The following is a 109194-nucleotide window of genomic DNA, read 5'->3' on the forward strand; positions in this document are numbered from 1 at the left end:
TGACCGGGAAGAACGCAAAGGCAAGGGCGCCTCGGACCACGCACCTGTGATCGTGGAGCTCGCGGACTAGGCACATTCACACCGACGAAAGGGGATGGCTGGACATGGCTGGAAACCTGTACCGGGGCCAGGCAGGGCTGCCCTTCTCGTCGTCGCTGCGCATTTACGAGCCACTCGAAGCGTTCCCGCCCGAGCAGCAGCAACAGCTTGCGGCGGCCGGCGGCAAGACAGGTTCCCGGGCCGCCGTCGAAAATGCGGAGCTCCAGGCCTCGCTGGGCCGCATCACGCGGCCCGGCGGGGATCCCTTCCCGACCGGTCGCACCGACCTCGTCCGGATGACCCGCGTGCCAGCGGGACGGCACGCCGCCCCTGATAAAGACGGGGTCGACGCCGGGCGGCTGCTTTACTGCCCCAGCCAACTGGTGATTCGGGCCGGTCTGGCGGCCAATGCCCTGATGGACGGCGTGCACAGTCCACTGGCCGATCTGCTCATCCCGGTATCGCAAAGGGACAAGCACCAGGTCAGGATCGACCGCCTCAACGCCGGTGAAGGCGCCAAGCGGGTGCACACCCGTGCGTCCACGTGGGGTATCCCGTTCAGTTGGTTCTCGCTTTTTGCCGAGTCGGACCGCAAGGATGTGGTGGAAGCCGACGGGCGTATCCTGACCGTCCGGGTGTGGACGCCCCTCACCGAAGCATTGGAAAGGGCGCGTTTTGCCGTGGCCCACCTGGCTTTGGCTGCTCCCGACCTGGACATGCTGGACGACCTCACGCAGCTCACAGAGTGGCTGGAGCTGTTCCATGCGCAGTCCATGGTGGAGCTCGATTACGGTGCGGTGGCTGACAAGGTCTATCCGGACGACTCGCCCATGGATGTCCGGCTGGGCATTGAATGCCTGGCCGAAGGCGACATGACGGGGGCTGCCGCCGCATACCGGCGCCTCGCATCACGGTGGATTCCCATCAGGCAGCTGGCACGCGCTTCCTAGCTTTGGCTTCCCCCGCTGGGTGGGGCAGTGGTCTCCCGGACGATCAACTCGTGCGGGGCAACCTGTGAATGAACGGCCCCGGGATTGCCATCGAGTTCGTCCAAAAGCATCTTGGTGGCAAGCTCGGCCTGGTCGTCAGGGCGTTGGCCCACAGTGGTCAGGCCAAGGGACGACGAGAAATCGTGGTCGTCGATGCCAATGACAGACAGGTCCTGGGGAACCCTGACACCGTGGCGGCCTGCTTCGAAGATCACGCCCATGGCCATCTCATCCGAGGAGCAGAAGATGGCTGTGGGTTTACGGCCGGGCTGGCTCCACAACCGGTTGAAGGCCTGCTGACCGCTGGCAACAGTGAAGTCCCCCCATTGGTCCCATTCCGGGCGGACTTCCAAGCCGGCGTCGGTCATGACCTCCTGGAAGGCGCGGATCCGCACCCGGGGGACGTCGAAGTTCAGGTCCGTTTCGTCGTCGCCGTGGAGCAGGGCAATATCCTTGTGCCCCAGGTCCAGCAGGTGTCGCACGGCGGTGGAAGCGGCGTCGTAATCGTTGATACCGATGTAGGCGCAATCCTCAACGTGGCCACCCACCACCACCAAGGGGATGTCGATCTTGTGGAGGTGTTCCAGTTCTTCCTCGGTCAAGGACATGCAGAGCACCAGGAGCGCATCGATTTGCTTGTAAACCATGGTGGAGCTGAAGAGCCGCTCACGGTTGCTCCCGTGGCCGCCAAGGTTGAACAGGGACAGGTTGTACTTGCGGGAATGCAATTCCCGGTCTGCGCCCTCGATGGCCTTGGAGAAGAACCAGCGGCTCACGAATGGAGCCAGGACGCCGATGGTCCGGGTGCGGCCCGTGGCCAGCCCCGAAGCGGACGACGACGCCACGTAGCCCAGCGAACTGGCCACCTCGAGAATCTTTTCGCGGGTAGCCGGGGACACCCGCGGCAAGCCCCTGACCGCCCGGGAAACAGTTGCTGTGGAGACACCCGCCGCCATGGCGACGTCTTCGATGCTGACGCCCGTATGGCCGCCGCGTTGGGATCTACCCGTTGTTCGTGACACAGGCTCCCCTCTCCGGCCGCCGTTGCTCCGCATTTACCTTATGTGGGACTTGCCGTCTGCAGCACCCGGTTACGCAACGGCGTAATGCGCTGCGTAACCGGGGCGGCAATGGTTATCCCTTGAGACCGCCGGACAGAAGGCCTCGCACGAAGTACCGCTGCAGGCCGAAGAACACCAGGAGCGGGATGATGATCGAGACGAATGCCGCTGCCGGGTTCAAGTAATCCCGGGCACCGCGGGTACCGGAAATTTCGGCCAGGCGCTGGGTAATGGGAGCCACGTCCGCAGTTCCACCCGAGAACACCAACGCCACCAGCAGGTCGTTCCAAACCCACAGGAACTGGAAGATCGCCAGCGATGCCAGTGCCGGCACGGACAGCGGCAGGATGATCCGCCAGAAGATGGTGCTGTGCCCGGCGCCGTCCACCCTTGCAGCCTCGATCACTTCACCGGGAATCTCAGAGATGAAGTTGTGGAGGAGGAAGATACCCAGCGGGAGCCCGAACATGGTGTGGGCGATCCACAGCTGTGCATACGAACCAGCAGGGAGGTGGAGCGTCTGCGTGAAGAACTGCAGCAGCGGGATCAGGGCCATCTGCAGCGGAATGATCTGCAGGGCGAAAACGAAGATGAAAAGAGCGTCGCGGCCCTTGAACTTGCCCCAGGCGAAAACGTAGGCGGCCATCGAAGCGAGCACCAGAACAAAGATGGTGACCGGGATGACGATCGCGACCGAGTTGACGAAGTACTGGGACAGGTTGGCCGACTGCGAGCCCGCGGGGGTCAGGACGTCAGCGTAGTTCTTGAAAGTGAAGTCCCAGTCAACGAAGGCATTCCACCAACCGTTGGAGCGGGGCCCAACCTGCTTCGCAGCAGGACGGAACGACGTAACGAACAGGCCGAACGTGGGTACGGACCATACGACGGCGATGATGATGGCTGCCGCTGTTGCCCACTTGGAGGTGAGCTTGGTCTTGACCCGCCGCATCATCGGCTGGGCGTCCTCCGTGGGATCGGATCCAGGACGCTGCCGGGTTGCGGCCTTCGAGGCCTCTTTCGGGGCTGGCGTGGCTGTCAATGGATCTCCCTTTGCTTGCGAAGGACTCGAGCGTTGTACACGACGATCGGCAGCACCATCAGGAACAGGATCAGGGCCAATGCCGCACCACGACCCGGTTCGCCGGCACGGAAGGCCTGCGTGTACATTTCGTTGGCCACAACCGAGGTGTCGTAGTTACCGGCCGTCATGGTCCGGACAATGTCGAACACCTTCAGGGTGGCGATCGTGATGGTGGTCAGGACCACCACAAGTGCTCCACGGATGCCGGGCACCGTTACATTGCGGAACTGCTGCCAGGCATTGGCGCCGTCAAGGCGGGCCGCCTCGATAAGTTCCACCGGAACACCCTTGATGGCAGCCGAGAGAATGACCATGGCGAAGCCGGTCTGGATCCAGACCATCACAACGATCAGGAAGATCGTGTTTTCCGGGGCATCCAAGAGGAACTGCTTCGGATCCAACCCCAGGGCGTTCCTGAGGAAGTTGATGACACCGGTCTGTTCGAGGCCAGGGCCGCGGTAGTCATAGACGAGCTTCCAAATGATGCCGGCGCCCACGAAGGAGATGGCCATCGGCATGAAGACCAAGGACTTAAGGACCTTCTCGCCGCGGGCCTTGTCGATGAAGACTGCGTAGGCCAGGCCGAAGCTCGTGGACAAAAGGGGGACCAGGACGGTCCAAATAACGGTGTTCCGCAGCGTGGTCAAAGCCTCAGGCTGCGTGAACATCCAGACAAAGTTGTCGAAACCATTTCCGTTGCCGCTGGCGTCCGTGAAGGCCAGCATTGACGTGCGAACCGCGGGGTACACGAGTCCCACGAGCATGAGAATACCTGCCGGGGCGAGGAAGCCGGCCACCGTGACCTTGTCCTTCACCGATTTCGGCGCCCTGTCCACCACCAACATGATGATGCCGATAATCGCCGCGAAGATCGCCAGCGCTATCACTACTTGAAGGAGTTTTCCTCCGATAAAATCCATACCCAACCTCCGGGGCGTGAGTGAATCACTGAGTTCCGGGAAAAGCGCTGCCTCCCCGACCAGGCGAAACCAGGCAGGGAGGCAGCGCTCTTGGAGTTAGCTCTTGGGCCAGCTGGCTTCGATGCTGTCCGTTACCTGCTGCGAAGAGCTGCCATTGATCCAGGCAACGATGCCCTTCCAGAAGGAGTTGGAACCCACTGCACTCGGCATCAGGTCAGAGCCGTCAAACCGGAAGACAGTCTTGGGATCCTGGAGGAGCTGGATGGACTGCTTGTCCAGGGCCGACTGGGCGTTGTTCGGATCGAGGCCCTTGTTGGCGCTGATGGCACCGCCGAGCTTCACGCGGTTGTTGGCGAAGTCCGCGCTTGCCATGAATGCCAGGTAAGCCTGGACCTCAGGGGTGTCCTTGTAAGCGCCAACGGTTTCACCGCCACCGGTGATGGCAGTGCCCTTGGACTCGTCGATGGGAGGAGTCATGAACGCCCAGACGTCACCGTCCTCGGCAACGTTGGTGCCTGCGGGCCAGTTGGATGCCTGGAACGACGCCTGGTGGTGCATGGCGCACTGGCCATCAAGTACTGGCTGGCCGGCCTGAGCGAATGCCGTGCTCAGGATCGAGCGGGGGTCACCGAAGCCACCGTTGACGTAGTTCGGGTTGAGGAGGATGTCGCCAACCTGGTCGAATGCCTTGACGATCTTGGGGTCGTTGAAAGGAATCGTGTGGTTGACCCACTGGTCGTATACCTCGGGGCCCTGGGCGCGCAGGACAACGTCCTCGATCCAGTCAGTACCCGGCCAGCCCGTTGCTTCACCGGATTCGAACCCGGCACACCACGGCTTCATGGTCTTGTCATCGGCGATCTTCTTGGTGAGGTCCATCATCTGTGCCCACGTCTTGGGAACTTCCCAGCCCTTGTCCTTGAAGGTCTTGGGTGAGTACCAGACGTAGCCCTTGACGTTCGCGAGCATCGGGGCGCCGTAGTAGGTGCCATCCACGGTGCCGTACTTCTTCCAGTCAGGGGACCAGTTCTTGTCCACCAGGTCGGAGACGGCCTTCGGAGCGGGCTTGAGGTAGCCGGCGCGGGCCTGGGTAGCGAGAAGGCCGGGCTGCGGGAAGATCGCTACGTCAGGGGCGGTTCCGGACTGGGCGCGGACGCCAATCTGGGTCTCGAATTCCTTGCTGCCTTCGTACTTGACGGTGATGCCCGTGCACTGCTCGAACTGCTTCCAGGATTCTTCGAGGTTAGTGGCTTCGGTGTCCACGATCGTGGAGTACACCGAAACGGTCTTGCCTTCGTGCTTGCCGTACGTGTCGTAGGCGGAACAGTCGCTGGATCCGGCAGTGGATCCGCCGCCTCCGCTGTTGCCGCTGCAGGCGGACATGGTAAGTGCCAGGACACCGGCGGCTGCGACCGGTAGCAGGTACTTGGTTTTCTTCATGCTAAAGACTCCTCGCTGAGTACAAGTGATTCGGCGGCGCAATTGATGTGGTGACGCTCACACTAGCGATGATTATCGCAAATATGCAAGCGCTTACACGCACCGTAACCACAACGATACAAAGCAGCCTGCCTAATTCATATCTACTCCAGTCCTGGCGCCACTGGCCCCGACATGGCGGGCGTGGAGCATGATTGCCCATTATCCGATTTGATTGCCCAATATTGCCTATGGAAAACTAAGAAGTGTGGATGAACTTGAAGCACTACAGACCATCGGCCGACTGATCAAGGAAGAACGCCTGGCGCAAGGGCTGAGCCAGGTGCAGTTGGCCAAGCAGGCTGGAACGGCCATCAAGACCGTCCGGACGCTGGAATCGGGAACCCGCCGCGCGCAGGAGATCAACCAACGCAAGCTTGAACATGCCCTGGGCTGGCGAGCCGGCTCGGTGTCCGAGGTCCTCAAAGGGAAGTCAACGTTCGCCCCGGACATGATCACCCCGGACGACATGCGCAATGCCGACGAAACCCGGCAGGGCCCACCCCGGGTCGCCGTTCCCGCTGCCCCCATCGCGCGGGCATCGCACCTTTCCGACGAGGAACTCCTCGCCGAGATCACCTACCGCATGATGCACCGCAACAGGGGCTAGCCTCCGCGGAGATCAGCCCTTGCGGCGAACCATTTCATTGATCCAGATGGGCGCGAACGGTGACGTGCAGTTGGGCGGGGTGGGATAGTCCTTGAGGACCTCCAAACGCTCGCCGATGCTGAGCGCCCGGGAGCGATGCCCAGGGTGCTCGATCCCGATCTGTGCCAGGCAGTTGTTCATGGCCCACTGAAGCCGTTCCGGGGCGTCCTTCATGTCGGCCTCGATCAGGTCCAGGAGCTGATCCAGGTCCAGGCCCTCGGGCTTCTTGACGATACGTTCGGAGGTCAGGGCCCAACCGGCCGCGGCCACCACGGGGTCCGCGTCGGAAAACCACTGGACCCGCAGTTCTTCGCAGTGGGGGCTCTTCTTGACCACATAGTTGACGAGCCAGTCGTTGACCTTCGGTGTCTTCGCTTGGCGCACCATGCTGTCCAGTTCGTCTTTGGCAAAGGCTTTCGGCCGGCAGATCAGCAAAGACAGGAGCCTGGCGGCAGTGTCTCCGGTGTTCCAAAGTTCCCGGGCCAGGTCCTGTTGCGTCTTCAGCCTCTTGGCCACAGCACGCAACTTGCTGAGATTTACTCCATGATCGTCGCCGTGTCTTTCGTTCACTTCGCGCGCACGGGGGTCCTCCAAGGCGGCCAGTTCGGCCATCACCTCAGCCAGTGACGCCTCAAGCGTCTGGGTTCCAGCCACCGCGGCCTCCCGCCCTGCGTGGAGCATTTCCTGCCATCAGCGAACCCGTTCAGCACGGGTGAACTTTGACCGGGCGCCTGAAACCATGTGGACCAGCACGGGAGTCTTCTGCCCAATCACCAGGTCCAGGGCTTCAACCAGTTGGGAAACCTCGGCAGCAAGGATGTGGGGGGCAACTCCTTGCCTGGGTTGGATGCGGATGCGCAGCCCCGGCTTTCCCTTCACCTCAAGGGTCGCAACAGACGCGCTGGCGAGGTCGGTCCTCTCGGAAAGTGCGGCACGCAGCGCCTGCTCGGCGACGCCCCCGCCAATCCGGACTTGGCCGTCGATGTCGCTGTCGTCATCGCTGGACACCAGGAAGTTGGCCCGGCCTTTGCCTTGCTGGGATAGCCAGGCAATCATCGCCACAATGATGGCCACAAGGACGAGGCCGGCCACGATCCACAGCCAGCTCTCCTCCCGCCCGGGAAAGCGGGTGTCCCTGAAGAGCTGTTCCGTCCGCGCCCACGCTCCGGCGGACCAGCCATGCCACCAGGTGGCAACGGCAGGAACCGTGGCCAACAGCAGGAGAAGAAGGCCAACGGCAAGGAGCTTCACTCCGATGATGAACAGCAGCACGCGGTTAAGGACCCGCGGTGTTCCATTCACGCCCCGATCACCCCCGACGACGCAAGATTGACCCGAACCGAAGGCATCGGCACCGGCGACATTTCTTCAAGCTCAGCCTGGACCGCGGACCGAACCGCTTCCTCGCTCACGCGGCTGCCGGAAGTGGGCCTTACATTGACCACCACCAGTTGCCGCGACACGACCACCATGACTTGTTCCTGCGTGACATTCGCAGCGGTGCGGGCCCTGCGGGCCAGCGCCGAAGCCAAGACCTCGTCATCGACGACGACGGCGGTGCGCGGGTCTCGAAGGAGATGGCGGGCGCGGCGGCCCGGCAGCACTGCGTGGAGGAGGAAAAACAGCCCGACCATGGCAATCACAGCACCACTGGCACCCAGCAGCAACGGCGAGATACCCTCCGGCAGGGCGATGGCGCGTTCAGCCGCAGTACTCGGATCGATCAACCACGGGGGCTGTCCAACGGCACGGACACCGGATTCGAGCAAAGCGTAGACGCAAAGGACAATGACCAGCACTGCCGCAATGGTGGCTGCTCCGGCACGGGACGAGTGCGTTTCACGGCGCAGGATGCGGGCCATCTCCGGGTCCTCCCCGGCAACCGGGCTGGCCCCGGAATCCACTGCATTCAAGGTTCGAGTTTCTTGATCCTGCGTCATTGAACGCGCCCACCCTCCGTGACTTGGGCTCCACTGATCCTGATGTCCACACGGCTTAGCTCGGAGCCGCTGAGCCGTGTGACGATCTCCAACACTGTGGCCTTGGCCGCCACGGACCGGTCCCAGATCGACCCTCCGAAGCCCTGGACCCGGTTAGGATCACGAACGACCTCGGTTAGGGCCGGAATACTGATAGGTGCCACGATCGACAAAGCCAGCAGGCCGTCGTCGTCCGCCCAATCGGCCCGGATGTCACTGGCCTCAACGCCGAGGGCCTCGGCGGCCGCGGCGCGGGCCAAGGATGTCAGAGCCTGGGTGCTGATCCGGTTGTGGCCGGCCAGGCTGGTGGTGGATTCCACAGCCTCAGCCACGCTCATGACGAAGAGCGCCGGCCCGTAATGGCGTCCAGCACGCTGCGCAAGTCCAGCTTGCCGTCAGCCGCGCGGCCCAGCAGCGCGCCGATGCCCATGAAAAGCAGCGATATGAGGAAGCCCCACAACCCGAACGACAGCGACATGAAAGCCACGAAGGCACCGATCGCGATTCCCACCACGGTCATACTCATTGGAGCGCATCCCTTTCCACTACGACGGTTTTGCCACCGGGGGACTTCACAGGCGGGGCGATATAGACGTCCGTGATTTCGACATTGACTTCGATAACCTGCAGTCCAACGAGTTCCTCGACAGCCCTGAAGACAGCCGACCGCACTTGGTTGGCGACGCCGTGAAGGGGATGGCCGTAGAGGGCAACAAGATTGATGTCCACGGCTACCTGGGTCTCGCCGACCTCGGCCCGGACACCTGCTGCGTGGTCTGAGCTGCCCACGGCGTCCCGGATAGCGCCCAGGGCACGCGAGGGGCCCGAACCCAGGGAGTAGACGCCAGGAACTGTCCGGGCAGCGATCCCGGCTACCTTGGCCACCGCAGCCTCGGAGATGATGGTGCGTCCGGTCCCGACGATCTCGCCACCAGGCACGGGCTCAAGCTGCACGTTCTGTTCTTCCATGGAGCACTCCCCTTCTCTTGACTACCACCCTAGCGTCTAGCCCCGACGCTTTGGCTACAAGGCCCGCGAGCCATTCGGTGGTCCGGATCGGGTTATCCACAACCACCAATATTTGACTGGGTAGCGCCCGATCGCTCCACCTAGACTGGCCGACACATCGCCACAACAGCTGCTGGGGAGCCTGTCATGCCATGCCGTCCGATTGCCGCAACTTCGTCTGTACGCGCCTCTGTTGGGGCAGTGGTTTTGTGTGTGGTGTGGCTTCTGACGGGCTGCACCACGCCGGGCAGCGCACCTTCCCCCACAAGCACGACGACGGCGACACCCGCCTCGAGCGCGCCGGTGGCTACCCCATCACCCAGTTCCTCAACTCCGGGCGCCTACAAGCCGGCCGACGCGAAGGGCAAAGCCCAAAACGTACCCGTCCCCGTGATGCCGGAGCTCGCGAAGGAGAACTCGAAGGCTGGGTTGGAGGCGTTTATTGGGTACTACTACGCGATCAAGAATTACGCCAACGAGACAGGTGACACGACTGTCCTGGCTACGCTGAACTCTTCAGATTGTGCGTCCTGCACCAAACTTCTAGACGCAACTTCAGATAGCTACATAGACGGGCGCTGGAGGGCTGGCGGAAATATTCGTATCCCTGTCGTAGAAATCGACTGGAAGGACACCGACTCGTCGCATCTGGCAAAGCTGCAGCTCATCCAAGACGCTATCGCCTACTACAACGCAGACGGGACCGAAGGAAGACCCGCCAATTCGGCGACTAACAGTGCTTTTGTCCTGATCGCCGCGTTCGAAGCTTCATGGAAGGTGGTGGAGATCGGTGTCCTCCGCTAGACGCTTCATCGCCGCCATCGCACTTGTTGGCCTATGTCTCCTCACACTTCCTGCTTCGATTTCCAACGCCTCTTCAGCCTGGGCTAGCGGGAACGAGGAAGAGGGAACCATCGATGCTGGAGTCATTTGGAAGTTCGACCCAGAAACAGGCAAGTCCGAACCTAAAGCCGGAGCTACGCCTACCTCCGAGGATCCGAACCAGTACATGGCCGACACTCACTGCCGCGCCGACGGACCTGACACGAAGGACCCGGGCTGCGACGCCCTGACCTGCCCACCCAAGACCCCCGGAGCCGAAGAAGGTACCCCGGTCATCTGGAAAGAGGCCCCTCAAGCCATCACCAACCCAGGATGGACCGACTGGCTCCCTGTCAGCGGACCCACCTGCCTCTACGACACCAAACCCGAAAACGTCCTGGCCAACATCGCAGCCCGGATCCTCAACGACTTCCGCCAACTACCCATCAACCCAGGAACCCTCCAAGCCCAACCCTCCCCCAACACCCTCAAAGGCGGACCCACCAACTTCTACACCACACCCAAACAACAATCCTTCGACCTCACCATCCTCGGCCAAAACGTCCACCTCACCGCAACACCAACCAACTACACCTACAACTACGGAGACGGCACCACCCTCGGACCCACACCAGCCGCCGGCTACCCCATCCCCCAAACCCAATGGCTCACCACCAACACCCGCAACAGCCACACCTACACCCAAACCGGGAACTACCCCACCACCCTCACCACCAGCTTCACTGGAACTTACTCCGTCAACAACGGCCCACCCCTACCCATCAACGGAACCCTCACCCTCACCACACCACCAACAACCATCCACGTCTGGAAAACAGAAAAAGCCCTCGTCGCCGACACCTGCGACCAAAACCCCACATCATGGGGCTGCCCACAAGCAAAGATCGGCTAGAAGGAAATCGTGGCCAGGCTGGCTCTGACGGCTTCCAAGCACCGGGCTACTGCAAGGCGGGGCTCCAAGGCGTAGGAGCCGTCGCCAAAGAGTTCAAAGGTCATTACTCCGCTGTAGTTCAGCCAGCTGAGGTCGCGCGGGATCTTATCGAGGTCCAGAAGTCCATCACCCCGAGCCAGGTGTCCAGTGGGGGCACCATCCACCAGATGAACGTGTCGGATGTCCTCTCAAGGGCATTCGCGTAGTCGCTGACGTCTTCTCCGGCCGCTGTCATGGCAACAGTGTCAATCACCGCCCCCAAAGTTGGGGACCCGCCGTCGTCGAGCATTGACCGGAGCGAGCTGACATAAATGGGTACGTTCGCAGCACGAGGACCGCCCTGATCAGGATGGCAGTTCGCGGTCCTTGCGGGAGGCCTTCGAGGGCGCACTCCGCGTGGGCGTTATCCGTGGATGGGTTTGACCAGGTTGAGGCTGATGGTCTGGCCTGGAGCTACCTCCCCGGAGGGCAGGTCTGAGAAGGCGTACCAGACACGGTCGGTGCCGGCGAGCGGGCGGTTCGCCGATGACAGATCCGCGATCTCCGGAATTCCGAAACGGAAAGCGATCTGCCGCTCGGTGTCCCCTGGGGCGGTGGTGTACGTGAGGGGGATCCCTTCGGCGTCTGTGGTGTACGTGCCTTGTGCGCCCTCAATGACGGTTTCGCCGGGCATGAGTCTGAGCTTGGTTCCCGCCGGGATGGTCCGGTCCGCTGTAAGGGACGTGTTCCACCGGAGCAACTGGTCGGTGGTGCACCGGAATTTGTAGCCCATGCTGTCGAGGGAGTCACCGTCGACGGTGGTGTAGAAAATGGCCTGGCCGAAGGAATTGTTGATGCTCGTTCCCTGTCCGGATCTGCTGTCCACCGGGTTTTTCTGCAGCTGGATGTGGTTCCCGGCCCGTACGAAGTAGACATTGCCCTTCTCGTACGTGAAAGCGACCTTGTTCGCTTCCGCCAGTTGTTCTTCGGTGATTCCAAACCGGTAAGTGATCCCGGCAAGGGTGTCACCGGGCTCGATCGTGTAGCTGGTGGGAATGCCGTTCGCGTCCACGGTGGCCGTCCCCGTTGCTCCGATGGTTGGACCCGGAGCGGGGAAGGATCGAAGCGTCGTGTTGGGTGCCAATTCGCTGCCGGCCTGAATCCCGTTGAATTCAGCGAGTTTCTTCTCGCTGATGCCCAGGTGTGCAGCTGCTGCCGTTATCGTGTCACCGGGGACTGTGGTGTAGTAGGCGACGTTGCCAAAGGAGTCGGTAACTGTGCTCCCTGCCAGGGAAGATTTTCCAGAACCGGTCGGTGTCCCAGCCGGGATGACTGCTTCTCCTGTGGGGAACGCAGCGGTGTTGTCCGGTTGCGACGCCAGGTTAGCGCCGACCAAAACGGTGGCGGCGACGGCCGCTGCGGCAAGCCCGGCGACGGCGAGACGCCCCCAGTGACGCTTGGCCGGTGCACGGTGGAAGTGGATGGATGCGCCATCCGCTAGGGAAATGAAATTGGGGTCATCGGAGTAGGCGTGGGACTGGCCCGGCAGGACGCCCGGAGTTGTTCGCGGGTCGGGGAGCTGAGGTTTGGCGTTTTTCATGAGTTGTTCGATGCGGTCCACGGCTAGACTTCCCGTTCTGTCATGAGGTGTTGTGGTGCGGCTTTCGCGAAAGCTTTGCGGGCCCTGTGGAGCCGGACGGCCGCTGCGGATGATGTACATCCGAGGCTTTCGGCCAATTCGGCAGTGGTGAGATCGTCCCAATAGGAGAGCATCAGAATTTCCCGGTCCCGGTCCTTGAGACGGGACAGGATCACGGCGACGCTTCCTCGCTGGCCATCATCGTGCGTAGTGGAGTCTTGGGTGCGGGCTTCTTCCGCGAGTCGTTCCATAAGTTGCTCGCGGCGGCGTCGGCCTTTGTACTCATTGCCCAGGACGTTCCTGGCTGTGGCGATCAGCCATCCGATTCCGGGGGGCTCGGTTGGTTGTTTCTCCCAGACAATCCGGAACACGTCGTTGGCGAGTTCCTCAGCCCGTTCACGGTCGTTGATCCGATACGCGATGTACTGGTAGATGCGGCTGAAGTGTTCAGCGTGAAGAGCGATTAGTTCCTGCTCTCTGGTAGCCAACATCTGGTTCCGTTCCCCCGGGCTCGTGCAATTTGATCAGACAACTCCTTAGTGTCTCGGGAACCGTCGTTTCTTACACAACCGGCGAAAAAATCTGGAAAGGGCCGATGTGGTCGGATCGCGCAATAGAGATTCTGGCAGGGCGATATCTATGAACCCTCGCAACACACGCTGCCGCGCCAAGAGGCAAGCGTGGCGCGGTCTTTTTCATTAAGCCCAGCGGCTTCAATAAAACCGTCCAAGTCGAGGCTAGTCAGGGCGGCTCGGAACGCTCCCTCCGTGGTCGTTCCGTGGCGCACGCAGAGTTCATTGAGCTGAGCTTCCGCACTGTTCCGGTTGGTGCTGGCGGCTCGAAGATCGCCGAGGCGGACTGTTTCCATATAGTCGTGGACGATGGCCTCCTGCTCGACACCTACCGCCGAGAGCAGGAGCATGGCAATGATCCCGGTTCTGTCCCTGCCACCCATGCAATGGAAGAGGACGCCGCCCGGCGCTGCGTTCAAGATCGCTGAAAGGGTCGAGCCTGCACGTTCTGGCATTGCAGTGAGGTGCGGCAGGAAATAGAGCGCAGTGCCTACCAAGCCGTTGTCCCAGAAGCCTCCCCAGAACCCGGTGTTCTCCAAGCCGTCAAGATCGACGTGGACGGTTGTTACCCACGGGGGACGCTCCTGGTTATCCATCTCCCGCTCCTGTCGTTGCCGGAGGTCAACGACTGTGCGGATCCCGGAGTCATAGAGGGCTTGCCATCCCGCCGCGGTCAGCAGGTCGACATTTTCGCTGCGAAAGAAGACCCCGCGTGGCGTGAAGGTCCCGTCGGACCGCTTGAGTCCTCCGAGGTCGCGGCCATTGAGCAGCCCGTCAGCACGCAGCGTGCGGTCGTCGCCATCGGATATTTCCATGCTCCCAGTAAAGCAAGCCCGGCACACCCGCCGGACAGAGGCACGAACCGTTTGCCCGTTATGCGGTAGCTGAACGGACACAACGATCGGTTGAGGATCCGTTACCGGGCACCCCATTCTTGGAGTCCGCGTGACGTCCCCGGCCAGAGTTTGGAGGTGCAGAGCATCGGTACCGGTAGAGTGCGCTTCATGACATTGGGGGATGGAAAAGCCACTCGCGCCCGCCGCCCGTGGACCTTCGCCGGGGTATGCATCATGGTTGTTTCGATGGCGCTGCTGCTGTTTGGCCTGACCCAAGTGCCCCCAATACAGCTGTTGCCCGGCTACGTAGTGGCCCACCTGCTGATTGGGGCTTGCATCTTTGGACCAATAGGAAAGATGTCGTCGCGGCAGGCAGCCGCGTTCCTGATTCCAGGCCTCCTGCTTGCTGTCCTGGCACTGCTGAACCTGGGGTTCTGGGCAGGCGGCTGGTTGATCGGGCTTCCCACCTGGGGCCTCCTGCTGAGTCAATGGACTCCGGAGAACCCGCTCAGCTTTGACCGGCTGCTGAAGTTCCTCGGTCTGCTTGTACTAGGCCTGGTGATCTTCACGTTCAATGCGATCTACCCGGTCCTCGGACTGGGACTTGTCCTGCTGCCGGTATTTCCCCTGGTCCGGTTGGCCTCCCCGAACTACCGGACCCGGGCCCTACAGACTGCCGTGGAACTTGTCCTGGGGGTAGTCGCGGTTGTATTGGCTCTTGCGATTCCCACACCGGAGGGATCATGGTCCTCCCCTTGGACCATAGTGGGCGGAGCAGCTACCGTCGGACTCGTGATGGCGTACTGGGCACGGCAAGTTCCCCAGCGGACGGGCCGGTTGCAGCCGCACTACTGAGCCAGTGTTCTGGCACGTAAGAGGTCCGGGTTCCGGTCATTTTCGCGAGCTGGTCGCCCAGGCCGGAAGGGTCGCGGTTCGTTAAAAGAAGAAAAGCACCAGTTCCGAAGAACTGATGCTTCCCAGTGGTGGCTCCGACCGGCGTCGATCCGGTGACCTTTCGATTTTCAGTCGAACGCTCTACCAACTGAGCTACAGAGCCTAGGTGACATGTCACCTTGAGAACCGAATTTCTTCGGCGCTCAGAGCGACCCTGACGGGACTTGAACCCGCGACCTCCGCCGTGACAGGGCGGCGCGCTAACCAACTGCGCTACAGGGCCTTGCGTTTGCAGTATCTCTACCGCGTTTTTTTCAAGGCTTCTAGCTTACCAGACTTTTTTCATCCGATTTACCACTTGCCTTGCGTACCCCCAACGGGATTCGAACCCGTGCCGCCGCCGTGAAAGGGCGGTGTCCTAGGCCGCTAGACGATGGGGGCCTGAACTCAATTCGGATTTTGCAAGGAAAAGCAACGCTTTACGCGTTCTTTCCGTGTCTCGCTCGTCCGAACTGGACTCTAAAACTTTAGAGCATAGATAGCGATATTCCCAAATCGAGCTCCGAGGGCCCCAAGGACCCTCGCCGGAAGGGCCCACAAAGATTGGCAGGATCTTGTCCTGACGCGTCCGAAAACCGCCAGCCACCCGCGGGCCAGCACGGCTACATTGGCTCTATGACAACCACCACCCCGGCCGAACCCGGCCAGCCTTCCCCGGACCTGCCCAAGCGCACCACCCCCGCGCCGGCTGCGGCCATCAGTAAACTCGGCATCGTCGCCGTCATTGTCACCGTGGTCCTTTGGGCTTCAGCTTTTGTTGGCATACGCGCCGTCGGCCCCAGCTTCTCCCCCGGTTCCTTGACGCTCGGACGTTTGGCGGTTGCCGCCGTCGTGCTTGGAATTGTGGTGCTGCCAACCCTGAAGGTCTGGCCGAGCGGACGCGAGTGGCTGCCGATCCTCGCATACGGGGTGATGTGGTTCGGAGGCTACAACGTGGCGCTGAACGCCGCGGAGCACATGCTCGACGCCGGAACCAGCGCCATGCTGATCAACGTTTCGCCCATCCTGATCGCTATCCTCGCAGGCATTTTCCTCAAAGAAGGCTTCCCGAGGTGGCTGCTGATCGGCAGCGGCGTGGCGTTCTGCGGGGTGGCGATGATCGCGTTGGGTTCCGGACAGCGTTCGACGGCGGACGTGGCCGGCGTGCTGTTGTGCTTGCTTGCCGCCGTGCTCGCCTCGGTAAGCGCGATCCTGCAGAAGCCGGTGCTACGGAAATTTTCGGCCGGCCAGGCGACGTGGTTTGGCATCATGGTGGGCGCTGTGTGCTGCCTGCCCTGGACCGGGCAACTGATCTCGGAGGTGCAGGCGGCACCGCTCCCCGCAACCTTGGGCCTCGTCTACCTGGGCATCTTCCCTACTGCCATCGCCTTCACCACGTGGGCGTACGCGCTATCCCTGATCTCGGCTGGAAAGCTCGCCGCCACAACGTACCTGGTCCCAGGTACCACCATCCTGATTTCGTGGGCCGTCCTCCAGGAAGTGCCCACGATCTGGGGACTCATTGGCGGCGTGGTGTGCTTGATCGGCGTCGGACTGACCCGGCGCAGAGGCCGCTAGCGGGCCATCCCGGCCAAAAGCTCACGGTGTGTTGGCGGATTGGCCCCCGGGCGGCCCACCGTGATGGACGCTGCCATCGACGCGATGCTGCCGATCCGTTCCAGCACCGTAGGTGCCATGCCGTCGCTCCCCCGCAGCAAAAGGCCCATGATCAGCGCCGACATGTAGGAATCTCCGGCCCCAATGGTGTCGGCCACGCTCGATGGAATCGCGGGAACACTGAGCTGTATGTGCCGGGTTGCCATCAACGAACCCTGCGCGCCCCGGGTGATGACTGCCAAGCCTGTGCCCAGCCCAAGAAGGTGACTCGCTGTTTCCTCCAGGGTTTTGTTGGGGTAGAGCCAGCGGGCGTCCGAGCCGCTCATCCGGACAACGCTGGTCAACGGCACGATCTCTTCGAACAGGGACAGAGCCTCCCGGTGGGTTCCCAGGAGATCGGGGCGGATGTTGGGATCGTACGTGACCATGCAGCCTCCGCGCGCCTGCTCCAACAAACTCCGGACAACTCCCGCACCCGGCTCCAGGAACGTGGCGATGGAACCGGTGTGCAGGATCCGCGGAGCATACGGGAGGGCGACGGGAGCCAGCGCCCAATCAATATCGAACGTGTATGTTGCCGAGCCGTCGGCAGCGATCCGCGCGGTCGCCGTCGCCGTCTCCTGCAGCGATTTGGACCCAGGCAACAGCACGACGCCGGCGCTCTGCAGGTGCGCTGCTATGGCGTCGCCCCGTTCGTCGCGGCCGATCGCGGTCAACAGGCCTGCTTTGACGTCCAGGCGGCCCAGGCCGTAGGCGACATTTGCCGGCGAGCCGCCGGGGTATTCGGCCACGCCGTCGGCGGACTGCACGATGTCGATCAATGCCTCACCCACCACGACGACGTCGAGTGGTTCGGGCGCGAGGGAAGAGGTGGCAGTCATGCGGTTCCTGAGTCTATGGAAGAAGGATTGAATTCAGTATCCCGCATGATGACCGGGCCCAATGCTGTCTCCGCGGACTAAAGTCGAACCATGCCCGCGAACCTTCCTCCTGGCCTGCCCATCGTTCCGGACGGCGACCTTCCTTCGTCCAAGCTGCCGGCGCGCAGTCCCGTGCGCAGCCCCGCTGAGGGCGGCACCGTGGACGCCATCCCCGCCGGCACCCCCTTCGAGATGTCGCCGGAGGACTTCGAAGAGGCCGTCAGCGACGCACTTCAACTCATCCCGCCCAAAGCCGCGAGCGCCATGGATAACGTGGCGATCTTTATCGAAGACGAATACACGCCCCAACCCGGCGAAGATCCGGAGACCGTGCTGCTGGGACTTTACGAGGGCGTCCCGCTGACAGAACGCGACTCCTGGTGGGAGGCAGGCTCCCTGCCGGATCGGATCACTATCTTCCGCCAGCCCATCCTGGACATCTGCACTACACGCGAGGAAGTAATCGACGAAGTGGCGATCACGGTAGTCCACGAGATCGCACATCACTTCGGAATAGATGACGACCGCCTTCATGAGCTCGGCTGGGGATAGCCTTGTAGGCATGGGGCACGACCACAACCACTCCCACGGAGTCACAGCAACCGGCAAGCATCGGAAACGGCTCATTGCCGTCCTGGCCATCACGCTCGGTGTGGTGGGCATCCAGGTGATCGGCGCCGTCGTCTCCGGCTCGCTGGCACTGCTGGCCGACGCCGGACACATGCTTTCCGACGCCGCAGGCGTCTTCATCGCACTTATGGCAGCGTGGATTGCCACCCGCCCGGCCAGCGACCAACGGACCTACGGGTACCAGCGTGCTGAAGTACTTGCCGCGCTGGCCAACGCCCTGATCCTCATTGTCATCGCCGTGGTGATCATGCTTGAGGCCATCCGGCGGTTCGGCGAAACCACCGAGATCCACACGGATGTCATGCTGTGGGCAGCCATTGTGGGTGCCGTTGCCAACCTTGTTTCGCTCCTCATCCTCCAAGGCGCCCAAAAGGAAAGCCTGAACGTCCGCGGGGCCTACCTTGAGGTCCTCGGCGACCTTCTCGGATCCATCGCCGTGATCGTCGCGGCCATCGTGATCATGACCACGGGGTTCGCGGCGGCGGACCCCATTGCCTCCATGCTGATCGCATTGATGATCATTCCGCGGGCATGGAACCTGCTCCGTGATGTGGTGGACGTGTTGCTGGAGGCAACTCCCAAGGGCGTGGATGTGAACATGATCCGTGAGCACATCATTTCTGTGGACGGCGTGGTGGAAGCCCACGATATCCACATCTGGACCATCACCTCCGGGGTCCCGGTGTTCTCAGCCCACGTGGTTGTGGAGGACGAGGTCCTCAACGCCAGGGGCGCGGACCTCATTCTGGATCAGTTGGGATCGTGCCTGGGCCGGCACTTCGATACCGAGCACTGCACGTTCCAGTTGGAGCCCGTGAGCCACTCAGAGCACGAGTCACACCAACACGCCTAAACCCCTCCGCCGGTGACGTCCTTCACGGTCACCGTCCCGGCAGCACCGTCGACCGTTAGCTGCTGGCCCGAGGCGATCCTGGCAGTGGCATCAGGAACACCCACAACTGCCGGGATGCCGTACTCGCGGGCTACCACTGCGCCATGGGAGTTTGGCCCGCCCATCTCCATGACGAGCCCTCCGGCAGTAAGGAACAGAGGAGTCCAGCCGGGGTCGGTGGAAGGGGCCACGAGGATTTCGCCGGGCTCGAGGTGTGCGCCTACGGGGTCCATGATGACCCTGGCCCGCGCCGTCACCAGGCCAGCCGACGCCGGGCTGCCGGACAGAGTGCCCGGCCCCGCCTGAAGCCCCCGTGGCGCGGTAGCTTCGGGCTCGGTACCGTCGGACAACAGCAGCCTGGGGATATGCCTCCGCCGCAACTCCAGCTCGTATGCCGCACGCCGCTCCGCCACAACCCCACGAAGGTCTCCCCCGGCAAGCGCAACCTCGGCGTCATCGAGGTCAAGGAAAAAGATGTCCTCAGCGTCTTCGATCCGTTGGGACGCCGCCAGGCCATTCCCGACCAGGAGCAACTGCTCCCGTGCCGCTGCCAGCCCCAGGACCAGGTTGTACTTGGGCAGCTCCCGAAGCCCCGCGAACCTCCTTGTCCGGTCCAGCGCGGTACGCACGACGGCTGCGTGCAGCGGGCTCTTTGCCCTGGCACGAGCCACCAGGCGCGCGACCTGGTCATCCGCCTCCCTGGCGGCTTTGTCGAACTGCTGGTCCGGAGTGTCCGCTCCGGGTTCAAGGCGCAGGTAATTGGCCACGACTCCAAGGACATGGGTTGGATCGTCCGCCCATCGCGGCATGCCGAGGTCGATTTCAGCCACTGCCCGGTGCCCGTATTCCAGAAGGAAGGCCTTCATCCCGGACTGGGCGACGGGCGGAAGTGTGGCGTCGCGGTAGTGGAGCGCCAACTCCCCTGCCGTGCGGCCCACCATGAAAGACGTGGCATCGGGGTCTTGCCGGATGTCCGAGGCAAGGTGCCATAGGGCCAGGTCCATCTGCGTGGTCACGTTGTCGGCGAGGCCGCGGATGACGGTTTGAAGTTCGCTGTACGGAGCTTGTGCCCCCAGGAGACGGCGCACCAGGGCGAGCATGGCGAAGCCGAGCACTGGAAGTGGCAACACGGTGGGCACCGTGGGAAATACCCGTTCGCCCAGGATTCTTTGGACATACGCAATCCGTTGATGGGGAGTGGCGTCCTCGGGGACGGAAAAGGAACGGCGGAGTTCCGCAGAGAACCGGTCCACACGTTTCATGGCCGAAGCAGGGGCGAACAACCCGCGGAGAAATGACTCCGGGACACGGTACTTGGCGGCCACTGGTCCTACGTGCCGGATCAGCTTCAGGGGTGTTTTGATGGTCACTGAGAATCGCGGGTCCTCGAAAAGCTCCCGCATCAGCATTGCGGAGCGGGCTTCCATGACATCGAACACCCGGGGAACAATGGAGCGGCCAATCCGGCTCCGCAGCACCGCCGTGAGATCGAAGAAGATGCGCTGCCCGGCTTCGTAATATGCCGGTGGGCCCGAGCGTGGATCCGGCACATCGAAGGACGCCGTTGTCGCGACGCAAGAGGCCACTAGGCGGATGCCCGCCAAGCCCATAGGCGTTATTGGCCGGGTAAGACCCTGGGCAAGGCTGAAATTCAAGAACGCGTGCTCTCCTGGGAGCGGAGGATTCCGGGTCATCTGCGGATACAGCGTGGTGATGGGCCGGGATTGGGTCAGCCAGAGCTTGCCCGCGCCGTCGATGGCCCATTCTGTGTCCTGGGGTGCCCCGTAGTGCTGCTCCACCAGGCGGGCCAACCCGGCGAGGTCCAGGATCTGCCGATCATCCAGGCAGGCTTTCAGTGCGGACCCACCGGACTGCTCCGACGCGGCCCGTTCTATCCGTTCCGTGCCACCACCGGGCAGCGGCCGGATCTCCACGAGCTTGTCACCCAGGCTTCGTCTTACGATGGTCCGGCTGTTGATGTCCACCACAAACTGGTCCGGGTTCACCGCCCCTGACACAACGGCCTCTCCCAAACCGGGGGACGCGTCTATCACAGCCTCGTGGCGCTTCCCGGTGACCGGATTGGCTGTAAACATGACACCTGCCGTAGCGGAAGCAACCATCTCCTGAATGACCACCGCGAGGGCCACAGATGAATGGTCAACCCCGTTGGTGGTCCGGTAGCTGACGGCGCGGTCTGTCCAGAGGGACGCCCAACAGCGGCCGACGGCATCCAGGACCGCCTCTGCACCCACGACGTTGAGGAAGGTGTCCTGCTGACCGGCAAAGCTGGCGCCGGGCAGGTCCTCCGCAGTTGCAGAGGACCTGACGGCCACGGGCACCTCCTCGCCGAGATCCCGGTATGCCGCGAGGACCGCCTCCGCGACTTCGCCTGGGATACCGGCGTCGAGCACCACTGACCGGGCGCGGGCAGCCAGGCTGTTCAACGTGCCAGTATCCGTGGACCCCGCCTCAGAGAGTTCGCGAAGGACTGTATCCAAGCCAGCAGCAGCGAGTGCCCGCCGGTACGCGTGGGTGGTGAGGCAAAACCCGGGCGGGACAGGCAGTCCCGCGCTAACCAGTTCACCGAGGTTGGCGGCCTTCCCGCCAACCTCTGAAAGCATGCTTCCCCGTATTGTGGCGATGTCCACGATGAAACCCTGGGCAGCCTTGCGAGGGCCAGCCGGGTGGCCCTCCGGCTGGTTCAGTGGCTGCTGGCTGTCCATCGCTGGGGACCCCTGCCGCTAAGCTGCGCCGAGCATTGGCCCGAAATTGGGCCGATCGGCAAGCCGCGGATCTTCCCGGTCCGGAACCACCAGCACCGGCCCCTTCGCGTGATGGAGGACTCCATCAGACGTGGACCCAAGGAGCATCCCGGCGAATCCGCCGCGGCCACGGGTGCCGAGGACCACGAGCTCAACGGCGCGGCTTGTTTCGACCAGGACATCCACCGGAGCGCCGTCCCGGAGCTCTGTCTCTATGGTCAGTCGCGGGAAATGGCTCTGAAGCCACGCCAAGCCGGCATCCAACTGCACTTTGATGTCGGCGAAGAGGGCATCGCGATCAAGTGGGGCCGGTACCCACGCGAGGGAACCACTGTATTGGGGAACAGCGCAGATCACACGGAGCTTGGCGCCCATGCGCTGTGCCTGCTCCGCAGCCTCGAGAACAGCTACGCGGGCCTGCTCGGAGCCGTCCACGCCTACTGCCACAACATTCTCGACGGTACGGGGGCCGGCCTTGGCGTGCTCGGCTTTGATGTGTTTGTCCTCGGTGCTCTCCCCAAGGCGGTCCGCGCAGTACAGCGGTACGGTCACCGTGGGGCACTTGGCATGGGCGGGCAAAGCACTGCTCACCGACCCCAGGAGGCGCCCAACGAATCCGCCGCGGCCCCGGCTCCCGAAGACCAGAAGCGCTGCTTCAGCCGAGAGGTCGAGGAGGACACCTGCGGCATCACCGTTTTCGACCGAAGCATCCACGTCGATCGAATAGGCAGAAACCTTGTCCATGGCTTGCTTGACGATTGCATCGGCGCCTTCGCGGATGACGGAGTCGTCCACGGTGGCGTAGCCTCCGTCCAGACCAGATGCGGCAAAAATGGGGACCGAGTAGGCCGTTACGATATGCAAGGGGAGCTGGCGACGCTCTGCTTCACGCGCTGCCCAGACCAAGGCGCACTGGCCGTGCTCGGATCCGTCCACTCCAACGACGATGCCGCCGGGGGCAACCGCCGATTCCTCGCCATCGCGTGGCACTTCATTGTGTCCTTCGTGCTGGTCCATGGGGCCCGCCTCTCCACCTACTGCTTGATGTTCCGGCTATTCTGCCAGAGGTTCTCCGCACTGGATTCCCTGACTCTTCAAATGTCAATGGCCGGGGTAGGAGAAACTTGGAATCTCTCCTTCCAATGCCCACTATTCTCGGTCGGAAGTGCCGAATCAAGGCGACTTCGGGCTATGTGCATAACGGTCCGGGCTCAGTTCAAACCACACGGGATCGGCCTGCTGGCGGACACGAAAAACACGACGCCGGGACGGCTACCCATGGCCGAAAAAGTTCGGTAGTGTTCGAGTCACCGAATAGCCGGGCAGCGTGTCTCATGACACACCCCGGCTGTTAATTTGCGGCCGCTTGGGGAACTCGGACGCGATCCCACGCGATGCCGCAGGGCACACACGTCAAGGAGGAACCAAGCAGTGTCACTCACGCCTGATTCCGGCACGGAACGAACCACCACAGTGGTCATCGGCGCCGGCCTCTCCGGTCTGGCTGTTGCCAGCGAGCTTAGCCGCTACGGGGTGGGCTCCATCGTCGTTGACGGGTTCGGGTCGCTGTCAGCCACCGGGCCTTCGACCCACACTGGAATGCTCCAGCGCTGCGACATCGCCGATCCCGCCATGCAGGAACGCAGCGAGATTCTCCGCCACCTGCGCAACTACGCCGCCAACCATCAATTGGACGTTCGCAGCACCACCCGTGCCGTTCGCCTGGATTTCCTGGGCTCCGACCCGTCGCAGCAGATAGGGCACGGCCCCACCGGAAGCACCGCATCGGCCACCCTCCGGGGCAGGATCGTTTTCGGCCCCCTCGAATCCACTCCCCGTCAGTGGGCGGTCCACACCGCCCAAGGTGTCCTGCTGGCCGACCACGTCGTGGTGACGCGCTGCGCCCAGAGCCAGCTGCGCCGGATGCTGGCAGAACTTGGAATTGCCGTCGGCCAGAATTTCGCCGCGGCAATGCGTGCCGTGGGGATGCACCTTGTAGGCGTCGGAGAACTCATTACCCCGACTCCCAAAGAAGTCCTTCGGCAGGCCAAAGCTGTGGGGCAGGCTATTTCCGCCAGGGTGGCCCTACCGGCAGGCAACGGCATGGCCGGCAGCGGCGTAGCCATCGCCTAGGACGGCCGCTTCACCGCCACTGGAACTTTTGCGCACATTTCTTAACGCCAAAGGCCGGCACCCTCGAAGAATGAATCTTCGAAGATGCCGGCCTTTGAACTGAAGCGTGAGGCTTATGCGCCTGCGCGTACGTACGTGATGGGACCAGTTGCGGTCAACCAGCTGATCGGGTGGATGCCCGTCTGGTTGCCGTTGATGCCACCGCTGATGGCCTGGCCGTTGCCGATGTAGATGGCAACGTGGCCGGACTGGACGATCATGTCGCCGGGCTGGGGGTCACTGACAACCTTGCCGTAGTTCAGGAACTGCATGGGAGCCAGGTCACCAACAGGGATGCCTGCGGAGCCGAGGGCCCGCTCCACCATTGCGGTGCAGTCCTGCATGATGCCGATCTGGGCGTAAGCCGAGGCGACCATGGCTGCGTTGACTCCACCGACGGCCGGTGCAGCGGCTGCGGGAGCAGCAGCAGCCGGAGCGGCTGCAACCGAAGCGGCAGCCTTTGCGACAGGAGCGGCCGCAGCGGTTGTTGCCACTGCTGCCTTCTTGGCTACAGGTGCCTCAACAACGGGAGCCGGCTTTTCGATGACCGGAGCTGCTACGGATGCAACAGCAGGGCGCTCGAAGTTGACGGTAGCCGTGGCGGCGGCGGTTACAACCTTGGTGGGGGCCTCGGAAACGGTCTCGGCGACCGTGGCGGGGCTGGAGTCGCGCTGAACCGGGGTTTCGGCTGCGTGTGCAGCGATGGAGCCGGTCAACACAAGGCCCGAGGCTGCTGCGATAACAGCTGCCTGGCGGCCAGCGCCGGAAGCGTTGCTGGCGACTGCCTTGGAGATGGAGATGAACGGATTAGGACGTACGCTGTCCGCCTTACGACGGCCGCGAAGAATGCTTGAAGACATGAAAAAGCCTCTCCCGATGCCTGCGAGGTTAGCTGTCGGATTCGGATGGGAGTCACCCGGCCACTATCCCCCGCTGTTCAGCGGAAGCATCGTGACTTCACCCCAAGGCACGCTCGAAAGCGACCTAAATTGGGTTCCCCGTCTCTGCCGTAAGGTTTGTCTGCGAACGGATTCCGGACTGCGGCAGAGCTAGGCAATCAGGCCGGAAGTGCCCGCTACGTGGAACAGGCACAGCTACTACGGTACGCGATGATCTCGCCGAAGTCACATTTAAGTAACGAGAACCGGGGTTTTGGCGTGTCGCAGTGACCAATCCGAGATATTCGCAGCTACGTAGAAAAGCCTGTTATTCCGCGGAATCTCCCGCATTTGAGTCGCTGGAGGCGGCGAGTTTCTTCCGGGCGGTAACGGCGAGATAGATCACAAGGCCCACAGCAACCACGGCCAGTCCCACGATGCTCCACGGGAAAGGTTGGGACGCGTCAGCGGCCGGGGTACTGGTGGCAGTGCCTGGCGCTGCAGTTCCTGCCGTCGGAACCGTATTTGAAGGTGCCGACGACGACGGCGAGGCACCCGCCGTGCCGCTCGTCGCCGTCGTGCTTCCAGCAGCGGCCTTGAACGTGAAGGTGCCCTCGATGGGGTGCGAGTCGGAGCTGACGACCCTCCAGACCACGGTGTATTCGCCGGCCGGCGCGCCTTCTCGGATCTTCTGGACCGCCTGGTTGTCGATGATTTCGACGGGCCCATCCGCCCAGTTTTCGCCACCCGCAGCGACCGTAACGCCCGATCCGATGGCCAGCGGCCGGTTGTTGAACGTGATGGAGACCGACGCCGGGACAGCTGCCACGCTGGAGCCGTTGCCCGGCGCTGTGGATTCGGCGACGTCGTGCGCGGAGGCCGGGCCCGCGGAAAACAGCAAAGCGGATGCGAAGGCCAGGGCGGCAACGACGGCGGCCAGAAGCGGGCGGATGGTGCGCATGGGGCGGTTTCTCCTAGTGTTGGCTTCCTTACAGACTAGGCGAATCGTCAGGGGGCCCATATCCGACGGCATAGGATTTGAGGGCACACTCCCCTCGATCCCCGGAGTCCTTCATGCTTAAACAAGGTTCTGCCATCGACCGCTACTTCAAAATTTCCGAGCGTGGCTCCACATACTCCCGGGAAATCCGAGGCGGCTTCGCAACCTTCTTCGCCATGAGCTACATCGTGGTCCTCAACCCCCTGATCCTTTCCGGGCAGGATTCCAGCGGAGCGTCGCTGGGATTCACCGCCGTCGCGGCCACCACGGCATTCGTCGCGGGCATCCTGACCATCCTCATGGGCGCCTGGGCCAAGCACCCGTTCGCCGTGGCCACGGGCCTGGGCGTTAACGCGTTCGTAGCGGTGACCGTCGCCTCGCACCCGGGCCTGACCTGGCCGGACATGATGGGCCTTGTGGTGCTCTCGGGCCTTACCATGCTGATCCTGGTGCTCACCGGTTTCCGTACCGCCGTGTTCAAAGCCGTACCGGAAGCGCTCAAGACAGCGATCGTGGTGGGCATCGGCCTCTTCATCGCACTGATCGGCCTGGTCAATGCAGGGTTTGTCCGCCGCATCCCTGACGCCGCCGGCACAACCGTTCCGCTGGGATTGGGCGTCGACGGGAAACTGCTCGGCTGGCCCACGTTGGTGTTTGCGTTCGGCCTGATCCTGACCATCGCACTGGTGGTCCGCAAGGTCCGTGGCGCCATCCTGATCGGCATCGTGGCATCGACGGCTTTGGCCGCCATCCTTGAGTTCACGCTCCACATCGGCCCGAGCAACGACGGCACCAACATCAACCCGCGCGGCTGGTCCCTTGTTGCCCCGACCCTGACCAAGTGGGGTGCACCGGACCTGTCCCTTATAGGGAAGGCCAACCCCTTCGGCGCGTTTGAACACCTCGGCTTTATTGCCGCAGCGCTCCTGGCATTCGTGATCCTTTTGAGCATCTTCTTCGACGCGATGGGCACCATGGTCGGCCTGGCCAACGAAGCAGGGACCGTTGACAAGGATGGCAACATCCCCAACGTTGACCGGGTCCTGCAGGTGGATGCCCTCGGCGCGATCGTCGGCGGCGGCGCATCTGTTTCCTCCAACCAGATCTTCGTTGAGTCCGGCGCAGGCATCGGCGAAGGCGCACGCACCGGTCTCGCCTCAATCGTTACCGGCGTGTTGTTCCTGGTGGCCATGTTCTTCACGCCGCTGATCAACCTCGTCCCCTTCGAAGCCGTGGCGCCCGCGCTGGTTGTTGTGGGCTTCATGATGGTTTCCCAGGTGGGCAAGATCGACTGGCAGGACTGGGGCGTGGGCATTCCCGCCTTCCTGACCATCGCCCTCATGCCGTTCACGTACTCCATCGCAAACGGCCTGGGTGCGGGGTTCATCTCCTTCGTCCTGATCCGCACGTTCCAGGGCCGCGCCCGCGAAGTACACCCGCTCATGTGGGCCGTCGCCGCCGCGTTCCTGCTGTTCTTCGGAATCGGAACAGTGGAGGAACTGCTGGGCGTCAAATAGCCCAGTCCGCAATCCCAGACACACCCCACCTCTTTTTGCTGGTTTCGGCATCGGAGGTGGGGTGTGCTTTAACCATGGAAACAAGCGTCCCCACAGTAGATGTCAGCCCCACCCCGTGGACCGGACGGTTCGACGGCGACGGCGCCGAGCATCGACGCTGGTGGCAGGCCGTTGCCCCGCACACGCCCGAAGCCTCCGCAGCAGCCGTGCGCCCCGCCGTCGTGCTTGGTTTTTGCAGCGACGCCGGGGTGCTTCGCAACAAGGGCCGCACAGGTGCGGCAGCGGCCCCTGCCGCGATCCGTTCGGCGCTTGGCCCCCTTGCCTTCCATCTGGGCCGGGACGTGTTCGACGCCGGTGACGTAGTTGTGGAGGACGACTCATTGGAAGCGGGCCAAAAGCGCGCCGGCCGCGCTATTTCGGTACTGCTCGACGCCGGGAACCTCACCGTGGTGCTGGGCGGCGGACATGAGACCGCGTTCGCCAGCTACCTGGGCGTTGCCGGTTCTGAGGTGCTCCAAGGCAAGCGGCTGGGCGTCCTGAACCTGGATGCCCACTTTGACCTGCGAGATGACCCCACGCCGAGCTCGGGCACCCCGTTCCTGCAGATGGCCCGCGCGGAAGCTGCCGTGGGACGCGAACTGCAGTACGCCGTCGTCGGAATTTCCGAACCAAACAACACGCGGACGCTCTTCGACACGGCGGACCGGCTCGGCGTGAAGTACCTTCTCGATGAACAATGCTCGGCGGAAGCCGCGGAGATCTTTGTTGCCGATTTCCTGGCCGCCGTGGACGCCCTCTACCTGACGATCGATCTTGACGTGATGCCTGCTTCAGTAGCCCCCGGGGTAAGCGCACCCGCCGCGTATGGGGTGCCCTTGCCGGTGATCAGTGCGATCTGTCGCCAGGTTGCGGCCAGCGGTAAGTTGCTCCATCTTGACGTCGCCGAGCTGAATCCGGAGTTCGACATCGATTCCCGGACTGCCAAAGTCGCAGCCCGGTTGGTGAACACCCTCCTCGCATAGGTTCGCGGGCCCTTTCCCGTTCGCACTCCGCCGTTTAGCCTGTGAGGAGGAAGGACGGCGATGAGCGCAATTCCTGTGCAGGACAAGTGGGCCTGGGTCTCCGGGCTACTCGCTGTTGGGTTGGGGCTGGCCGCCCACATGGCCGCTGGCGGAAGCGCCCCGGCCATCTCCGTCGTCTTGGGCTTCGCCGCGCTGTGTTGCCTGGCTGCGCAACTCCTGGCCCGCTGGGTCCATGGGCCTTTGCTGTTGCTGCTGGCATCCGGTGTGGCGCAGCAACTGTTGCACTTGGGGTTCGTCGCGTTCGGAGGCTACTTCCCCGCCACCGGGCTGGTGGAGCACCTTCATGGCACGGGCCAGGGGCTCGGCGATGTGCCCGCGGCGGGTGCCTCCGACGGCGGCTCGCCGCACATCATGCTCTACACCCATATGGCTGCCGCGATTCTTACCCTCGTAGTGACCGCCGGAGTAACCAGGCTTCTCAATCGCGCGTCACTGCGGGCAACCGAGGGCAACACCGCGTAGTCCCGCGACAGGCAGGGCAACGAACGTTGGAAACCGCGTATCCGGGCACCTAGTGTCGTTGGAGCGTGGTGTACCCAAGAGGCCAGGGAGCTGCCTGCAAAGCAGCGCACGCGGGTTCGAATCCCGCCACCACGTCCAATCGCCCTCCCGGATCATCCAGCGAGGGGGCACATAATGCGGGCGTTTCGTCCAAACATTGGCATAAGGTGCCACCTCGGCGCGCCTGAGACCCAGGTCACGGAAGTGGGAGTCATCTTACAGATATATGCCTTCCTCCGACTATGATTGATGGGTCGCCCTCGCATGCGGCAATTAATAGGAGGCCCCCAATGACCCCTGCAATGATTGCAGAACGCGAAATCCGCCTGTCCTTTTCCAAGGCAGACGAGATCCACGACGGACTCGACCGCGCCGTGGATGCACTGATCGAAAACGCAGCAGCAGACGCTAACTGCGGCATTCTGGTGACCCGGCACGAGCCAGGCACCTACACCGTGGCTCTGGACGAATCCGTTCCCTTCGGTCAGACCCGCGAAGTACTCGCTGCCTGATTGTCGTCCCTGACGGCACCCACGGCAGCGAACAAAAAACCGGGGCCCGTTGCCTCTCCGCATCTACTACCCGCGGAAAGGGAACGAGCCCCGGTTTTTGTTTAAGCTACGCCCGGCGGAGAGTCACGCCGTCGGACTTCATGAACAGTTCCTTGCCCTCTTCGGTGACACCAGGTCCCGAATGTTCAAGCCACACGACGTTCCCGCTGCTGGAAATCTCCTCGATCCGGCCGGTTGCGATGACGTGGGCGTACTTGACCACTTCCACCGACTCGCCGACTTTCAGCATCCTCCAGTCCGAAACCGTAGCCGAGTGGGTGCTTCGCCTGGACAGGACTGCTCCGCGTGCCTTCATTGAACTTCTACCCCTTTGTGGATGTTCTTTGTTGTGTATTGAGTTGTGAACGGTTGACCGTCAAGCCCACGGCAACGCTGGCGTGGACGTGACGTACACCATAAGTTCTACTACATTTGCCGCGCCCCGGTGGTTGCGTTGCGGACAAACACCGGGGCATGACAAATCTGCTCACGAAATGAGCGTTTTATTCGACGTCAGGCCAAAATCCCGACGGCGGATTCGGCGGCCGCACGAACGGCGCCGGAGCCAACCAAACGGTCAGCCGCCTCCAGTTCCGGTGACAGGAACCGGTCGGTTCCCGGCCCCTGGACCACTTCACGAAGCACCTCAAGCACGGCCGCGCCGGCCGGGCCAGGGGTGAGTTCGCCGTCGGACATTTGCGTCCGCATGTCGATGGCGCGGGCGCTGGTGACGAGCTCGACGGCGAGTACCCGACGCAGGTTCTCCACAGCCTTCCGCAGCTTCCGGGCAGCGTGCCAGCCCATGGACACGTGGTCTTCCTGCATGGCGGAGCTCGGGATGGAGTCCACCGACGCCGGAACGGCCAGCCGCTTGTTGTCCGAGACAAGCCCGGCCTGCGTGTACTGGGCGATCATCAGGCCGGAGTCAACGCCCGGGTCTCCGGCGAGGAAGGCCGGCAGTCCGTGGGAGCGGGCCGGATCCAGCATGCGGTCCGTGCGGCGCTCAGCGATGGAGCTGAGGTCGGCAATTGCGATGGCCAGGAAGTCCAGGACATACGCCACGGGGGCGCCGTGGAAGTTGCCGTTGGAGGTGACCCGGCCATCGGGAAGGACCACGGGGTTGTCGATGGCTGCGGCGAGTTCGCGGGAGGCGACCAGCGCGGCGTGGTCCACGGTGTCGCGGACTGCACCGGCAACCTGGGGTGCGCAACGCAGCGAGTAGGCGTCCTGCACCTTGGTGTCGTTGATCCGGTGGGATGCCACGATCGGCGAGTTGGACAGCACACGGAGCATGTTGTCCGCGCTGGCAGCCTGGCCGGGGTGCGGGCGCAGCGCTGCGTGAAGCTCGGGAAGGAACACCTGGTCGGTGCCGAGGAGGGCCTCGACGCTGAGCGCTGCGGTGACGTCCGCCGTCGCAAGCAACATGCGGATGTCGGCGATGGCCATCAGTAGCATCCCCAGCATGCCTTCGGTGCCGTTGACCAGCGCCAGGCCTTCCTTCTCGGCCAGCGTGACCGGCTCAATGCCGTGCTGCGCGAGCAGCTCAGCAACGGGCGCCTTGCCGGCGGTGCCGTACAGTTCGCCGTCGGGTCCGGTCGCTTCGCCTTCGCCCATGAGGACCAGTGCACAGTGCGACAACGGGGCGAGGTCGCCGGAGCAGCCCAGCGAACCGAATTCGCGGACCAGCGGGGTGATGCCCGCGTTGAGGACGTCCACCATGGTCTGCAGGACCACCGGACGGACACCCGTGCGGCCGGAGGCCAGGGTCTTGGCGCGGAGGAACATGATGCCGCGCACCACTTCGCGCTCCACAGCCGGGCCCATTCCTGCAGCGTGGCTGCGGATCAGCGACTTTTGCAGCTGCGTGCGGAGATCGTTGGGGATGTGGCGGTTGGCCAGCGCGCCGAAGCCCGTGGAAATGCCGTAGGCCGGGACGTCGCTCGTGGCGAGGCTGTCGATGTGCGCACGGACCTTGGCGACGTTGTCCACGGCTTCCTGGGAGATGGCCACCTTGGCGTCGTGGCGTGCGACGGCGACTACGTCTTCCGGGGTCACGCCGGAAGAGCCGAGTGTGACAGTGAGTTGTTCGTTGGAGGTTATGGTCATGTTCTTACTTCTCATTCATGGGGATACGGACGCCGCGTTCGGTGGCGACCTCGACGGCGCGGTCGTAGCCGGCGTCGACGTGGCGGATGACGCCCATGCCGGGGTCGTTGGTCAGGAGTCGTTCGAGCTTCTGCGCGGCGAGGTCCGTGCCGTCAGCGACCGAAACCTGCCCCGCGTGGAGTGACCGTCCGATGCCGACGCCGCCACCGTGGTGGATCGAGACCCATGTGGCACCGGAGGAGGTGTTGAGCATGGCGTTGAGCAGCGGCCAGTCAGCAATCGCGTCGGACCCGTCGGCCATGGATTCGGTCTCCCGGTACGGGGATGCGACCGAGCCGGAGTCCAGGTGGTCGCGGCCGATCACGATCGGGGCCTTGACCTTGCCTTCTTTCACGAGCTGGTTGAAGCGCAGGCCGGCCTTGGCGCGTTCGCCGTACCCGAGCCAGCAAATGCGGGCCGGCAACCCTTCGAATTCCACGCGGTCCGCGGCAGCGTCGAGCCACTTGTGCAGGTGCGTGTTCTCCGGGAAGAGCTCCTTGATGGCCTTGTCCGTGACGGCAATGTCCTCGGGGTCACCGGACAGGGCAACCCAACGGAACGGGCCCAGGCCCTCGCAGAACAATGGCCGGATATACGCCGGAACAAACCCGGGGAACTCGAACGCACGGTCGTAGCCGCCCTTGCGGGCCTCGTCACGGATGGAGTTGCCGTAGTCGAAGACCTCGGCACCGGCGTCCTGGAACTCCACCATCGCCTGGACGTGGCGGGCCATGGAGGCCTGTGCTTTCTTGGTGAATCCTTCCGGGTCGGATTCCGCTTCGGTGTGCCACTCATCGACGGTGATGCCCTCGGGAAGGTAGGACAACGGATCGTGCGCGGAGGTCTGGTCCGTGACCACGTCAATGGTCAGCTCTCCGGCTTTGTGGCGGCGAAGCAGTTCCGGGAACACCTCGGCGGCGTTGCCCACGTACCCCACGGACCAGCCACGACGCTCTTCCTTGGCCTTGTTGACCTTGGCAATCGCGGTGTCCAGGTCGGTTTCGACCTCGTCGAGGTAGCGTTTGCCGGCGCGGCGACGGAGGCGGGTCTCGTCGACGTCGACAATCAGGCAGGCGCCGTCGTTCAGGGTGACAGCCAGCGGCTGGGCGCCGCCCATGCCGCCACACCCACCGGTCAACGTCAGGGTGCCGGCCAGCGGACCTTCGGTGGAACCTTCCGCGGCGGGGGCCGGGTGACCGGCGGTGTTCTGCCTGGCGGCAACAAGCTTGTTCCCCACCGCCGCAAACGTCTCGTACGTGCCCTGCAGGATGCCCTGGGTACCGATGTAGATCCAGGAACCGGCCGTCATCTGGCCGTACATCATCAGGCCCTCGGCCTCGAGGCGGCGGAACTCGGGCCACGTTGCCCAGTCGCCCACCAGGTTGGAGTTGGCCAGAAGTACGCGCGGCGCCCACTCGTTGGTCCGGAACACACCTACCGGCTTGCCCGACTGCACCAAAAGCGTCTCGTCCTTTTCCATGGTTTCCAAGGTCCGGGTGATCGCATCAAACGCAGCCCACGAACGGACGGCGCGGCCCGTGCCGCCATAGACCACCAGGTCATCCGGACGCTCAGCGACCTCCGGATCCAGGTTGTTCATCAGCATGCGCAACGGCGCTTCGGTCTGCCACGACTTGGCAGTAAGTTCAGTACCTCGCGCGGCCTTGACCGGACGGGCACCAGTGGTGAAATCGGCGGGTGCCATGGTGACTCCTTCGTCTGTGGGGAAGTATGGGCTGGAAAGATCTTCTGCTTCTACTAAAGCCCCTCAACCGCGCCGCCGGAACGGCTTTGGGAAGGGTGCTGTCCGGTATTTCAGACATACTCCTTTGCTGCGCCGGTAATCCCCGGGGTGCTTGGAGGGGCGCCAAAAGTCCTCGTATTTACGCGGCAAGGAGAGCATGCTGGACCCATGGGAACCTTCCGCGTGTCCACCCTCGTCGCGGCATCACCAGAGCGAGTTTTCGCTACCTGGACGGATCTGCACCGCTTTCACGAGTGGATCGGCGGGGTCACCCGCGTGACCGATCTCGAAGGTTCGGTGGACGTGCCCGGCAGCCGCTACACGGTGTGGTTTGGACGGATGGCAAGCCCCACTGAAATCCTTGCGGTGGATCGGCCCCGGCACATCCGGACCCGTTTCGGCAACGCAATCCTGAAAGGCGAATCGGACGTCAGGTTCGTGCCGGAGGGCCAAGGCACCCGGATCAACCAGGAGTTTACGACCCAGGGGTTTATTGCGGGGGTCTTTGGGCGGCTTTTCGCCATGGGGTCGTATCGGGGCAGCTTCAAAGGCGAGCTGGAGGCCTTTCGCGAACTGGTAGAGCACGAGGCCCGGGACAACCCGTAAAGGGTTAGCCGGCGGGGCGGCCGTGGATCCGGACCGACAGTTCATCCGCCGCCTTCCGGATGCGCGCGGCCAGCACGGGCCACTGCTCAGCCGGCACTTTGTCCTCCAGGAACGTGACGGCGACTGCCGCCGTCGGCCATCCCACATGGTCGGTGACGGCGGCGGCGATTGAACCGAATCCGGGGGTGATTTCGCCGTTTTCCGTGGCGTAGCCGCGCTGCCGGACCTGGTCCAGATGCGATGACAGGGCCGAGTACTTCATGATGGGGAACTCGACTTCGTGACGGGAGGTAAAGGCCGCGGCGTTCGGGTAGAGGGCCCGCACCTGCGACTTGGGCAGGGCGGCGAGGATGGCGCGGCCGGAGGCCGTGAGGTGGCTGGGAAGGCGGACGCCGACGTCGGTTACCAGGCTCGGGCGGTTCTTGGCGCGTTCCTCAACGATGTAGAGGACATCGCGACCGTGGAGCACAGCGAGGTGCGCGCTCTCGCCGATGACGTCAACCAGTGATGCGAGCATGGGCCGGCCAAGCCGGGAAAGTGGTTCCTGGCGGGAGTATGCCGAACTGAGTTCGAAGGCGCTGATGCCCAGCCCGTAGCGCTGTTCCTCGTGCAGGTGAAGGACGAAGCCGTTGGCTTCCATGACGCCAAGCAGGTGGTACACGCTTGACCGGGGCAGGCCGAGCGCCGTCGCAATATTCGACGCCGCCATGGGACCACGGCGCGAGGCCAGCAGTTTCAGGATCCGCAGGGTGTTCTCGGCAGCCGGGACCTTGGACGTGGCCTTTCCTGGCGCTACTGGAGTGGTTGTCATGGTTCCTCGCTGCTCGGCTTATCCGGGAGCCCCGAACCGGAAGTGTCCGGTATCCCGTACTCAAGCGTGCACCCTTGGCGCCGCATCCTCCAACCAGCTGGCGGTGATGAGTGTCTGAAATGCCAGACCACGGATCCGGCTGTCTGCGATCAAAGACACCAAAGCCCCGTGAGTCCGATCACAAGGGCCCCAAAAGTGATCTGCTGGATAGCGATCCCCTCCCAAAGACGAGAAGGTTTTACTATGCAACAAACCAAGCTGGCTGCGGAGAGCTCTGTGCTCCAAGCCGCGGGTACAGCGCTCAGCCGAGGCCTCAACGTCCGCCACATCCGCTTCATGGCACTCGGATCCGCGATCGGCACGGGCCTTTTCTACGGCTCCGCCTCCGCCATCCAAAAGGCAGGCCCGGCGGTCCTGCTTGCCTACATCATCGGCGGCGCGGCCGTGTTCATGGTCATGCGTGCGCTCGGCGAGATGGCCGTTCGCCACCCCGTGTCCGGATCTTTCGGCCAGTACGCCAGCCGCTACCTCGGCCCGTTCGCAGGCTTCGTGACCGGTTGGACCTATGTATTTGAAATGGCGATCGTAGCAATCGCCGACGTTACGGCTTTCAGTATCTACATGGGCTTCTGGTTCCCGCAGGTGGACAGATGGATTTGGGTGCTTGCGATCATCTTGTTCCTGGGCGCCATGAACCTGCTCAGCGTGAAGGTGTTCGGCGAGCTTGAGTTTTGGTTCTCGCTGATCAAGGTGGTGGCGATTATCGCCATGATCATCGGCGGTGCGGCGATCGTCGTGTTCGGCTTCCAAACGGGCGACGGCGGTGGCGTGGCACCGGGGCTGGGGAACCTCGTGAACCACGGCGGTTTGTTCCCCAACGGATTCGAAGGGCTCTTGGCCGCGTTCGCCGTCGTGATGTTTGCGTTCGGTGGGATCGAAACCATCGGCATTACCGCAGGTGAAGCAGCGGACCCCAAGAAGGTCATTCCGCAGGCGGTTAACACGGTGCCCGTCCGCGTCCTGCTGTTCTACGTCCTGACGCTTGGTGTGCTGATGAGCATCTTCCCGTGGAACGAGATCGGCAGCAGCGGCAGCCCGTTCGTGCAGATTTTTGATGGCCTGGGCATCCCGGCTGCGCCGCACATCCTCAACGCAGTGGTCATCACTGCAGCCCTGTCGGCTATCAACAGCGATATCTTCGGAGCCGGCCGCATCCTCTTCGGACTGGCCCAGCAGGGGCACGCACCGAAGAGTTTCGGCAAGGTCTCCCGGCACGGGGTGCCGTGGATGACGGTGGTGATGATGGGTGGCATCCTGCTGGTCGGGGTGGTTTTGAACGCTGTCATCCCGGAGGACGTGTTTGTGCTCATCGCGTCCATCGCAACCTTCGCCACGGTGTGGGTGTGGGTGATGATCCTGGTTTCGCACGTCGCCATGAAGCGGGAGATCAAGCGCAAGGGGCTCCCGGCGTCGGAGTTCGGTTCGCCGCTGTGGCCCGCTGCTTCGATCCTGACCATGGCGTTCATGGCCATGGTGATCGTGATCCTGGGGGTCTTTGAAGACACACGCGTTGCCCTGTACGTGGGTGGAACCTGGTTGGTGCTGCTGTTCGTCGCTTACAAGCTGTGGGTGCGCGGCGGGGGCCTGCGCCGCGCTGAGCTGGTGGACGAGACCGCCTGATTCCCTGCGCCGAGAGTGCAGTTAATGCCAATGTTCACGCAGAAAATTGGCATTAACTGTCATCTCGCGGAGCTGTTTAGACGGAAGCAGCGGCGGAACGCACGGCCTCGGACAACGGAGTCGACGGGCGTCCGATCAGCTTGCTCAGGTCGCCTCCGGTCACCAGGAGATCTCCGCGGGCAATGCCCAGATCGGAGTCGGCCAGGATCTCCGCAAAGGCTTCCGGAACGCCAACGCTTGTCAGCAGCCCCGCGTACTCAGCCGCGGTCAGGTCGTTATAAGCGATGGTTTGACCGGAAGCTGCCGTGATTTCAGCAGCGAGTTCAGCCATGGTGAAAGCATCGTCCCCACCGAGCTCGTACACTTTTCCGGCCTGGTTGTCAGCGACCAGGACAGCCGCAGCCGCGTGAGCATAGTCGGCGCGCGTTGCACCACTGACCTTGCCATTTCCTGCGCTACCCGCAAGCGCTCCCTGGGCCAGCGTGCCCGGCAGTTGCTCGGTGTAGTTCTCCAAGTACCAGCCGTTCCGCAGGAGCACGAACGGGACGCCGGATTCCTTGAGGATGGCCTCGGTAGCCTGGTGCTCGGCCGCCAGTTTCATTCCGGTGGTTTCGGCGTTGGCGATGCTGGTGTAAGCGAGAAGCTCCACTCCTTCCGCCTTCGCTGCTTCAATCACCGTACGGTGCTGCTCCACGCGCTGGCCCACGGCACTGCCGGAGATCAGCAGGACTTTGCTGGCACCTTTCAGTGCTTCTGCAACTGAAGCGGCGTCCTCATAATCCATTGTCCTGACCTGAACGCCACGGTCCGCAAAATCGGCCAGCTTCTCGATCGAACGGCCTGCAGCAATGATGGTCTCTGCGGGGACGTTGCGCTCCAGGAGTGCCTCTACTACGTGACGGCCCAGCTGTCCGGTTGCTCCAGTGATAACGATGCTCATGGTGTTCCTCTCCAAGGTTTTTGCTCTGTCATGGTCGTCAACGAGCCAAGAATCCATAAACTTCCCAAAAGAGAGTACGCACTTTAAGGTAAGGTACTGACATGAAGGTAAGTGCCATACCCGCCCCGCTCCCGGACACCCTCGCCGACGGCGTGTTCCCGGCCGGCTGCCCCAGCCGGACGGTGCTGGACCACATCACGAGCAAGTGGGGCGTGCTCATTCTGCTGTCACTCTCCGAGGGTGAACAACGGTGGAGCGAACTTCGACGCCGGGCTGACGGCATCAGCGAAAAAATGCTGGCCCAAACCCTCAAAACACTCGAAAAGGACGGTCTGGTCCGCCGCGATGCGCAGCATGTCATCCCGCCCCGCGTGGACTACAGCCTGACCAAACGAGGCCGCGAACTTGCCGCCCTGCTCATCCCCTTGGTGACGTGGGCCTTCGACAATGCCGAGGCCATCATCGGCGGCGAAGGTTAGGCCGGCTCCGACCGCCGAAACTACAAGTAATGCCAATGTTCGCGTCGAACATTGGCATTACTTGGCATCTCACCGGGGCTGCTATCGGGCCGACCACCCACCGTCCATGGTGTAGCTCGCGCCGGTGACCATACCGGCGTCGTCGGAGGCCATCCAGATTGCCAGCGACGCAACTTCCTCCGGCTCCACCAACCGCTTCACTGCCGACTCCGTGAGCATCACCTTGGCCAGGACTTCGGCCTCGGGGATCCCATGGAGCCGGGCCTGGTCCGCGATCTGCTTCTCAACAAGGGGCGTGCGGACGTAGCCGGGGTTGATGCAGTTGGAGGTGACCCCGCGCTCGCCCCCTTCCAAGGCAGTGACCTTGCTGAGCCCCTCGAGGCCGTGCTTGGCGGACACGTAGGCGCTCTTGTAGGCCGAGGCCCGGAGTCCATGGACCGAGGAGATGTTGATGATCCGGCCGAACCCGTTGGCGTACATGTGCGGGAGCGCGGCCCTGATGAGGAGGAACGGCGCCTCCAGCATCAGGGCCAGGATCCGCCGGAACTCCGCGGGTTCGAACTCCTCAATCGGCGCAACTTTCTGGATGCCCGCGTTGTTGACCAGGATGTCGCAGTCCAGGCTCAGTGCCGCCAGGGCGTCGACGTCCAAGAGGTCCACCGTCCACGCCGTGCCGCCCAGCTCATCGGCGAGGGCCGCAGCTCCGGAGGCATCGACGTCGGCCACTACAACTTTCGCCCCACGGGCGGCCAGCGCCCGGGCACAGGCTGCACCGATTCCGCTCGCACCGCCGGTCACCAATGCTTTGCGTCCGTTCAAGGAGTTGTCCATCGAATCAGCCCTTCGAGGTGGTGGAGGCAGTCGTCAGTCCGTGACGTTCGGCATCGGCTTCGTCCACGGATTCGAGCGCGATGCCCTTGGTCTCCTTCAGGGAAACGACGGCGACGGCGGTAATCGCGCAGGCGACCACCAGGTAAATCGCAGTGGGGAGCCAGGAGCCGGTGTCCTTGAGCCACTGCGTTGCCAGCAGCGGCGCCAGTGAACCGGCGAAGATCGAGGTGACCTGCGAGCCGAGCGAGACACCTGAGTAGCGCATGCGGGTGGGGAAAAGTTCGGACATGATGGCCGGCTGACCTGCGTACATGAACGCATGCAGGCACAGGCCGATGGTCACGGCGAGCACGATGACCACGGCATTCTTGGTGTCGAACATGGGGAAGGCGAAGAACGGCCACGTCGCGCCGGTGATGGCACCAATCAGGTACACGGGCTTGCGTCCCCACGAGTCCACGAGGCGTCCAACCTGCGGGATGACCAGGAAGTGGATGAGGTGTGCGATCAGGAGAGCCAGCAGGAGCGAGGAAGTGTCGTACTTGTGGACGCTCTTGAGATAGACGATCGCGAAGCTCACCACGAGGTAGTACATGATGTTCTCCGCGAACCGGAGTCCCATGGCCTGCAGGATGCCCTTGGGGTACTTGCGGATGACCTCGCCCACGCCGTAGCTGATGGCCTTGGATTCCTCCACCTGCGCCTTGGCTTCAAGGAAGATCGGGGCTTCGGTGACATGGGTGCGGATGTAGTAGCCCACGAACACGATCACGGCGGAGAGCCAGAACGCTACGCGCCAACCCCAGCCGAGGAAGGCTTCACTGCTGAGCGTGGTGGACATGACGAACAGGACCAGCGTGGCCAACAGGTTTCCAACCGGCACGGCTGCCTGCGGCCAGGATGACCAGAAGCCACGGGATTTATTCGGGCTGTGTTCAGCCACCAGAAGCACCGCACCACCCCACTCGCCACCGAGCGCGAAGCCCTGGATGAAGCGGAGGGCCACCAGCAGGGCAGGCGCCCAGTAGCCGATGTCCACGAAGCCGGGGAGGCAGCCCATGAGGAACGTGGAGACGCCCACAATCACGATGGTCAACTGCAGCGTGGGCTTGCGGCCCAGTTTGTCGCCGATCTGGCCGAAGACGATTCCGCCCAGCGGACGGGCAACGAAGCCCACCGCGTAGGTGATGAACGCCTGGATGATGCCGTCCAGCTCGTTCCCGGTGCTCGGGAAGAAGTACTTCCCGAAGACCAGGGTTGCCGCAGTGGCGTAGAGGAAGAACTCGTACCACTCCACTACAGTGCCCACCATTGATGCTGCGACGATCTTCTTCAGGCCGGAGCCCTTGCCGGCATCTTTTCCGGCTCTTGATGCGGAGCGCTGCTCAACGCTCATATCCATCTCCTCAGTGTCCTCTTTGACCCTTTTGAACGTGATGTGATCCACAACACGGAATGCTCCACTGAGTATTGCCGCAGATTCGTTATGCCTCAATGACCAATAAGGCACCTTAGGTGTGCAGAATTGCAGATATGAATCCCAATCCAGACGACCTCCTCATCTTCCTCGCCGTTTCACGCTCAGGAAAATTCACGACGGCGGCCCAAGCCTTGGGGCTGAACCACACCACCGTCTCGCGCAGGATAGCGGCGCTGGAAAAGGCGCTGGGCGGCAGGGTCCTGGCGCGAGCCGCCGGGGGTTGGGAAGTGACCGAGCTGGGCGCCCAAGCCGTACTGGTCGCGGAACGGATCGAAGCTGCGGTGGGTGCGCTGGGACCCAGCGACCGCGCACCCGACCCCATCACCGGCGTCGTGCGCATGACCGCGACAGACGGTTTCAGCGCGTACATCGCGGCACCCGCTGTTGCCCGCCTGAGGCGGGACCACCCGGGACTGAGCGTGGAGATCGTCACTGTGACGCGTCGGGCACTGCAGCAGCGATCGGGCCTGGACATCGAGGTGGTGGTCGGCACGCCGCAGGTGCACCGGGCCGAAGCGATCAGGCTGGGCGAGTACCGGCTGGGGATGTACGCGTCCCGCGCCTACCTTTCGGATCACGGGACGCCCGGGAGCATCGAGGAACTCACGCGACACCAGCTGGTCTACTTTGTGGATTCAATGCTCCAGGTGGACGATTTGGATGCGCCCCGGAGGCTGGTTCCAACCATGCGCGACGGCCTAAGCTCCACTAACGTTTTCGTCCATGTCGAGGCGACCCGGGCCGGGGCAGGTATTGGGTTCCTTCCCTGCTTCATGGCCGACCGGCATGAGGACCTGGTCAGGCTCCTGCCCTCGGACTTCGCCGAACTCCTCCCCTACTGGATGGTCCTCCGCCCCGACTCCATGCGCCGCCCTGCGGTAGCCGCCGTCGTGCAGGCCTTGCGCGAGGAGACGGAGCAACGACGGGAGGAACTGCTGGGGGCCAACTAGCCGCCTATGCGGGGGCCGGCTCCGTTTCAGCTCGTCGGATCGTGGCGCACCGGAATCCCGGCAGCGAAGGCGCGCACTTGGGCGTCGTCCCAGATGTGGGCCGGGACGCCGCCACCTAGGAGCCGTCTGGCAAGGGTGGGGTCATCCCCGAACGGCACGTGGCTGCCGGCCATGATCATGTTGCCGTAGCGACGACCCTTGAGCATGGCGGGGTCGGCGATGATCATGGTGTGCTCAAAAGTGTCCGCGATCGTCGCGGCATCAGCACGGGCGTTCTTCAGGTCCGGGGCGTCGCCGGAGTTGACCACATACAGCCCATCGGCTGCGAGTACCGCGTCCGCATGGGCCGTGAATTCACGCGTCGTCAGGGCACGGGGCGTAAAGGCTCCGGCGAAGACGTCGCGGATGATGAGGTCACGGGTATCGGGAGTCAGCGACTCTGTCACCTGCCGCGCTTCGCCAACCCGGATCCGCAACAGGGGCGCCTTGGGCAATTCGAACCAACCACGGACATACTCCGCGAGCTTGCCATCGAGCTCCACCACAACCTGCCGCGCCTCGGGGTAGGCAGCGTGGAAGTAGCGGGCCATGGAACACGCTCCCCCGCCCAGATGGAGCGCGCGCAACTTGGGATTCTGTTCCCTGGGCCAGCGCGATTCCACCAAAGCCGCGATCCAGCGCATGTATTCGAAATCCAGGAACAGCGGATCGGCAAGGTCGATGTGCGAGCTCATCACGCCGTTGATTTTCAGCAACCAGCCGTTGGAGTTGTCCTGGTCCTGGATCAGCTCGCAATCGCCGGTATCGATGTAGTAGACGCCCTCTACCGGGCCGTCGAGACGGGTGCCGGAAGGCACGTCGACGACTCCCGCCGTCGACCTTTGTGACTTGCTCACCCTGCCGCGTTTTGCCACTACTTCCGCCCTACCTCAGTCATGGTTCCAGCCTAGTGGAGCCCTGCAGCCCAGTGAGTAGTAAGGATACTTACAATAATGGGCGGTTGGGCCATAAGATCAATCCATGAACCTTGGCGAGTGGGTATGGGCGGAACTGTTCACCGCCGCTGCGGCATGGCTGACCGTGGTCTTCCTGCTGCTGGCCCGCGTGCCCAAGCCGCCGAGCCTGCTGGATTCGTCCTTGGACGACGAAGAAGGGGCCAGCGGCGAGCTGGAATAGTGTCCGGTTTTAGCGGCGGTTAGCGGCCGACGGCGGTACGCACCATCCGATGCTCCGGCAGCGAGTACCAGGACGGGTCGCAGAGCTGCCTTTTGCCGTCGGGTACGAAGCCATTGCGCCGGTAGAAGGCCTGGGCCCGCGGATTGTCGTCCAGGACCCAGAGATACGCTGGACCGTCTCCAATCAAGGCATCCACCAACGCCTGGCCCACACCACGGCCATGGATACGCTCCAGTGTGTAGAGCATGAACAACTCCATGTCGCAGGGCTTGTCCTCGTCACTGCCCGAGCCTGCGGCCCCAATACCTACAAGGTCGCCGTCCGGCCCGTGGGCCAGCATCCGGGAGTGGCCGGCAGCAATGGACTCCCGATACCGGTTGATGCGGTCCGGTAAGGCGGCTTCCTGTTTGGCAAAGAACTCCGGCGGCAGCAACTGCCCGTAGCTCTCACGCCAGGACTGGAGGTGCATGATGGCCATCTCTTCGGCGTCATCCACCATTGCCGCGCGAATCGTGAAATCCACCGCCTACCTCACCCGTGCCAACGCGAAGCCGTCCCAGCCTTTGCTTCCAACCGTCTGGATGGCGGTGGCATCCAAGCGGCGGTCCTGTCCCATCATCTCCAGCATCTTCACGATGCCCGGCGCATTAACCTCATCCCGTTGCGGGTCCAGGATGGCACCGTCCCAGATGACGTTGTCCACCACGATCACCGTGCCCGGATGGCCGAGCCTGATGGCCCAGTCAAGGTACTTTGCGTCGTTTTCCTTATCGGCATCGATGAAAACGAAGTCGAACGGGTCCTGGCCCACAAGCGTGGGCAAGGTATCCAGGGCAGCACCTACACGGATGTCCACCTTGTGTCCTACGCCGGCAGCATCCAGGTTGGCTCGCGCGACGTCCGCATGTTTCCGGAGGAATTCGCACGTGACGATCCTGCCGTCGTCGGGCAGTCCCTGGGCCATCCACATACTGCTGAACCCGGCCAAGGTGCCGATCTCAAGCACGCGCCTGGCCCCGGACATCTGCACGAGCATGCGCAGCAGTTTGCCGGCATTGGGCGCCACTTCGATCGCAGGCATGCCTGCCTCCACGGCGGACGTCAAGGCAAGCTTGTGGGCAGGATCAGGACGCACGACGACGTCGGTCAGGTACCGCTCCACATCGACCCAACCAGGCTCGGTGACGTGTTCAATCATGCGCCCCAGTCTTGCACTCGCAGCAGGCTGGGGGAAGGAACTAGTCCGTGGCGGTGATGGCCTCTTCGAGGCGCTCCACTTTTCCGGTCAGTTCGCCGCTGTAACCCGGACGGATATCGGCCTTGATCACCAGCGAAACCCGGCTGCCATAACGGCCCACCGCCTCGGTGGCGCGCTTGACCACGTCAAAGACCTCGTCCCAATCGCCCTCGATGGTGGTGAACATGGAGTCCGTCTGGTTGGGAAGTCCGGACTCCCGGACGATTTTGACGGCGGCGGCTACGGCGTCGTGCACTGAGGCGTCGGGGGTGGGTCCACCGTTGGCAGCGGATGCGGGCTGGCCCGAAGGCGCGACTGAGAATGCAAGCAACATGGAATCCAGTGTTTCACGTACCGGTTTGTCATATAAGGGCCTACTCCCGCGTAACAACAGGCAGGGACCTGAGCGTTGCTACCCTGACAAGCATGGAACAGCCCTTGGAACGCAAGCCCCTCAGGGCAGACGCCGCACGCAATGTGGACAAGATCATTACCGCTGCAAGGCAGTGCTTCCGGGAGCATGGCCCCGAAGTGCCGTTGCAGACCATCGCCGCCACCGCTGGAGTTGGCCCGGCTACACTGTTCCGCAACTTTTCGGATAAGGAGCAGCTGGTGCTCGCTGCCCTGTCGCGCCAGCTCCGCCAGCACGTGGATCCCGTGGCTGCCGCAGCCCTTGACGGCATGGACGCCGCCGAGGGCCTCATCAACGTCATCGATGCCGTGATGCAGGTAGCCAGTGAAGACGCCAACCTCCTTGACGCCGTTGCCGGACGCCGCGGACTCCTCATGGGGATCACCGGTGGCCTCATCGGCTCCATGGCCACCTTGTTGGAGCGCGGCCAAGGCCAGGGTTCACTCCGCCGGGACATCACCATCGAGGACATGGTCCGGCTGGTTGCCATGCTGATAGGTGCTGTGGACACGATGGAACCGGGATCCGAAGCGTGGAAGCGGCCCGTCGCCCTGATCGAGGACGCCATCCGCACCGAGCGCCCTTCGCGGCCCCTTCCCGAACAATCGGGCATCCCGGGCGTGACCTTTACCGACGCTGTCTAGCCCCACCCCAGCAGCCTGAGCAGGGCGGCCGCGGCAGCGCCGGAAATCACCACCACCAGGAACGGTGCCCGGAGCCACAACGCCACCGCGGCCGCAGCCAACGCCCCGATGCGGGCATCCAGAACCAGGGCCTGCCCCGAAGCGACAGCATTGACCACCGTCAGTGAGGCCAGCAGGCCGATGGTCATGGTGCCGGCTACGTGCATGATCCGTGGGCTTTCCAACAGCTTGGCGGGCACAAAGTAGCCCAGCAGCTTAGTGAGGTAGGCCAGGCCGCACGCGATCAGGATCCAAAGCCACAGGTTCATGCGTTGCTCCTGGGTTCTTGTTGGCGCTTTTCCGCGTAGGGATCCACGTCCGGCTCAAGCCCTTCATCCATGCGCGCGTGGCTGAACCACCCGATGATTCCGGCCACGACGGCAGCAACCAAAATCGGAACACCTGACGGCACGAAGGGCACCGCCAAGACGGTGGCCAGTGCACAGGCTGCGGCGATGGCCCACGGTTCCCGGCCCTTCAGCCGGGGCCAGAGCAAGGCCAGGAACGCTGCTACGGCGGCACCATCGAGGCCCCACTGCTTGGGATCTCCCATGGCATCTCCTGCCAAGGCGCCAACGGCCGTAAAAATATTCCACAAGATGAATATTCCAATTCCGGCTGTCCAGAATCCGCGGCGCTGCTCATCCGGATCCGTCTGGCCGGACGCCGTCGCCGTCGACTCGTCAATGGTGACGTGCGCGGAAAGGTAGCGCTTCCAGCCGCCGGGCCGGAGCATCGCATTGATCTGCATGCCGTAGATGCCGTTGCGCAGACCCAGGAGTGCGCTGGCCGTCATCGCCGCCACCCCCGAGCCGCCGCCCGCCACGACACCGATGAACGCGAACTGGGATCCGCCGCTGAAGAGCAGGAGGCTCAGAACCATCGTCTGCCAGAAATCAAAGCCGGACGCGACAGACAAGGCACCAAACGAAACCCCGTAGAGTCCTGTCGCGATGCTCAAGGAGAGCGCGATCTTGAACGCCGGCGACTCCCTGAGTTTCAGGGGCGCGGAACCACAGGTCATTTCCGCAGGCTCCACGACCAGAGGATCAGCGGAATCTGCAGGGGCAGCCGCACGGTGTGGATACGCCTCTCGGCAGGAGTGCCTTTCGGTCCGTAAGCGCGCCTGAGGGCATCAATATGCCCCGCAAGGAATGCAGTGAACATCGCTGTGGTTGCGTCAGCCGCCACCTTGCGGGTGGCAGGTACCAGGAGACCGACGGCGGCAGCCACCTCGAGCAGGCCCGACGACGCGACCCATTCCTCCCGCGACATCACTGCCAACGGCCCATTGGGACGGCTCCCCGGCTCATCCCTGCGGCACAGGTAATCCGGCACCACGGGGTAATAGAAGGCGGGGGTCCGGAAATGCTTTCCGGCGCTGGCCAGGAGCAGGGCGCCCAAGCCTATTGCTGAGACGGTATGTGTTGCCTTGGGTGACCAGCGAAGTGACATGAGACCACTCAATCACAAGCGCGGTAAGCCCCAAAGTCAGCTGGAAACCATGAGCTGCGCCAGGACCTGCGCCGGTTTGTTAGTGGTGATCTCATGGATGCCGAGACCTTGGCAAAGCGCTACATCCTTCTGGGAATCAACAGTCCACACCCGGAATACGCGGCCAGCCTCCAACCACCGCTGCACGTTGCGTGCATGCTCACGCACATAGTCGATTCCCGGGCCCGCGATTCCCGCCTGTCCCTCGTCCAGCACGCGCTCCGCTTCCTCCTGCATCGCCTTCATGACGTTGGCTACCGCCCCGCCGGTGAGGAAGCCCAGGCCCAGTTCCTCCCGGATTTCCTGGACCGTGTAGTCATCCACCAGTTGGCAGACATGCTGCGGGGGAACAGTCTCCAGCAACCGCTGTACAGAGTCCGAATCGAAGCTCATGAAGGAGACCTGGATGTTCTCCAGCCTGGACTCATCCGGTGTCCAGCCTTCCTCGGCCAACAGGGCCAGTACCCGGTCCTCAAGCTTCAGCCCGTAAGGACTTGGGTGCTTGAGTTCGATGGCCAAGCCGATGTCGCGGCCGGCCCCGCGGAGGATGTCCAACAGCTCCGGCAGCGTCAGGAATTGGTCGGCCACTCCCCCATAGGCTTCAGGGATGCGCGCACCCTTCCATGACGAGAAGTCCAGCTCACGGAGCTCTTCCAGGGTTTGCTCGGCTACGGGTCCTGTCCCCGTGGAGGTCCGGTCCAGGTTGGAGTCGTGCAACAACACCACGTGCTGATCCCGGGTGAGGTGCACATCGCACTCGACTCCGTCCGCCCCGTCGTCGATGGCCCTCAAATAGGCGGCCCTGGTGTGTTCGGCAAAGGCGGCACTGGAGCCACGGTGGGCGTAGACCTTGGGCCTTGCGGTGGCGAAGTCGTCGCTTGTCATGGAGATACGGTAGCCCACGCGGTTGTACGCACGGGGGCTACGCTGGGCTAATGCAGGTGAACTCTGAACAAATCCCAACTGAAGACGTCACCAACCCCCGTCCGGCGTCAGGTCCCGTAGCCGCCCCGGCAGGTCCCGCCGTCGTCGATCTTTCGGCGGGAGACCTGGAAAAAGCAGCCGCGCTTCGCCGGATGAAGCGGCTGGCGTTGGCCCTGCTGATCGGGATGGCCGTGATCTTCACGGTGGCATTCGCCTTCCAGAAGCAGTACCCGTGGCTTGAGTACGTTCGCGCAGCGGCCGAGGGTGGCATGGTTGGCGCGCTGGCTGACTGGTTCGCCGTCACGGCCCTGTTCAAGTACCCCATGGGTCTTAGGATCCCGCACACCGCCATCATCCCGCGGCGCAAGGACCAGATCGGCGAATCGCTCAGCGAGTTCGTGGAAAGCAACTTCCTGTCGCAGGAGGTTGTGCAGGAGAAGTTGGCGAGCATCGACATTGCCCGCAAGGCGGGGGCCTGGTTGTCCGGTCCGGGTGGTGCCGAACGCGTCGCGAAGGAAGGCGGTGCTGCGATCCGCGGCGTGTTCACCGTCCTTAATGACGACGACGTCCAAGCGGTCATCGAAGGCATGGTCCGCAAACACCTGCTCACCCCGCCATGGGGGCCGCCGGTGGGCCGGATGGCGGAGCGGATCTTCGCGGACGGCCACCACCACAAGTTGGTGGACCTGCTGGTGGACCGCGCAGCCGACTGGGTAGACGACAACCATGCAACGGTGAACCGGCTCGTTTCGGACCGCTCGCCGCTCTGGGTGCCAACATTCGTGGACGGCCTGGTTGGCGACCGCGTGCACGTGGAACTGTCCAAGTTCATGCGCGCCGTCCAGTCCGACCAGAACCACCAGGTGCGCCAATCCATCGACGCCTACCTCACCGAGCTCGCCCAGGACCTGCAGCACGATCCGGCCATGATTGAGCGCGCCGAAACCATCAAGGCCCAGATACTCGGCGATCCCGAGGTCCGCGAACTCGCCTCACGCACCTGGGGAACGGTGAAGACCGCACTGCTCAACGCCGTCGATGACCCCGACAGCGAACTGAGCCTGCGATTCAAAGGTGCCGTCCGGGACTTCGGCACGCGCCTGGTCAAGGATGAGGAACTGGCCGGCAAGGTCAACGCCTGGATTGGCGACGCGGCCGGATACCTGGTGAACACCTACCGCTCGGACATCGCCGGCGTCATCTCGGACACGGTAGCCCGTTGGGACGCGGAAGAAACCTCCCAGAAAATCGAGCTCCAGGTGGGCAAGGACCTTCAGTACATCCGCATCAACGGAACCGTGGTTGGCGCGCTGGCGGGCCTGGCTATCTTCACGGTTGCGCACCTGCTGTTCGGATAGGACGAGGGGCATCACCCGTCCCCAATAAGTGCACCATCTGGCCCGGCCTTGCCTGGCCGAGCAGGTCCAGGTCCTCGTCCCGGACCAGCGCGATCACGGGCGACTTTGCCGTTGCCGGGTGGCCGGCCAGGGCGATCACGGGAAGGCCCGACGGCGGCAGCAGGACCGAGCCGGTCCGCAGCGGCTGAGGTTGGCGTGCTGGAGTTGGGGCCGCCTCGAGTGGTCGCCCCACCAGCCGCGCCCCGGCCCTGTCCGACTCCGGCGAGAGAATCCACGGTTCGGTGGTTAACCTCAGCCACGAATCAGCGCCGAAATCAGGGGCCTGCGGGCCGCGGAAAACCCTGGCGACCACCGGACGTTCGGGATCCAGCGCACGGCGCGGGGGTTGTTGCATGTCCGGATAGGCCTGGCTGTTCGGACGGCCAAAGGTCAGGGCACCGCCAGCGCTCAACGGCTCGGCCTGAGGCGGAATGCCGCCGGGTACTGCCACGTAATATCGGATTCCGAAGAGCGCGGGCCCTACCTCAAGGACCGATCCCGGAGCCACCCGCACCGCTTTGTTAAGTGGCAGCTCGGAGCCGTTGAGGGTGATGATGCCTTCGGCGCCCGTGACTGACACTGCGGAGGCCGTGACGAAGCGGAGCCGGAGGCCACCGAGCAGGACCTCCAGGCCCCCGGCGTCGGCGCAGTTGCCCAGGAGGGCATTGGCCAGATGCATCGATGCGCGGTCCAAGGCCTGCTCCGGCTCCAGGGCCGAGGTCAAGGTCCCAGGGTCAACTACTACCGCACCCATTAATGCACTCCCCTACAAAGAACCGCACCGCAGGATCAGGCGAACGCCTCGACCTGCACGCCGGCTTGCTCCAGTCCCTCTCGAACGGCAGCGGCCATGCTGACGGCCCCTGGCGTGTCTCCGTGGATACACAGCGAATCCGCCTGCACGGGAACGACGGAACCGTCGATGGCCAGTACTTCCTTGCGCGTCGCCAAGCGCACGGCCTGAGCCACCACTGTGGCGGGGTCGTGGAGGACGGCGCCCTCCTGGGTGCGCGGTACCAAGGTGCCGTCCGGCAGGTAGGCCCGGTCCACGAACGCTTCGCGGAAGACCGGGTGACCGGCCTCATCAGCCAGTTTCAACCATGCCGACCCCGGCAGTCCCAACACGGGAAGGCCGGGATCGTAGGCATGAACAGCAGCCACCACGGCCTCTGCCTGCTCGGGATCCTGAACAATCCTGTTGTAGAGGGCGCCGTGCGGTTTGACGTAGTCCACCGAAGCGCCCACGGCGTGGGCCATCCCGTCCAGGGCGCCGAGTTGGTAGAGGACGTCCCCGAAGAGCTCATCAAAGGTCATGTCCAAGGAACGGCGTCCGAACCCAGCCAGGTCCCGGTAACCCACATGCGCGCCTACACGAACGTCCAATTCAAATGCTGCGCGGCAGCTGTCCAGCATGGTGAGCGGATCCCCGGCGTGGAAGCCGCACGCCACGTTGGCGCTGCTCACGATACGGAACATCGAGGCGTCATCGCCCATGGTCCAGGAGCCAAAGGACTCTCCCAGGTCAGCGTTCAGATCCACTGTTACCGCCTTCCAGCGTCGGGTTTTCGGTTGCGTTTACAGTCACGTTTTTGGGTGCGTTGGGCAAAAGTTCACCCGGCACTGTATCGGGCATCGCTCCGAAGGCTTCCTTGGCACTGGAGACCACGGCACGGCCCATCATCAGGTTGCCGGCACCGCCAACCACGGCCCCGATACCGAAGGGCAGGGCGCGTCCAATGAAAGCGCCGCCTTGTTTCTTCAGGAGGTTCTTCAGGAAGGCGCGCTGAATGGTGTCACGGATGACTCCGAATCCGCTGCCCGGAATCTTCTTGGTCAGGGTCTTGCCCCAGGCATTAGTGACGCCTTTACCGCGGCCCAGCGACTGCCCGCTCAGTGCGCCCAGCAGGGACGTGCCTTCCTCACCCAGCATGATGGCCATGACCATGGTCCGGGAACGTTCCGGGTCGGTGAGCCTGATGCCGTGGAGTTCGGCCAGGGACGACGCGTACAGGGCCGTGGTCTCCAGGAACCCAACGGTTGCCAGCGCGGAAAGGCCCAGCGATGCCGCGGTACCAATACCCGGCACGACGGCGGTCGCACCTACGGCGGCACCCCCGCCTGAGATGACGAGCAGGTAATGGTGCTCCAGTTTTGCCGCAAGCTGCGCTGGAGAATCATGGGGGTGCCGGCGTTGCAAGCGTCGAAGGTTGGCCAGGACGAGTGGCCGCTGGACCTCTACGGCTTTAAGCAGGACATTGTGGACACCGGGCTTGGGTTTGCCTTGGGCGTCGAAAACGGCGTTGTGTGCTGTTTCCTGGGCGATCTTCACCGCCGGGTTGGGGCGCTTGGGCATCTTTACCTCTCCTTGGCAGTCTGTTGTTTCACGGGGAACTGCTGGGTTCAGCCTATGCCACACCTTTGGATCACAAGGTCCCTGATCAGTGCTATGTGGACAGGATTCCGCGTAGGGCGGACGCCGCAGCGGACCACACCCGGGCGTAGACTGGGGGCACTCACGGAAGCAGTCCCAGCCAAGGACAGGAAGTATCCGTCATGAAGCCATCAGATGAGACCGAACATGTCATCCGGCACCACACCGACGCTCCGGCAGAGGGCGAGACGGAAGGCTGGGTCCCGCATGACACCGGCCTCCACAGCCAGGAACCGGCGGAAGGTCCCGACTTCGAGGACGACGCCCCCGCGGAGGGTTCCCCGTAACTGAGGTTCCTTTGCGAACCGGGCATGCCGGGTGCTTTATGCCGCCCTGCGTAAGCTGACCACAACCGCAGAAAGGACCCCTGAATGGCCGCTGGAACCAAGGACGATCCGTGGCAGCTGACCACCCCCCCGGGCTCGTCCGACTACGTCATGTACAAGGATGAGTCCGCGGACCCCCCGGCAATCGTCTGCCAAGTGGGCTCTACCAAGTTGCTGTACCAGCTCCGCGCCATCGAGGACCTGCACGCGTGGCTCGTGGAACAGGGCGACTGGGTCCCGCTGGGCGCCGCCGACGAAGGCAAGGACGCCGCCGAGGGAACGGTAGAGGCGTGGGGCCGCAGCGAAAGCAACCCCGTGGGCGGCTGGTACGGTCTCCGGAAGGGGTACCGGGGCCGGTTCGGTATGTACATGCCACCCCTGCTGGAAGCGCTGGGATTAGCCGAGCTTACCCATGAAAAGCGGAACAACGCCATGCGGGCGATCTCCACGTAACCGGACTGCGGTCAGCCGGGCACCCTGCCCGTAGTCTCCCTCACCACAAGGTGCGGTGTCCGCACCAGGTGGGCTGCCGACGTCGTACCCTCCAAACGGTCCACCGCGCGGTCTACGGCTGCGCGGGCCAACAAAGGCGCGTCCTGGCTGATCGAGGACAACTGGACATAGCTGAGCCGGGCGAATTGGCTGTCGTCGTAGCCGAGGACGGAGACGTCGTCCGGCACCCGGAGGCCAGCGGCGCGGAAACTCTCCCAGACACCCAGCGCACACCGGTCATTGAAAGCAACGACGGCGGTGGGCAAGTCCTGCTGCAGCTCACGGCCGGCGCTCAAACCGTCTTCTTCGGTGGGTCCCCCGGCGACGACGCGCGCATCCAAGCCACGTGAAGTCATCTCTGCCTGGAATGCTGCCCGTCGTTGTGCGCTGGACACTGCCTGGCCGCCATCCACGTGTGCGATCCGCCGATGCCCCAGCGAAACCAGGTGCTCCACGGCCAGGTGGATCCCGGCATGGTCATCGCTGCTCACTGAGTCCAAGGAGTCGCCAACGTCGTCGCGGAGAAGGCTGATGACGGGCAAGCGGGCTGCGTATCCGGCCAGTTCCTCCGGCGGGAGGGACGGGGAAATCATGATCAGTGCCTCGCAGCCGAGGTCCAGCAGGGATTCCACTGCCCGCGCTTCCGGTCGGCCACTGGCCACCGCGCTGAGCGCGATGTCGTATCCGCGTGTCATCGCTCCGGCATAGGCGGCGTCCACGATCTCGGCATGGAAGGCCTGTGCGGTGGAAAAGCTGAGGCCAAGGAGCCTGGTGCGGCTGCTTCGGAGGAGTCGGGCGCGGCTGTCGGGCCGGTAGCCGAGTTCCCTTGCGGCCGCTTGGACTTTCAGCCGGGTCGCTTCAGAAGCACCCGGGGCGTCCCGCATGACGATGGAAACCAAGGCCCTGGATACACCTGCGGCTTCAGCCACGTCCATCAAAGTGGGACGTTTCCCGGTCATGGCTCTCCTCTGCTCGGAGCCAGTCTATAGAACGTTCTACAGGCGAATAGATGTGTGCGCTCACAAATCCGGTCGTGCGGCCGGCCGCGACTCAGACGACCGACCGCACTAGCCCGGTTTCATGCAGCGACGGCGCCCCGGGTGGGCCCCAGAACCCACCACACCCATCGCTGCCAACTCGTCAATGAACCGCGACGCGGCCGAAAAGGGCAACGGCGCAGTACACAGCTCAAAGACATGGGCACTGGATATGTGCCCTGACCTGCGGAAACGTGACGCGGGGTTGCCAAGAAGTTTTTTGAACGTCACTCAGGGCATGGCATTGCCCGGTCGCCGAGCCAAAGGCCCCCCGAAAAGGGCATCACTTTTCGGGTGGCCGGAGCACTCCTAAGTACCCGGATAATAAGCAACCACCGTGCAGGAGCAAGATGTGAAATCAACCAAAGGGCTGGCCGTACCATTCGTCCCCTCGTTCGCGGACGCGCCGGACATCCACCTGCTGTTCATGGCGGCACTGGTCCTGTTGGCCGGGCGGGCCGGAGGGTGCGCCGTGCTGCTGCTCCTGCTGATGGCACCCCTGGCGAAGCTGGCGCTGGACCACATCCGCCCATCGCGCCAGGTCGCCCCCGAGCCGAAGCTCTCGACGCCGGGACTCCAGGCTGGTGTCCCGCACAACCCGGCGCAGATTCCGCTGGACAGCCCAAGACCCTCGAACTAGAACGATCTAGACGAGCAGGCTGAAAGCGTGCCATCATGGGCGTACTAGAACGATCTAGACATCCATTCAAGGAGCCCCAATGACGTACCTTCAGCACCCGGTCGCCGATGACCGGCCCGTCCGCATCGCAGTCATCGGGGCGGGGTGGATCGGCAACTTCCACGCTGAATCCATTGCACTCCGCCTCCCCAACGCCCGGCTGGAAGCCATCGCCGATCCCGTACAGCCCGCCCTGGAGGCCCTCGCGAGCCGGCTGGGCGTGGCGAAAATCAGCACCGATGCATCTGATGTCCTGAACGACCCCGACGTGGACGCGGTCCTGATCGCTGCTCCCCTGCGCTTCCACTCGGAACTGATCACCGCAGCGGCCAAGGCAGGCAAGGATGTCTTCTGCGAGAAGCCGGGCGGCCGGACCGTTGAGGAACTCGACGCCGCCATCGCAGCAGCGGAAGAGGCCGGCGTCGTCCTCCGCTTTGGCTTCAACCGCCGCTACTCTGCCGACTTTGCGGCAGCGCGGAAGCTCATCGACCAGGGCATCGTCGGCGTGCCGCAGCTTCTCCGCTCCCTCACCCGCGACCCCGGGACCGAAGCCGGAATCGGCAACCCGGAGCGAATCGCGCCCGGCACCATCTTCCTTGAGACGCTGATCCACGACTTCGACACCCTGAACTGGCTGAACCCCGGCGCCGTTCCAGTCAAGGTCCACGCGGTCGCAGACGCCCTGGTAGCTCCCGAGGCCAAAGCCGGCGGCCTCCTGGATACCGCCGTAGTGACGGTGACTTACAGCAACGGTGCCATCGCGGTGGCCGAGGCCAACTTCAACGCGCTGTACGGCTATGACGTCCGCGGCGAAGTTTTCGGCTCGGCGGGCATGGTCACGGCAGGCAGCCCGCAGTCCACCAATGCCACGAGCTACACGGCGGCGGGCATCACCTCGGAAACCACCCGCTTGAACATCGACCTCTTCCATGACGCCTACACGGAGGAGCTGGCACACTTCGCGGACGACGTCGCCGCGCGTCGCGGTTCCACAGACAAACGTCCGACGGCGGCCCCGCCGCGTACCGCTGTTGCCGCGCCGGGTGGAGCAGACGCCCGGAACGCCCTGGCTGTGGCATTGGCCGCGTTCAGGTCCGCAGAGTCGGGGTTGCCGGTAGCGGTGGCAGACATCGCGGAGCTTCGCCCGGCCGAGGCGGAGCCCCGGGGTGCGGCCGTGGTGCAGGAGGTCGGAGCGTGACCTTCCGGCTGGCCGTCTGCGCAGAGATGGTCTACGGCGAACTGCCGTTGATCGAACGTGTTCGCCGCATCCACGATCAGGGCTTCGAGGTTGAGCTCTGGGACACCCGCGGCAGGGACATCGCGGCCCTCGCCGCCACCGGAGCAAGGTTCTCGTCCATGAGCGGCTATTTCGGCGGCAGCCTGACCGACTCCGCCACTGCACACGAGGTCCTTGCGTCGGCTGAGAAGCTGATCCCCACAGCCTTGGAACTTGGTGTTGAGCGGATGGTGGTCCATCCCGCGGAGCTTGGTGAGGGTGGTCGTGCGGTGAGGCCGACACATCGGGCTACGGGCGGGATGTGGTTGACCGGACTCCGCACCTTGGAACAGTTGGGGCATCTGGGTGCCCAGCATGGGGTCGTCTTCGCGCTGGAGAACCTGAACACCATCCTCGACCACCCGGGCATTCCCTTGGCCCGCGCGAAGGACACCCTGGCACTGGTCCAAGCCGTCGACCACCCCAACGTGAGGATGATGCTGGACCTCTACCACGCACAGATTGGCGAGGGTAACCTGATCGAGCTCGTCCGCGCGGCCCAGCCGTTCACGGGCGAAATCCAGGTGGCCGATGTACCCGGGCGCTTCGAACCGGGCACCGGCGAGATCAACTACTCCGCGGTTGCCAGGGCACTGGCGGACGTCGGATACAACGGGGTGATCGGGCTGGAAGCGGGTGCTGTTGGCGGTCAATCGATCGAAGCCGGGGATGCTGCACTGGCCGCCTTCCGCGCAGCATTCACTCCCAACTGAGCCTCAGTTCAGGTCGTTTTGAAATGCCTCAAAACGACCTGAACTGTTACTCGCCTTGGCGGGAACCACGACCGATAGGCGCGGTAATCAGCCGGCCTTCCCGGACAGCGCAACGAGCACACCGGCGGTGGCGAAGAATTTGTTGCTGCCAAAGTCACGAACAGTCTTGATTCCCAGCTGGGCGAGCAACTCGTCGTGTTTATCTGTAAGGCCGGCGAGTGCGGACGGCGGAGCGGCAAGGATTTCGTCCAGGGTGGAATTCTCGTAGGCCTTATCGAGTGCTTTGCCCAATTCAACAGAAACAGCCAACGTATTTCCTTTCATTGATACGGAAAATAACGCGAACGTGCCGTGCAGCCATGACACATAAATAAGCAACCTTTGATTACTGCCATCACAAAACAATTAGTCGGGTTACTCAAGATCAAGATAGCCCACAATGGCGACAATTGGGACACCCTTTCTGACGGCAAATCAGTAAGGATGCTTACTATAGGCTTCATGGGTGCATTCCGCCGGCTGGACGGGAAGGTAGTTGAGCCAGGCATGGGCTACAGGTTCGTCCCCTGAAACGTTCCCGCTAAACGAAAGCCGCCCGCCGTCGTTACGGCGCTTTAGAGGTTCTCGATCAGCGAGACGTCGCGGACGGCTCCCTTGTCTGCCGAAAGCGCCATGGCTGCGTAGGCCCGCAAGGCCGGCGAGACCTGGCGGTCCCTGTTCTTGGGCTTGAAGCCGCCGTTGACCAGGAGCTTTTCGCGGCGCTCGGCCAGGATCTCATCGGAGACCTTCAGCTGGAGGGAACGCTGCGTGATGTCGATGCTGATGATGTCGCCGTTTTCCACCAGCGCGATGTCGCCACCGGAGGCGGCCTCGGGGGAAATGTGCCCGATGGACAAACCGGAGGTTCCGCCGGAGAAGCGGCCGTCAGTGATGAGTGCGCACTTCTTGCCCAGGCCGCGGCCCTTGAGGAAGGAGGTCGGGTAGAGCATTTCCTGCATGCCCGGACCACCGCGGGGGCCTTCGTAGCGGATCACCACCACGTCGCCTTCCTTGACCGACTTGTTCAGGATCATTTCCACGGCTTCGTCCTGCGATTCGCAGACGATCGCGGGTCCCTCGAACTTCCAGATGGACTCGTCCACGCCTGCGGTCTTCACCACGGCACCGTCCACGGCAATGTTGCCGCGCAGCACTGCCAGGCCACCGTCCTTTGAGAAGGCGTGCTCCACCGAGCGGATGCAGCCACCTTCGGCGTCCGTGTCAAGGGAGGTCCACACGTTCGACTGCGAGAAAGCCAAGGAGGAGCGGACGCCACCTGGCGCCGCGTGCCACAGGGCCTTGGCTTCTTCCGTTGCCTTGCCGCCGCGGACATCCCAATCGTCCAGCCAACCGTCGAGGTCGTTGGAGTGCACGGAGTGGACGTTCTTGTGCAGGAGGCCGCCGCGGTTCAGCTCGCCCAGCAGCGCAGGGATGCCGCCGGCGCGGTGCACGTCTTCCATGTAGTAGGTCTTGTTCCCGGCAACGTTCGGGGCAACCTTGGCCAGGCAGGGAACCTGGCGGGACTTGGCGTCCATCTCGGCCAGGCCGTAGTCCACGCCCGCTTCCTGGGCAGCGGCCAGCAGGTGGAGGATGGTGTTGGTGGAGCCGCCCATGGAGATGTCCAGGGCCATGGCGTTGTCGAAGGCTTCAGCGGTGGCGATGCTGCGCGGCAGCACGGACTCGTCGTCGCCGTCGTAGTAGCGCTTCACCAGCTCAACAATCGTGGAACCGGCCTTCTCATACAGCGCCTTGCGTGCCGTGTGGGTTGCCAGCACGGAGCCGTTGCCCGGGAGGGCCAGCCCGATGGCCTCGGCCAGGCAGTTCATGGAGTTCGCAGTGAACATGCCGGAGCAGGAACCGCAGGTGGGGCAGGCATTCTCTTCGATCAGGTTGATGTCCTCATCGGAGATGGACTCGTCCACGGCGTCGGAGATGGCGTTCACCAGGTCAAGGGAGCGCACGGAGCCGTCGGTCAGGGTCACGCGGCCGGCCTCCATGGGACCGCCGGAAACAAACACCACGGGGATGTTCAAGCGCAGTGCTGCCATGAGCATGCCCGGCGTGATCTTGTCGCAGTTGGAAATGCACACCAGGGCGTCGGCGCAGTGGGCGTTGACCATGTACTCCACGGAATCGGCAATGAGATCCCGGGACGGCAGGGAGTAGAGCATGCCGGAGTGGCCCATGGCGATTCCGTCATCCACGGCGATGGTGTTGAATTCGCGCGGCACGGCACCGGCGGCGAGGATCGCGTCAGACACGATCCGGCCCACGGGCGCCAGGTGGGTGTGGCCGGGGACGAACTCGGTGAAGGAGTTGGCCACCGCGATGATCGGCTTGCCGATGTCCGTGTTGGCAACACCGGAGGCACGCAGCAGTGCGCGGGCTCCAGCCATGTTGCGGCCGTGGGTGACAGTTCTTGAGCGTAGTGCAGGCATAGGTACCATCCTGCTGATTTTCTACAGCAGGCGGAAGACGGTGCTGCTACTAGTACTGAAAGTAACAGAGTAATAGTGTTGAAGGCGTGAGCAATGAACAGCGCAAGGAACTGGGCCTCTTTCTCAGGACCCGCCGCACCCAGGCCTTGCGCTCGGACTATGGCCTGCCTCCGGTGGGCAGGTCCCGCGAGCGCGGCCTCAGAAGGGAAGAGATTGCGTTCCTCTCCGGAGTGAGCGTCACCTGGTACACCTGGCTTGAACAAGGCCGGGACATCAGCCCCTCACGGCAGGTCCTTGAATCGATTGCGCGTGCCCTGCATTTGTCCGATACCGGGCTGGGCTACGTCCTTTCCCTGGGTGGTTATTCATCTGCGCCTCCGAAGGGCCCGGTCGCAGCGGACGCGCCCGCTCACGTGCAACGCCTTTTGGAGGCCCTTGATCCCAACCCGGCCTATGCCTTGTCCCCGGATTGGGGCGTGGCCGGTTGGAACCGCGGCTACGAAGCGCTGTATCCGAACATCGGGACTTTCGACGCCGCCGACAGGAACCTCTTGTGGCTGGTTTTCACCGACCCCTATGTCCGCGACCTGCTGCCGGATTGGGATATCACCAGCAAAAGGTTCCTCGCCGAGTTCAGGGCTGAAACGGGGCAACGGCTGGGCGATCCGGATGTCGCGTACCAAGTGGAACGGTTGAAGGAAGCAAGCCCCGAATTCCAGGAAAGCTGGGACCGTTACGACATCCTGGGTTTCCAGTCACGGGAGCGGCTGTTCCACCACCCGGCAGTGGGAGTCCTTCAAATGGAGCACCACCAGGTCTCGCCCTCGGACCGGCCGGATCTTCACATCGTGGTGTACACGCCCGCTCCGGGCAGCGATGCCGGCGAACAGATGGAACGGCTCATGGGTAAGGGCAAGCAGATCGCCCTATAAGGTCAGCGCTGCTTCGTCCGGGGTGGCCAGAGTCAGGACGGCCTCCTCCACCGTCTCGTGGTCTTCCAACTCGCGCTCCAGCCGGCGGAGGACCACGGCCACTTCGTGCTCCGGATGATCCCCCACCAGGTCCACGGCCGCAACGAGGTACAGCTTACGGGGGCCCACGAATTCCAAGTGGAGGTACGTGAGCCGGGCGATGTCCGGATGGTCAAGCACCCGCCGGGCCATGGAGCGTTCAATGTCCGGGGTGACGCCCTGGCCCACAAGGAACCTCCGGTTACGGTCGATCAGCACCACAGCGACGACGGCCAGCAGGATGCCCACCACGATCGAGCCCACGGCGTCCGGCACCGGCGATCCGGTGACTTGATGCAGGAACACCCCGGCAAAAGCAACAACCAGGCCAGCCAGGGCGGCAGCATCCTCAGCGAAGACGGCCCGCAAGGTGGGATCAGAGCTGATCAGGACCTGCTCCAACGTGTGGCGTTCCAGCTCCCTGGCTGCCTTCCTGGTCTGCCGGAACGCCTGGACAAAGGAGAAGCCTTCAAGGACAAAGGCCAAGGCCAAAACCACGTATGCCACCAGGAAGTCCGACGCAGGCTCAGGAGTGATGAGCTCCTGGATGCCGTGCATGATGGACACCACGGCCCCGGCCGTGAAGAGCCCGAAAGCGGCGAACATCGACCACACGTAGGCTTCCCGGCCGTAACCCATCGGGTGGTCCTTGTCCCGCGGGCGCTGTGAGCGCCGTTCGGCCAGGAACAGGAACACCTGGTTGCCGGTGTCCGCCCAGGAATGCGCTGCTTCTGCGGTCATCGATGCGGAGCCCGTGAGCGCCGCAGCCACCGACTTGGCCGCTGCCACCAAGGTATTCGCCGCGAAAGCGATGATGACGGTCAGCAGCGTGGAACCGGACTTTTTTCGCTTCTGGGATGCGGCCATGGGGATACCGTACCCAACTGCAGGGAAAACAAAAGCCGCCCACCGTCGTCGTGCTTGAGTAAAAGCACGACGACGGCAGGCGGCTTGCGCGTTCAGCCTCAGGCGGGAAGGTGGCTGGCGACCTTCGGGGCTTCCGCTGCCGGCAGTCCCTCGCCGGCCTGGCCGTACAGCCAGTCGTTGTACTGGAAGTCGTTGTCCTTGCGGCTCTTGAACAGCAGGTTTCGGAGCGTCCGCCCCAGTCCGGAGACGTGCCAGGACTCACCCCAGACGCGGGCCGTGCGCTGGACCCGGGCGGTGCGGGCGGCGCGGACCTTGTTGAATTCCGCAATGGCGTCGTCCCACGCGGACGGGTTGGCGCCGTCGGCGGTGAAGACGGTCCCGGCGCTGACGTCCTGCAGCACGGCGGCGTCTTCGAGTGCCTGGCATGCGCCCTGGGCGAGGTACTGGAGCATCGGGTGGGCGGCGTCGCCCATGAGGACCATGCGGCCGGCAACCCAGTTTTCGATGGGGTCGCGATCGTACATGGGCCACCGGATGCTGGTGCCAAGGTTCGCGAGGGCGGCCTGGACGGCGGGGACACAGTCCTTGTAGGCGGCCTGGAGCTCGTCCACTCCCCCGTACTGTTCTTCACCGCGCTCAAAGGAGGGGGATTTGAAGACAGCCACAGTGTTCAGCAGTTCGCCCTTACGTAGGGGGTACTGCACCAGGTGGCAGTCCGGTCCGAGATAGACCACCACGTCCTCAAGGTCGGTGGCGGGGGTCTCCGCGGTGATGGGAACCGTTCCCCGGTATGCGACGTAAGCCGAGGAAACGGGTTCATCGGAGGCAACCAGGGGACGCAGCGTGGACTTCAGGCCGTCAGCGCCAATCACCACGTCCGCTTCATAGTCCACACCGCCTGCAGTGCGGACTACTCCGCGGCCATTCACAGTTTCCACGCTGTCCACCATGACGTCGTTGACCAGCTTCACGCCTGCCGCTTCACATCCTTCGAGGAGTACGCGGTGCAGGTCGCTGCGGTGGATGACCACGTAGGGGGCGCCGTAGCGTTCCTCGAATTCCCCGCGCAACGACTGTCGGGTCAGCTCTTCACCGGTGACGGCGTCGCGGAACACCAGGTGCTTCGGCTGGACGCCGATCTCCAGGGCCTTCTCCAGCAAACCCCAGCGCTTCAGGACACGGGAGGCGTTCGGGGCCATCTGCAGGCCAGCGCCAACCTCGCCGAACTCGGGGGCGCGCTCCACGAGCGTTACGTTGGCGCCGTTCTCGCGGAGGGCCAGGGCACCGGCCAGGCCGGCCATTCCTCCTCCCACAACCAGGACATCGGTGGACGGGGTGTACTCAGGCATTGTTTGCTCCTTGGGAGATCTTGTTCTTGATGTTGAGTCCGACGGCGGCCAACAGGACCGCTGCGACAGCGGCGGCACCGGCGAACGCGAGGAAGTTTGAGTTGACGCCCAGCCCGGCGGCGAGCAGCAGCCCACCCACCTGCGGCGCCACGACGGCACCGATGCGGCCCGTGCCCAGCGCCCAGCCGAGCGCGGTTCCCCGCAGATGGTCCGGATAGTGGCTCGCCACGGCAGCGATGATGAGGCACTGCGTGCCATGGGTCCCGACGCCGGCAAGCACCAGCGCAAGGTACACCACCGTCACGGGCGGGCTGGCCAGGAGGGCGGCAAGCCCGACGGCGGCGACGGCGGCGGCCGCTATCGCCGTCGGAATCGGGCCGAAACGGGTGCCCGCCCAGGCGGTAAGGACCGAGCCGGCCACGGCGCCCAGGTTCAGGGCCAAGGCGAACGTCAGGGCGGACCCGAGGTTGTAACCGGCCAACTGCATCAGGTTAGGCAACCAGGTACCGAGGCCGTACCAGGCGAACAGGGTTGCGATGGTGGCTAAGGCGAACAGCACGCTGACACCGAGGTAAGGCGCACGGAGGAGGGAACCGAACCCTGCCTTCTTGTTGGCTTCAGTGCTTGCGCCCTTCCCCGGTGCCAGGGTCTCCGGGATGAACTTGAGGCCCAGCGGCACTACGATCACCAAGGCCAGTGCTGCCACGAGGAACATGGCTTGCCAGCCGAAAGCGGGAATCAACGGGATGCCCACCAGTGCTGCGATGGAGCCACCGATCGGCACCCCGGACATCATGAGCGTGGCGATCGTGGACCGCCATTTGGTGGGGACCAACTCGGCCACCAGCGCGTTGGCGGAGGGGACAAGCCCGCCTTGTCCTATGCCGGCGAGGAGGCGAAGAATGCCGAAAACGGCCGCGTTGGGGGCAAGGGCACACAGGATGGTGAAGACCGAGAAGACAATCGCACAACCGATGATGGTTTTTCGCCTGCCCCACGAGTCGGCCATTCTTCCGGCGAAGATGGCGCCGATCATCATGCCGAGGAATGCCATGGAACCGATGGTCCCGGCGGTCGCCTTGGTCAGGCCCCAGCCTGTTTCGGAAATCAGGGATGACTGGACGGTGCCGTAGACGATGAGGTCGTAACCGTCGAAGACCACCAGCAGCCAGCAAACAAGGACGGCCAGCGCTGAGCCTTTGGAAAAGCGTGGCGCTGCGCCGGGAGCGTCAGCGGTGACGGCTCCGGAGGTTGGCCCATGCGACGCTGCAGCGGGAAGTGTGTGATTCATCCCACCACTGTCCTGCCGTCCACAGAATCTGCACCATACAATTCTGTTGTGCAGAATAATCCACCACGATCCTCCACTCGGAAGCCTTTGCAGAAAAGGCCCACCTATTCCATTGAGGCGGTGGACAACGCCTTGCAGCTCCTCCAACTGCTTCGCGATGGTGGCGCACTCAGGCTCAAGGACGCTGCGTCCGAATTGGGCGTGGCTCCGTCCACGGCCCACCGACTGCTGGCCATGCTGGTCTACCGCGGATTCGCGGTCCAGGACGAAAACCGGCGATACGTGCCCGGGCCGGCGATGGGCGCGGGTCCCGCGGGACTGGGCTGGACCAGGCCCTTGCGCGACCTCGCGCTGCCACACATGGAACTCCTGTCGGCTCGGCTCGACGAAACGGTCAACCTGATGGTTCGGGTAGGCACCAAGGTCCGCTTCCTCGCAACGGTTGAGGGCCGCAACGTCCTGCGGGTCGGTGACCGCCAAGGCACGGTATTGCCCGCAGACAAAACCTCAGGCGGCAAGGTCATGCTGGCCGAGCTTGAGCCGGCCATGATCGACCAGCTGTTCCGCAGCCAGAACGCCGGAATTGGCGGCGACACCATCCCGGACGACAGCTATCCCTCCTTCCTCCGGGAACTAGAGATGATCCGCGGCAACGGTTTTGCCGCAAATTTCGAGGGAACCGAAGAGGGCGTCAGTGCGCTCGGAATGGCCGTGCACAACCGGCATGGCCAAGTAGTGGGAGCGTTGAGCGTCGCCACACCTGCCACCCGGTTCCGCAAAGTGTTCGACGCCGGATTGGTCGCCGCCCTGCGTGAGACATGCCGGCAACTCGAAATCGACATCGCCGCCAACCCCGCCGACGAGGACTGAATCCAAAAAGTTCTGTACAGCAGAATTTTCTCGGACCCCGGTACCGCCGTCCGTAGGGTCGAACTACGCCAAGAACTGTTCGGACCTATCGAGGAGGCCTACGTGTCCATCAGCGCCGAGAACACGACCCACGAATCCGTGGCCGCCAGCCACGCCCTGCCGGAGCCCACTCCGGAGGAGGCTGCCCAGTTGGAGCAGTTGTACAAGGATTTCGCTGCCGGGAACATGGTGCCTTTGTGGACGGAGATCGGTGACCTGATGCCGATGGTCCCCACCCCGAAGGCTGTGCCGCATGTCTGGCGCTGGGATGACCTGTACCCGCTGGCCGCCCGGGCCGGCGACCTGGTTCCGGTGGGCCGGGGTGGCGAGCGGCGGGCCATAGCCCTCGCGAACCCCGGCCTCGCTGGTACCCCGTATGCGACCCCCACGTTGTGGGCCGCGATCCAGTACTTGGGCCCTCACGAGGTAGCCCCTGAACACCGGCACTCGCAGAACGCCTTCCGTTTCGTGGTGGAGGGCGAGGGCGTCTGGACTGTGGTCAACGGGGACCCCGTGGCGATGCGCCGCGGAGATTTCCTGCTCACACCGGGCTGGAATTTCCACGGCCACCACAACGACACCGACCAGCCGATGGCGTGGATCGACGGTTTGGACATTCCGTTCGTGCACTACGCCGACGCCGGGTTCTTCGAGTTCGGCACCGAACGCGTCACCGATGAAGCAACCCCGGACATCTCCCGCTCGGAAAGGCTTTGGGCCCACCCCGGCCTCCGGCCCCTGTCCGGATTGCAGGACACCACCAACTCCCCCATCGCGGCATACCGGTGGGAACACACCGACGCGGCCCTCCGTGAGCAGCTCCTCCTCGAGGACGAGGGCCATCCGGCCACCGTGTCCCAGGGCCATGCCGCGATCCGGTATTCCAACCCGACCACGGGAGGGGACGTCATGCCCACCATCCGTGCCGAGTTCCACCGCCTCCGCGCCGGCGCCTCCACCGAACCGCTCCGCGAGGTCGGCTCCAGTGTCTGGCAGGTCTTCGAAGGCACCGGCACCGCCATCCTCAACGGTGAAACCAAGGCCCTGGCCAAGGGCGACCTGTTCGTGGTCCCGTCCTGGCAGGAATGGTCCCTGACGGCGGACGCCGATCAGCCCGGCTTTGATCTTTTCCGTTTCAGCGACGCCCCCATCTTTGAACGACTGAACTTCAACCGCAGCTACACCGAAGGACCAAGTAAATGAGACTGCTCACCCTCCGCACCGAAACCGCCACCGGCAAAGGCACCGTCGCCGTCCGCCAGGACGGCGACACCCTCACTGAAATCGACGGGTTTGCCGACGTCGGGGCACTCCTGGCCGATCCCGCCTGGGAAACCACGGCGAAGGCAGCCAACGGCGCAACGCACGCGCTCGACGGCGCCGACCTCGCCGCCGTCGTGCCCTCACCGGGGAAGATCATCTGTGTTGGCCACAACTACCGCAACCACATCAAGGAAATGGGCCGGGACATCCCCGAGCACCCCACCCTGTTCGCGAAGTACACCGAATCGCTGATCGGCCCGAACGACGACCTCGCCCTGCCGCAGGAATCGGACACCGTGGATTGGGAAGCCGAACTCGCCGTCATCATCGGCAAGAAGGGCCGCCGCATCCCCGAATCCGAGGCAGCGGAGCACATCGCCGGTTACGCGGTCCTGAACGACGTCAGCATGCGCGACTACCAGTTCCGCACCATCCAGTGGCTCCAGGGCAAGACCTGGGAGAACTCAACACCCTTCGGGCCTGCCCTGGTCACCAAGGACGAGTTCAGCGCCGGACCGCTCATGACCTCTGCAGTGGACGGAGAAATCCAACAGTCCACCCCCACCGGCGACCTGGTCTTCACTCCCGAATTCCTGGTCTCCTACATCTCCACCATCATCACCCTGAACCCGGGCGACGTCATCGCGACCGGCACGCCCGGCGGCGTCGGCCACGCCCAGGACCCCAAGCGGTACCTGCAGGAAGGCCAGCTCCTGGTCACCACCATCGAGGGCCTGGGCCAGCTGAGCAACCGCGTGGTCAAGGAAGCCTGATGGTCGCGCGCCACGACCTCGCCACCGACCCGCGCCTGCAGGAAGAACTCCCGCAGGCGCGGCGGGGCACCGCGTTCTTTGCCCGCAAACTCAGCGAACTTTCCGACGCAGAGCTCGACGGCGGGACCCGCCTTCCGCACTGGACCCGCCGCCACGTCGTTGCCCACGTCGGGTACAACGCCCGCGCGATCGCACGGTTGGTGGAGTGGGCTGCCACCGGGGTTGAAACACCCATGTATCCCTCCCCTGAGGCGCGGAATCACGAGATCGATTTCGGCTCTACGCTGTCGCCGATTGCGTTGCGGAACCTCTTCGACCATTCCGCCGTGCACTTGTCCGTCGAATGGCGCGACCTCCCGGATGAGAATTGGGCCAACGAGGTCCGCACCGCCCAGGGACGTACCGTGCCTGCCTCTGAAACCGTGTGGATGCGGACCCGGGAAGTGTGGATGCATGCCGTGGACCTCGACAACGGCGCCGCGTTCGACGACATCCCCAGCCCTGTCCTGGAACGGCTCCTCAAAGACATCACCGGCGCCTGGAAAACCCGCGGTACCGATACTGGACTCCTCATCACAGTGGACGAAACCGGCCAGGCGTTCGGCGACACCATCGCCACGAACCCGACGATCGTCACCGGGCCGCTGCCCGCCGTCGTCGAGTGGGCCGCCGGCCGCAGCAGGGACGGCACGAAACCCGTCCCGCCCCCTTGGATCTGAGAGTTTTGAACACGTACTGTACAAAAACCCGATAATTCAGCGCACTATGGGGAGATGAACGCCACCAGCCCGAACGGCCCGGTGGAGGGAGGCTCCAACGGCAGGGTGCCCCACCTGCACCCGTGGAGCCGCTATGTGGCTTTGGGCGACTCGTTCACCGAGGGAGTAGGAGATCCGGAGCCGCGCAGCCCCGGGGGCTTGCGGGGCTGGGCGGACCGGGTAGCGGAGGAGCTCAGCAACGGACATCCGGACTTCGCCTACGCGAACCTGGCAGTCAGTGGAAAGCTGCTCCGCCAGATCCTGGACGAACAGGTGGGACCGGCGCTGGCCCTCCGGCCAGACCTGATCACCCTCAACGCCGGCGGCAACGACCTGCTCTTCCACCGGACAGATCCCGATTCGCTGGCCCTTGAGCTGGACGCGGGGGTGGAAGCACTGGCCACCACAGGAGCGTCCATCCTGCTGTTCACGGGCCCGGACTGGGGCGCCACGCCCGTGCTGGGGCGCACCCGCGGGAAGGTGGCCATCTTCAACGAAAACATCCGCGTTGTCGCAGCCAGGCATGATGCCGTGATCGCAGACCTATGGGCCCTCCGCCAACTCACCAATCCTCAAATGTGGGACCCGGACCGCCTGCATTTCTCCCCGCTGGGCCAACACACCATCGCCATCATGGTCCTGGATGCCCTGAACGTCCCGCACTCCCTGGAACCCCTGGCGCCGAAGCCCCTCCCGGAACGCAGTTGGCGCGAAGCGCGGGCGGACGACGCCGTCTGGGCGCGGGAATACTTGGTTCCGTGGGTGCTGCGCCGCCTCAGGCAAAGGAATCCCGCCCAAGGCCGACACCCCAAGCGGCCCCAACCCGGCCCGGTTTTCGGCGCTGCCATGCCACCGGGGTCCTTTGTGGGCACCGATCCCCGTAACCTCACCGCGCGGGAGGACCGCCAGTAAACGTGGGCGGGAAACCGCGGGGTATGCATTCCATCACCCTTTGCCGCGCCTGTGGTGGCTTCGACAGGATCAACGCTAAAATTTCACTTGCCGCATGTACAAGCTCTTCGGCATCAACCGCGCTCTTTCCTCGGAGTGCCATACCGTGAGTGGGGGAAAACGACCAGTCATGACGACAGGCAGTACCCCCAACCCCCAGCCCGGATCTTCTTCGGTGAAAAACGTTCCTCCCGTCAGCCATACCCTTCAACCCCAGCCGTCCCCGGCTGCTGGTAAGCCCGTGGCGTACCCTGCCATCTGGCAGGGGTTCCTTGGTTCGCTGTTCATGTTTGCCGGGTCGATCGGTATTGGATGGATCGCCAACGGATCCCCCATGATCCGGCATCCCATAGTCATTGCCCTCCGCACAGAAGGATGGGGCGTCACCACCTCTGCGGTGTTGCTGACTGTGGGTGCCATGCTGTTGGTGCGCTCCTGGCTCAGGCTCGGGCAACGGATGGGTACGTGGGAGGGGAACTCCCTGCGGCCCATTATTTGGGCCATCACCGCCTGGTCCCTGCCGTTGCTCTTTGCTGTGCCCGTCTACTCACGCGACGTGTATGCCTACATAGGCCAGGGCCGCCTGATGATGGAGGGCCAGAATCCCTACACGGTAGGCATCTCAACTCTTAGCAACTGGTTCTCCCTGGGCGCCGACCCGGCCTGGGCCGAAGCCAGGACGCCCTACGGGCCGTACTTCCTGTGGATGGAGCACATGGTTGTCGCCATCACGGGCGCCCAACCGGATGTGTCCGTCCTGCTGTTCAGGCTCCTGGCTGCCGGCGGCGTGCTGCTCTGCGTGGTGTACGTACCCAAGCTTGCTGCCCTCCACGGCATCAACGGCGCCCGGGCACTGTGGATCGCGGTGGCCAACCCCCTGTTCCTCATAAGCTTCGTGGCCAGTGCACACAACGACGCCATCATGGTGGGCCTGGCAGTGGCCGGCACGTACTTCGCCGCCACCAAGCGCCCGCTGATCGGCATCCTGCTGGTCACTGCGTCCATTGGCATCAAGCCGATCACCGTGTTGTTGCTCCCCTTCATCGGACTGATGTGGGCCGGCGCCGGAGCATCGTGGCCCCGGAAATTCGGGATCTGGGCAGCAACAGCGGGGATCAGTTTCGGCGTGTTGTTCCTCAGCGGCATTCCCCACGGCCTCGGAATGGGCTGGGTGTGGGCCATCACCGATCCCACGCCCGGCTTCACCGGCTACTCGCCGTCGGGGTTCCTTGGCCAGCAAATCGAGTTCCTTGGAAACGCCCTGGGGCTCCCGGGCAACGCCATGGCCGACATCCTGCGCTCCGTCATGAAATGGGGCGGCGTGGGGCTGGTCCTGCTGCTGATGTTCCGTGGAGACCACTCCCGGGTGGTGCGGCGCATGGCCCTGGCGTTCGCGGCTTTGGTGTTGCTGTCACCCATCATCCAGCCCTGGTACATCCTCTGGTTCGTACCGTTCCTGGCCGTGACGGGCATCAGGGACGACTGGCAGATGCGCAGTCTCTACGTCGGGGTGACCTTCTTTGTGGTCTTCGGGGCGCAGGACCAGCTGTCCGTGTGGTCCTTCGTGGAGGTCTCAGTAGACCTTTCCTCGCTGGCCTTCGCGATCGCGCTGCTCTTTGCCTTCTACCTGGTGTTCCTGGACATCCATACACGCAGGCTCCTGGTCCAAGGCAGGTTATCGCGCTGGGTGGGCCAGAACGACCGGCGGCTGCTCCACCGGCCACCCACCATCCGCTAGAGCGTTACCTGCCGGACCTGGCTCCGCCGTCCCAGTTCCACGGTCCGCTGAACCGACCACCACAACAGCACTACCAGCAGCACGTTCCTGATGGTGAGGACCGTGGCCATGACCGGGTGGGCGTGAATGAGCGGCGTGTAGAACAGCGGGTAGATCACGAACGTCGTCATGGCGATGGCCATCAGCAACGCGGCAGGCACCTTCCAACGGTTCCAGTCGTGCGTCAGGCCGGCCACGATCACCGGCGCCAGCCAGATGATGAACTGCGGCGAGCCCACCTTATTGAAAACGATGAACGCGGTGGTCATCATCAGCGCACCTTCAAGGAACAGCTCCTCGCGCTCGGCACCGCGTTTGAGGGCGCGGATCAGGAGGATCGCCCCGGCGACCGCGGCGACAATCAGCAGCGGCTGCATCAGGAAAGCGGCTGCGTCGGCCCCGGGCCCGTAGACCTCGGTGGAGTTGATGGCCGTGTTGTCCGCCATTTTGGAGCCGGCGATGTTGAAGACACTGAGCCACACCCAGGGCGTGGAGAAGGTGGCTTCCAACTGCATGCCGCGCTCACCCTGGTTGATCAGGAAGTCCAGGATGTGCTTGAAGCCGCCAGTCAGGTAGGTTCCCAGACCCACGACGGCGGTGACGGCCGCGCCCGCTGCGACCATCTGCAGCCGCGAGCGGCTGGCAATGATCATTGGAGCGAGCACCGCCGCGGGCCAGACTTTGATCCACGTCGCGATACTGAGCAGCACCGCGGCAACTACCGGCCTCCGCGCAGCGCACAGCAACGCAATGAGCACGATCGGGGCCGTGATGCCCTCAACGCGGGCAAAGCTGAGGTAGCCCATGAAGACCGTGAAGAACAGCCACCACCAGGCAGGCGCGATTCCGCTGACCTTGCGCGGGCCCCTGGTCAGGTACCAGAGACCCACGGCGTTGAGCGCCGTGATGATCAGGAACCACATCAGCAGGTACAGGTCCGGGCCGGCTATTCCGGCAAGGAAGATGGGAATCTGTGCCAGCACCGGGTAGACCCAGGGACTGATCTTGCCCGGGTTCGCCGGGTTGTAGCCTTCCAGCGACCATTGCCGGTACTGCTCGGTATCGCTGAACGTGTCGCCGTTGAGGAAGAAGGACGCCATCCAGCACAGGAAGAAGAAATGCACGACGGCGAAGCCCCACCACACGCTGCCGGGCCGGGCGAACCAAGCGACGACCGCGGGAGGCAGGACACGGCTGCGGACGCGGACCAGCCGGTCGAAGAACGTGGCAGAAATTTTAGAGCTCCTTGACCGCTGGTTCGGCAACGACTGAAGGCTTCCTGCCCAGTGAATACAGGCGGCGCGCGGACCAGAAGAAGAGGACCACCAGGAGCACGTTGCGGATGGTCAGCACCATGGCCATCAGTGGGTTGTTGTGGCTCAGCGCATCGTAGAACAACGGGTAGATGAAGAACGTGGCCACCGCGATGGCTATCAGCATGGTGGCCGGGACGCGCCAGGCCTTCCAGTTGTGGGCCAATCCGACGGCCACGGCCGGGGCAAGCCACACCATGAACTGGGGTGATCCCACCTTGTTGAAGACAATGAAGGCGGTTACCAAGGTCAACGCGCCCGCGAGCAGGAGTTCGGTGCGGTCAACGCCACCGCTGACTTTTCCTTGGTGCAGGGCCCAGAAGGTCAGTCCGGCCACGGCGGCCGCGGCAAGCAGCAGGAGGGGCTGCATGAGCACCGACATGAAGGCCGTTCCGGGCCCGTCCACCTGCATGGAGTTGATGTCGGTGTTCATGTACATCCGGGAGTCGCCCACGCCCAGCACGGACAACCAGAGCCAGGGCGTGGTGAAGGTGGCTTCGAGCTGCATTCCGCGGTCACCCTGCTGGGTCAGGAAGTTCAGCAGCTTGGGAACGGCGCCGACCGTAGCGGCGAGTGCCACCACAACCGCCGTCGTCGTAATTCCTGCCAACACAACCAGCAAGCGGTTCTTGACCACGGCGAACAGCGCCAGCATCACAGCAGCGGGCCATACCTTGGCCCATGTGCCAATGCTCAGCAGCACCGAGGCGATGAATGGCCGCGCCACGCCGTACACCAAAGCGACCAGGACAATGGGGGCGGTCAACCCATCAACGCGTGCGAAGCCCAGCCAACCCATGAGCAGCACGAAGGACAGCCACCACCAGCCGGCCGGGATGGCCTCTGCGCGGCGGCCACGGTCGGTGAGCTTGAGCATCGCCCACCCGTTGAGGACGGTGGTGATCAGGACCCAGAGGAAGAAGAAAGGCCCGGAGCCCGCAGCGGCGGCGATGCCCATGGGGATAAGGGCCAGGATGGGGTACACCCAAGGACTTGGGCCGCCTGAGAGGTTGCTTTCGTTGAAGCCGGCCAGGGCCCATTCACGGTAGATAAAGGTGTCGCTGAACGCCTCGTTGCGGAAGGAAAGCAGAGCAGCGAAGATCAGGAAGCCCAGGTGGACAACTACGAAGCCCCACAGCAGGCCCCGCGGCGTGTTGAGACGCTCCAGCAACCTCCCCGGCAGCGTTTTGCTGCGAAAATCCGCGAGAATACTGAAAAACCTGTCCATCAACGTAGAACTTCCTGGCTAGGTGGGTCCGTGCTTGAGCAGTCCCCAGTTTTCTTGGGACCGGCAAAACCCCCGCGTGCTACTTTACGCGAGTCACCCAAAAGCCTTGCAGTCAGCCGGCGGGCTGCGCTTCGGTCTGCGCACGGATGCTCCAGGTCGACCAGTCCAGTGGATGCACGGAAGGACGCCCCAGCAGGTATCCCTGGGCTGCGGTGACGTTCAACGCGGTGACTTCTTCAAGTTCGGCCGTGGTTTCGATGCCTTCCGCGATGACGCTGGCTCCGAGGTCCCTTGCGAGCTCCACGATGGCCCGTGCGCGCATCTTCTGCCCTGCGCTGCCTTCGATGCCTTCGATGAGGTGCCGGTCGAGTTTGATGATGTCCGGGCGCAGTTGCTCAACCCTGTCCAGGGAAACCAGGGCAGCACCCGAAGCGCTGACCGCCAGCCGGAGTCCCAAGGCCCGGAGGGGACCCAGTCCATTGGCACCGGAGTGCCCGCCGGCGTCTTCCAGGCTGCCGGTCAGTTCAACGATGATGCGCTCGGGCGCCAGGGCAGCTGCGGCCAGCAGGTTACGCACCCGCGGGTCGATCGACGTTGCCGGGGTAAGGTTCAGCGCCACGGACATGGCATCCGGGACCTCGTGCGCGGCGGTCAATGCGCAGTGCAGCGCGGCGATTTCCAGTTCGGTGCCCAGTCCTGCGGCAGCTGCCTCACTGAACCAAACGTCAGCGCCGGCACCGTCCTCGCCAACGAACCGGGTCAATGCTTCGACGCCCACCACCTCGCCTGTTGGCAGGGCGTGGACGGGTTGGAATGCCGTCAACAGGAGCTTGTCTGCGAGGACCGCCTGGATGCTCTCGCGGATCTCGGGGCTGACGGGAACGGAAACGGTCCGTGCTATGTCAGATGATTCCAGGTGCAGGCTGGCGGGCTCACGCTGGACAGGGACCTTAGCCCCCGATGCCGGGGTTTTCCTTGTCTCCAGCAGGTGTTCCAGGAGGGCGGCGGCGGGGTTGTCCGGGTGGGCATCCACCAACACGCGTAGCCTGTTCCGGGCCTCTTCGCTGCCGGGATCGGTGTCGGCCAGGATGGAAGCGATAATGTCCAGCACCTGCTCGCGCATGGTCGCACCGCTGCTTTGCGGCGCGGCCCCAGAGCTTTCATGGCGCGAGCTATCGGCACCGCGATCCGGTGGGCTGGAGCCCTCTTCTTGAGCCATCGAAATATTCCTTTATGTGAATCCCCCGCTGGCTATGCCAGACACCTGCCGGACCCGCAACATGTGGGCCTTGTCACGAATCTAACAGAACGAACCGCAGGACGTTGCTACAGGCCCTACTGGCATTAACCAGGCAAGAATTCGCCGGGTTCAATCTCCTTGGCCATCTCGTCCAGGAACCGCATCACAGTCTCCCGTTCGGCGGGGGTGAGCCGTGCTGCGGCGAGGAAGCGTTTGGCTTGCTGGCGGCCCACGGTGCGCATGGCGGCGTCGTGCGTTTCGGGTGTGATTCCAATGGCGAGCGCCCTGCGGTCGGAGGGGTGCGCGCGGCGGGTGATGTGGCCTGCACGTTCCAGCCGGTCGAGCAGCTTGGTGGTTGACGCCGTCGAAATGTGGAGGTGCGCCGCTATTGCGCCGGGGGTGGCAATAACGCCATGGTTGGCACAGACAATCAGGTAGTGCAGGGCGCGCATGTCCGACTGGTTAAGCCCCATGTAGATCCGGGAAGCGTCGGAGAGTCGCTCCTCAGCCTCGCGCAACCGCCCCAGGGCGGCCATGAGCTCGTTGATCTGCTGGATATCGGAGTCGGAGAGGCCGGAGCGGTCCACGAGTTCCTGGTGGGGATCGTTGGATTCCACGCTGTAAATGCCCGAGGAAACCGAGGCGTCGATTTCTTCAGGTTTGGACATGTTGAGTATGTTACACCCAACTTCTTACATGGTAGCCTTTCTTCTAGCTTATCTAGCAATGTTGTTGATTGAGTTGTTCCGAGGGAAGGCGAGAAGTGAACGCGACAGAGATGGTCGTCCTCCTTGACGATGCCGGCAACCCCATCGGAGAGGCCCCCAAAGCCTCAGTGCACACCCAGGACACTCCCCTGCACCTGGCGTTCTCCTGCTACTTGCTTAACGAGGCAGGCGAAGTCCTCCTCACCCGGCGCTCGCCCGAGAAGAAGACCTGGCCAAGCGTGTGGACCAACAGTTTCTGCGGCCACCCGGGACCGGGCGAAGACTTCGAGGAGGCCATCATGCGGCGCGCACGCTTCGAACTCGGCGTGGAAGCCAACCGGATCGAACCCGCCCTCCCCCACTTCCGCTATCGGGCGGTCGACCCTACAGGGATCGTGGAAAACGAGATCTGCCCCGTGTACACCGCCCGGATCAGCGGCACCCTCCAACCCAATCCCGCCGAAGTGGCCGACTGGGCCTGGATATCGCCCGACTTGCTCAGCGAAGCCCTGGAACACACGCCCGCGGCCTTCAGCCCCTGGCTCGGCATGCAGTTCCCGCAGCTTCTCGAGGCCCGGACCCTCCCTCTCGCAGCAGGTGCCGGGGCATGACCATCACCTCAGGAACCGTGCGCAGCCGAACAGATCTCTGCACCGCCATCGAGAATGAGCTTTCCGGCCTGATCGGCAAGCGGACCAGTGCCGCCACAGCCTACGGTCCGGACTTCGCCCACCTTTGGACGCTGGCAGGTGCGAACGTCCTGGGCGGCAAGTTCGTCAGGCCGCTCCTCCTCATGGAAACCTATGACGCCCTCCAACAAGGGAACCCGCGGCAGCGCGAAACCGCCATCAGCATCGCTGCCGCCATCGAACTCCTCCACTACGCGTTCCTGTTGCACGACGACGTGATCGACGGCGACCTGGTCCGGCGCGGGCATCCCAACCTGATCGGATCCCTCCTGGCCGAAGCGGGAGAGCTTCCCAGGCCCGATGGCGCCCTCCACTGGGCCCAGACCGGTGGCATCCTCATGGGCGACATGCTGCTCTCAGCCACCCACCAGGCATTCGCCCGCGCCGAGCTGCAGCACGAACTGCGCCTTCGCCTGCTGGATCTGCTGGAACACACCATCAACGAGACCGTGGCAGGCGAGCAGCTTGATGTGGGCCTGGGAGATGGCATCGTGGCCCCGGAGCTTGAAACCATCCTGGTGATGTGCGGCTACAAGACGGCCACCTACACCTTCGAGCTACCGTTGCGTGCCGCCGCGGCGCTGGCCGGGGCGGACTTCGGCGTGGAAACTGCGCTCGCCACGGCAGGCAAGCACCTGGGATTGGCTTTCCAGCTGCAGGACGACCTCCTGTCCACTTTCGGGGATCCGCGCCGCCACGGCAAGGATCCTTTTTCGGATCTGCGGGAAGGCAAGCAAACGGCCATCATCGCCCACGCCCGCAGCACCAGCAGCTGGGCGGACATCGAACCCTTCTTCGGGCTCCCCGAGCTCAGTGGCGCGGACGCCCACCATGTCCGCAGGCAGCTGACCGACTGCGGAGCTGAGCAATTCGTCCAATCCCTGATCAGCGAGCAAATGCGGTCCTTCAACCACCTGCTGAGCAGTCCCGAATCCCAGGTTCCGCCGGGCGCCCGCGACGTCCTGTTGGATCTTGCAGGCCAACTGGAAGGACGGCAATCATGAGCGTCGCCATGGACACTTCCTTTACCCAGTTCACGCGCACCGCCGAGCGCGCCGCGAACCAGGTCATCGCCGCCTACTCCACTTCCTTTGGCCTCGCCTGCAGGTTGCTGGGCTCCCGGCACCGCCAACATGTCCGCAATATCTATGCCCTGGTGCGGGTCGCCGATGAGCTGGTGGACGGGGTTACCGCGGAGGCGGGACTCAGTTACCAGGAGCAGAATGACGCGCTGGACCATTTCATCGATGAAACCCACCGCGCCATCAAGATCGGGTACAGCAGCGACCTCATCATCCATGCGTTCGCCCAAACAGCACGCGCGGCCGGGATTGACGCGACCCTGATCAACCCCTTCTTCGACTCCATGCGCACGGACCTCGGCGGCCACGCTGCCGCCCCTGCTGTGCCGCTGCGGTTCGACGCCGACGCCCACCAGGGTTACGTCCACGGTTCCGCTGAGGTTGTGGGGTTGATGTGCCTGCAGGTGTTCATGCGCGGGCAGGACATCGACGACGACGGCCGCTCAGCCCTGCGCCATGGCGCCAGCCAGTTGGGGGCTGCGTTCCAGAACATCAACTTCCTCCGCGACCTGGCCGACGACACCGAACGTCTTGGCCGCAGCTATCTGGGTACTGCCGAGCATCTCGAGGACCGTGACCGGATGGAATGGGTCCGGACCATCCGCGGCCAACTCTCCGACGCCAACGCGGCCATTCCCCTTTTGCCACGGGACGCCCGGGCCGCTGTCCGCAGCGCACTGGCCCTGTTTGCGGCCCTGACTGACAGGATCGAGCAGACAACAGTGGACGAGCTATACCGTTCACGGGTGCGTGTGCCGGACACCGTCAAAGCCGGGCTCGCTGCCCGTGCGATCGCCTCAACCTGGATGGAGCTTCGCCGATGACCCGCACGGTAGTTATCGGCGGTGGCATCGCTGGGCTTGCCACCGCCGCTCTTCTCGCCCACGAGGGACACGAGGTCCAGCTCCTTGAGCAGCAAGATCACGTAGGTGGCCGGGCAGACAGCCTGGAACGGGACGGATTCCGCTTCGACACCGGCCCCTCCTGGTACCTCATGCCCGGCGTGTTCGATCATTTCTTCAAGCTCCTGGGCACCAGCGCCGCCGAACAGCTCGACCTGCGCACGCTCAGCCCCGCGTACCGCGTCTTCAGCGAACCAGGCCACGACGGCGTAACGCCGGAACCGCTCACGGTCCCCTTGGGCAGCGAACAGGTTCTGGACACCTTCGAAAGGGTCGAGCCCGGAAGTGCCAGGGAGTTGTCGGCCTACCTTGACTCGGCGCGGCACACCACGGACATGGCCGAACGCTTTTTCCTGTACAACCCCTTCACCAAGCTCTCAGAGTTGCTGCACCCGGAGGTCGTCCGGAACCTTCCCCGGCTGGCGCAGCTCCTCCTGACGCCGTTGGACAAGTACGTTTCCCAACGGTTCCAGCACCCGGTGTTGCGGCAGGTGCTGGGCTATCCTGCCGTGTTCCTAGGCACCAGCCCTTCGGCCGCTCCCGCCATGTACCACTTGATGAGCGCCCTGGACCTTGGCGACGGAGTGCAATACCCCATGGGTGGGTTCCGGGAGCTGGTGGAGCGCCTCGAAGCCTTGGCCACCGAGGCCGGGGTCCGGATCCATACGGGTGCCGAAGCACTCAAGATCACTACGCGGGAAGCAACCCGGACCAAGAAGGTGGGCCGCTTCGACGGAGTGAAGCTCCCGGCCCCCTTTACCGGCAAGGACAGCCGGGAAGTGACCGGCGTGAAATGGCGCGACGCCTCAGGAGCCGAGCACTACAGCGTTGCCGACCAGGTTGTCTCCGGTGCCGACCTGCACCACACCGAAACCCAACTCCTTGGCGTCCGGGACCGAAGCTACGACAGCAAGTATTGGCAAAGCCGCACCAGCGGGCCGGGCGCCGTCCTGGTGATGCTGGGTGTCAAAGGTACGTTGCCACAGATGCCGCACCACTCCTTGTTCTTCACCCGGGATTGGGAGGCAAACTTCGCCTCGATCTTCGGTGCGGACACCCGCATTCCGGATCCGGCGTCGATCTACGTCTGCAAACCCAGCGCCACCGATCCCGGAGTGGCCCCGCAAGGCCATGAGAACTTGTTCGTCTTGGTTCCCGTCCCCGCCGATCCCACGCTCGGGGCAGGGGGCCCGGACGGCACGGGCGATGCGCTGATAGAACGGGCCGCGGATGCAGCGATCGACCAGATCGCCCAGTGGGCCGGCGTCCCCGACCTCCGTGAACGTATCGTGGTACGCCAGACCATCGGTCCGGCCGACTTCGCCCGGGACTACAACTCCTGGCGCGGCGGCATGCTCGGACCGGCCCACACGCTTCGCCAGAGCGCCATGTTCCGGGCCCAGAATGCCTCCAAGCGGGTCCGCGGCCTGTATTACGCGGGGGCCACCACTGCTCCGGGCGTAGGTGTCCCCATGTGCCTCATCAGTGCCGAGCTGGTGCTGAAGCGGATCCGCGGAGACCATAGCCCGGGCCCTACCGCTGTCAGGCCAGTAGCTAGCAGGATTGGCTGATGGGTGTCCTCTATTTAGGCTCGTTACTGTTTGGCATCGGGTGCATGCTCCTGCTCGACCACCGTTTCCGGCTGTTCTTTTGGCGGGACGCCACAGCGGCGGCCGTAGTGACCGCCGTCGGGGTTTTGTTCCTGCTCGCCTGGGACCTGGCCGGCATCGGGCTGGGGATTTTCCTGCGCGGTGAAGGCACCATAGCCACTGGCCTGCTGATCGCTCCGGAGTTGCCCATAGAGGAGCCGGTGTTCCTCCTCTTCCTGGTGCTCTGCACGATGGTCCTGTACACAGGCGCCGGGCGCATTCTGGGACGGATCCCCGCCCGGCAGGGCGAGAGGGAGAAGGAGAACGCGTGACCTACTTAGTGCTCGCGCTCCTCTTCATCGCCGCCGCCGTCATCGCCGGAGCAGCGTTCGCACGGGCAGCCTTCGCACGGGCAGCGTTCGCCGGGAAGGGTGGCGGGCCCGGCGAGCGAGGGCGGCATTGGAAAGCCGTGGGCCTCGCTTTCGCTGCGCTGGCCGTGCTGACGGCAGTATTCGACTCCGTCATGATCGGCCTGGAACTCTTCCACTACGATCCCGCGCACATCTTGGGGCTCAGGGTGGGCCTCGCCCCCATTGAGGATTTCGCCTACCCGTTGGCCGGCGTCGTGGCACTCCCCGGCTTGTGGGTGTGGCTGACGCGTCGTCGCAGCCGCGCCCCACAACCCAACCTCAAAGGCCTCGTCCCACAAGCGCTGCTCGCCTCCCGACCGGTCAGCTGGATCAACACCGCCTACCCTTTCGCAGCAGCCATGCTCCTGACAACCCGCGAGATCGACTGGGTCCTGATCGTGGGCACCTTCTACTTCCTGATCCCGTACAACCTGGCCATGTACGGCATCAACGACGTCTTCGACTACGAGTCGGACCTCAAAAACCCGCGAAAGGGCGGGATCGAAGGCGCGCTCCTGCAGCCCCACCTGCACCGGCCCATGCTGTGGCTGGCGGCGATCACCAACGTGCCATTCCTGCTGATCCTGGCCTTCGCCGGAGGGCCTGCAGCGTGGATCAGCCTGGCGGTGAGCGCCTTCGCCGTCGTGGCCTATTCCGTGGCCGGACTCCGCTTCAAAGAACGCCCTGTCTTGGACTCACTGACCTCCAGCACGCACTTCGTCAGTCCCGCCGTCGTGGGTTTGGCGCTGGCCGGCGCAAACGTGACGCCCGGGCTGCTGATCCTGCTGGCCGCGTTCTTCCTATGGGGCATGGCCGCCCACGCGTTCGGCGCCGTCCAGGACATCGAGCCCGACCGGAAGGCAGGCATCGGCTCCATAGCAACAGTCATCGGTGCGCGCCGAACGGTGCGGCTCGCCGTCGTACTGTGGCTTGTTGCCGGGCTCGCTATGCTGGCCACGCCGTGGCCCGGCCCGCTGGCGGCGATCATCGCCGTCCCGTACATCGTCAACTGCGCCCCGTACTGGAACGTCACGGATACGACGGCGGCACGCACCAACGTTGCGTGGCGCCGGTTCATCTGGCTCAACTACGGTTCAGGATTCCTGGTGACGCTCATCTTCATCCTGCAGTGGAGCCTCACCTCATGAGTGGGGCGGTTCCTCTTCATCGATGGCGTCCAGCGCTTCGCGCATGTGCTGCAAAAAGTTCACCACGATCTGCGACTCTTCCGGGCTCAATGCGCATGCCGCGTCGAGCATACGACGATGCATTCCGCCCAAGGTATGCCGGACTTCCTGGTCTGAACCGGTGGTTGCCTTCAAAATCAATGCCCGACGGTCGGTGGGGTGCGGCTCCCGGCGGATATGGCCGGACTCCACCAGACGGTCGATCAGCGTGGTCATGGAAGCGGACGTTATGCCGAGTTTGTCGCCAAGGTCCTTGGGCTTCATCAACTTGCCTGCAGCCTCGGCTTCGAACAAATACCGGAGGGCCAGCAGGTCCTTCTCACCCATCCCCATGGACGAACGGGTCCGTCGCCGCATCGCTTGTTCGGAGGCACGGTAGTCCCGCAGCGCGTTCAGGACGTCAACGTCAATGGCCTTCTGCCCCGGGTCTTTCCCGTACCAGTAGCCGTGTGCGTGGCCTTCCGAGTCCATCCGATGTTCCTTTGATAAACGTAAAGCTTGTTTCACTAGCATTTTGATACTAAGTCACCCGACCCGCGAATGCAGGACTCCGCACATTTCCCAAGGAAAGAGGCTCGAAACATGGCATCTCGAAGCTCAGACCTGGCCCGGCAGACGACCGTTACCGCGAGCCTGGTGATATGCATTGTGGGGTCAATGATCGGCGTTGGAGTTTTTGGCGGGACCCCCATCGCGCAGGCCGCCGGCGGTGCCTTGGCCGCCGACTCCACTCTCCTCGCTCCAGCGACACCGGCCTTCTCCATCTGGTCCGTGGTGTACGCCGGGCTGGTTGCTTTCACCGTGTGGCAGTGGCTGCCCTCCCAACGTTCAACTGAACGGCAGCGATCGCTTGGTTGGATCGTCGCCGCCTCCATGATCCTGAACGCTGCGTGGATCCTGTCCGTTCAGGCTGGTTGGCTCCTGGTCAGCGTTCTGGTGATACTGGCCCTTCTGGCCACTCTGGTACTGGCGTTCCTGCGCTACGGCCAAACCCGTGCCGGCTCATGGGTTGAGTCTGTGGTGGTGGATGGAACGCTGGGGCTCTACCTGGGCTGGACCAGCGTGGCCGTCTGCGCCAACATCGCCGCGGCCCTGAAGGCCTCAGGCTTTGCGGGCTTGGGGCTGCGACCCGAGATCTGGTCCGTCACGGTGCTGGCCGTGGTGTCCGTCGTCGGAATCGCGTTGGCCATCAAGGGACGCGGACGCCTCGCCCTGGCGGCAGCCATCGCATGGGGCCTCGCTTGGATCACGGTCGGCCGCAGCTCCAACGCACCCGAGTCCTTCCCGACGGCGATTGCCGCAGCCGTTGCTGCTGCCCTGGTGCTCGGTGCTGCGATCACGGTGCGGGCCAGGCTGAAGACTATCCCGCGATGAGCTCGTTCACCGGGCCTTCGTGCAGGGCCAGGTAGATGTCATCCCGGACCTTGTTGGCCTGGGGGTCCGTCATTGTTTCCGCCAGTGGACGCATCACCACACGAACCAGGGCGTTCGACTGGCCGGCCAGGATGCGGAGGCGCTGCCGGGCAGCCGGAGGAAGGGACTCGCCCGGCGTGAGGGCGAGCAGCTCCACGCTTTCCAAGTCCTCAGCGCGGTCGCCCAGTGCCATCCGCACCTTGTCGCCGAGCAATTCAGCATCCATATCTGCTGCAACCACAAGCGAGAGGTCCCGGCTGATGGGTGGCATCTGGGACACCGGCTTCCAAGGATCGAGGTTGGTCATCTGTTGCTGGATCCGGGCGTCCGAGGACCGCAGCAACCTGATGTCGGGGATTCCCTTGCGAAGCATCAATGCGCGATCCAGCCCCATCCCCAACGCCAGGCCCGACCACTTCCCGGGGTCCAGTCCGGCGTCCACCAGCAGGTGCGGAGCCACGAGCCCACACTCCGCGAGCTCCAGCCACTCGCCATCCATGAGGACATCGATCTGCAAGCCCTCCTGCGTATAGGGGTGTGCCGAAGGCACCGCCCGCCACTCAGCACCAGGCAATACCGCAGCCACCAGAACCCCGATCATGTCCTGCAAATGACCTGGCTTGAGCGTTATCCGTGAACTGATCCGCCACAAGTCCACCTGATGGGGCGTCCCCACGTGCGTCCGGTCGATGGAATCACGTCGGTAGACCAGGCCCGGGAGAGCCCACAGTTCGTCCATTGACTCCCCAGGGACCACGTTCCGCAACAGTGACGGGATGGAAGCCGAGGTGTGGCTGCGCAGCATGACTGTAGGACTGACGTAGCGGGAGTACTTTTGGTCGCGGGTGACGTCCATTTCGCTGAAACCCAGGCGGTCGTAATTGTCAGCGACACTCACCAGAGGACTGTGCCGGACCGTCCGTTCGGGCACTCCCCACAGTGCATGGAGGGCGTCCATCACGTCGCGAAGGAGTGTTTGCATTGCGTGGGGACCGTGGTCCGGGTTGGACAGGTCACGGACTGTCAGGGCGTCGTGAAGCTCGTCGGGGCTGGGATGAGAGGGCATGGCTGGTCCTTAAGGGTTGGAATGAGTGGGTTTCCTCCCCCGACTCACTCCGTGCCAGGACCTAGGCGCGCGCCAAACAGCCCTCGCGACCGGAGGCCGGTCGGGGGCAGGTAAATCGACGCAGGGAGAGCATGGGCCGACTATACCCCTGGATACAGGAGACGCAAAGGCGCCCCACACCCGCGCGGGTGTACGGCGCCTTTGCGCTTTGGGTCGGGACTATTAATCACGACGGCGGTTTACTCGCGAATCGATTGACATGACATAACTCACATTCTGTAAGCTGAATTCCAAGTCACGCAGACGGCTTACCTTGCTCTACACAGGGAGGTCCCCATGGCCCCCAATCCGCTGAAGGCCGAGATCCTCATGGCCCACGGTGTCCCTCCTTCCGCGGCCAGCGTTGCTCGACGAAGAGCAGCCGCGAACCATGGCACGCACGGCGTAGCCAACAAACCCGATGCCCTCCTTGGAGCGATAGCCGTCAGGCAATTGTTCCACCGCTGGCCCTTGGTGCCATCACGGGAATTGGAACGGATCCGCCACGTCCTCTTGCACTGCGATCAGCTGGGCTCCCCGGACACCCACCATCTGTCAGAGCCGGCCCAAGCGCTGCTGGAGCTGATCAACTGCGAGTTGGAGCGGCGTCGTTTACTGGCAAAATCCGGGCAGGAAAGCGCCAGCAGCAACTGACTACGGGAGAGCCGCAACCACATCGATCTCCACCAGGAAGTCGCCCAGGAACGATCCCACGGTGGTTCGTGCGGGGTACGGGGCTACAACATATTTTTCGTAGATGCTGTTGAAGCCTTCGAAGTCGCGCCCGGGGTGGTGCAGGTGGACGGTGGCTTTGACCACATGAGAGAAATCCAGTCCGTGCGCGCCCAGGACTTCACCGAGGTTGGTCATGGCCTGGATGGTCTGTTCCTCAATGGTGATGCCAACCCGTTCATCGGTCACGGGATCGTGGGGCGTCTGGCCTGCGGTGAAGAGGAACCCGTTGGCCACGATGGCCTGGGAATAGGCACCGGCCGGGCTGGGGGCGAGGCTGGTGACGACTTGCTGGCGGGACATGTAATGCCTTTCGTTGCGATGTAAATTGCTAGAGGACCTTGGAGAGGAAAGCTTTTGTGCGCTCCTGCTGCGGGTTGTCCAGGACGTCCTCCGGAGGGCCGCTTTCGACCACCACGCCGCCGTCCATGAACACCACCTGGTCAGCGACCTGCCGGGCAAAGCCGAGCTCGTGCGTCACCACCACCATGGTCATCCCCGCCTCTGCGAGGGACTTCATGACGTCCAGGACTTCACCCACCAATTCGGGGTCCAACGCCGACGTGGGCTCATCGAACAGCATCAGCTTGGGCTTCATGGCCAGAGCCCTTGCGATCGCGATGCGCTGCTGCTGCCCGCCCGAGAGCTCCTGGGGGTAGGAGTGTCCGCGGTTGCCCAGGCCCACCCGGTCCAGGAGTGCCTGCGCTTCCACCACCACCTCACGCCGGGGCCGGCCGAGCACATGCACGGGCGCCTCGATGATGTTCTCCAGCACTGTCATGTGCGGGAAAAGGTTGAAGCGTTGGAACACCATGCCTGCGTTGAGCCGCGAGCGTGCTGTTTGGCGTTCCTTCATTTCATAGAGCTTCCCGTTGCGTTCGGCATAGCCCACCAGGTGCTCGTCCACGTAAAGCCGGCCAGCGTCCACCTTCTCCAAGTGGTTGATGCAGCGCAGGAAGGTGGTTTTGCCGGAACCGGACGGGCCGATCAGGCAGGTCACGGAACCCTTCTCAACCCTGAGGTCGATGCCTTTGAGGATTTCGATAACGCCGAAGTTCTTCCAGACTCCCCGGGCTTCCACCATGGCAGTAGTCATCATGCTGTCCTTGTCTTGGGCTTGCGGATCCGTCGCGGCGCTGAGTCAAAACCGCGGCCGTACCGGCGTTCGAGTTTGTTTTGGAAGAAGCTCAGGACGGTGGTCATGAGCAGGTACCAGAGGCTGGCCACAATCAGCAGTGGAATGGTCTGGTAGTTGTTCGCATAGATGATCTGCGCCGAGTAGAGCAGATCCGAGATCGCGAGGACGCTCACCAGGGACGTGCCTTTCAGCATCGAAATGACCTGGTTGCCGGTGGGCGGCAAAACCACGCGCATCGCCTGGGGCAGGATCACCCGGTTCATGAGCTTGCCACCGCTCATTCCCAGGGCCCGGGCAGCGTCGTACTGGCCCTTGTCTACCGAACCGATGCCACCACGGATGATCTCGGCCATGTACGCGGCCTCGTTCAGCGACAAGCCCAGGAGCGCTGCACCCAACGGGGAGATCAACACATTCGCTGATCCCAGCACCACCGACGGCCCACCAAAGGGCAGTCCGAACGCGATCACCGGGTAGAGCGCCGCAATGTTGTACCAAAAGATCAGCTGGACCAGGAGCGGCGTTCCCCGGAAGAACCAGATGTACGCGCGGCTGATGGTGCTGAGGATCGGGTTGTCGGAGAGCCGCATGATCGCCAGCAGTGTGCCCAGTGCGATGCCCACGGTCATGGAAACCACGGTCAAAACCAGCGTCAAACCCGCGCCGGCAAGGATCTGCGGTGCGAACAGGTAGGACACCACAACATCCCAGCGGTACCGTTCGTTCACTGCGACATCCCACGCGGCACTGAGTGCTACCAGGATGAGCACCACTGCAAGGACCAGCCGGACCGGGTGCTTCAGCGGTACCACGGGAATGGAATCACCGGACGCTGTGGCCGGCTCCCGGGTGCCGGGGACTGAGGGTTGCTTCTGCACAGCCGTCACCTCTCTACTCGAATGCATTACTGGGCGAAGTTGACGCGGGCATCGGTGATGGCGCTGGTCTCAAGACCGTACTTCGCGAGGACCTTGGTGTAGGACTCACTCTTGATCACAGCGTCCAGGGCAGCGGAGACCGACTTCACCAACCCGGACTGCTTGGGCACGCCCACACCAACCGGCGCGAACTCGTACGTCCGGGCCACCTCGATGCCGGGGTTTTGGGTAGCCGCGAAGTTCAGGATGGGCGAGTCAGCCAGCACGGTATCCAACCGACCACTTGTCAGCGCGGATATGGCTTGCCGGGTGTCCTGGAATTCACTCCTTTGGATGGTTTCCTTGCCGGCGGCTGTGCAGGCCTCGTCATAGGAAGGCACGTTCACCGTCAGCTGGTACGAACCCGTCAGGAGCCCCACCTTCTTGCCGCAGAGCGCGTTCTCGTCCTTGATGCCACCGGGGTTTCCCTTGGGGACGGCAATGGCGTTGCCGATCTGCATGTAGTCCACGAAGTCCAGCACTTCCATGCGCTTTTGCGTGGGTGTCATTGAGGAGACGGTCATGTCGTAGCGGTTGGCTGCGAGGCCGGGAATGATGGAGTCGAAGTTGGCCACCTGGATGTCCACTTTGACACCCAATGCCTCACCGATGAGACGGGCCACGTCCGGGTTGGTTCCGGTCATTTCCTGCGTGCCTTCGCGGTAGAACTGCGTAGGAGGTTCGTTGGTGGGGATGGCCACGCGCAGCACCTTGGAAGCCTTGATGGATTCGGGCAGAAGGTCGACGGCGGCCTGGTTGACTGCCAGCGCGGGGACGCCGGTTCCCGCTGCGGCAGCGTCGCCGGACGGGTTCGACGCCGATGCGTTGCCAGTTGGGCTGCACGCCGTCACCGCCAACACCAGCGCAGCAGTGGCGACGACGGCCGATAAGACGGGTTTCGCGCGGAGGACCGCTGTTGGATTGTTCATGTCGGATTCCTCATTTCTGCAAGGCCAAAGGGGCCTCGGGGATACGGGTTGGTTGGTTGCGGACGAATGCTTCGTTGCGGTGCCGGATCAGGTCCCGGCCTTCCGCCCGCAGTTCTTCGATGGTTGAGACTCCGAGGAGCATCATGGTGCGGGTCATTTCGGCTGTGAACATTTTCAGCACGTGCTCCACGCCGGCTTGGCCGGCGGCAGCAAGGCCGTACAGGTAGGGGCGTCCGATGGAGCAGGCGTCCGCGCCGAGGGCCAGCGCCTTGACCACGTCGGAACCCCGGCGGATGCCGCCGTCGACGATGATTTCCATCCGACCGGCGGTCTTCGCAACGATCTCCGGCAAGACATCAAGGGGTGCCGCCATATGGTCCAGCTGCCGTCCGCCGTGGTTGCTGACCTGGATCGCATCGATACCCATGGAAGCTGCCAGCGCGGCATCGTTCGCGTTCACCACGCCCTTCAGCACGATCGGACCGTTCCAGCGTTCCCGCAGGTCCCGGATGTCGTCCCAGTCGGTAGGTTCGTAGGAACCGGCCAGCAGCGTCCGCCACATATCGGGCGAGCTGGCCAGCGGACCATCGGGAATTTGGGCATCGAGGTTGGGGAAAGCGATCGCGTCGTTGGCCAGGAATCCCAGGGCCCATGCGGGGTGCAACATCCCCTCAACCACCGTCTTTGGCTTGATGGACGGCGGGGCGGTGAAGCCGTTGCGGTAATCGCGCTCGCGGTGCCCGATGGCCCTGCAGTCGACGTTGACCAGCAGGGCTTCGTAACCGGCCTTGGAGACCCGGTCCAGGACAGCCTGCAGGAGCCCTTTGTCCGAGGTCGGTTCCAGGTTGAACCAGCGGCGAAGTCCCGGCGCCGCAGCGCTGACCGCTTCCATGGTGGTGGTGCTCAGGTGCGCCAGTCCGTAGGGGATACCGGCGGCGAGCGCTGCGCGGGCGACGGCGGACTCACCCTCGGGGTGGAACAGCCGGGTTCCGCCCGTCGGCGAGAGCGTCACCGGCATCGCCGACGGGCCGCCAAGGATGGTGGTTCTGAGGTCCAGGTTGTCCACTGATCCCCATTTGGGAAGGAATGACCAGTCATCGAAGGAGGACCGGTTCCGGCGCAGCGAGACCTCATCCTCACCGCCGCCTTCGATGTATTCGAAAATGCTCTTGGGGAGCCTTTTGGCTGCCAGCTTCCGCATGTCCTCAACGCTGTAGCACTTCCGGGAGAGCCGCTCGGCGGTGGATCGGGCTGGTCCCTGCACCGAGGCAAGCGCCCTGATGTCCTTGATTTTCATGGTGTGTCCTCTGTGTTCCTGACGGGCTCACCTGCCCGGCGTCACTCCCAATAGTGACGCAGATCTCCTTCGCTCTATATGTAAAATCCTCCACAAGATCGCTCACATGCCTGTGATAACGTCCAACCATGGATACCGTGGCGCAGTCAGGGATACAGCAATCGGCCGTCCGCGTTTCGGACTGCATCCAGTTGATGCAGGCCGACCTGGTGCACGCCAACCCCACTCCCGAGAACCTAGGCCACCTGGTATCGGACGTCCTCATGTACGACCCCCTGGATACTTGGTCCAGCGTGGACAACCGGATCATCCTCGCGGTCGGGTGCACGTACGGTTCACCGGACTTCGACCAGCTCCTCCACCGGGCAGCGAACAGCAACGCCGCAGCGGTGATCGTCAAAGCCCATGGCGCCCGGATGGAACAACTGCGTTCCGCGGCGGTTCGGCATACCCTCTCGGTCCTCGTGGCCCCGGATGACGCGGACTGGACGCAACTGGTTGCCCTGGCACGGGCATCGGTTGTGGGCGCTGCCGCGGACTCGGTGTCAGGTGTGCGGCTGGGGGACCTTTACGCGTTTGCCAACGCGGCAGCGTCCATCACCAACGGCGCCGCCAGCATTGTGGACCCGCTGGGCCGCATCCTGGGCTATTCCACACTGCCGGGCCAACCCATCGACGAACTCCGCCGCATCACAACCCTGACCCTGCAGGAAACCATCCAGCCGGCATTCGACCAGGACTTCAAGGCGGTTTACGCTGCGCCGGGCGCTGTGCTGGTCCCGGCGCCCGACGACGGAATGGCCCGCCTCGCCTTGGCCGTACGGGCAGGCGGAGAACTGCTCGGGTCCATCTGGATCATCGATCCCGGCGAAGAAAAGCGCGCCACGGCATTGAACGCGCTGGATCGGATGGCGCCCCTGGCAGGGCTGCACATGCTCCATGCCCGCTCGGCCTCAGACTTCGGGGAGCGACGAAATGCGGACCTCATCCGGACGCTCATGGATGACACTCCCCACGCCTCCTTCGCTGCCGCGCAGCTGGGCCTCGATACCGCCAACGGGCTGGCCGTGGCAGCCTTCTCGATTGTCCGCCCGGAGACGGGAAGCCTGGAGTCCGTCCGGGAAATCCACCGGCTTCTGCACTTGGTGACCACCGTGTGCGACGTCCAGTTCGGCTCCGGCCACAGCGCCCTGATCGGCTCAGTGGTCTACGCACTCCTGCCCGGCAATGGCCCGTCCCCGCGGGCCCTTCATGCCCGGATCATCCAGGAGATCGAGGCCTATTCGCACACCATCAGTTCGTTCCCGGTCATTGCGACAGTGGGTGGAATCGCAGCGACCATCGACGAGCTGCCGCGGTCCCGGTCCGAAGCCATGCGCACGCTGCACCATCTTTTGAACCTGCAGGAACGCCAGGGCAAGTCCCCGGGCAACAACAAAGTGCCGGGCGTTGCGCTCTTCGAGGACTTCCAGGTTCCGCTGAACCTGCTGAGGATTGGGGAGTTCATCGAGGAGAACGGCCTGGCCGGAACAGACGACATCGCCAGGATCCAGGCCCGGGACGCCGAGCAGCAAACGGAGTATCTGGAGACCCTGCGGGCCTATCTTGCCTTCAATGGCAACATTTCCGCCATGGCCACCCACCTCCACGTGCACAACAACACCGTCAGGTACCGCGTGGGCCGCCTGGCCGAGGACTTCAACCTCGACCTGGCGGACCCACAGAAACGGCTGTGGTTGTGGCTGCGGATTACCACCATGGAGCTGGCCGCGAAGTAGCTCCCCCCAACGCGACCTAACGGATGATGGGAAGTCCCGCCGTCGGGAAGACGCTGGGGAAGATCGACGGCGGCGGCACGGGAACGCTGTCCAGCGGCACCGTGACCGTTTCCGTCCCGACGGTGACGTCGTAGTCGCGCACCGTGATGTGCAACGGCTCGTCGCTGTAATCCGGCCCGGATTCGAGCGCCAACGCAATGGAGCCCTGCGCGAGCTCTACGGACAGGAGCCGGCCTTGCACCTTGAGCTTGAAGGACAGGTTTTCCCATTCGGCGGGCAGGCGCGGGTCGAAGCGCAACACGTCGCCTTGGTCGCGCATACCCGCGAAACCGCAGACCAAGGAGCTCCAAATACCGCCGGTGGAGGCGATGTGGACGCCGTCGATCGTGTTGCCGTGCGAGTTGTCCAGGTCGATGAACAGGGCGTCGGTGAAGTGTTGCAGCGCAACATCGCCGTAGCCGACTTCGGCCGCCATGATGCCCTGCACGCACGCGGAGAGGGTGGAGTCGCCGGTGGTGATGGGGTCGTAGAAGTCGAACGCCCGCTGCTTCTGTTCGGCTGTGAAGTCCTGCCATTGGAGGAACATGGCCAGCACCGTATCGGCTTGCTTGAGGACCTGGTGCCGGTAGATCACCAAGGGGTGGAAGTTCAGCAGCAAAGGGTATTTGGACTTGGGGGTGTTCCAGTCCCACGGTTCCAGCGTCATGAAGTCGTTGTCCTGACTGAAAACTTCAAGGTGGGGATCGTACGGGAGTGACATGCGCTCAGCTGCCTGCCGCCACACCATCCGCTCGGTATCGGCGATCCCCTCGTGCTCCAGCGCTGCGGCAGCCCGCAGGTTGAAGCGCGCCATGACGTTGGTGTACAGGTTGTCGTTGACCACGGCTGTGTACTCGTCGGGGCCCGTCACGCCGTGGATGTGGAACATGCCGTCCTTGCCGAAAAAGCCCAGCGACGCCCACATCCGGGCTGTTTCAATGAGCAGGTCCGCCCCCAGTTCTGCCCGGAACGAGTCATCCCCGCTGGCCCACTGGTAGCGGTTTGCGGCGAAAGCGATGGCGGCAGCAATGTGGAACTGGGCCGTTCCTGCGGCGTAGTAGGCGCTGGCTTCCAGGCCGTTGATGGTCCGCCACGGGAACAGTGCTCCGTCAACGCTGAGCTCCTTTGCCCGGACACGGGCATCCGGCAGCATGGCGTGGCGGGATTCCAGCACTTTTCGGGCACCGCACGGGTTGGTGTACGTCAGGTACGGCAGGAGGTAGATCTCCTGGTCCCAGAAATAGTGGCCCTCATAACCGGATCCGCTGACGCCCTTAGCGGGGATGCCAGCCACCCCGGCGCGGGCAGTGGCCTGCGCCAGCTGGAAGAGTCCCCACCGGACGGCCTGCTGCATCTCGGGCTGGCCGCCGATCGAGATATCCGCCGTGGTCCAGTACTGCCCGTAGTGGGCTTTGCTCTGGGCAAGGATTTCGGAGAACGACACCAGGTTGGCTTCGGCGTCGGCGGCCAGGCTCTCGCCACGGTCCTCGGCGTCGCTGGAACCGGCCACCAGGTAACTGACCGCCTTCTCCACACGGAAAGCCTCGCCGGCGTGAATCGCCAAAACGTAACGGACGGAAGATTCGTCTTCCGCCACCAGCGTTTCAAACGGCTGGCCTTCGGCGGAGATCCAGTGATCCACGGCCATGGCAACGCGCTGGCGCGATTCGGAAGTCTCCCATGCCATGCGGAGCGATCCGTCGGCACCTTGGAGGTGCAGCGGCAGGAGTACGCGCCCGGCGTGGCGGCCGGATCGGCGCGGGTCGTGGACCGAGTGGTCCTCCACAGGCTGGTCCTGGCGGTTGACGACGCCGGAGATAATGTCCGCGGAAACGTCGCGGTCAGCCGAAATGGACAGCTCCAGGCCAAGGCATCCGCGGTTGTCGAACCCCACTGCGCGGCGCTCCACCGTGGTAACAGTGGCGCCGGAGCGGCAGGCGTAGGTGGTGCTTTCCTCGTAGACGCCGGTGGAAAAGTCCACGGAACGGTGGTAGTCCAACACCGTGGACTCGGCCAGGCTCAGCGCCTCGCCGTCGATGGAAACAGTGAAGTTGTTGGCGTCCGGCACGTAGACGATCCGTTGGCCGGTACGCGCAAAACCGTAGGCATTCTCGGCGTGCTTGATGTCCCAGATCTCGTGGAATCCGTTGATGAACGTACCGGGGAGCTCACTGTCGCCCGCGGTCGAATGTGAGCCGCGGATGCCCAGGTGGCCGTTGCCGAGCGCGAACAGTGTCTCCAGGGTCCCCTCGTCGCCGGGGACGTGGATGTTTTCCACGAGCTTCCAGGGCTCGCAGGGGAAGCGCAGCCGATCGGAGCTGATGAGTGCCATGGGCTAAAGAGGTCCTTCGAAAAAGTAGGGTCAGAGAAGATCGTTGAGGTCGTCGACCACCAGCGTGGCCCCGGCGTCCAGCAGGGTTTGGCGGCCCGCTCCGCGGTCCACGCCGATCACGGCGTAAAAGTCGGCCCCCGCGCCGGCCTGCACGCCGGAAACGGCGTCCTCCACCACGATGCATTCCTCAACCGGCACGCCCAGCAGGCCTGCCGCGTAAACGTAGGTTGCCGGGTCCGGCTTACCGGGAAGTCCGACGCCGGCAGCCACCTGGCCGTCCACCACCACCTCGAAGTGGTGGTCGAGGCCGGCGGCCTTGAGCACGGCGGGTGCGTTGCGGGATGAAGACACGACGGCGACCTTCAGTCCCAGCTCCACCGCGGCGTTGATGAACTTGACTGATCCCGGGTAGGGCTCGACGCCACGGGAGTTCACGATCTCGTTGAAGATGGCGTTCTTCCTGTTGCCCAGGCCCTGCACGGTTTGGTTGTCCGGGTGGTCGTGGACAGGACCTTCAGGCAGGGTGATGCCGCGCGAGGCCAGGAAATCCCGGACTCCATCGAATCGCGGCTTGCCATCGATGTGATCGAAGTAGTCGCTTTCCTGGTAGCCCTGGGAATGGCCCGTCCGAGCGAGGTAGTCGTCGAACAGTTCCTGCCACGCATGCTCGTGCACCACGGCAGTTGGCGTCAGCACGCCGTCGAGGTCGAACAGCAGCGCCGAGGCGCCGCTCCAGGCATTACGAAGATCAGTCATGTGCGTCATTCCGTTTCAGCGCTTGTGGCGCGTGGTTTTGCGTTCGATGAGCTGGGTATGGGGCCAGTTCCGGCCACGTACTGGGAGACAGACGGGCCCGTCGTCGCGGAGCGTAGCCAACGCCCCGGAGCCGCTTGGTCGTTACGGGCGAACACTGCCGTGGGCGGGGCGCCGCAGGTGTTGGGTTGCCTGCCAGGCCACGTGTTCGTCATCGATACCTCCATTGTCCCACGGAACATTTCGCAAGCCCACGTCGGCCAACAGCCCAAAGTGTAAGCGCTTACAATTTTGTCATTCAAGAGAGTACAGCCGAACTCGAAATTGTGACGCGACTCTCACCGGCGTCTTGATTTTGGACCTTGGATGGTTTCTAATCCGGCGAACTACCGCAACACGTAGTACTTAAGGAACGCGCTGACATCCACCAGTTCCTGCGGCTCAATCCGGTGCCCCATCCCCGGATAGGTCCGCGCTGTCAGCGCGACGTTCGCCTCCAGCCACTCCTCGGTGTGCGCGATCGCGTCCTCATTGATGACCGGATCGGCTTTGTCCCTGCCCCAAAAGAACGGGGGCGGACTGTCGAAGGACTCGCTGAGGGCAAGGAGGTCGTTGTCCAGCACGAATCCGGACAGGCCCACCGTGGCCGTAAACTCCTGGGGACGCAACCGCAGGAGCGTGCTGGCCATCGCCATGCCCTGGGAGTAGCCCAGCAGGCTGACGCTGCTGTGGTTCCCTTTGACGGAGTTGATCCAGTCGAACACCCGGTTGGTGGAGGCGATGACATCCGCAAAGTCGTTGGTGAGGAAGTAGTCCAGCAGGAACCAACCGTAGTCGTCGCCAATGACTTTAGGCCCGCGCAGCGCAGCGCAGCTGAAGTCGGCAGGCAAATGCGGGAACAGCTTCTCCATGCGCTGCTCGCTTGTCCCATAACCGTGCAACATCACCAGCAACGGGGTGCCTGCTCGATCGTTTTCAGGCTTCGACCAAACCACTGATTCCATGGAACTGAGACTAGTAGACTTGCCGCATGACTCCGCAGGAACTGGCCAACCTGGCCCATCTGCGGCGAGCGCGCGACTTCATTGACCGTGAGTACGCCCGCCCGCTGGACGTTCCCACCATGGCCGCCGGCGCGCTCATGTCCCCGGCGCACTTCTCCCGGCAATTCAAGGCTGCGTATGGCGAATCGCCCTACAACTACCTCATGACCAGGCGGATCGAGCGGGCCATGGCATTGCTTCGGTCAGGAACCAGCGTCACGGATGCCTGCATGGAGGTTGGCTGTACATCTCTGGGTTCGTTCAGCTCACGCTTCACCGAGATCGTGGGCATAACCCCCAGCGAGTACCGCTCCCGCGAACACCACGCCGTGAAAGCCATGCCCACGTGCATCGCCAAGCAACACACCCGCCCCGACCGCAAGGGTGGCAACAACCTGAGCAGGATCGAAGAAGCGCCCGCCACGTAGCTGAAATAGCGTGGGCGTTATGAACATTTCACTGAAGTACGCACACGTCACTGTCAACGATGTCGATGAATCCCTGGCCTTCTACCGTGATGGCCTGGGCTTGCAGGTCCGTAACGATGTCGGCTCGGACGGCCAACGCTGGGTCACGCTCGGCAGCGATGCCCAGCCGGATCTTGAACTGGTCCTGTCCCCACCGCATGCCGGCCGCTCCCAGGCAGACGGCGACGCCATCCAGGAACTCCTCACCAAGGGCGTCATGCCCATGCTCGTGTTCAGCACCGACGACCTCGACGAAACTTTCGAAAAGCTCCGCGCCACCGGTGCCGAGGTCCTGCAGGAGCCGATCGTCCAGCCATGGGGTCCGCGCGACTGCGCTTTCCGCGACCCTTCGGGCAACATGATCCGCATCAACCAGGGCTAAGGCCCCTGGAGTACGACGGCGGGAGGTCACCTTGGGCACCCACGGTGACCATTCGCCGTCGTACTTCTCCTGCTGTGTACCGCGTCCTGTCAGCGGCCAAGCAGGTACTTGGCGTCCGACAAATCGCCGTCCTGATGAGTGGAGGCGATGGCGGCGGAAACGACGTCGGACAAGCGGTGCCGACGACGGTAGGCCTCGCGCTGCAACCGTTCGCCCGTTCCCCGGCGAAGGATGTTTGCCACCCCCGCGCGTGCAGCGGTCAGGTCCCCGGCCTCCACCAGGGCCCGGCGGACGTGCCGTAGGAGGGCAGCCACGACGTCGGCCACGGGATAGGGCGTCTGTTCCAGCGGGTGCAGCAACTGCTGGTCAACGCCGAAGCGGCTGGCTTTCCAGTTGGCCATTCGCAGGATCGGGGTGGAAACGCCCGATGGCGGGACCCCCTCGCGCCACTCGCCCACCGAGGTCTCCACCAGGGCCCGCGCGATCACCGCAATGGTCAACGCATCCTCGGCATAAAGGCAAACATCGGCAACCCGGAACTCAACGGTGGGATGCCCCCTGGAAAGACGCGCATCAAAATAGATCATGCCCTCATCAAGGGGTACACCCGTGGCGAGGAGGCTTGAGGCCATGGCATGGTAGCCCTCGGCGGATCCGAAGACATCCATGGGACCCGCCGTGGGCCAACGGTTCCAGATCTGGGTTCGATAGCTGGCGAACCCGGTGTCGGCGCCCATCCAGAACGGCGAGTTGGCGCTCAGCGCCAGAAGCACGGGAAGCCAGTGCCGCGTCCGGTCCAGGACGGCTACGCCCTCCTCCGGCGACTCGATGGAAACATGGACATGGAAACCGCAGGTCAGCTGTTCGCGCGAAATGAGGCCGAACTCATTGCCCATGGCCGCGTACCGCTGGTTGCCGCCGGTGGGCGTCGCATGGAAGACCGGCGGCGTTGCCAGTGCTGCCACCCTGGCCCCGACAGCCCTCGCGGCCTTATCCGCGAGGGCTCGCCCCGCGCGGATTTCGGCCCGGAGTTCGTACGCTGTCCGGCAAGGGAGCGAATTGACTTCAATCTGTTCCTGCTTGAACTCCGACTTCAAGGATGGTGCGTCATCGCCGGCCTCCTCAGCCGGAGTGCCTGCCACATCCAGGATCCCGGAGGCCAAAGCCAAAGGCGTCCCATCCGAAGGGTCGGCAATCAGCAACTCTTCCTCGACACCAAAGGTGCGCATGGCCACCCCTCCCCACGACGAGTTATTCAGGAACGGCAGTCAGCCGACGTGCCGCGGAACCTCCATCTGGAATCCGCACCGGCAGTGGAGCACCTGGGTCTGCAGGTACACCTCAAGAAGGTTGGGGGTCCCGGGACCGTCCGTGGTCCGGGGTGCCTCAATGACGCGCTCCGTGGGGCGTCCCAACGTCATGGGCTCGCCGCAGTGGGTGCAGCTGAACCAGAGCCCAGCGGCGGACGTTGACAGGAATTCCCTTTGGATCTCCGGCACCAGCGCGTCCAGGCGGACGGTGTGGGCGTAGAAGGTATCGCACTCGCTGCATGTGTAGCTGACGTCCACCAACTGAGACTGGTTGGGGGCAGACTCCACGACCGTTTCGACGAAAACGTACGAATCCGTGTCGCAGACAGTGCACCATGGGCGTGCGTCGGTATCAGCGACTGCGGGCACCGGCCCCGAGAGGGGTTTCGGGGCGGGAATCGGGGATCCAAGCGTCATTGCCATTCTCCTTTTGCTCCTCCAAGGAGCCTGCATGCATGCACGCGGTGAGCCGGCCGATAGAGGCCACGGCTTCAGTGCAGTTCTTGGACCATCCTTGATGGCGATCGGCATGAGACTCCAAGGGCTATCTGCTTAACCCATGTATGAATGTAGTTCACCAGTGGCGGGGGTCACAAGGGATGGGAAGCCCCAGGACCGGCTGCCGGCCTGCGCTTAGGGCTCGAAATGGGCCACGGGTGCATGGTTCGCCACGGACTTTACCAAGGACTCCGCGACGTCCCGGAGCTTCTGGTTCCGGGTGCTGGATGCCTTCTTGAGGATTTGGAATGCCTCGTCCTGCGAGCAGCGGTTCTGGCCCATGATGACGCCACAGGCGAGGTCGATCACTGTACGTGAGTGCATTGCTTCTTGGAGGTCCTCGGCATGCTGCTGCTTGGCGCCGATCCGTACGGCAAGCCTGAGCGACCGTTCGGCCTGGCTTGCGTAGAGCTCGCAACTGCGGATGGTGGCGTCATCGTAGACGTGTGCCTGCGGGGCGAAGAAGTTCAGTGCCGCGGTAGCGCCCTCGTCCAGTTCGAGCGGCACGCAAAGAGCTGAACGGTGGCCGCGCTCGGCGATGACCGTGCAGTACTCGGACCACCGCTCTTCGGTGGAGGTGTCGGGAACGTGCACCGTCTTGTGGCTTCGCATGGCTTCCAGGCAGGGGCCGTCGCCATAGGCCTGCTGGACTTCGTCAATCAGGCGCGCCTCGTGGGTACTGCCGGCCACGGTGGCGGTGCGTCGACGACGACTCAAGGTGATGCCGCAGAGGACATCGACTCCCACAGCTTGGGAGACCGCGGACGCCGAGAACGCCGCGAGTTCATTGAGGAATCCGCCCACGTCCTCGCTGTCGATCACGAGGTCCTGCAATTGCTCGGGGACCGAAACTTCGTCGGGCGCCGGGTCGGCTTCCAGTCGCGCCAGATCTACGTTCATTTCGTCCATGCCTTAGTTTAGGGTCGGGGTGGTACTGCACCGCCACCCCTTAATGAATGACAACAGAATCCTTGCATATGCGGTGCACCTATGTGCACAATTCTGCTACGTCCCCATCGAGGGATGAAGGCTTTCCAGCTCATGCAGACGGGCGTCCCGCATTTTTTGATGCAAAGGTACAGACCCATGCCGGCCCAGCCAGCGTCCCGAGTCCCGGACGAAGCCCACCAACCTCCTGATGAACCACTGTGGTGCAAGCGCTGCAACACGGACAGGAATCTCCTGGTCAATTCCATCCAGTCCCACTACCCACCGGCCCCCAATACGGTCGATGTCGCGTACGAATGCTGCAGTTGCAGATATTCCTACACGCAGACTGCCTCAGTCCAGAAAGTGGCTGCGGTGCTCAACCGCCCGGGCATCACCCAGGGTGTGCTGCAGTTCGGCGGCCAGTATCTCCACTGCGGTGAACCAATGAAGACCAAGAGCTGCGAATTGCGCAGGATACAGACTCCCCTGGTGTTGAAGCCCAAGGGACAGCTACGGATGTACGAGGTGTTGATCAACACCCGGATTCTCGGATGTCACTGCGGCTTCCGCATGGAGATTCCGGACTGAACCCGACCATTTGGCTTCGGCCCCACAACACAGCCCCGGAGCGACATAGCCCTCTGGCGACCGGAAGGAACACCATGCACGCAGAACCACCCAGAAGAGAGTCCGCAGTGACCGGCGGGAAGAGCGGCCAAAGCAAGAAGCGGAAGCTTCCTGATCCGCCCGATCCGGACAACCTGCCCATCGATTATCCGGGCTCCGGGTGGGATTCGGGCAGCTACCCCAGCCATGTGCCTCCAGCGCTTCGGCCCCGGCATGCGGCCCACCACAAGAGCGTGTGACCATGGATCCGCAGGGCACTCCGCATCCTGATCCCAGCCGCAGTCCCGGTACGGATCCCAGTCGCGAACCGCGTCCGACCCCCGAGCCCGTCCCCCTTCCCGAGCCCGGGCCACCGCCGGTTCCGGAACCCACGCCGGGGCCGGCCGCACCACCGACGCCTGCACCGGGAGGCGAGCCCCGACCCTAAGCGGTCCGTTGGCACCTCCACCCCATGGACCGGATCCTGGCAAATCCCCCAGTCAGGATCCTAAGTAGGGCATGCCGCACTACAGGGAGTGCGGCATGCCCTTTGGCGTGTCCAGGCGCAGTCCCCATCCAATCTTTGTTTGTGTTGGTTTTCTCTTGACGTACCCACATAAACAAAGATAGAGTCAAGCAATTCCACATCGTTGTGACAGCAGTCACGGACGTGGCTGAACTGAATTCTTGGCTTTACCGCAATGGAGGGTAAGTGTTCGCAGAAGAGCGCCAACAACTGATCTCCGCCCTCGTCGTCGAGCGCGGACGGGTGAGCGTCACTGACCTCGCCGACCGTTTCAGCATCACCACTGAGACCATTCGCCGCGACCTCGCAGCCCTCGAAGTTTCCGGAAACCTGCGGCGGGTGCATGGCGGCGCGGTTCCTTCGGACCGGCTGAGCACCAGGGAGGAGAGCATCCTTGAGCGTGCAGTTCAGCGTCAGTCCCAAAAACTACGCATCGCCAACGCAGCACTCGCACTGATTCCGGAACTCACCAGCGGCAGCATCCTCCTCGACGCCGGATCAACCACGGAAACCCTCGCGGACCTGCTGGCCCAGCGGACGCCGGCTGCCCACGGAAGCGACGAACTCGTCGTCATCACGCATGCCATCCCCATCGCCGGCAAGCTCTCTTCCACTCCCGGAATTGCACTCCAGATCCTGGGCGGCCGTGTCCGCGGCCTGACCCAGGCGGCGGTCGGGCAATCCACCGTTGAGGCCGCGTACCGGCTCCGTCCGGACATCGCTTTTGTCGGGACCAACGGGATCCACGCCGACTTCGGCCTGAGCACACCCGACCCCGAGGAAGCAGCGGTCAAGGCCGCCTTCGTCAAGTCTGCCCGGCGAGTTGTTGCCCTGGCCGATTCTTCCAAACTGGACGCTGAAACGCTGGTCCAGTTCGCCACGTTGAAGGATGTTGACACGTTGATAACAGACAACGAACCGTCCGCGGAACTCGCGGCCGCCCTGGCCGATGCCGGCGTCGACGTGGTGATCGCATGATCGTCACACTGACAGCAAACCCCAGCCTGGACAGGACGGTGGAACTCCCCGGCGCCCTGGCCCGCGGGGAAGTCCAGCGCGCCGTGGCCGTCCACCAGGAATCCGGCGGCAAGGGCGTCAATGTCTCCCGGGCCCTCGTAGCATCCGGCCTCGAAACGTTGGCCGTCCTTCCGGGCGCCGACTCGGACCCCGTCCTTTCCGGACTGCACGACGGCGGCGTGCCGTTTGCGGCTCTCCCCATCGGCCAGGCGCTGCGCAGCAATGTCACGCTCACCGAACCGGATGGCATCACCACCAAGATCAACGAACCCGGCCCGGAGCTGAGCGGTGAACAGCAGGAAGCCCTGATCGGGCTGCTGCTGGACCGTTCCCGTGGCGCCAGCTGGGTGGTTCTCGCAGGCTCGCTCCCACCAGGAGTTCCCGCGGACTTCTACGCCACAATCGCGCGTCGACTCCGGTCGAATGCAGATGGGACGGTAGCCCCAGGCATCGCCATCGACTCCTCCGGGGCGCCGCTTGCGGCAGCCCTGGTGGGTGATGCCGCAGGAAAGCCGGACCTCCTCAAGCCGAACGCGGAAGAGCTCGCCGAGCTTGCAGCCGCTGCAGGTTTCACCAACGTCTACACAGCTGAGCAACTGGAAGCAGACCCGGCCAAAGCCGCCCAAGCTGCTGCCGCCGTCGTCGCCAGCGGTGTAGGCGCCGTTCTCGCAACACTCGGGTCCAAGGGCGCAGTCCTGGTGACCGCGGACGGAGCATGGTTCGCCACGCATCCGCCCATCAAGGCCGTCAGCACAGTGGGCGCAGGGGATTCATCCTTGGCCGGCTACCTGTTGGCCGCAACTCAGGGTGGTTCCGCTCAGGACTGCCTTCGTCAAGCTGTGGCACATGGTGCCGCTGCTGCTTCGCTGCCGGGCTCCACTGTCCCGGCAGTCCACCAGACAACCCCCGACGCCGTAACCATCACGGCCCTCCAGAAGGACTAACAGTGACCCAGCTGATCACACCCCAATTGGTCACCCTTGACCAGAACCTGGGCGACTCCCCCGCCGACGTCATCCGCGTCCTGGCCGGCAAAGTCGCCGCGGCCGGCCGTGCTTCCGAGGTTGAAGGGCTCTTCACGGATGCCTTTGCCCGCGAGCAGAAGACCGCTACCGGCGTCCCCGGCGGGATCGCCATCCCGCACTGCCGTTCAGCCGCGGTTACGGAGCCTGCCCTGGCCATGGCGCGCCTATCCCATAAGGTGGACTTTGGCGCCAAGGACGGTCCGGCGGACCTGATCTTCTTCATCGCGGCACCGGACGGGGCCGACCAGGAACACCTGAAGCTGCTCTCCAAGTTGGCCCGCTCACTCATCAAGAAGGACTTCACGGCAGCGCTGCGCGCGGCTTCCTCCCCGGAAGAAATAGTGGAGCTGGTGGACGGGGCCATTGGTGACGCTCCAAAGACGAGCGAAGCCGGGGATGGGGGTCGCGGAGTGGTTGGGCATCGCGAAGCGGGCACGACCCCCATCGCCGGCGAAGCCTCGAACGCGCCGGCAGCCAAGCGCATCGTTGCAGTCACCGCTTGCCCCACCGGCATCGCGCACACCTACATGGCGGCCGACTCACTCGTGGCTGCAGCCAAGGAAATGGGCGTGGACCTCCAGGTCGAGACCCAGGGTTCCTCCGGCGCCAAGCCGCTGGACCCGGCCGTGATCGCTGCAGCTGACGCGGTCATCTTCGCCGTCGATGTCGATGTTCGCGGCAAGGAGCGCTTTGCCGGTAAGCCCGTCATCAATGCTCCAGTCAAGCGGGGCATCGACGAACCCACCAAGATGGTCCAGGAAGCCCTGGCTGCTGCGGAAGACCCGCATGCACGCCGCGTTCCGCACTTCGGTGCCGAAGAGCAGGCTGAGCGTGCCGAGGAGGAGAAGGGCGAGCACATCGGCCAGAAGCTGAAGCGCGCACTCCTCACCGGTGTCAGTTACATGATCCCGTTTGTTGCCGGTGGTGGCCTGCTGATTGCCCTCGGGTTCCTCATGGGTGGCTACCTCATCACCAGCTTCGCGGACAAGATCGTTGTCGAAAACAGCATCTTCAACCTGCCCACCGAATTCCCGGACAATGCCTGGGGGCCGCTGGGTGCCTACATCGGAGCGGTGCTGTTCAAGATCGGCGCCCTGTCCCTCGGGTTCCTGGTTCCTGCGCTGGCCGGCTACATCGCCTACGCCATCGCTGACCGTCCCGGCATCGCCCCCGGTTTCGTGGCCGGTGCCGTGTCCGGGTTCATGGGCGCAGGCTTCCTTGGCGGTATCGTCGGCGGCCTCCTGGCGGGCTACGTTGCCTACCAAATCGGCAAGCTGGATGTCCCGCGCTGGCTTCGCGGCCTGATGCCAGTGGTCATCATCCCGCTGATCGCGTCCCTGGTGGCGTCCGGCTTGATGTTCCTGATCCTGGGCGCTCCCATCGTTGCCCTCACCAACGCCCTGAACACCGGACTCTCCAGCCTGACCGGCGCCGGCGCAGTCGTCCTGGGCATCATCCTGGGCCTCATGATGTGCTTCGACCTGGGCGGTCCCGTCAACAAGGTTGCTTACGCCTTCGCCGTTGCGGGCCTCGGTGCCGCGAGTGTTACCAACCAGGCTCCTTGGCAGATCATGGCCGCAGTCATGGCTGCAGGCATGGTTCCCCCGCTGGCAATGGCCCTGGCCACCGTTTTGGACAAGAAGCTCTTCTCCCTGGCCGAGCGTGAAAACGGCAAGGCAGCCTGGCTTCTGGGTGCCTCGTTCATCTCCGAAGGTGCCATTCCCTTCGCAGCCGCAGATCCCCTGCGGGTCATCCCCGCCAGCATGGTGGGCGGTGCTGTAACCGGCGCCCTGTCCATGGCCTTTGGAGTCACGTCCAAGGCTCCCCACGGCGGCCTCTTCGTCTTCTTCGCGATCGACAACTTCGTGTTGTTCTTCCTCTCGATCGCAGTCGGCGTAGTCATCACGGCACTGTTGGTCATTGCCCTCAAGCGTTGGGCCGTTCGGAAGCCGGTTGAAGCAGAGCCAGTCCCCGCTACCGCCACCGCCAGCGTCTAGACTTCCCACAAAGCCACCCACACCTAAAGGAGCACCAATGCCCGAACGTACAGCCACCATCGCAAGCCGCGTCGGCCTCCACGCCCGCCCGGCAGCCATCTTCGCAGAGGCCGCCGGCGACCTTGGCCTCGATGTCACCATTGCCCGCCAGGGCGAGCCGGCCGACGACGCCATGGATGCAGCCAGCATCCTGTCCCTGATGAGCCTGGGTGCAGCCCACGGCGACGTGGTGGTCCTGCGCGCCGAGGGCGAGGGCGCTGACGCGGCTCTGGACAGCCTGGTCAAGATCCTCGAAACGGACCACGACGCGTAGCAGGGACGCGCAAGCTCCCCAATACTGAAGAAGAGTCTGGTGCCACCCCGGAAGAGGGCGGCACCAGGCTCTTTTCGCGTCCCGCTATGGCTTGGCGAGCGTGTCGAGGTGACGCGCCAGCATGCTGAGCATGGGACTTTCCGCCGGCAACTCCCCGCTCCATAGTCCGTTCATCGCAATTCCGTCCAGCAGCGCGCGCAGCCGCTGTGCTTCATACTCCGGGTCGCGGTCCCGGTGGAGTTGCCCTGCTTCCGCCAGGATCTGCAGGGCGGCGTGGCATGCGCGATCAACGGCCCCGCTAAGCCGGACCGCCGCAGGTCGCAGTCCGCTGTCAGTGAGGGAAAGGACGCCAAGCTGTACTTGCGCCACCAATTCCAGGCGTCGCTCCTTATCGAGGGGGAGCAATTGCATCAGCAAACCATCAACAAGGGCCCGCCCGGTGAGCTCAAGCGCGGCCACCCTGGCCGTGACCCGGTCCTCGATGAGTTGCAGGCAATACTCCCGAAGGGCATGCTGCGTGGCAAAGGCCCTCCGCAGCGAGGCAGCGGCGATGCCGGCTTCCGCCGCGACCCCGCGCACGGACAGGCCGGCCAGTCCATCACGCTCCAGGACTCGAAGGGAAGCTTCCGCAATCGCGGCGGTACGTGCCTCTGTGTCTATTCTCCGCGGCATGGTCTCAGCGCGAGGCAGTAGCGCCCGGCAATGCCCTGGCGGGCTTCTTGGGCCAGATCGTGTAGCTCACAGCCCAGAGGAAGTCGATGGCGAAGATGATGCCCAGCATGCGAAAGAACTCCGAGAGGGCGGCGGTTCGTTCTGCATCGTTCAGCAGGAGGATGACCGCCCCCAACGTCGCAGCGGCGATGGTCATCGCCAACGCGGTGAGGAGTACGTCGCGCCAGCACTTGACCGTGTAGGCGGTCCCGCTGAGGCGTTCCGGAGCGGGTCCGCCGGCGAACCGGTGCTGGAAGTGCGCGTCGGCCCACGCCACCATGCGTTTGCCGTAGGCGATGGAGACGCCAATGTAGATTGCCGCCAGCCCGTGGTGCCAGGAGGCCGTTGCCCCGCCCAACAGATCGACGGCCACCAGAGCCAGCAGGACGGCATCGATCAAAGGAGCCATGAGCAAGAGGGCTCCGCCCAGGCGGCGGCGCTGCAGTACATACCGCGCTGTAAGGCCGGCGAGAATCGCCAACCAGAAAGCCACTTCGCAGACCACGATTGCAACCAGAATCACTCACCGCTCCTCAACGCCGCACTCCAAAGAGCCGCGGCCCTCGCGTTTTATTAGTACGAGTGTACTCATAAAATGCGACGACGAAACGGGAGCCGCCCGCCGCGGTTGCGCTAGCTCTGTTTTTCGATCAGGAATGCAGCAATGGAAGGTTCCGTGGCTTTGACTTCCTGCAGTTCCCCGGACAAGTAGGCCTCCACGATCCGAGGGTCGACATACGATGTACGCGCCACTGTTGGAGTGTTGCCCAGGAGGGCCGCCGCATCCTTCATGGCTTTTACCAGCGCCTGGGGGCGCGTCATGGTGCCATCGGAACTCAACAGGCTGAGGGCGGCAGCCGCGGTACCCTTCCAAGTCCGGAAATCCTTGGACGTGTAAGCCGCCCCGGCAATGGTGCGAAGGTACTCGTTGATCATGGAGGCATCCAGGGAGACCCAGGAACCATCCACCTTGTAGGCCAGCAGGCGTTCCTTGCCCGGTCGTCGGGCCAGAGGCTCCAGGAACGCAGCCAGGGCGGGGTCATTAATGGAGGTGTCCCACAGCTGCCCACTCTTGCCGGGGAACTTCAGCGCCACAACATCGCCCTTGACCCGGGCATGCCGGCAGCGGAGAGTAGTGAGCCCATAGGAGCCGTTCTGGCGCATGTAACTTTCGGAGCCTACGCGCAAAGCACCGAGGTCCATCAACCGCACCGCTGCTGCGATGGTTTGCTGCTTGGGTGAGGAGGTGTCCTTGAGGTGAAGCGTGACGGCCCGGCGGACTGCGGGGAACACTGAGCCTAACTCCGCTGCGCGCTGGAACTTCTCGGTGTCCTTACGTTCACGCCAGCGCGGGTGGTACATGTACTGGCTGCGGCCGGCCGCGTCCACGCCGGTGGCTTGGATGTGTCCGTTGTCGTAAGAACAAATCCACACCTCAGTCCAGGCAGGCGGGATCGCCAGCGCGTTGATGCGCTGGCGATCCTCCTTGCTGACCAGGCTCCCGTCCGGGTGGCGGTAGCTAAAGCCCTTGCCCACCTTGCGGCGGACGATGCCGGGCTTGGAAAGGTCGCTTCGCTTAAGCCGTGGCACGCCGGGCTGCCTGTCCGCGATCAGCCAGGTCCGAGCGCTTGCTAGGCCTCGTCCGGGTCCGTGACGGATGCGCCTGCGTTCATGATTTCGGCGTTGATCATCCACACCAGCTGCTCGAGCCTGGAGATGAATGCGTGCAGGAGGTCCGCCGTCGTGGGATCTTCCTCATCCACTTCATCATGGACGTCGCGCATGGTCTGGACTGCGCGCTCCACGCGGTCGGTCACCAGCTTGACGGCGTTCTTGGTGTTGACCAGGCCGGCGGGGAATTCCTCAAGCCGCGTGCCCTTGGCGACGGTGGCGCTGCGGCCATCGGGGAGTGCGTGAAGGGCCCTCATCCGCTCCGCGGTGTCGTCGGCGAATTCGCGCGTTGCCACCACCAGCTCATCCAGCTGAAGGTGAAGGTCCCGGAAGTTGGGCCCCACAATGTTCCAGTGGGCCTGCTTGCCCTGGAGCTGCAGCTCGATAAGGTCTGTCAGGACGATCTGAAGGTTGTCTGCAAGCTGCTGTGACGCTTTCATGTGTTCCTCTCGTGGACGTTCATCCGAGCCAATACGTGCCACCTGTTTATCGTGGCACTGCCCAATCATCAAGTGACGACTTCAACAAGCCTTTCATAAGGTTGCTTAGTAGTACAATGAGGAGTGTTGCTGTTCACAACTGGCGAACTTCATCCTACGGTGAGGACCTGTTGGGGATAGCGGAAAGGCACTTGTGGGCGGCGGAACGCCCCTAAGTACCGGCATAACTAAATCGAAGTAAACCGGAATGCATAGTTGGGAATCCGTTGATTCCCCCAGAAAGGAATGTGCTGACCATGAATACGCTTCTGATCATTGCTGGTGTAGTAGCAATTGTCCTTCTCCTCGTGGGCGGCTTCTCCCAGGCCCTTAGCTGGCTGCTGTGGGTGGGAATCGTCCTCCTCGTAGTGGCGGCCATTGGCTGGCTCCTGAGCTTCATGTCAGGGCGCCGGGGTCATACGGTCTGAAGCCAGGTTCCCCGCCGAGGACTGCCCCGCTGCGCGGAACTGCGCGTCGGAGCAGTCCTCGGTCGCTTCTATTGGCCAGCAAGAGTTGCGAGGTGCATCAATGACGGAGCCGGATCACATTCCGCGGGTAGGACGTAACGAGTCCACCGAAGAGCGGATGGACCGGAACTGGATGGAATTGATCCAGGAGCTGCGCGTGCTCCAAACGGGAGTCCAGATCCTGGGGGGCTTCCTGCTGACACTCCCTTTCCAGGCCCGGTTCAGTGAACTGGACGACTGGCAGCAGAACCTTTACCTCTTCAACGTCATGACCGCAGCTTTGACGACTGTGCTCATCGTCGTCCCGGTGAGCGTGCACCGCCGGCTGTTCCGGCGGGGGCTCAAAGCCACCCTTGTCTCCAGCGCTGACGTCATCACCAAATTTGCCCTGGCAGGAGTTGCCCTTCTGATTACCGGCTCCGCCTCCCTGGTCTTCGACGTGACAGCTGGCAGGACTGCGGGGTTGGTGGCCGGCGGCGGCATCATCCTGGTCCTGCTGGTTTTTGTGGTGGGCATGCCGCTGTGGCTGCAACAACAGGCCGGGACAACCAACGGCACTTCAAAGGAGGGCTGAGCCTCCGTGTACCTCAGCGAACGCGGCAAGCCCGTTGCCGAACCCCACTACAAGACAGGCGCCTAACCAGGGAAAGGAAACGAACCATGCCGGAAAAGAAGAATCCCAGCATCAAAGATCCCGAACTGTATAAAGAACTTCGCGAGGATGGCGCATCCAAGGAAAAGGCCGCCCGCATCTCAAATGCCGCTGCTGCGCAGGGGCGCAAGGCCGTGGGCCGTAAAGGTGGAAAGTCGGGCGACTATGACGATTGGACCGTGGACAAATTGAAAGCCCGCGCCAAGGAACTGGGCATCAAAGGCTATTCCGGAAAAAAGAAGGCTGAACTCATCTCCATGTTGCGGAACCACTAGTTCAGAAACGCAAACAAAAAGCGGTGGCCACCTGGCGGGGCAGCCTGCTTTTGTGCTGAACGACGACGCCGGGTCACGCCTTTTTCTTGGCCCGCGCCTTAGGCTTGCTGGCAGTCTTGGTCGCGGCAGCGTCGTCGTCGGACGCCTTTTCCTTGCCGCGTTTCTTGTCGAGGCTGCGCTTGAGCGCTTCCATGAGGTCGATGACGTCGCCACCTTCGCCTTCGCCTTCCACGACGCCGAAGGTGGCCTCCGTGTCCAGGGCCTCGCCCTTCTCCAGCTTGGCCTCGATCAGCGTCTTCAGCTGTGCCTGGTAGTCGTCGGTGTATTCGTCGGGATCGAAGTCGTGGGCCATGGAGTCCACCAGGGCTGAGGACATTTCGAGTTCCTTGTCCGAAATCTTGACGTCGGTCTCCAGGGACGGGAACTTAGCTTCCCGGACCTCGTCCCCCCACAACAACGCCTGCAGCAGGAGCACGTCCCCGCGCACCCGGAGCGCCCCCAAACGGGTTTTTTGGCGCAGGGCGTACTGGACTATGGCAATCCTGTCCGTGTCTTCCAGGGTCTGTCGCAGCAACATGTAGGCCTTGGGTGACTTGGAGTCAGGTTCAAGGAAATAGCTGCGCTCGTACATGATGGGGTCCAGTTGCTCGGCAGGGATGAACTCCACTACCTCGATTTCCCGGCTGCTCTCTTCCGGGAGGGACTTCAACTCGGCCGCCGTCAGGACTACAGTCTGGCCTTCCTCTTCGTAGGCCTTATCAATGTCCTCATACGCCACCACTTCACCGCAGACTTCACATTTCCGCTGGTACCTGATGCGGCCGCCGTCCTTATTGTGGACCTGGTGAAGGCTTATATCGTGATCCTCCGTGGCACTGTAGAGCTTCACTGGTACGTTGACCAGACCGAACGCGATAGATCCCTTCCATATGGCCCTCATGAACCCAGTCAACAGCACAAGCACGCAGAGGAGAAGAGGTGGCAAGCAAGCAGAAGGAGCGTGTCGTGGTGGAGGGCCACGAGCTCACCCTCACCAACCTGGGCAAAATCATCTACCCCGAAACCGGCACCACCAAGGCCGAGGTGCTGGAGTACTACGCTGCCGTGGCGCCGTTCCTCATCCCTGCGGCGGCCAACAGGCCCGTCACCCGCAAACGCTGGGTCAACGGAGTGGGCACTGCCGAGCATCCGGGCCAGGTTTTCTTCCAGAAGAACCTGGAGGACTCCGCGCCCAAATGGATACCGCGCGCCACCATCCACCATTCGGACCACACCAACGACTACCCCATGGTGAACAACCTGGCCACGCTCACATGGATGGCCCAGATCGCCTCGCTGGAGATCCACGTTCCACAGTGGCAGGTTGACGCCGCAGGCAACCCGCTCCGCCCCGACCGTTTTGTGCTGGACCTCGATCCCGGCCCGGGCGCGGGGCTGCCTGAATGCGTCGAGGTGGCCAGGCTGGCCCGCTCCATCCTCCAGGACATGGGCATGGACCCCGTCCCCGTCACCAGTGGAAGCAAGGGCATCCACCTTTACACAGGTTTGGACGGGACCCTCAAATCGGAGCAGGTTGCGGCCTTCGCCCATGAACTTGCCCGCGCTTTGGAGTCCGACCACCCGGGGCTGGTGGTCAGCGACATGAAGAAGTCCCTGCGCGCAGGCAAGGTCCTGGTGGATTGGAGCCAGAACAGCGGCAACAAGACCACCATCGTGCCGTACTCCCTGCGCGGCAAAGCCCACCCCACGGTTGCCGCGCCCCGCACCTGGCGGGAACTGGATTCCCCGACGCTCGACCATCTGGACTACACCGCCGTGATGGAACGGGTCCGGACCGGCAAGGACCACTTCGCCCCCATCTCGGACCGGCACCTGCCGCCGCACGGCGAAGACACCGACGACGGCGATGCTGCTTCGGGCGGTTCGCGCGGCAGGGTGGTGACGGTGGAGAACCGTCTCGCTAAATATGTTGGGATGCGCGATCCGGAGAAAACCCCGGAGCCGTTTCCGTCGTCGTCGGCCGCTGCCGCGGCGGCGACCAGCGCGACATCCTCCGAACAGCCAAAACCGGGCGACCCTCCGCCGCCCGGCGGCATCTTCGTCATCCAGGAGCATCATGCACGGCGCTACCACCTGGACCTGCGTTTGGAGCACAACGGTGTCCTGGCGTCCTGGGCATTGCCCCGTGGTGTTCCGGAAACACCCGAGCGGAACAATCTGGCCGTCCATACCGAAGACCACCCCATGGAGTACGCAACGTTCGCCGGGATCATTCCGAAGGGCGAGTACGGGGCGGGAACCATGACCATTTGGGACCGCGGCGAGTACACCTGCGAGAAATGGCGCGATGGCAAGGAAGTCATTGCCACCCTGACCGGCCAACCGGGAGGTGGACTGGGCGGCACCAAGCGTTTCGCGTTAATCAATACGGGCGACCGTTGGCTGATCCACCTGATGAAGGAGCAGCCGGGAGCGCGCCGAACTCCGCCCGTGAAGGACCCGAAGGCCGCCGCTCCCCCGGCCAAGCAGCCCCTCCGCGATTACGCCCCCATGCTGGCCACATCCGGGACCACGGCGGACCTTAGCGGGAATGACTGGCTGTACGAGCTCAAATGGGATGGCATCCGGGCCGTCATCACCGGAACCGAGGGCAAGATCCGGCTCATGAGCCGCAACGGCAACGACCTCACGGCCACTTATCCGGAGCTCACCGACCGCTCCTGCTGGCCGGAAGGCGACTTTGTTGCCGACGGGGAAATCGTGGCACTAGGCAAGGGCTCCCGGCCCGACTTCGGGCGGCTGCAACTCCGGATGAACCTGGCCAAGGCTGCCGATATCGAACGCGCCAGGGCCTCGGTTCCGGTCCAGCTCATGCTTTTCGACCTGATGTACGACGACGGCACGGACCTCATCGGGCTGCCTTACGTTGAGCGCCGCGAAAGGCTGTCGGCGTTCGCCGGACGCCTGAAGGCAGGATGTCCGCTGCATCTGTCGGCCGTACTGGACCACGATGTCGAAGACCTCATGTCCAGCGCCGCCGAGTTGGGCCTCGAAGGGGTCATGGCCAAGAAGGCGGACAGCCGGTACGCCGTGGGACGCCGCAGCAGGGCCTGGCTCAAGCTCAAACTGGAGCAAAGCCAGGAAGTCGTGGTGGGCGGTTGGCGGCCAGGGGCCGGCGCGCGGAGCGGAACCTTCGGGGCGCTGCTCTTGGGCA

General features: G+C 63.7%; 119 protein-coding genes, 4 tRNA genes and 1 riboswitch (2 of these 124 cut by a window edge). Of the genes, 55 read left to right on the plus strand and 68 right to left on the minus strand.

The annotated features are described in order from the left end of the window. Both ACNQOP_RS04875 and ACNQOP_RS04880 read left to right on the plus strand, forming a co-directional pair. Window positions 1-70 carry the 3' end of an exodeoxyribonuclease III gene (locus ACNQOP_RS04875; RefSeq protein ID WP_284985169.1) on the plus strand. Its footprint begins 737 nt before the window's first position, so the window shows 70 of its 807 coding nt (coding positions 738-807); the start codon falls outside the window, past its left edge; the stop codon is at window positions 68-70. 34 nt (window positions 71-104) lie between these two features. Continuing rightward, window positions 105-989: a hypothetical protein gene (locus tag ACNQOP_RS04880; RefSeq protein WP_284985168.1), complete on the plus strand. Its 885-nt coding sequence runs from the start codon at window positions 105-107 to the stop codon at window positions 987-989. On the opposite strand, the gene ACNQOP_RS04885 is transcribed toward ACNQOP_RS04880, so the two are convergent. The 4 genes from ACNQOP_RS04885 to ACNQOP_RS04900 form a co-directional block, all read right to left on the minus strand. Continuing rightward, window positions 986-2050 carry a LacI family DNA-binding transcriptional regulator gene (locus tag ACNQOP_RS04885; RefSeq protein ID WP_284985167.1) on the minus strand — a complete coding sequence of 355 codons (1065 nt, stop codon included), beginning with the start codon at window positions 2048-2050 and terminating at the stop codon, window positions 986-988. The two genes, ACNQOP_RS04880 and ACNQOP_RS04885, sit on opposite strands and share 4 nt — an antisense overlap. Before the next feature lie 112 nt (window positions 2051-2162). Beyond that, entirely contained in the window at window positions 2163-3128 is a 966-nt protein-coding gene (locus tag ACNQOP_RS04890) for a carbohydrate ABC transporter permease (protein ID WP_257370138.1), read from the minus strand. Then, window positions 3125-4090, minus strand: coding sequence for a carbohydrate ABC transporter permease (locus tag ACNQOP_RS04895; protein WP_416403525.1), 966 nt, complete (start codon window positions 4088-4090; stop codon window positions 3125-3127). The genes ACNQOP_RS04890 and ACNQOP_RS04895 overlap by 4 nt, the downstream gene beginning before the upstream one ends. Window positions 4091-4186: 96 nt before the next feature. Next, window positions 4187-5530, minus strand: coding sequence for an extracellular solute-binding protein (locus ACNQOP_RS04900; RefSeq protein ID WP_349470976.1), 1344 nt, complete (start codon window positions 5528-5530; stop codon window positions 4187-4189). A 247-nt stretch (window positions 5531-5777) separates the two neighbouring features. Between ACNQOP_RS04900 and ACNQOP_RS04905 the strand changes: the two genes are divergently transcribed. Beyond that, window positions 5778-6179 (plus strand): helix-turn-helix domain-containing protein, encoded by a 402-nt coding sequence (locus ACNQOP_RS04905; protein ID WP_235520145.1) that lies wholly within the window; start codon window positions 5778-5780, stop codon window positions 6177-6179. 12 nt (window positions 6180-6191) lie between these two features. On the opposite strand, the gene ACNQOP_RS04910 is transcribed toward ACNQOP_RS04905, so the two are convergent. From ACNQOP_RS04910 to ACNQOP_RS04935, 6 genes are all read right to left on the minus strand, one after another. Beyond that, window positions 6192-6830, minus strand: coding sequence for a DNA alkylation repair protein (locus ACNQOP_RS04910; RefSeq protein ID WP_416403611.1), 639 nt, complete (start codon window positions 6828-6830; stop codon window positions 6192-6194). A gap of 78 nt (window positions 6831-6908) precedes the next feature. Then, window positions 6909-7520 (minus strand): hypothetical protein, encoded by a 612-nt coding sequence (locus ACNQOP_RS04915; protein ID WP_257370140.1) that lies wholly within the window; start codon window positions 7518-7520, stop codon window positions 6909-6911. Then, the gene (locus ACNQOP_RS04920) at window positions 7517-8158 is read right to left on the minus strand and encodes a DUF6286 domain-containing protein (RefSeq protein WP_257370141.1); all 642 of its coding nucleotides are present in this window, start codon (window positions 8156-8158) and stop codon (window positions 7517-7519) included. The genes ACNQOP_RS04915 and ACNQOP_RS04920 overlap by 4 nt, the downstream gene beginning before the upstream one ends. Continuing rightward, window positions 8155-8535, minus strand: a complete 381-nt coding sequence (locus tag ACNQOP_RS04925) for a hypothetical protein (RefSeq protein ID WP_257370142.1) — start codon at window positions 8533-8535, stop codon at window positions 8155-8157. The genes ACNQOP_RS04920 and ACNQOP_RS04925 overlap by 4 nt, the downstream gene beginning before the upstream one ends. Then, the gene (locus ACNQOP_RS04930; protein ID WP_089593421.1) at window positions 8532-8723 is read right to left on the minus strand and encodes a DUF2273 domain-containing protein; all 192 of its coding nucleotides are present in this window, start codon (window positions 8721-8723) and stop codon (window positions 8532-8534) included. Before ACNQOP_RS04930 ends, ACNQOP_RS04925 begins: the two co-directional genes overlap by 4 nt. Then, entirely contained in the window at window positions 8720-9166 is a 447-nt protein-coding gene (locus ACNQOP_RS04935) for an Asp23/Gls24 family envelope stress response protein (RefSeq protein ID WP_416403526.1), read from the minus strand. Before ACNQOP_RS04935 ends, ACNQOP_RS04930 begins: the two co-directional genes overlap by 4 nt. A 342-nt stretch (window positions 9167-9508) precedes the next feature. On the opposite strand from ACNQOP_RS04935, the gene ACNQOP_RS04940 reads away from it, so the two are divergent. Further along, entirely contained in the window at window positions 9509-10009 is a 501-nt protein-coding gene (locus ACNQOP_RS04940; protein WP_416403527.1) for a DUF6318 family protein, read from the plus strand. Further along, window positions 9996-10940 (plus strand): hypothetical protein, encoded by a 945-nt coding sequence (locus ACNQOP_RS04945; RefSeq protein WP_416403528.1) that lies wholly within the window; start codon window positions 9996-9998, stop codon window positions 10938-10940. Before ACNQOP_RS04940 ends, ACNQOP_RS04945 begins: the two co-directional genes overlap by 14 nt. Before the next feature lie 118 nt (window positions 10941-11058). On the opposite strand, the gene ACNQOP_RS04950 is transcribed toward ACNQOP_RS04945, so the two are convergent. The 4 genes from ACNQOP_RS04950 to ACNQOP_RS04965 all read right to left on the minus strand — a co-directional run bounded on the left by ACNQOP_RS04950 (window position 11059) and on the right by ACNQOP_RS04965 (window position 13984). Beyond that, window positions 11059-11214, minus strand: a complete 156-nt coding sequence (locus ACNQOP_RS04950; RefSeq protein ID WP_416403529.1) for a hypothetical protein — start codon at window positions 11212-11214, stop codon at window positions 11059-11061. Window positions 11215-11382: 168 nt separating this feature from the next. Further along, the gene (locus ACNQOP_RS04955) at window positions 11383-12579 is read right to left on the minus strand and encodes a LysM peptidoglycan-binding domain-containing protein (RefSeq protein WP_416403530.1); all 1197 of its coding nucleotides are present in this window, start codon (window positions 12577-12579) and stop codon (window positions 11383-11385) included. A gap of 2 nt (window positions 12580-12581) precedes the next feature. Continuing rightward, window positions 12582-13088: an RNA polymerase sigma factor gene (locus tag ACNQOP_RS04960; protein ID WP_416403531.1), complete on the minus strand. Its 507-nt coding sequence runs from the start codon at window positions 13086-13088 to the stop codon at window positions 12582-12584. A 146-nt stretch (window positions 13089-13234) separates the two neighbouring features. After that, on the minus strand, window positions 13235-13984 hold the full coding sequence (locus ACNQOP_RS04965; protein WP_416403532.1) for a tyrosine-protein phosphatase: 750 nt from the start codon (window positions 13982-13984) through the stop codon (window positions 13235-13237). 189 nt (window positions 13985-14173) lie between these two features. Here ACNQOP_RS04965 and ACNQOP_RS04970 point away from each other — a divergent pair, with 189 nt between their 5' ends. After that, window positions 14174-14860: a hypothetical protein gene (locus tag ACNQOP_RS04970; protein ID WP_416403533.1), complete on the plus strand. Its 687-nt coding sequence runs from the start codon at window positions 14174-14176 to the stop codon at window positions 14858-14860. Window positions 14861-14986: 126 nt separating this feature from the next. Here ACNQOP_RS04970 and ACNQOP_RS04975 read toward each other — a convergent pair. The 3 genes from ACNQOP_RS04975 to ACNQOP_RS04985 form a co-directional block, all read right to left on the minus strand. Beyond that, window positions 14987-15062, minus strand: a tRNA-Phe gene (locus ACNQOP_RS04975). A gap of 46 nt (window positions 15063-15108) precedes the next feature. Beyond that, window positions 15109-15182 (minus strand) — tRNA-Asp (locus ACNQOP_RS04980). An 85-nt stretch (window positions 15183-15267) separates the two neighbouring features. Continuing rightward, window positions 15268-15340: transfer RNA gene (locus ACNQOP_RS04985), tRNA-Glu, on the minus strand. A gap of 234 nt (window positions 15341-15574) precedes the next feature. Here ACNQOP_RS04985 and ACNQOP_RS04990 point away from each other — a divergent pair. Further along, on the plus strand, window positions 15575-16516 hold the full coding sequence (locus ACNQOP_RS04990) for a DMT family transporter (protein ID WP_284985161.1): 942 nt from the start codon (window positions 15575-15577) through the stop codon (window positions 16514-16516). Here the strand turns inward: ACNQOP_RS04990 and ACNQOP_RS04995 are convergent. Continuing rightward, complete coding sequence (locus tag ACNQOP_RS04995) at window positions 16513-17436, minus strand: carbohydrate kinase family protein (protein WP_235520162.1); 924 nt, start codon at window positions 17434-17436, stop codon at window positions 16513-16515. The genes ACNQOP_RS04990 and ACNQOP_RS04995 overlap by 4 nt on opposite strands. A 90-nt stretch (window positions 17437-17526) precedes the next feature. Here ACNQOP_RS04995 and ACNQOP_RS05000 point away from each other — a divergent pair, with 90 nt between their 5' ends. Together ACNQOP_RS05000 and ACNQOP_RS05005 are read left to right on the plus strand one after the other, a co-directional pair. After that, window positions 17527-18027 (plus strand): metallopeptidase family protein, encoded by a 501-nt coding sequence (locus tag ACNQOP_RS05000; RefSeq protein ID WP_284985160.1) that lies wholly within the window; start codon window positions 17527-17529, stop codon window positions 18025-18027. Window positions 18028-18037: 10 nt separating this feature from the next. Further along, window positions 18038-18958: a cation diffusion facilitator family transporter gene (locus tag ACNQOP_RS05005; protein WP_416403534.1), complete on the plus strand. Its 921-nt coding sequence runs from the start codon at window positions 18038-18040 to the stop codon at window positions 18956-18958. On the opposite strand, the gene ACNQOP_RS05010 is transcribed toward ACNQOP_RS05005, so the two are convergent. Continuing rightward, complete coding sequence (locus ACNQOP_RS05010; RefSeq protein WP_416403535.1) at window positions 18955-21723, minus strand: PEP/pyruvate-binding domain-containing protein; 2769 nt, start codon at window positions 21721-21723, stop codon at window positions 18955-18957. The genes ACNQOP_RS05005 and ACNQOP_RS05010 overlap by 4 nt on opposite strands. Window positions 21724-21741: 18 nt before the next feature. Next, window positions 21742-22779: a universal stress protein gene (locus ACNQOP_RS05015; RefSeq protein WP_257370149.1), complete on the minus strand. Its 1038-nt coding sequence runs from the start codon at window positions 22777-22779 to the stop codon at window positions 21742-21744. Window positions 22780-23193: 414 nt separating this feature from the next. On the opposite strand from ACNQOP_RS05015, the gene ACNQOP_RS05020 reads away from it, so the two are divergent. Continuing rightward, window positions 23194-23895: an FAD-binding protein gene (locus tag ACNQOP_RS05020; RefSeq protein WP_257370150.1), complete on the plus strand. Its 702-nt coding sequence runs from the start codon at window positions 23194-23196 to the stop codon at window positions 23893-23895. A 113-nt stretch (window positions 23896-24008) separates the two neighbouring features. Here the strand turns inward: ACNQOP_RS05020 and ACNQOP_RS05025 are convergent, their stop codons facing one another. Continuing rightward, entirely contained in the window at window positions 24009-24794 is a 786-nt protein-coding gene (locus ACNQOP_RS05025; RefSeq protein WP_416403536.1) for an NlpC/P60 family protein, read from the minus strand. 3 nt (window positions 24795-24797) lie between these two features. Then, window positions 24798-24990: riboswitch (cyclic di-AMP (ydaO/yuaA leader) on the minus strand. Between the two features lie 150 nt (window positions 24991-25140). Beyond that, window positions 25141-25773, minus strand: a complete 633-nt coding sequence (locus ACNQOP_RS05030; RefSeq protein WP_416403537.1) for a copper resistance CopC family protein — start codon at window positions 25771-25773, stop codon at window positions 25141-25143. A gap of 113 nt (window positions 25774-25886) precedes the next feature. On the opposite strand from ACNQOP_RS05030, the gene ACNQOP_RS05035 reads away from it, so the two are divergent. From ACNQOP_RS05035 to ACNQOP_RS05055, 5 genes are all read left to right on the plus strand, one after another. After that, window positions 25887-27329, plus strand: a complete 1443-nt coding sequence (locus ACNQOP_RS05035; protein WP_235520169.1) for an NCS2 family permease — start codon at window positions 25887-25889, stop codon at window positions 27327-27329. 74 nt (window positions 27330-27403) lie between these two features. Further along, a complete protein-coding gene (gene hutG / locus ACNQOP_RS05040) occupies window positions 27404-28351 on the plus strand; it encodes a formimidoylglutamase (protein ID WP_416403538.1) in 948 nt (315 codons plus the stop codon). A gap of 60 nt (window positions 28352-28411) precedes the next feature. Beyond that, window positions 28412-28873, plus strand: a complete 462-nt coding sequence (locus tag ACNQOP_RS05045) for a hypothetical protein (protein ID WP_416403539.1) — start codon at window positions 28412-28414, stop codon at window positions 28871-28873. 64 nt (window positions 28874-28937) lie between these two features. After that, window positions 28938-29011: transfer RNA gene (locus tag ACNQOP_RS05050), tRNA-Cys, on the plus strand. Between the two features lie 191 nt (window positions 29012-29202). Next, a complete protein-coding gene (locus ACNQOP_RS05055) occupies window positions 29203-29424 on the plus strand; it encodes a hypothetical protein (RefSeq protein WP_017198995.1) in 222 nt (73 codons plus the stop codon). Window positions 29425-29530: 106 nt separating this feature from the next. Here the strand turns inward: ACNQOP_RS05055 and ACNQOP_RS05060 are convergent, their stop codons facing one another. The 3 genes from ACNQOP_RS05060 to ACNQOP_RS05070 form a co-directional block, all read right to left on the minus strand. After that, window positions 29531-29779, minus strand: coding sequence for a hypothetical protein (locus ACNQOP_RS05060; RefSeq protein WP_257370156.1), 249 nt, complete (start codon window positions 29777-29779; stop codon window positions 29531-29533). Window positions 29780-29976: 197 nt separating this feature from the next. Further along, on the minus strand, window positions 29977-31569 hold the full coding sequence (gene hutH, locus ACNQOP_RS05065) for a histidine ammonia-lyase (RefSeq protein WP_416403540.1): 1593 nt from the start codon (window positions 31567-31569) through the stop codon (window positions 29977-29979). 4 nt (window positions 31570-31573) lie between these two features. After that, entirely contained in the window at window positions 31574-33313 is a 1740-nt protein-coding gene (locus ACNQOP_RS05070; protein WP_416403541.1) for a urocanate hydratase, read from the minus strand. A 207-nt stretch (window positions 33314-33520) separates the two neighbouring features. On the opposite strand from ACNQOP_RS05070, the gene ACNQOP_RS05075 reads away from it, so the two are divergent. Further along, window positions 33521-33958: an SRPBCC family protein gene (locus ACNQOP_RS05075; RefSeq protein ID WP_284985153.1), complete on the plus strand. Its 438-nt coding sequence runs from the start codon at window positions 33521-33523 to the stop codon at window positions 33956-33958. Window positions 33959-33962: 4 nt separating this feature from the next. On the opposite strand, the gene ACNQOP_RS05080 is transcribed toward ACNQOP_RS05075, so the two are convergent. Then, window positions 33963-34769 (minus strand): IclR family transcriptional regulator, encoded by an 807-nt coding sequence (locus ACNQOP_RS05080; RefSeq protein ID WP_211710815.1) that lies wholly within the window; start codon window positions 34767-34769, stop codon window positions 33963-33965. A 243-nt stretch (window positions 34770-35012) separates the two neighbouring features. Between ACNQOP_RS05080 and ACNQOP_RS05085 the strand changes: the two genes are divergently transcribed. Beyond that, entirely contained in the window at window positions 35013-36449 is a 1437-nt protein-coding gene (locus ACNQOP_RS05085; protein ID WP_257370160.1) for an amino acid permease, read from the plus strand. A 76-nt stretch (window positions 36450-36525) separates the two neighbouring features. On the opposite strand, the gene ACNQOP_RS05090 is transcribed toward ACNQOP_RS05085, so the two are convergent. Beyond that, entirely contained in the window at window positions 36526-37389 is an 864-nt protein-coding gene (locus tag ACNQOP_RS05090) for an SDR family oxidoreductase (RefSeq protein WP_257370161.1), read from the minus strand. A gap of 101 nt (window positions 37390-37490) precedes the next feature. On the opposite strand from ACNQOP_RS05090, the gene ACNQOP_RS05095 reads away from it, so the two are divergent. Then, a complete protein-coding gene (locus tag ACNQOP_RS05095) occupies window positions 37491-37868 on the plus strand; it encodes a winged helix-turn-helix transcriptional regulator (protein WP_416403542.1) in 378 nt (125 codons plus the stop codon). An 81-nt stretch (window positions 37869-37949) separates the two neighbouring features. Here ACNQOP_RS05095 and ACNQOP_RS05100 read toward each other — a convergent pair whose 3' ends face one another. Together ACNQOP_RS05100 and ACNQOP_RS05105 are read right to left on the minus strand one after the other, a co-directional pair. Beyond that, on the minus strand, window positions 37950-38699 hold the full coding sequence (locus ACNQOP_RS05100) for a 3-hydroxybutyrate dehydrogenase (RefSeq protein WP_416403543.1): 750 nt from the start codon (window positions 38697-38699) through the stop codon (window positions 37950-37952). Between the two features lie 4 nt (window positions 38700-38703). Continuing rightward, on the minus strand, window positions 38704-40095 hold the full coding sequence (locus tag ACNQOP_RS05105; RefSeq protein WP_416403544.1) for an MFS transporter: 1392 nt from the start codon (window positions 40093-40095) through the stop codon (window positions 38704-38706). A gap of 137 nt (window positions 40096-40232) precedes the next feature. Here ACNQOP_RS05105 and ACNQOP_RS05110 point away from each other — a divergent pair, with 137 nt between their 5' ends. Continuing rightward, on the plus strand, window positions 40233-41129 hold the full coding sequence (locus ACNQOP_RS05110; protein WP_416403545.1) for a LysR family transcriptional regulator: 897 nt from the start codon (window positions 40233-40235) through the stop codon (window positions 41127-41129). A 26-nt stretch (window positions 41130-41155) separates the two neighbouring features. Here the strand turns inward: ACNQOP_RS05110 and ACNQOP_RS05115 are convergent, their stop codons facing one another. Further along, a complete protein-coding gene (locus tag ACNQOP_RS05115; protein WP_416403546.1) occupies window positions 41156-42043 on the minus strand; it encodes a spermidine synthase in 888 nt (295 codons plus the stop codon). Between the two features lie 106 nt (window positions 42044-42149). Here ACNQOP_RS05115 and ACNQOP_RS05120 point away from each other — a divergent pair, with 106 nt between their 5' ends. After that, complete coding sequence (locus tag ACNQOP_RS05120) at window positions 42150-42305, plus strand: hypothetical protein (protein ID WP_257370166.1); 156 nt, start codon at window positions 42150-42152, stop codon at window positions 42303-42305. 19 nt (window positions 42306-42324) lie between these two features. Here the strand turns inward: ACNQOP_RS05120 and ACNQOP_RS05125 are convergent, their stop codons facing one another. Genes ACNQOP_RS05125 through ACNQOP_RS05135 form a run of 3 tightly spaced genes read right to left on the minus strand, consistent with a single transcriptional unit; the run spans window position 42325 to window position 43876 of the window. Further along, entirely contained in the window at window positions 42325-42828 is a 504-nt protein-coding gene (locus ACNQOP_RS05125; protein ID WP_416403547.1) for a GNAT family N-acetyltransferase, read from the minus strand. Window positions 42829-42831: 3 nt separating this feature from the next. After that, on the minus strand, window positions 42832-43503 hold the full coding sequence (locus tag ACNQOP_RS05130) for an O-methyltransferase (RefSeq protein WP_416403548.1): 672 nt from the start codon (window positions 43501-43503) through the stop codon (window positions 42832-42834). Window positions 43504-43543: 40 nt separating this feature from the next. Next, complete coding sequence (locus tag ACNQOP_RS05135; protein ID WP_416403549.1) at window positions 43544-43876, minus strand: thiamine-binding protein; 333 nt, start codon at window positions 43874-43876, stop codon at window positions 43544-43546. A gap of 92 nt (window positions 43877-43968) precedes the next feature. Here ACNQOP_RS05135 and ACNQOP_RS05140 point away from each other — a divergent pair, with 92 nt between their 5' ends. Beyond that, the gene (locus tag ACNQOP_RS05140; protein WP_257370169.1) at window positions 43969-44598 is read left to right on the plus strand and encodes a TetR/AcrR family transcriptional regulator; all 630 of its coding nucleotides are present in this window, start codon (window positions 43969-43971) and stop codon (window positions 44596-44598) included. On the opposite strand, the gene ACNQOP_RS05145 is transcribed toward ACNQOP_RS05140, so the two are convergent. From ACNQOP_RS05145 to ACNQOP_RS05160, 4 genes are read right to left on the minus strand one after another with little or no spacing between them, the layout of a single operon-like run. Next, the gene (locus tag ACNQOP_RS05145; protein WP_257370170.1) at window positions 44595-44906 is read right to left on the minus strand and encodes an AzlD domain-containing protein; all 312 of its coding nucleotides are present in this window, start codon (window positions 44904-44906) and stop codon (window positions 44595-44597) included. The two genes, ACNQOP_RS05140 and ACNQOP_RS05145, sit on opposite strands and share 4 nt — an antisense overlap. Continuing rightward, entirely contained in the window at window positions 44903-45661 is a 759-nt protein-coding gene (locus ACNQOP_RS05150; RefSeq protein ID WP_416403550.1) for an AzlC family ABC transporter permease, read from the minus strand. The genes ACNQOP_RS05145 and ACNQOP_RS05150 overlap by 4 nt, the downstream gene beginning before the upstream one ends. Then, window positions 45658-46092, minus strand: a complete 435-nt coding sequence (locus tag ACNQOP_RS05155) for a hypothetical protein (RefSeq protein ID WP_416403551.1) — start codon at window positions 46090-46092, stop codon at window positions 45658-45660. The genes ACNQOP_RS05150 and ACNQOP_RS05155 overlap by 4 nt, the downstream gene beginning before the upstream one ends. 36 nt (window positions 46093-46128) lie before the next feature. Then, window positions 46129-47016 (minus strand): glycerophosphodiester phosphodiesterase, encoded by an 888-nt coding sequence (locus tag ACNQOP_RS05160; protein ID WP_416403552.1) that lies wholly within the window; start codon window positions 47014-47016, stop codon window positions 46129-46131. Between the two features lie 50 nt (window positions 47017-47066). Here ACNQOP_RS05160 and ACNQOP_RS05165 point away from each other — a divergent pair, with 50 nt between their 5' ends. Then, window positions 47067-48413, plus strand: a complete 1347-nt coding sequence (locus tag ACNQOP_RS05165; RefSeq protein ID WP_416403553.1) for a DUF445 domain-containing protein — start codon at window positions 47067-47069, stop codon at window positions 48411-48413. On the opposite strand, the gene ACNQOP_RS05170 is transcribed toward ACNQOP_RS05165, so the two are convergent. Genes ACNQOP_RS05170 through ACNQOP_RS05180 form a run of 3 tightly spaced genes read right to left on the minus strand, consistent with a single transcriptional unit; the run spans window position 48385 to window position 50805 of the window. Then, window positions 48385-49206 carry an allophanate hydrolase gene (locus ACNQOP_RS05170; protein WP_416403554.1) on the minus strand — a complete coding sequence of 274 codons (822 nt, stop codon included), beginning with the start codon at window positions 49204-49206 and terminating at the stop codon, window positions 48385-48387. The genes ACNQOP_RS05165 and ACNQOP_RS05170 overlap by 29 nt on opposite strands. 35 nt (window positions 49207-49241) lie before the next feature. Further along, the gene (locus ACNQOP_RS05175; protein WP_284985141.1) at window positions 49242-49991 is read right to left on the minus strand and encodes a LamB/YcsF family protein; all 750 of its coding nucleotides are present in this window, start codon (window positions 49989-49991) and stop codon (window positions 49242-49244) included. Beyond that, window positions 49975-50805, minus strand: coding sequence for a hypothetical protein (locus tag ACNQOP_RS05180; RefSeq protein ID WP_416403555.1), 831 nt, complete (start codon window positions 50803-50805; stop codon window positions 49975-49977). The genes ACNQOP_RS05175 and ACNQOP_RS05180 overlap by 17 nt, the downstream gene beginning before the upstream one ends. A 200-nt stretch (window positions 50806-51005) precedes the next feature. On the opposite strand from ACNQOP_RS05180, the gene ACNQOP_RS05185 reads away from it, so the two are divergent. Together ACNQOP_RS05185 and ACNQOP_RS05190 are read left to right on the plus strand one after the other, a co-directional pair. After that, a complete protein-coding gene (locus tag ACNQOP_RS05185; RefSeq protein WP_257370178.1) occupies window positions 51006-51170 on the plus strand; it encodes a hypothetical protein in 165 nt (54 codons plus the stop codon). Window positions 51171-51254: 84 nt separating this feature from the next. After that, a complete protein-coding gene (locus ACNQOP_RS05190) occupies window positions 51255-51662 on the plus strand; it encodes a DUF6855 family protein (protein ID WP_257370179.1) in 408 nt (135 codons plus the stop codon). Between the two features lie 11 nt (window positions 51663-51673). Here ACNQOP_RS05190 and ACNQOP_RS05195 read toward each other — a convergent pair whose 3' ends face one another. Beyond that, window positions 51674-52660: a LacI family DNA-binding transcriptional regulator gene (locus tag ACNQOP_RS05195; RefSeq protein WP_416403556.1), complete on the minus strand. Its 987-nt coding sequence runs from the start codon at window positions 52658-52660 to the stop codon at window positions 51674-51676. A gap of 430 nt (window positions 52661-53090) precedes the next feature. On the opposite strand from ACNQOP_RS05195, the gene ACNQOP_RS05200 reads away from it, so the two are divergent. The 3 genes from ACNQOP_RS05200 to ACNQOP_RS05210 all read left to right on the plus strand — a co-directional run bounded on the left by ACNQOP_RS05200 (window position 53091) and on the right by ACNQOP_RS05210 (window position 55406). After that, window positions 53091-53378 carry a hypothetical protein gene (locus ACNQOP_RS05200; RefSeq protein ID WP_416403557.1) on the plus strand — a complete coding sequence of 96 codons (288 nt, stop codon included), beginning with the start codon at window positions 53091-53093 and terminating at the stop codon, window positions 53376-53378. Between the two features lie 79 nt (window positions 53379-53457). Beyond that, window positions 53458-54615, plus strand: a complete 1158-nt coding sequence (locus ACNQOP_RS05205; RefSeq protein WP_416403558.1) for a Gfo/Idh/MocA family oxidoreductase — start codon at window positions 53458-53460, stop codon at window positions 54613-54615. Next, window positions 54612-55406 carry a TIM barrel protein gene (locus tag ACNQOP_RS05210; protein ID WP_416403559.1) on the plus strand — a complete coding sequence of 265 codons (795 nt, stop codon included), beginning with the start codon at window positions 54612-54614 and terminating at the stop codon, window positions 55404-55406. The genes ACNQOP_RS05205 and ACNQOP_RS05210 overlap by 4 nt, the downstream gene beginning before the upstream one ends. Window positions 55407-55493: 87 nt before the next feature. Here the strand turns inward: ACNQOP_RS05210 and ACNQOP_RS05215 are convergent, their stop codons facing one another. Both ACNQOP_RS05215 and ilvD read right to left on the minus strand, forming a co-directional pair. Continuing rightward, window positions 55494-55715, minus strand: coding sequence for a hypothetical protein (locus ACNQOP_RS05215; RefSeq protein WP_416403560.1), 222 nt, complete (start codon window positions 55713-55715; stop codon window positions 55494-55496). Between the two features lie 305 nt (window positions 55716-56020). Then, window positions 56021-57883, minus strand: a complete 1863-nt coding sequence (ilvD, locus tag ACNQOP_RS05220; RefSeq protein ID WP_235520209.1) for a dihydroxy-acid dehydratase — start codon at window positions 57881-57883, stop codon at window positions 56021-56023. A gap of 86 nt (window positions 57884-57969) precedes the next feature. Here ilvD and ACNQOP_RS05225 point away from each other — a divergent pair, with 86 nt between their 5' ends. Further along, window positions 57970-58815: a helix-turn-helix transcriptional regulator gene (locus ACNQOP_RS05225; RefSeq protein WP_235520210.1), complete on the plus strand. Its 846-nt coding sequence runs from the start codon at window positions 57970-57972 to the stop codon at window positions 58813-58815. Here ACNQOP_RS05225 and ACNQOP_RS05230 read toward each other — a convergent pair. From ACNQOP_RS05230 to ACNQOP_RS05240, 3 genes are all read right to left on the minus strand, one after another. Continuing rightward, complete coding sequence (locus tag ACNQOP_RS05230) at window positions 58810-59760, minus strand: cation diffusion facilitator family transporter (RefSeq protein WP_416403561.1); 951 nt, start codon at window positions 59758-59760, stop codon at window positions 58810-58812. The two genes, ACNQOP_RS05225 and ACNQOP_RS05230, sit on opposite strands and share 6 nt — an antisense overlap. 98 nt (window positions 59761-59858) lie before the next feature. Further along, window positions 59859-61109 carry an FAD-dependent oxidoreductase gene (locus ACNQOP_RS05235; RefSeq protein ID WP_416403562.1) on the minus strand — a complete coding sequence of 417 codons (1251 nt, stop codon included), beginning with the start codon at window positions 61107-61109 and terminating at the stop codon, window positions 59859-59861. Further along, window positions 61102-62400, minus strand: coding sequence for an MFS transporter (locus ACNQOP_RS05240; protein ID WP_416403563.1), 1299 nt, complete (start codon window positions 62398-62400; stop codon window positions 61102-61104). Before ACNQOP_RS05240 ends, ACNQOP_RS05235 begins: the two co-directional genes overlap by 8 nt. A 48-nt stretch (window positions 62401-62448) precedes the next feature. Here ACNQOP_RS05240 and ACNQOP_RS05245 point away from each other — a divergent pair, with 48 nt between their 5' ends. The 6 genes from ACNQOP_RS05245 to mptB all read left to right on the plus strand — a co-directional run bounded on the left by ACNQOP_RS05245 (window position 62449) and on the right by mptB (window position 68792). Next, window positions 62449-63270, plus strand: coding sequence for an IclR family transcriptional regulator (locus tag ACNQOP_RS05245; protein WP_416403564.1), 822 nt, complete (start codon window positions 62449-62451; stop codon window positions 63268-63270). Window positions 63271-63372: 102 nt separating this feature from the next. After that, entirely contained in the window at window positions 63373-64512 is a 1140-nt protein-coding gene (locus tag ACNQOP_RS05250; RefSeq protein WP_257370189.1) for a cupin domain-containing protein, read from the plus strand. Continuing rightward, window positions 64509-65345, plus strand: a complete 837-nt coding sequence (locus tag ACNQOP_RS05255) for a fumarylacetoacetate hydrolase family protein (RefSeq protein WP_416403565.1) — start codon at window positions 64509-64511, stop codon at window positions 65343-65345. The genes ACNQOP_RS05250 and ACNQOP_RS05255 overlap by 4 nt, the downstream gene beginning before the upstream one ends. After that, on the plus strand, window positions 65345-66064 hold the full coding sequence (locus tag ACNQOP_RS05260) for a maleylpyruvate isomerase family mycothiol-dependent enzyme (RefSeq protein ID WP_416403566.1): 720 nt from the start codon (window positions 65345-65347) through the stop codon (window positions 66062-66064). The genes ACNQOP_RS05255 and ACNQOP_RS05260 overlap by 1 nt, the downstream gene beginning before the upstream one ends. Window positions 66065-66118: 54 nt before the next feature. Beyond that, window positions 66119-67015, plus strand: coding sequence for an SGNH/GDSL hydrolase family protein (locus tag ACNQOP_RS05265; protein WP_416403567.1), 897 nt, complete (start codon window positions 66119-66121; stop codon window positions 67013-67015). Window positions 67016-67184: 169 nt separating this feature from the next. Then, window positions 67185-68792, plus strand: a complete 1608-nt coding sequence (gene mptB, locus ACNQOP_RS05270) for a polyprenol phosphomannose-dependent alpha 1,6 mannosyltransferase MptB (RefSeq protein ID WP_416403568.1) — start codon at window positions 67185-67187, stop codon at window positions 68790-68792. On the opposite strand, the gene ACNQOP_RS05275 is transcribed toward mptB, so the two are convergent. The 4 genes from ACNQOP_RS05275 to ACNQOP_RS05290 all read right to left on the minus strand — a co-directional run bounded on the left by ACNQOP_RS05275 (window position 68789) and on the right by ACNQOP_RS05290 (window position 73280). Further along, window positions 68789-70042 (minus strand): glycosyltransferase 87 family protein, encoded by a 1254-nt coding sequence (locus tag ACNQOP_RS05275; RefSeq protein WP_374111533.1) that lies wholly within the window; start codon window positions 70040-70042, stop codon window positions 68789-68791. The two genes, mptB and ACNQOP_RS05275, sit on opposite strands and share 4 nt — an antisense overlap. 25 nt (window positions 70043-70067) lie before the next feature. Next, on the minus strand, window positions 70068-71372 hold the full coding sequence (locus ACNQOP_RS05280) for a glycosyltransferase 87 family protein (RefSeq protein ID WP_235520220.1): 1305 nt from the start codon (window positions 71370-71372) through the stop codon (window positions 70068-70070). Window positions 71373-71484: 112 nt separating this feature from the next. Further along, the gene (locus ACNQOP_RS05285) at window positions 71485-72591 is read right to left on the minus strand and encodes an EAL domain-containing protein (RefSeq protein WP_416403569.1); all 1107 of its coding nucleotides are present in this window, start codon (window positions 72589-72591) and stop codon (window positions 71485-71487) included. A 125-nt stretch (window positions 72592-72716) separates the two neighbouring features. Next, window positions 72717-73280 carry a MarR family winged helix-turn-helix transcriptional regulator gene (locus ACNQOP_RS05290; protein ID WP_257370197.1) on the minus strand — a complete coding sequence of 188 codons (564 nt, stop codon included), beginning with the start codon at window positions 73278-73280 and terminating at the stop codon, window positions 72717-72719. Between the two features lie 95 nt (window positions 73281-73375). Between ACNQOP_RS05290 and idi the strand changes: the two genes are divergently transcribed. Genes idi through ACNQOP_RS05320 form a run of 6 tightly spaced genes read left to right on the plus strand, consistent with a single transcriptional unit; the run spans window position 73376 to window position 79139 of the window. Further along, window positions 73376-73930, plus strand: coding sequence for an isopentenyl-diphosphate Delta-isomerase (gene idi, locus ACNQOP_RS05295; protein ID WP_235520223.1), 555 nt, complete (start codon window positions 73376-73378; stop codon window positions 73928-73930). Next, window positions 73927-75012 (plus strand): polyprenyl synthetase family protein, encoded by a 1086-nt coding sequence (locus tag ACNQOP_RS05300; protein ID WP_257370199.1) that lies wholly within the window; start codon window positions 73927-73929, stop codon window positions 75010-75012. Before idi ends, ACNQOP_RS05300 begins: the two co-directional genes overlap by 4 nt. Continuing rightward, window positions 75009-75914 carry a phytoene/squalene synthase family protein gene (locus ACNQOP_RS05305; RefSeq protein ID WP_257370200.1) on the plus strand — a complete coding sequence of 302 codons (906 nt, stop codon included), beginning with the start codon at window positions 75009-75011 and terminating at the stop codon, window positions 75912-75914. Before ACNQOP_RS05300 ends, ACNQOP_RS05305 begins: the two co-directional genes overlap by 4 nt. Continuing rightward, complete coding sequence (gene crtI / locus ACNQOP_RS05310; RefSeq protein WP_416403570.1) at window positions 75911-77563, plus strand: phytoene desaturase family protein; 1653 nt, start codon at window positions 75911-75913, stop codon at window positions 77561-77563. The genes ACNQOP_RS05305 and crtI overlap by 4 nt, the downstream gene beginning before the upstream one ends. Next, complete coding sequence (locus tag ACNQOP_RS05315; protein WP_284985118.1) at window positions 77563-77913, plus strand: lycopene cyclase domain-containing protein; 351 nt, start codon at window positions 77563-77565, stop codon at window positions 77911-77913. Before crtI ends, ACNQOP_RS05315 begins: the two co-directional genes overlap by 1 nt. Beyond that, window positions 77910-79139 (plus strand): prenyltransferase, encoded by a 1230-nt coding sequence (locus ACNQOP_RS05320; RefSeq protein WP_416403571.1) that lies wholly within the window; start codon window positions 77910-77912, stop codon window positions 79137-79139. The genes ACNQOP_RS05315 and ACNQOP_RS05320 overlap by 4 nt, the downstream gene beginning before the upstream one ends. Here ACNQOP_RS05320 and ACNQOP_RS05325 read toward each other — a convergent pair. Continuing rightward, window positions 79134-79649 (minus strand): MarR family winged helix-turn-helix transcriptional regulator, encoded by a 516-nt coding sequence (locus tag ACNQOP_RS05325; RefSeq protein ID WP_416403572.1) that lies wholly within the window; start codon window positions 79647-79649, stop codon window positions 79134-79136. The genes ACNQOP_RS05320 and ACNQOP_RS05325 overlap by 6 nt on opposite strands. A 111-nt stretch (window positions 79650-79760) precedes the next feature. Between ACNQOP_RS05325 and ACNQOP_RS05330 the strand changes: the two genes are divergently transcribed. Further along, window positions 79761-80552 carry a tryptophan-rich sensory protein gene (locus ACNQOP_RS05330; protein WP_416403573.1) on the plus strand — a complete coding sequence of 264 codons (792 nt, stop codon included), beginning with the start codon at window positions 79761-79763 and terminating at the stop codon, window positions 80550-80552. On the opposite strand, the gene ACNQOP_RS05335 is transcribed toward ACNQOP_RS05330, so the two are convergent. Further along, entirely contained in the window at window positions 80539-81657 is a 1119-nt protein-coding gene (locus ACNQOP_RS05335; RefSeq protein WP_416403574.1) for a hypothetical protein, read from the minus strand. The genes ACNQOP_RS05330 and ACNQOP_RS05335 overlap by 14 nt on opposite strands. Window positions 81658-81993: 336 nt before the next feature. Between ACNQOP_RS05335 and ACNQOP_RS05340 the strand changes: the two genes are divergently transcribed. Beyond that, on the plus strand, window positions 81994-82350 hold the full coding sequence (locus ACNQOP_RS05340; RefSeq protein WP_416403575.1) for a hypothetical protein: 357 nt from the start codon (window positions 81994-81996) through the stop codon (window positions 82348-82350). On the opposite strand, the gene ACNQOP_RS05345 is transcribed toward ACNQOP_RS05340, so the two are convergent. The 5 genes from ACNQOP_RS05345 to ACNQOP_RS05365 are packed head-to-tail and all read right to left on the minus strand — an operon-like array spanning window position 82351 to window position 86709. Next, window positions 82351-82731, minus strand: a complete 381-nt coding sequence (locus ACNQOP_RS05345) for a RidA family protein (RefSeq protein WP_416403576.1) — start codon at window positions 82729-82731, stop codon at window positions 82351-82353. Window positions 82732-82759: 28 nt separating this feature from the next. After that, entirely contained in the window at window positions 82760-83524 is a 765-nt protein-coding gene (locus tag ACNQOP_RS05350; protein WP_416403612.1) for an amino acid ABC transporter ATP-binding protein, read from the minus strand. Next, complete coding sequence (locus ACNQOP_RS05355) at window positions 83524-84444, minus strand: amino acid ABC transporter permease (protein WP_416403577.1); 921 nt, start codon at window positions 84442-84444, stop codon at window positions 83524-83526. Before ACNQOP_RS05355 ends, ACNQOP_RS05350 begins: the two co-directional genes overlap by 1 nt. Window positions 84445-84470: 26 nt before the next feature. Next, complete coding sequence (locus ACNQOP_RS05360; RefSeq protein WP_416403578.1) at window positions 84471-85412, minus strand: ABC transporter substrate-binding protein; 942 nt, start codon at window positions 85410-85412, stop codon at window positions 84471-84473. Window positions 85413-85422: 10 nt separating this feature from the next. Beyond that, the gene (locus tag ACNQOP_RS05365) at window positions 85423-86709 is read right to left on the minus strand and encodes an alpha-hydroxy acid oxidase (RefSeq protein ID WP_416403579.1); all 1287 of its coding nucleotides are present in this window, start codon (window positions 86707-86709) and stop codon (window positions 85423-85425) included. Between the two features lie 128 nt (window positions 86710-86837). On the opposite strand from ACNQOP_RS05365, the gene ACNQOP_RS05370 reads away from it, so the two are divergent. Further along, window positions 86838-88487 carry a PucR family transcriptional regulator gene (locus ACNQOP_RS05370; RefSeq protein WP_416403580.1) on the plus strand — a complete coding sequence of 550 codons (1650 nt, stop codon included), beginning with the start codon at window positions 86838-86840 and terminating at the stop codon, window positions 88485-88487. Window positions 88488-88503: 16 nt separating this feature from the next. Here ACNQOP_RS05370 and ACNQOP_RS05375 read toward each other — a convergent pair whose 3' ends face one another. The 3 genes from ACNQOP_RS05375 to ACNQOP_RS05385 all read right to left on the minus strand — a co-directional run bounded on the left by ACNQOP_RS05375 (window position 88504) and on the right by ACNQOP_RS05385 (window position 92615). Continuing rightward, a complete protein-coding gene (locus ACNQOP_RS05375) occupies window positions 88504-90858 on the minus strand; it encodes a glycoside hydrolase family 65 protein (protein WP_416403581.1) in 2355 nt (784 codons plus the stop codon). Window positions 90859-90888: 30 nt separating this feature from the next. Then, window positions 90889-91614, minus strand: coding sequence for an HAD family hydrolase (locus tag ACNQOP_RS05380; protein WP_416403582.1), 726 nt, complete (start codon window positions 91612-91614; stop codon window positions 90889-90891). A gap of 383 nt (window positions 91615-91997) precedes the next feature. Next, window positions 91998-92615: an alpha/beta hydrolase gene (locus tag ACNQOP_RS05385; RefSeq protein ID WP_416403583.1), complete on the minus strand. Its 618-nt coding sequence runs from the start codon at window positions 92613-92615 to the stop codon at window positions 91998-92000. Between the two features lie 26 nt (window positions 92616-92641). On the opposite strand from ACNQOP_RS05385, the gene ACNQOP_RS05390 reads away from it, so the two are divergent. Beyond that, entirely contained in the window at window positions 92642-93082 is a 441-nt protein-coding gene (locus ACNQOP_RS05390) for a helix-turn-helix transcriptional regulator (RefSeq protein WP_235520240.1), read from the plus strand. 19 nt (window positions 93083-93101) lie between these two features. Then, window positions 93102-93503 (plus strand): VOC family protein, encoded by a 402-nt coding sequence (locus ACNQOP_RS05395; RefSeq protein WP_235520241.1) that lies wholly within the window; start codon window positions 93102-93104, stop codon window positions 93501-93503. 89 nt (window positions 93504-93592) lie between these two features. Here ACNQOP_RS05395 and ACNQOP_RS05400 read toward each other — a convergent pair whose 3' ends face one another. From ACNQOP_RS05400 to ACNQOP_RS05410, 3 genes are all read right to left on the minus strand, one after another. After that, window positions 93593-94732 (minus strand): glutamate--cysteine ligase, encoded by a 1140-nt coding sequence (locus ACNQOP_RS05400; protein WP_416403584.1) that lies wholly within the window; start codon window positions 94730-94732, stop codon window positions 93593-93595. A 39-nt stretch (window positions 94733-94771) separates the two neighbouring features. Beyond that, window positions 94772-95230: a hypothetical protein gene (locus tag ACNQOP_RS05405; RefSeq protein WP_235520243.1), complete on the minus strand. Its 459-nt coding sequence runs from the start codon at window positions 95228-95230 to the stop codon at window positions 94772-94774. 216 nt (window positions 95231-95446) lie between these two features. After that, window positions 95447-96220 carry a GAF and ANTAR domain-containing protein gene (locus ACNQOP_RS05410; RefSeq protein ID WP_257370216.1) on the minus strand — a complete coding sequence of 258 codons (774 nt, stop codon included), beginning with the start codon at window positions 96218-96220 and terminating at the stop codon, window positions 95447-95449. Between the two features lie 177 nt (window positions 96221-96397). On the opposite strand from ACNQOP_RS05410, the gene ACNQOP_RS05415 reads away from it, so the two are divergent. The 6 genes from ACNQOP_RS05415 to ACNQOP_RS05440 all read left to right on the plus strand — a co-directional run bounded on the left by ACNQOP_RS05415 (window position 96398) and on the right by ACNQOP_RS05440 (window position 101725). Next, window positions 96398-96829, plus strand: a complete 432-nt coding sequence (locus ACNQOP_RS05415; RefSeq protein ID WP_284985106.1) for a hypothetical protein — start codon at window positions 96398-96400, stop codon at window positions 96827-96829. Between the two features lie 74 nt (window positions 96830-96903). Continuing rightward, the gene (locus ACNQOP_RS05420; RefSeq protein ID WP_284985105.1) at window positions 96904-97107 is read left to right on the plus strand and encodes a hypothetical protein; all 204 of its coding nucleotides are present in this window, start codon (window positions 96904-96906) and stop codon (window positions 97105-97107) included. Between the two features lie 452 nt (window positions 97108-97559). Beyond that, window positions 97560-98351 carry a DeoR/GlpR family DNA-binding transcription regulator gene (locus ACNQOP_RS05425; RefSeq protein WP_235520246.1) on the plus strand — a complete coding sequence of 264 codons (792 nt, stop codon included), beginning with the start codon at window positions 97560-97562 and terminating at the stop codon, window positions 98349-98351. Next, a complete protein-coding gene (locus ACNQOP_RS05430) occupies window positions 98348-99334 on the plus strand; it encodes a 1-phosphofructokinase family hexose kinase (RefSeq protein WP_257370219.1) in 987 nt (328 codons plus the stop codon). Before ACNQOP_RS05425 ends, ACNQOP_RS05430 begins: the two co-directional genes overlap by 4 nt. Window positions 99335-99336: 2 nt before the next feature. Continuing rightward, window positions 99337-101412 carry a PTS fructose transporter subunit IIABC gene (locus tag ACNQOP_RS05435; RefSeq protein WP_416403585.1) on the plus strand — a complete coding sequence of 692 codons (2076 nt, stop codon included), beginning with the start codon at window positions 99337-99339 and terminating at the stop codon, window positions 101410-101412. Window positions 101413-101449: 37 nt separating this feature from the next. Next, the gene (locus tag ACNQOP_RS05440) at window positions 101450-101725 is read left to right on the plus strand and encodes an HPr family phosphocarrier protein (protein ID WP_416403586.1); all 276 of its coding nucleotides are present in this window, start codon (window positions 101450-101452) and stop codon (window positions 101723-101725) included. 84 nt (window positions 101726-101809) lie between these two features. Here the strand turns inward: ACNQOP_RS05440 and ACNQOP_RS05445 are convergent, their stop codons facing one another. The 4 genes from ACNQOP_RS05445 to ACNQOP_RS05460 all read right to left on the minus strand — a co-directional run bounded on the left by ACNQOP_RS05445 (window position 101810) and on the right by ACNQOP_RS05460 (window position 104547). After that, a complete protein-coding gene (locus tag ACNQOP_RS05445; RefSeq protein ID WP_416403587.1) occupies window positions 101810-102397 on the minus strand; it encodes a TetR/AcrR family transcriptional regulator in 588 nt (195 codons plus the stop codon). Window positions 102398-102401: 4 nt separating this feature from the next. Next, window positions 102402-102959 (minus strand): hypothetical protein, encoded by a 558-nt coding sequence (locus ACNQOP_RS05450; protein ID WP_416403588.1) that lies wholly within the window; start codon window positions 102957-102959, stop codon window positions 102402-102404. Between the two features lie 110 nt (window positions 102960-103069). Further along, complete coding sequence (locus ACNQOP_RS05455; protein ID WP_416403589.1) at window positions 103070-104026, minus strand: DNA topoisomerase IB; 957 nt, start codon at window positions 104024-104026, stop codon at window positions 103070-103072. Between the two features lie 41 nt (window positions 104027-104067). Continuing rightward, window positions 104068-104547: a Dps family protein gene (locus ACNQOP_RS05460; RefSeq protein ID WP_257370225.1), complete on the minus strand. Its 480-nt coding sequence runs from the start codon at window positions 104545-104547 to the stop codon at window positions 104068-104070. A 296-nt stretch (window positions 104548-104843) separates the two neighbouring features. On the opposite strand from ACNQOP_RS05460, the gene ACNQOP_RS05465 reads away from it, so the two are divergent. The 3 genes from ACNQOP_RS05465 to ACNQOP_RS05475 all read left to right on the plus strand — a co-directional run bounded on the left by ACNQOP_RS05465 (window position 104844) and on the right by ACNQOP_RS05475 (window position 105980). Next, window positions 104844-105014: a hypothetical protein gene (locus ACNQOP_RS05465; protein WP_235520254.1), complete on the plus strand. Its 171-nt coding sequence runs from the start codon at window positions 104844-104846 to the stop codon at window positions 105012-105014. Between the two features lie 100 nt (window positions 105015-105114). Continuing rightward, a complete protein-coding gene (locus ACNQOP_RS05470; RefSeq protein ID WP_257370226.1) occupies window positions 105115-105627 on the plus strand; it encodes a DUF6328 family protein in 513 nt (170 codons plus the stop codon). 86 nt (window positions 105628-105713) lie between these two features. Next, window positions 105714-105980 (plus strand): DUF7218 family protein, encoded by a 267-nt coding sequence (locus tag ACNQOP_RS05475; RefSeq protein ID WP_257370227.1) that lies wholly within the window; start codon window positions 105714-105716, stop codon window positions 105978-105980. Between the two features lie 73 nt (window positions 105981-106053). Here the strand turns inward: ACNQOP_RS05475 and ACNQOP_RS05480 are convergent, their stop codons facing one another. Then, on the minus strand, window positions 106054-106920 hold the full coding sequence (locus ACNQOP_RS05480) for a Ku protein (RefSeq protein ID WP_284985101.1): 867 nt from the start codon (window positions 106918-106920) through the stop codon (window positions 106054-106056). 38 nt (window positions 106921-106958) lie between these two features. Here ACNQOP_RS05480 and ACNQOP_RS05485 point away from each other — a divergent pair, with 38 nt between their 5' ends. Further along, window positions 106959-109194, plus strand: partial view of an ATP-dependent DNA ligase gene (locus ACNQOP_RS05485; RefSeq protein ID WP_416403590.1) — the 5' portion only. 281 nt of this gene lie beyond the right edge of the window; only the first 2236 of its 2517 coding nucleotides appear in the window; it begins with the start codon at window positions 106959-106961; the stop codon falls past the right edge of the window.

Source organism: Arthrobacter sp. LFS091, assembly GCF_047977885.1.
GTDB lineage: Bacteria > Actinomycetota > Actinomycetes > Actinomycetales > Micrococcaceae > Arthrobacter.

Bases quoted from the DNA above. Each gene is read 5' to 3' on its own strand.
- ACNQOP_RS04880 (WP_284985168.1), top strand. From the start codon at position 105: ATGGCTGGAAACCTGTACCGGGGCCAGGCAGGGCTGCCCTTCTCGTCG.
- ACNQOP_RS04895 (WP_416403525.1), bottom strand. From the start codon at position 4,090: ATGGATTTTATCGGAGGAAAACTCCTTCAAGTAGTGATAGCGCTGGCG.
- ACNQOP_RS04900 (WP_349470976.1), bottom strand. From the start codon at position 5,530: ATGAAGAAAACCAAGTACCTGCTACCGGTCGCAGCCGCCGGTGTCCTG.
- ACNQOP_RS04910 (WP_416403611.1), bottom strand. From the start codon at position 6,830: ATGGCCGAACTGGCCGCCTTGGAGGACCCCCGTGCGCGCGAAGTGAAC.
- ACNQOP_RS04920 (WP_257370141.1), bottom strand. From the start codon at position 8,158: ATGACGCAGGATCAAGAAACTCGAACCTTGAATGCAGTGGATTCCGGG.
- ACNQOP_RS04925 (WP_257370142.1), bottom strand. From the start codon at position 8,535: ATGAGCGTGGCTGAGGCTGTGGAATCCACCACCAGCCTGGCCGGCCAC.
- ACNQOP_RS04930 (WP_089593421.1), bottom strand. From the start codon at position 8,723: ATGAGTATGACCGTGGTGGGAATCGCGATCGGTGCCTTCGTGGCTTTC.
- ACNQOP_RS04935 (WP_416403526.1), bottom strand. From the start codon at position 9,166: ATGGAAGAACAGAACGTGCAGCTTGAGCCCGTGCCTGGTGGCGAGATC.
- ACNQOP_RS04950 (WP_416403529.1), bottom strand. From the start codon at position 11,214: ATGACAGCGGCCGGAGAAGACGTCAGCGACTACGCGAATGCCCTTGAG.
- ACNQOP_RS04960 (WP_416403531.1), bottom strand. From the start codon at position 13,088: ATGTTGGCTACCAGAGAGCAGGAACTAATCGCTCTTCACGCTGAACAC.
- ACNQOP_RS04965 (WP_416403532.1), bottom strand. From the start codon at position 13,984: ATGGAAATATCCGATGGCGACGACCGCACGCTGCGTGCTGACGGGCTG.
- ACNQOP_RS04970 (WP_416403533.1), top strand. From the start codon at position 14,174: ATGACATTGGGGGATGGAAAAGCCACTCGCGCCCGCCGCCCGTGGACC.
- ACNQOP_RS04990 (WP_284985161.1), top strand. From the start codon at position 15,575: ATGACAACCACCACCCCGGCCGAACCCGGCCAGCCTTCCCCGGACCTG.
- ACNQOP_RS04995 (WP_235520162.1), bottom strand. From the start codon at position 17,436: ATGACTGCCACCTCTTCCCTCGCGCCCGAACCACTCGACGTCGTCGTG.
- ACNQOP_RS05000 (WP_284985160.1), top strand. From the start codon at position 17,527: ATGCCCGCGAACCTTCCTCCTGGCCTGCCCATCGTTCCGGACGGCGAC.
- ACNQOP_RS05005 (WP_416403534.1), top strand. From the start codon at position 18,038: ATGGGGCACGACCACAACCACTCCCACGGAGTCACAGCAACCGGCAAG.
- ACNQOP_RS05010 (WP_416403535.1), bottom strand. From the start codon at position 21,723: ATGGACAGCCAGCAGCCACTGAACCAGCCGGAGGGCCACCCGGCTGGC.
- ACNQOP_RS05015 (WP_257370149.1), bottom strand. From the start codon at position 22,779: ATGGACCAGCACGAAGGACACAATGAAGTGCCACGCGATGGCGAGGAA.
- ACNQOP_RS05025 (WP_416403536.1), bottom strand. From the start codon at position 24,794: ATGTCTTCAAGCATTCTTCGCGGCCGTCGTAAGGCGGACAGCGTACGT.
- ACNQOP_RS05030 (WP_416403537.1), bottom strand. From the start codon at position 25,773: ATGCGCACCATCCGCCCGCTTCTGGCCGCCGTCGTTGCCGCCCTGGCC.
- ACNQOP_RS05035 (WP_235520169.1), top strand. From the start codon at position 25,887: ATGCTTAAACAAGGTTCTGCCATCGACCGCTACTTCAAAATTTCCGAG.
- hutG (WP_416403538.1), top strand. From the start codon at position 27,404: ATGGAAACAAGCGTCCCCACAGTAGATGTCAGCCCCACCCCGTGGACC.
- ACNQOP_RS05045 (WP_416403539.1), top strand. From the start codon at position 28,412: ATGAGCGCAATTCCTGTGCAGGACAAGTGGGCCTGGGTCTCCGGGCTA.
- ACNQOP_RS05055 (WP_017198995.1), top strand. From the start codon at position 29,203: ATGACCCCTGCAATGATTGCAGAACGCGAAATCCGCCTGTCCTTTTCC.
- ACNQOP_RS05060 (WP_257370156.1), bottom strand. From the start codon at position 29,779: ATGAAGGCACGCGGAGCAGTCCTGTCCAGGCGAAGCACCCACTCGGCT.
- hutH (WP_416403540.1), bottom strand. From the start codon at position 31,569: ATGACCATAACCTCCAACGAACAACTCACTGTCACACTCGGCTCTTCC.
- ACNQOP_RS05070 (WP_416403541.1), bottom strand. From the start codon at position 33,313: ATGGCACCCGCCGATTTCACCACTGGTGCCCGTCCGGTCAAGGCCGCG.
- ACNQOP_RS05075 (WP_284985153.1), top strand. From the start codon at position 33,521: ATGGGAACCTTCCGCGTGTCCACCCTCGTCGCGGCATCACCAGAGCGA.
- ACNQOP_RS05080 (WP_211710815.1), bottom strand. From the start codon at position 34,769: ATGACAACCACTCCAGTAGCGCCAGGAAAGGCCACGTCCAAGGTCCCG.
- ACNQOP_RS05085 (WP_257370160.1), top strand. From the start codon at position 35,013: ATGCAACAAACCAAGCTGGCTGCGGAGAGCTCTGTGCTCCAAGCCGCG.
- ACNQOP_RS05090 (WP_257370161.1), bottom strand. From the start codon at position 37,389: ATGAGCATCGTTATCACTGGAGCAACCGGACAGCTGGGCCGTCACGTA.
- ACNQOP_RS05095 (WP_416403542.1), top strand. From the start codon at position 37,491: ATGAAGGTAAGTGCCATACCCGCCCCGCTCCCGGACACCCTCGCCGAC.
- ACNQOP_RS05100 (WP_416403543.1), bottom strand. From the start codon at position 38,699: ATGGACAACTCCTTGAACGGACGCAAAGCATTGGTGACCGGCGGTGCG.
- ACNQOP_RS05105 (WP_416403544.1), bottom strand. From the start codon at position 40,095: ATGAGCGTTGAGCAGCGCTCCGCATCAAGAGCCGGAAAAGATGCCGGC.
- ACNQOP_RS05110 (WP_416403545.1), top strand. From the start codon at position 40,233: ATGAATCCCAATCCAGACGACCTCCTCATCTTCCTCGCCGTTTCACGC.
- ACNQOP_RS05120 (WP_257370166.1), top strand. From the start codon at position 42,150: ATGAACCTTGGCGAGTGGGTATGGGCGGAACTGTTCACCGCCGCTGCG.
- ACNQOP_RS05130 (WP_416403548.1), bottom strand. From the start codon at position 43,503: ATGATTGAACACGTCACCGAGCCTGGTTGGGTCGATGTGGAGCGGTAC.
- ACNQOP_RS05135 (WP_416403549.1), bottom strand. From the start codon at position 43,876: ATGTTGCTTGCATTCTCAGTCGCGCCTTCGGGCCAGCCCGCATCCGCT.
- ACNQOP_RS05140 (WP_257370169.1), top strand. From the start codon at position 43,969: ATGGAACAGCCCTTGGAACGCAAGCCCCTCAGGGCAGACGCCGCACGC.
- ACNQOP_RS05145 (WP_257370170.1), bottom strand. From the start codon at position 44,906: ATGAACCTGTGGCTTTGGATCCTGATCGCGTGCGGCCTGGCCTACCTC.
- ACNQOP_RS05150 (WP_416403550.1), bottom strand. From the start codon at position 45,661: ATGACCTGTGGTTCCGCGCCCCTGAAACTCAGGGAGTCGCCGGCGTTC.
- ACNQOP_RS05155 (WP_416403551.1), bottom strand. From the start codon at position 46,092: ATGTCACTTCGCTGGTCACCCAAGGCAACACATACCGTCTCAGCAATA.
- ACNQOP_RS05160 (WP_416403552.1), bottom strand. From the start codon at position 47,016: ATGACAAGCGACGACTTCGCCACCGCAAGGCCCAAGGTCTACGCCCAC.
- ACNQOP_RS05165 (WP_416403553.1), top strand. From the start codon at position 47,067: ATGCAGGTGAACTCTGAACAAATCCCAACTGAAGACGTCACCAACCCC.
- ACNQOP_RS05170 (WP_416403554.1), bottom strand. From the start codon at position 49,206: ATGGGTGCGGTAGTAGTTGACCCTGGGACCTTGACCTCGGCCCTGGAG.
- ACNQOP_RS05180 (WP_416403555.1), bottom strand. From the start codon at position 50,805: ATGCCCAAGCGCCCCAACCCGGCGGTGAAGATCGCCCAGGAAACAGCA.
- ACNQOP_RS05185 (WP_257370178.1), top strand. From the start codon at position 51,006: ATGAAGCCATCAGATGAGACCGAACATGTCATCCGGCACCACACCGAC.
- ACNQOP_RS05190 (WP_257370179.1), top strand. From the start codon at position 51,255: ATGGCCGCTGGAACCAAGGACGATCCGTGGCAGCTGACCACCCCCCCG.
- ACNQOP_RS05195 (WP_416403556.1), bottom strand. From the start codon at position 52,660: ATGACCGGGAAACGTCCCACTTTGATGGACGTGGCTGAAGCCGCAGGT.
- ACNQOP_RS05205 (WP_416403558.1), top strand. From the start codon at position 53,458: ATGACGTACCTTCAGCACCCGGTCGCCGATGACCGGCCCGTCCGCATC.
- ilvD (WP_235520209.1), bottom strand. From the start codon at position 57,883: ATGCCTGCACTACGCTCAAGAACTGTCACCCACGGCCGCAACATGGCT.
- ACNQOP_RS05230 (WP_416403561.1), bottom strand. From the start codon at position 59,760: ATGGCCGCATCCCAGAAGCGAAAAAAGTCCGGTTCCACGCTGCTGACC.
- ACNQOP_RS05235 (WP_416403562.1), bottom strand. From the start codon at position 61,109: ATGCCTGAGTACACCCCGTCCACCGATGTCCTGGTTGTGGGAGGAGGA.
- ACNQOP_RS05240 (WP_416403563.1), bottom strand. From the start codon at position 62,400: ATGAATCACACACTTCCCGCTGCAGCGTCGCATGGGCCAACCTCCGGA.
- ACNQOP_RS05255 (WP_416403565.1), top strand. From the start codon at position 64,509: ATGAGACTGCTCACCCTCCGCACCGAAACCGCCACCGGCAAAGGCACC.
- ACNQOP_RS05260 (WP_416403566.1), top strand. From the start codon at position 65,345: ATGGTCGCGCGCCACGACCTCGCCACCGACCCGCGCCTGCAGGAAGAA.
- ACNQOP_RS05265 (WP_416403567.1), top strand. From the start codon at position 66,119: ATGAACGCCACCAGCCCGAACGGCCCGGTGGAGGGAGGCTCCAACGGC.
- mptB (WP_416403568.1), top strand. From the start codon at position 67,185: ATGACGACAGGCAGTACCCCCAACCCCCAGCCCGGATCTTCTTCGGTG.
- ACNQOP_RS05280 (WP_235520220.1), bottom strand. From the start codon at position 71,372: ATGGACAGGTTTTTCAGTATTCTCGCGGATTTTCGCAGCAAAACGCTG.
- ACNQOP_RS05285 (WP_416403569.1), bottom strand. From the start codon at position 72,591: ATGGCTCAAGAAGAGGGCTCCAGCCCACCGGATCGCGGTGCCGATAGC.
- ACNQOP_RS05290 (WP_257370197.1), bottom strand. From the start codon at position 73,280: ATGTCCAAACCTGAAGAAATCGACGCCTCGGTTTCCTCGGGCATTTAC.
- ACNQOP_RS05300 (WP_257370199.1), top strand. From the start codon at position 73,927: ATGACCATCACCTCAGGAACCGTGCGCAGCCGAACAGATCTCTGCACC.
- ACNQOP_RS05305 (WP_257370200.1), top strand. From the start codon at position 75,009: ATGAGCGTCGCCATGGACACTTCCTTTACCCAGTTCACGCGCACCGCC.
- crtI (WP_416403570.1), top strand. From the start codon at position 75,911: ATGACCCGCACGGTAGTTATCGGCGGTGGCATCGCTGGGCTTGCCACC.
- ACNQOP_RS05315 (WP_284985118.1), top strand. From the start codon at position 77,563: ATGGGTGTCCTCTATTTAGGCTCGTTACTGTTTGGCATCGGGTGCATG.
- ACNQOP_RS05325 (WP_416403572.1), bottom strand. From the start codon at position 79,649: ATGGACTCGGAAGGCCACGCACACGGCTACTGGTACGGGAAAGACCCG.
- ACNQOP_RS05330 (WP_416403573.1), top strand. From the start codon at position 79,761: ATGGCATCTCGAAGCTCAGACCTGGCCCGGCAGACGACCGTTACCGCG.
- ACNQOP_RS05335 (WP_416403574.1), bottom strand. From the start codon at position 81,657: ATGCCCTCTCATCCCAGCCCCGACGAGCTTCACGACGCCCTGACAGTC.
- ACNQOP_RS05340 (WP_416403575.1), top strand. From the start codon at position 81,994: ATGGCCCCCAATCCGCTGAAGGCCGAGATCCTCATGGCCCACGGTGTC.
- ACNQOP_RS05345 (WP_416403576.1), bottom strand. From the start codon at position 82,731: ATGTCCCGCCAGCAAGTCGTCACCAGCCTCGCCCCCAGCCCGGCCGGT.
- ACNQOP_RS05350 (WP_416403612.1), bottom strand. From the start codon at position 83,524: ATGACTACTGCCATGGTGGAAGCCCGGGGAGTCTGGAAGAACTTCGGC.
- ACNQOP_RS05360 (WP_416403578.1), bottom strand. From the start codon at position 85,412: ATGAACAATCCAACAGCGGTCCTCCGCGCGAAACCCGTCTTATCGGCC.
- ACNQOP_RS05365 (WP_416403579.1), bottom strand. From the start codon at position 86,709: ATGAAAATCAAGGACATCAGGGCGCTTGCCTCGGTGCAGGGACCAGCC.
- ACNQOP_RS05370 (WP_416403580.1), top strand. From the start codon at position 86,838: ATGGATACCGTGGCGCAGTCAGGGATACAGCAATCGGCCGTCCGCGTT.
- ACNQOP_RS05375 (WP_416403581.1), bottom strand. From the start codon at position 90,858: ATGGCACTCATCAGCTCCGATCGGCTGCGCTTCCCCTGCGAGCCCTGG.
- ACNQOP_RS05380 (WP_416403582.1), bottom strand. From the start codon at position 91,614: ATGACTGATCTTCGTAATGCCTGGAGCGGCGCCTCGGCGCTGCTGTTC.
- ACNQOP_RS05385 (WP_416403583.1), bottom strand. From the start codon at position 92,615: ATGGAATCAGTGGTTTGGTCGAAGCCTGAAAACGATCGAGCAGGCACC.
- ACNQOP_RS05390 (WP_235520240.1), top strand. From the start codon at position 92,642: ATGACTCCGCAGGAACTGGCCAACCTGGCCCATCTGCGGCGAGCGCGC.
- ACNQOP_RS05395 (WP_235520241.1), top strand. From the start codon at position 93,102: ATGAACATTTCACTGAAGTACGCACACGTCACTGTCAACGATGTCGAT.
- ACNQOP_RS05400 (WP_416403584.1), bottom strand. From the start codon at position 94,732: ATGCGCACCTTTGGTGTCGAGGAAGAGTTGCTGATTGCCGACCCTTCG.
- ACNQOP_RS05405 (WP_235520243.1), bottom strand. From the start codon at position 95,230: ATGACGCTTGGATCCCCGATTCCCGCCCCGAAACCCCTCTCGGGGCCG.
- ACNQOP_RS05410 (WP_257370216.1), bottom strand. From the start codon at position 96,220: ATGGACGAAATGAACGTAGATCTGGCGCGACTGGAAGCCGACCCGGCG.
- ACNQOP_RS05415 (WP_284985106.1), top strand. From the start codon at position 96,398: ATGCCGGCCCAGCCAGCGTCCCGAGTCCCGGACGAAGCCCACCAACCT.
- ACNQOP_RS05420 (WP_284985105.1), top strand. From the start codon at position 96,904: ATGCACGCAGAACCACCCAGAAGAGAGTCCGCAGTGACCGGCGGGAAG.
- ACNQOP_RS05430 (WP_257370219.1), top strand. From the start codon at position 98,348: ATGATCGTCACACTGACAGCAAACCCCAGCCTGGACAGGACGGTGGAA.
- ACNQOP_RS05440 (WP_416403586.1), top strand. From the start codon at position 101,450: ATGCCCGAACGTACAGCCACCATCGCAAGCCGCGTCGGCCTCCACGCC.
- ACNQOP_RS05445 (WP_416403587.1), bottom strand. From the start codon at position 102,397: ATGCCGCGGAGAATAGACACAGAGGCACGTACCGCCGCGATTGCGGAA.
- ACNQOP_RS05460 (WP_257370225.1), bottom strand. From the start codon at position 104,547: ATGAAAGCGTCACAGCAGCTTGCAGACAACCTTCAGATCGTCCTGACA.
- ACNQOP_RS05465 (WP_235520254.1), top strand. From the start codon at position 104,844: ATGAATACGCTTCTGATCATTGCTGGTGTAGTAGCAATTGTCCTTCTC.
- ACNQOP_RS05470 (WP_257370226.1), top strand. From the start codon at position 105,115: ATGACGGAGCCGGATCACATTCCGCGGGTAGGACGTAACGAGTCCACC.
- ACNQOP_RS05475 (WP_257370227.1), top strand. From the start codon at position 105,714: ATGCCGGAAAAGAAGAATCCCAGCATCAAAGATCCCGAACTGTATAAA.
- ACNQOP_RS05480 (WP_284985101.1), bottom strand. From the start codon at position 106,920: ATGAGGGCCATATGGAAGGGATCTATCGCGTTCGGTCTGGTCAACGTA.